This is a genomic window from Streptomyces sp. 147326, from assembly GCF_045000215.1.
GTDB lineage: Bacteria > Actinomycetota > Actinomycetes > Streptomycetales > Streptomycetaceae > Streptomyces.
In genome coordinates this window covers 1-110,758 of sequence record NZ_CP134201.1, presented here as the reverse complement: position 1 = coordinate 110,758, position 110,758 = coordinate 1, and the positions used below count along the sequence as shown (strand labels likewise).

Here is a 110,758-nt window from a genome sequence, read left to right as displayed (position 1 = left end):
CTGTCTCCAACGGCCTGGAGTGGAGCCCCGACGGCACCCTCGCCTACTACAACGACACGCCCACGCAGAGGATCGCCGTGTTCGACTACTGCCCCGAGGCGGGCTTGACCGGGAAGCGCACCTTCGTGGCCATTCCGGCGGAGGCCGGACGTCCGGACGGGCTGACCGTCGACTCACAGGGGGGCGTCTGGGTAGCCCTCAACAACGGCGGTGCGGTACGACGCTACTCGTCCGTGGCGGTGCTCGACGAGGTGGTCGAACTGCCGGCGAGGAAGGTCACCGCCTGTACCTTCGGCGGGCCCCGCCTGGACGAGTTGTTCATCACCACATCCCGGGAGGACCTCGAACCCACGGAGGACCCGCTGGCAGGTTCGCTGTTCCGGGCACGGGTCGGCGTCGCCGGGCTGCCCGTCCGCGAGTTCGCGGGCTAACCAGCGGTGTGCGCTGTGGCCGGCCGTCGAAAGTCGACGCACACCGCCTGCCGGATCGACGAGGCCGGGCCGATGCACCGCATGGCCGATCCGGCGAGGCCGTGGTGACTCTACGGGCGGCGTCTGCCCGCCCTTTTGCGGCGCTGCCTCGCCCGGGAGAGTCTGGAGAGGTGATTCGTCGGCGTGTGGCGGTTCGTACGCCCGGCGCGCCGCTGACGTCGCGCTCCGGGAGCGGTGCCCAGTCATCTGCCGGAGGTGGCGTCAAAGCTCCGATGGCGTATGTGGTCGCGGCGACCGTACCGGTCGTGCTGCTGGAGCTGACGATCGATGACCGCACGGTGCGGCTCATCCCTTTGCTGATCCTGCTTCCCGCGTTCCCGGCGGTGGTCGGCACGGTGCGACAGACCGCATATGCGGTGGGCTGGGTGCTGATCATCATCACCGCGGTTCTGCTGTACCGGCCCCTGCCCGCGTCGTACGACTACGGGATCGTCATGCTGCTGGCGGTCGTGCTCGGCGTGCTGTGCGTGGTGAGCTGCCACTGGCGGATCCGGAGGGAGCGGGAGCTGCTGAGGGTCAGGTCCACGGCGGTCGCTCTGCAACGGCAGATGCTGCGGCCCCTGCCGATCCTCACCGACCGGGTGATCGTCGACGGGGTGTACTTGCCGGTGGAGGCGGACAGGCTGGTCGGGGGAGATGTCTACGAGGTGGTGGCCTCGCCGTACGGCACGCGGCTGCTCTTCGGCGATGTCCAGGGCAAGGGCCTGCCCGCGATCGGAGCCGCCTTCGCCGTCCTCAGCGCTTTCCGTGAGGCCGCTCCGCGTGAGCCGACCCTCACCGCGCTCGTCGACTACCTCGAACAGGCCGTGGTCCGGCACAACGCCTTCGCCCAGCAGACTGGCGAGCCCGAACGCTTCGTCACTGCCCTCGTCTTGTGCATTGACACCTCGACCCAGACACAGGCCGTCAACTGCGGCCACCCTCCACCCCACCTGTTGAAGGCCGGACCGGTCGCTCCCGTGCCGCTCGGCGACCCTGGTGTGCCGCTGGGTCTGGCGGATCTCGCTTCCGAACCCAGAACCGTCGCGTGGTTCCCCTTCCCCCGGGACGCCACCTTGATCAGCTGCAGCGACGGTGTCACCGAAGCCCGCAACGCCGCCGGAGCCTTCTACCCCCTTGCAGAACGCCTGGAGGCCCTGGCGCACATCTCCTCCTGGCGAGTCGCCGACTACCTGGCCGAAGACCTCAGCCGCCACACCGCAGGAGAACACCGGGACGACATCACCGCACTCGTGGTCCGCAGAACAGCACCCGACAGCGATTCCACGCGAGCACCGGACCCGGCTTGGAGGTACCCGCAATGACGAACGCCGCCCCTCCCGCACCGATCGTGGTCGGCACCGACGGCTCTCCAGCCTCCGGCCCGGCCCTGCGCTTCGCCCTTCAGGAGTCACAGCTGCGCGGGACCGGCCTCCGCGCCGTATGCGCGTACGACTTCACCACCAGGTACAGCGGTCTCGAGTGGTTCGCCGCCTCCGGATTCCACGATCTGGATACGCAGCTGCGCGACATCACCCTGGAAGCGGTCACCAAGGCAGTGGAGGAGGCACGGGAGCAGGTCGGCGGCGAGCCGGTGGAGGTCGACCTCAAGGTCGAGCCGGGCCGCCCGTCGCAGGTCCTCCTGGACGCGAGCGCGGACGCCTGCCTCCTGGTGGTCGGCAGCCGGGGCGCGGGCGCATGGGGGCGCCTCACCCTCGGCTCCACCAGCACCGAAGTCGTGCACAACGCCCACTTGCCCGTCGTCGTCGTGCCCGGCGGGCAGCCGGACCGGCCGTCGTGAATGACTCGGTCACCACCGCGCCGACACGACTGGACGGCTACGCGGAGCTACGGGACTACGCGGCGATCGGGGACGGCCGCTGTGTCGCGCTCGTCGCCCTCGACGGAGCCGTGTGCTGGCTGAGCTGGCCGGACCTGGACTCACCGACCCTGTTCGCCGCCGTTCTCGACCAGGCCCGTGGCGGCAGCTTTCGCCTGCGGCCCGACGTGCCGTGCACCGTGGCGCGCCGCTATCTTCCCGGCACCAATGTGCTGGAGACGACCTTCGCCACCGCAGCCGGGACCGTCCGGGTAACCGACGCCCTGACGCTCCCCGACACCGCCTCGCTGGTTCCCGGGCGGGAGCTGGTCCGGCGGATCGAGGGCCTGTCGGGCCGCGTCCCGATGAGTTGGAGCGTTCAGCCGCGCTTCGGCTACGGCGCCCGGGTGCCGATCGTGGCGCGCAGAGCGGGGGTACCGGTGGCCGTCTGTGGCGCCGAAGCGGTCGCCGTCTGTGCCTGGGACGCCGGCAACCCGCAGTGCACGGCCGACTCTGTCACCGCCCGGTTCCGAGCCGAATCCGGTGCCCGGGCGCTGATCGCGTTGCCGTACGCATACCAAGAACCGCTGGTGCTCCCCACCCGTGCCGAGTGCGAGGTCCGCCTGGACCACACCGCTGCCACTTGGCGGCAGTGGTCGGACGATCGCACCTACACCGGACCGTGGCGTGACGCCGTTCTGCGCAGCGCCCTCGCCCTCAAGCTCCTGGTCTTCGCCCCCTCCGGCGCGGTCGCCGCTGCCGCGACCTGCTCGCTGCCGGAGGAGCTGGGTGGGGAACGCAACTGGGACTACCGCTTCAGCTGGATCCGCGACTCCGCATTCACCCTGGACGCCTTCCTCAAGCTGGGCTGCGCGCCGGAAGCGACCAGCTACCTGTGGTGGCTCATGCACGCCTCCCAGCTCACTCACCCCCACCTGAACGTCCTGTACCGCCTCAACGGTGGCACGCACGCACCCGAGGAGTCCCTGCCCCTGTCGGGCTATCGAGGCTCGACGCCTGTACGTCTGGGCAACGCAGCCGCAGGCCAGGTCCAGCTGGACACCTACGGGGAGCTGCTGCAGACCGCGTGGCTCTACACCATCGCGGGCCATCGACTCGATGCCGACATCGCCCGCCGACTAGCCGAGACCGCCGACTTCATCTGCACCATCTGGCAACAGCCCGACGCGGGTATCTGGGAGGTCCGCAGCTCCCCGGAACACTTCACCCAGTCCAAGATGATGTGCTGGATTGCCCTCGACCGCGCCGTGGACCTGGCCAGGCGGCAGCTGATCCCGGACCGGCACACGGCCCGATGGCAGCGCGAACGACAGGCCGTCGCCGAATTCGTCGAAACTCGCTGCTTCAGCGAGCGGCTCAACAGCTACGTGCGCTCCGCCGGCAGCGACGACCTGGACGCAAGCCTCTTGCTCGGCCTGCTGCACGGCTACCGCCCGCCAGACGACCGACGCCTCCGCGGCACCGTCTCCGCCGTCCAGGAGACCCTCCGCGAGGGCCCCTACGTCAGCCGCTACCTCGGCTCCGACGGCGTCCCTGGCCGTGAGGGTGCGTTCCTCGCGTGCTCCTTCTGGCTGGCCGAAGCCCTCGCGAGATGCGGCCGCATCGACGAAGCCGTGTCCCTCATGGACCAGCTTGTGGATCTCGGCAATGGGGTCGGCCTCTACAGTGAAGAGATCGACCCCACCACGGGCGCCTTCCTCGGCAACATGCCCCAGGGCCTGTCCCACCTGGCCCTGATCAGCGCCGCCTGCGCGATCGGGGAGGCCACACGATGAGCATCTGGGCCGCGCTGGCGGGCGGCTTCGTCGGCACCCTGGTCCTCACCACGGGCCTGCGGGCAGCCAACACCTTCAACGTCACCCGCATCGATCTGCCGTTCCTCCTGGGCACCGCCTTCACCAGCGACCGGACCCGTGCCAAGGCCCTCGGCTACGGCGCACACTTCGTCAACGGTCTGATCTTCGCCCTGCTCTACTACGCGGTCTTCGCCGCCATCGACTACAGCAGCTGGTGGCTGGGCACCGCCTTCGGCCTCGTCCACGGCCTTTTCGCCGCCACCGCACTGGTCAACATCCTGCTGCCCCTCGTCCACCCGCGCATGGGCTCACCCCAGACGAGCGCGCCCGATGTCGCCCTGCTCGAACCACCCGGCTTCCTCATGCTCAACTACGGACGGGGCACACCCATCGTCACCCTCGCCGCGCACCTCGCCTACGGCACCATCGTGGGAGGGTTCATCGCCTGGCCAGGCTGACCACCCTGACTGGTATCGCCCAGGGGCGGCGCGCGTGTCCCGGCGGACCGTACGCGGGCCCGGTAGCGTGGAATCAGGACCAAGAACCCGCACAAAAAATGAAGCCTGGCATCGCGGTCACGGCGGAAAGGTCCTCGTGCCACATACCCATGAAGCGGCACCCAGCGACCCGCATTCGGAGCCGACTGGTAGCGGACCGGACATGCGCGGGCCACGGCTGGCATCGGTTGTGGTGTTCGTCCACGACCACGACGCATCGGCGGACTTCTACCGAGAGCTGCTGAACATGGAGGTCACCGTTCGCACCGCCACCGCCGCGCTGCTCGTGGGCCGAGGCGGCTTCCAGGTGTACCTACGCGCCGTCGGCCCCCACGCCGCCCACCCGGTGGGCCACGTCGGGGCGCAGTACGTCATCTGGACAGCAGACGGCCCCGACGACTTCCAGCGGTGCGAGCGCGTACTCAGGGCCCGCTCCGACCACGTCTCCACCAGGGAAGGTGAGGGATTCACCCTCATCGAGGGCCGGGATCCCAGCGGTCTGCCGGTGCTGGTGGCCTATCCAGGGCCCGACGAAGTGGCGCGGCTCGAGATCATCACTCGCTACTACGTGTGACCGGGAGGAAGTCGAGTACCCAGCTCACGAGGAGGTCCTTCCATGGCTCGCAGAAGGACGGTACACGTGCGCCGCGTCTACGAGGATCCGGCGCAGAGTGACGGCGTGAGAGTGCTGGTCGACCGGGTCTGGCCCCGGGGGATGACCAAGGACAAGGCTCATCTCGACGAGTGGTGCAAGCAGGTCGCCCCGTCCACGGAACTGCGCAAGTGGTACAGCCACGACCCAGAGCGTTTCACCGAATTCAGCCGTCGCTACCGGACCGAGCTGAAAGATCCCGAACACGCAGACGCTCTGGCGCACCTGCGCGACCTCGCCGGAGACCGGCCTTTGACGCTGCTCACCGCAACGAAGCATCCGGAGATCAGTGAAGCCGAGGTGCTTGCCGAGATGCTCCGAAGCTGAGTATCGGGGGGAAGGGCACCTGGATGCACTCACCGCCTCACTGCGCTGGCGCGCAGGGGCATCGTGTTTCTCAGGCAGGCATGCGGAAATCAGTCGATAATGGATGTGATCGACTCCCGCGGTGATCTCGCATCTTGGAGCTGCTTATGAATGATCAGCTGCCGCAGATGAACGGTCCCCCGCCCGTGGCGGGGCTGGTCGGGGAAAGCCTCCTACCCGTCACGGACGAGATCGAGTGGGCGGCCGTGTCTCCACGGCAGATCACCCCCGAGGAGTGGCAGCGGTTCGAACGCCACCTCAAGGAGATCTTCGAAGCACTGGGTCTGGACGTAGGATCAGCGGCCACGGCAGACACCCCCCGCCGCTTCCTGCGCGCGCTCTTCGACGCCACAAGCGGGTACGAAGGCGACGAAAAGCTGGTCACCGCCTTCGAGACCGAATGCCATGGTGGGTCGGACTGCCGGATCAGTCAGATCGTCGAAGGACCGATCCCGTTCTTCGCCCTCTGTGAGCACCACGCTCTGCCGTTCTTCGGCAAAGCGTATGTCGGCTACATCGCACACGAGCACATCCTCGGGCTATCGAAGCTGACCCGGTTGGTACGGCTGTTCGCCCGCCGCTTTTCGGTGCAAGAACGCATCGGCCACCAACTCGCCGAATCTTTGCAGCAAATCATGCTGCCGCATGGCGTCGCAGTCCATTTGGAAGCGGTCCATCTGTGCACCCAGATGCGCGGGGTACGCGAGATCGAGTCCAGCACCCGCACCACCCACTGGCGGGGCACCTACGATGAGGATCCGCACCTGCGCGGCGAATTCTTCGCGTTGTGCGGCCAACGCGGCCTGGCCGGACATGGCTGAAGACAGCACCGCACCCCCCGCCGGCGGCACGCACCCAGGTTCATTGGATCCCTTGGACCTGCTGTACGAGGAGGCAGGGCAATCCAGCTTCGGCCTGCCTAGGTCGCTCGCCACGGCGTACGGCGGCGATCTGGGCTTCAGCCCGCCGTGCGTGTACGCCAACTTCGTCACCTCCCTCGACGGAGTGGTCGCCCTCGGCCCCGAATACCGATCCTCCGGCTCGGCGATCAGCGGGCGTGAACCCGCGGACCGCTTCGTCATGGGACTGCTGCGCGCATGCGCCGACGCGGTACTCATCGGAGCCGGCACGTTGCGAGCCACACCCCGCCACCTGTGGACGCCCGGCCACGTCTGCCCTCAAGCCGCACCCGACTTCGCCGAGCTACGGCGCAGCCTGGGACGCGCCCCCCAGCCGCAACTAGTCGTGGTCACAGCGAGCGGAGATCTGCCCACCGAGCATCCAGCGCTGCAGTCGGGCGCGCTCGTGGCCACTACCCAGGTCGGCGCCAGCCGACTGGAGGGACGGCTGCCGCCAACATGCGCGATACTCACCGCGGTCGAAGGATCGGCCCTCAGAATGGCCGACGTCCTCGCGGCTCTCCGCGTCCTGGGACACACCGCGGTGCTCACCGAAGGTGGACCGCAGCTCATCGGTCACCTTCTCGGCGAGGGCCTGCTTGATGAGCTGTTCCTCACGGCGTCCCCAGTGCTGGCCGGCCGGGCCGACACACCCCGTCCCGGAGTCGTCTCCGGGCTCGAACTGCTGCCGAACCGGCCGGCGTGGACGGACCTGGTCAGCGCCCGGCGACGGGGCTCATACCTGTTCCTGCGCTACCGACTTCGGGTACCACGCGGCGAGCCACTGGCCAATTGACCCAGGCGAGGTGCGACCCGCACGTTTGACTGCACGATGGATAACCTCCCGATCATACAGCCTCCCGGCCTCGCACGTGCCGCGTATCAACGCTCTGCTCGATGTGGCCACGTGCGAGAGCCGGAGTGACGATCCGGTCACCTGCCCGACGCTGGACGCTACCCGCGCGGAACAATGCCCCCCGACGGAGCGAAGGCCCTGACCCTCGTGGAGAGATCAAGGAACACACAAACTTGACAGGGAAGACCAGGACGTCGCGCACGTCCTCACGGGGCAGGACCGCCCCCACGGCGATTCCGGGGCCCGGTTGTGAGCGCCGGGCAGGTCCTTGGCGCAGGCGATGGTGGCCCGGACCCGGCCGTCGAGGAGGTGCTCGTCGGCGCGGCGCGTGAAGGCCCCCTTGCCGCCGATCTCGTGGAGCGGGCCGCGGTGCGCGTCGCCCTCGGAGGTGATCCTCACGGTGTCGAGGGTGATGTCCGGGTACCGGGCGCGGAAGGCCAGGGCGAAGCGGCCGGTCTGTTCCATGGCCATGGGGCTGGGCCGGGTGCCGAGCCGGACGGTCTGGGTCGCGAGGGTGGTCATGACGGGTACGGGCCTCCGGTCTGGGCGGGGCGGTCGGCGGCGTCGAGCCGCGGGGAACGGCTTGGAGGGGCGCAGCCGCCGGGGCGTCCATCGAGCGGACTCGCCACGCCCGCTCCCCGGCCCAGCCACGCCCCGCCGCGTCCCTTCACCTGCCCAACGGAGCACGGGGTGCGTGTGTAACGGGTCCGGATTCCCCGGACCGGGCCCGGAAGGCCCGAGGCCCGGGGCCGATCACGGGTCAGAGGCCCATGTCGCCCTCGACGTTGGCGACCATCGTGCGCAACACCTTGAGCGCGGCCGCGTACTCCTCGTCGCTGACGCCCTGGTGGACCGCGGCGCGCACCTCGGTGACCAGCCCGCGCAGCCGCAGCCGGGCAGCCTTCCCGGCGCGGCATCTCGGTGACGCCATGGCCAGGATCGACGTCACCCAGCCGCAGTACTGGGTGCTCAACTGCGTGAACGGCGGGACCGTCGCACCGAGCCGTGAGGACGTGGTCACCCAGCTGACGCCCCTCGCGGACGGGCCGCGCGAGATCGCCCGGGTCATCGACCAGTTGCTTCACCGCGGTTTGGCTCCGGCTCGACGCCGGGCGGCGCCTGCATCTCACGGGGGTGACGGCCGCGTGGGAGCGCGAGCGGGGGAGCCGTCGATCAGATGGCCGGGACCGTGGCCGTCGGCGTGTTCCAGCCGGAGACCCGCACCTGCGGGGCGGAGCCGCGCAGGTCCGCGGTGCGGTAGGTGGCCGTCAGGGTCGCCGACTCACCCGGCCACAGGCTGACCTGGTTGTCGCTCCACCGGACCGGCAGCACCGGAGCTCCCTGTGCTCCCACGAGGTGCACGTCCGTGAGCAAGGAAGGCGTGGTGCGCGTGCCCGTGTGGCGTACGGTCACCGTCGTCGTGGACGTCCCCGCACCGTCCTCCGTCGTCGAGGCGGCCGCCGTGACCGGCGCCTGCTTCATCGAGTTCAGCCCCCGCAGGTCGGCGTAGGAAGTGGTCGGCGTGTAGTACCAGTCGCTGTTCTCGTAGTCGAGGACGTCCGCCCGGGTGGAGAGCCAGTAGACGTTCCGGCTCACCTCGCGCCCGGCGCCGTCGGTCAGCAGCAGCCGGGCCAGATAGGTGGTGGACAGGCCGGGCACCGACGCCGGGACCGTGAGCGCGGTGCTGCTCGCGCCGCCGCCCGCGACGCTCAGGCCGGTCACCGTCCGGTCGTACCGCTGCGTGCCGTCCGGGTCGAAGAGCGTCACCCGCGCCGTCAGGCCGGAGGCCGTGGCGTTCCGGTTGTTGACGACCGACACCGAGCGGTTGTCGTACCCGTACTGGACGTGCAGCGGCTCGTTCGCCTTCTTCGCACCGAAGTAGGCGCCGCCCTGGTCGAGGAAGCGGTCCACCAGCTGCCACTGCAGGGAGGTCCAGCCGCTGTTGAACATCCAGTAGATGACTCCGGTCGACGGCTCGGAGGCGTCCTTGGCGTTGCGCGCGTAGGCCTCGAACTGTGCGCGCACGTTCTCGTACTGGGCGAGCTGCGCCTTGCGTACGTAGTCGTCGAGGCCGGTCGGGGAGCCGTAGCGGCCGGCCAGCGCGGCGTCGTACAGCCTCAGGGTGGCGAAGGTGCGCGAAGGGGAGCGGTGGTACTGGGCGGCGGACGGGTCCTTCCAGAGGGTCTCCAGCTCGGCCGGTGACATCATGCGGCGCAGCGTGTCGAGCGTCGGGACGTCCGGACCGGCGCTGGTCTCGGAGTTGAAGCCGGTGGCGCCGCCCTCCCGCTTCTCGTACCAGTAACCGGGCGGCACCCAGTCGTACGGGCCCGTCATCTTCATACCGGAGCGCCCGGTGATCGGGGCGGAGGTGTTGGAGGCCGCAGGGACCACCGGGGCCGTCCAGTCGGCGGCCCGCAGCGCGTCGACGTAGCCCCGCTCGATCTCCTCGTTCGGCGCGAAGTCACTGCCGATCAGGAAGGAGATCACGCTGGGGTGGTGGCGGAGCCGGGCGGCCTCGGCGGCCATGGAGGCCCGGGCGACGGGGTAGTCGGGATCATCCCATTCCTCCCCAGCCTCGGTTCCGTTGACCTCGCCCTCCCACTTGCTGCAGCACTCCCAGCCGGGCAGCGTCAGGATCCCGTACCGGTCGGCGAGGTCGAAGAACTCGTCGGGCTCGATGTGCCCTTCCAGGCGGAGGGTGTTCAGGCCCAGGTCGAGGGCGTACTCGAGCCGGTCCTCCACGTAGGTGCGGTCCCAGCGCAGGAACTGGTCGGGGGACCAGCCGGCCCCCTTGATCAGCAAAGGGCGGCCGTTGATCCGGTACTGCCGGTCGCCGTCCGCGTTGAGCGGCGCCTGCACGTCGCGGATGCCGAAGGACTGGTGAGCGGTGTCGGAGGGTGCGGCGTCCACCGTCGCGGTCAGGTCGAGGCCGTACAGGGGCTGTTCGCCCATCGCGGCGGGCCACCAGATGCGCGGCGCGGTCAGGCGGAGCGCGGGGTGGTCGGCCGGGGAGAAGACCACCGTCTTCATCTCGTTCGGGGCCAGGGTGACGTTGCGGCTGACGGCGACCGGAACCTCGGTGCCGGAGACCGTGCCGGAGACCGTGCCGGAGACCGTGGCGGTGACGGTGGCGGCCGAATCGTTGCGCACCTGGGCCTTGACGGTCAGGTCGGCGGAGGCCATCGAGGGCATGGCCAGGGACGTCACCACGTGCGCGTCGCGCAGGGCGACCGGCCCGCCGCGGCGCACCCTGACGTCACGGACGACGCCCATGTTCTCGTCGGGTGGCGGCTGGAGCCAGTCCAGCCAGCTCATGGTGAGCTGCTTGCGAGGATCGTTGGGCTGGATCCGGAAGGCGACCGTATTGGTGCCTTCCTTGATCAGGCCGGTCACGTCGAACTCGTGCCGGGTGTACGCGCCGGCCACGTCGGCGGCGGTGGCGACCCGGTGGCCGTTCACGAAGACGTCGGCGGCGGAGATCACCCCGCTGAAGTCCAGGTAGGTGCGGGTCGCCGTGTCGGTGACGGTGAAGTCGGAGCGGTACCACCAGGGCGCGTCGAAGTCGGCGGCCGCGATCCGCTGCTGCCGGGTGGAGTAGAAGGGGTCGGGGTACACCCCGGCGGCGAGCAGCGCCGCGAGGACGGTGGAGCGTGCGCCGGCCGGATACCAGCCGGTCGCCGGGTAGCCGGGGCTGGAGACGACGGCCGCGGAGTCGGTGACCTCCTCCGTCGACCGGATGGCGTAGCCGGCCAGGGCCGTCGTGCTGCCCGGGGCAGGGTCGACCGCGGTGACCGTGGTGACCTGCGGACCCGCTCCGGCCCCGGGGGCCGGAGCCGCGGCAGCCGTCTGCGGAACGCGAACGGCAACGGGAACGGGCACCGGAGCGGCCAGGGACGGGCCTGCGGCGAGGGTGAGGACCAGACCGAGGCCGGCGAGGCCGGGGCGGTGGAACACGGGGCCTCCCGCGGGCCGGGGGAGAGGGATCTGGTGGGACTCCCCTGGGGTATACCGGGATTCGGCCCGGCGTGCGCGGACGCCACGCCAGATGTGGTCCGACTGCGCCGGCGAAGTGCGGATCGGACCGGGGTCCACGTCGAGGACGCGGACCCCGGTCACCCGTTGACGGCGAAGGGCCCGTCGGAGGCGAAGGCCAGCGAGGCGAAGCGCTCGCCCATGCGACGGTGCGTCGCGGCGTCCGGGTGGAGCTGGTCGGGCAGCGGCAGCTCGGCGAAGTCCGCCTCGCCGTAGAGGGCCCGGCCGTCCAGGTAGTGCAGGTGGGGGTCCTCGGCCGCGCGCTGCCGCACGATACGGACGAGTTCGTCCCGGATGATGCCCAGGGTCAGCTTTCCGGCCGCCCGTTCCGCGGGGTCGCCCGCGGCCAGGAAGCGGATCCTGCCCTCTTTCAGCTCCTCGAAGTCGGGGGCGCTGGGGCCGGGCGTGTCCTCGTGGATGGGGCAGAGGATGGGCGAGACGACCAGGAGGGGCACGGTGGGGTGGCCTTCGCGGACGGTGTCGAGGAAGCCGTGCACCGCCGGGCCGAAGGCGCGCAGCCGCATCAGGTCGGTGTTGACGAGGTTGATCCCGATCTTGATGCTGATCAGGTCGGCGGGGGTATCGCGCAGCGCGCGTGCGGTGAACGGATCGAGCAGGGCGCTGCCGCCCAGGCCGAGGTTGGTCAGTTCCGCACCGCCCAGCAAGCCGGCAAGGGCGGGCCAGGTCGTGCTGGGGCTCGCGGCGTCAGAGCCGTGGCTGATCGAGCTGCCGTGGTGGACCCACCGAGGCCGGCCCCGGTCCGGCACGGGTTCGACGGGGGCATCGGTGCGCAGGGCGATCAGCTCGGTCGTCTCGTTGTACGGCAGCCAGATCTCGACGTCCTTGACACGGTCGGGGAGTCCGGCAAACCGGACGGTGCCGACCGGGCCGGGACGCGTCTCCGCAGATCCGGTGGCCATGTCCACCGTCAGCAGATTGCCGCCGGTCACACCGGCCTGCCCGGCCAGGTGTCCGTCGACGAGGAGGTCGTAGACGCCGTCGGGGCGGGGCGGGGCGCCCCGGTAGGCCCGCTTGGTGCGCAGCGCGTCCAGCTCGATGACGGTGGCGCGGGTGCGCAGGACCACGCGTACGCCGGAGGGCTGGGCCTCCGCCATGGCCAGTTGGCCGTCGGCGCACTGGGCGCGGGCCCGGGCGGGCAGCCGGTGCGGCAGCACGCCGTGTGCCGTGAGCTCCAGATCGAGGGCGCCGCGCAGGATGTCGGGGGTGATGGGTGTGGTGATCCCGTCGGATGCTGTGCGGGGTGCGGTGCTCATGGTTCCAGCCTGTTGTTCTGAGTTGTCGGACCGGGGCGGCCGGCGGGCGCGGGCCAGTTCCGCAGCAGGGCGTCGAGGGCGTCGAGGACCCGCGACCAGGACTCCTGCGCGTCGGGGGCGCTGTGGCTGAAGCTCCCGCCCAGCTCCAGGCTGACGTAGCCGTGGAAGACGCTGCCCAGGAGCCGGACGGCGTGGGTCTGGTCGGGTTCCTTCAGGTCGTAGCCGCGCAGGATCGCCCGGGTCATCTGCGCGTGCCTGACGCCCGCGCTGGCGGCCGCGTCCTCCGGGCTGAGCCTCAGCTGGGCTGCGGCGTAGCGGCCGGGGTGCTCCCGGGCGTAGTCGCGGTAGACGTTCGCGAACGCGGTCAGGGCGTCCTTGCCGGCCCGCCCCGCGAGTGCCGCGGCGACCCGGTCGGCGAGTTCCTCCAGGGCGAGGAGTGCGATCCGGGTCTTGAGATCCTGGGAGTTCTTCACGTGCGAGTACAGGCTCGCCACCTTGACGTCGAAGCGCCGGGCCAGGGCCGAGACGGTCACCTGGTCGAAGCCCACCTCGTCGGCGAGTTCCGCCCCCGCCCGGGTCAGCCGTTCCGTGGTCAGCCCCACGCGCACCATAACCATCCTCCCGTTCACCTATAGCCATTATTAATCTACCTAAAGACTTTAGGCAAATGTCATGATGTCATGACGAGAAGTTGCCCGGCAGCCACGCCGCAGCGCGGGCGCGCCCGCAGGGATGGTTCGAGGGACAATCGGCCCATGACGGACGCAGGGCTGTCGTCGGACGGCGCGGACTTCCCGGGCGAGGGGCGCTACGGCGAGCGGGTCTTCCGGCCCGAGGAAGGCGGCGAGGGTGACCGCATCGACCTCGGAGCCCTCACCTACGACGCGACGACCCTGGCCCGGCTGCGTCTGCTGGGAGCGGGCCCGGGCTGGAACTGCCTCGACGTGGGTGCCGGAACCGGCACCGTGGCGCGCGGCCTGCTGGACGAAGCGGGCGTCGCCGCCGTCCTCGCGGTGGACCGCGACGTACGGTTCCTCGCGGCGCACCCCGTGCCGGGACTGACGGTGCTGCAGGCGGACGTCACCGCCGACGACTTCGCCCCGGGCCTCTTCCACCTGGTCCACGCCCGGTTCGTCCTCATGCACCTGCCGTCCCCGCAGCGCATGGTCGCCAAGCTGAGCGGGCTGCTCGCGCCCGGCGGCGTACTGGTCGTCAGCGACGCGGTCGACCTGACCACCGCCTCGGCTCCCGTCACGCCGTACACCCGCGCCATGCTGGCCATGTGGCAGGGGCTGCGCGACAGCATCGGTACCGACGTGTCACGGGTGCCCGGCCATCCCGAGCTGCTGCGGGAGGCCGGGCTGGAATCCGTGGCGGCCGAGATCCACGTACCACCGCTCCTGCCGGGCAGCGCCATCAGCAGGTTCTGGGCCGAGACCTGGGAGCGGGCACGGGAAGCCATGGTGGGAACCGGCCTCGTCGACGACGGACAGGTCGACGAAGCCGTGCGCTACCTGGATTCCCCGCGGTGCACCGGCCTGTCACCGGGCATGCTCACGGCCTGGGGGTGGAAGGGCGGGGCGCCCACGGGTGCCTGATCCTCGGGCAAGATGTGCAGATGCGGGTGCAGACGACCACGGAGCTGGTACTGAGGGCGGCCGGGCTGGCCGGGCTCGCCGAGCCGGCCGGGCCGACGGGCGAGGCCGGGCCGGCCGCACGCGGCACCCGGCGGATCCTGGGCATCGCCGGGCCACCGGGGGCCGGTAAGTCGACGCTGGCCGCCCGGCTCGCCGAGGCGCTCGGCCCGGAGACGGCCGTGGTCGTCCCGATGGACGGGTTCCACCTCGCCCAGGCGGAGCTGACCCGGGTGGGGCTCGCCGACCGCAAGGGCGCCCCGGACACCTTCGACGTCGCCGGGTACGTCTCCCTGCTGCACCGCCTGCGCGCGTCCGACGGGGCCACGGTGTACGCACCCGCCTTCGACCGCTCCCTGGAGGAGCCGATCGCGGGCAGCATCCGGGTGGCCCCGGCCGTACCGCTGGTGATCACCGAGGGGAACTACCTGCTGCACGACGCGGAGGAGTGGGCGGCGGTACGGCCGCTGCTGGACGAGGCCTGGTACCTCGCCCCGGACGAAGCCCTGCGCGTCCGCCGCCTGGTCGACCGGCACGTACGCCACGGCAAGGAGCCGGCGTACGCGCGCGAGTGGGTGGACCGCTCGGACGAGGCGAACGCCCGCCTCATCGCCCCGGGCCGACACCGCGCCGACCTCGTCCTCGACACCGGCTGACGACGACGAACACGGACACGAGCGCGCACGGCTCGGCTCGGCTCGGCAGGGCGTCCACCGTGCGGGACCATGGTTCCGCACGGTGGACGCCCCGTGCGGGACCATGGTTCCGTGCGCGAAATCGCGATCATCGAGGCACCTTCGGTGCTCGGGCTGCGCCCGTCCGGCGTCCAGCACCTGCCCGCGGCGCTGCTCGACGCCGGTCTGGCGGACCACCCCCGCCTCGTGCACGCCGGCCGGGTCGACCCGCCGGCGTACGACCCCCGGCGCGACCCCGGCACCCAGGTCCTCAACCCCGCGGGCATCGCCCGGTACTCCGTCCGGCTGGCCGACGCGGTCGGAGCCGTCCTCGACGACGACCGCTTCCCCTTCGTCCTCGGCGGCGACTGCACCGTCCTGCTCGGCAACCTCCTCGCCCTGCGCCGCCGGGGCCGCTACGGCCTGTTGTTCCTCGACGGCCACACCGACTTCTACCAGCCCTCGGCGGAGCCGGCCGGCGAGGCGGCCTCGATGGAACTCGCCCTGGCCACGGGCCGCGGCCCCCGGCTGCTCACCGACCTCGAAGGCCGCGGGCCCCTGCTGCGCGACGAGGACGTCGTGGCCTTCGGATTCCGCGACTCCGCGGAGTCCCACGAGGCCGGGATGCAGCCGCTGCCGCCGCAGCTCCGTGCGATCGACCTCGACGGTGTGCGCGCGGCCGGCGCCGCGGTCGCCGTGCGCGGGGCGATCACCCACCTCACGCACGACGACGGCGCCGGCTACTGGGTCCACCTCGACGTCGACGTCCTGGACGACGCGGTCATGCCCGCCGTCGACTACCGCATCCCCGGCGGGCTGACCTGGGCGGAGCTGGAGAGCGTGCTGCGCACCGCACTGGCCGACGAAAGGGCCGTCGGCCTCGACGTCACGATCTTCAACCCAAGCCTCGACCCCGACGGGACCATCGCGGCCCGCCTCACCGCATGCCTGCGCCGAGGACTGTCGGCACGGCCGCCCGGCAGCGACCTGTTGAGAGCGTGAGCCAAGCCGGCATCGACGGGGCGTGCGGCGGCGGCCCTGGCGGAATAGCCGTGCAGGTCCGGGGCGTTGGAGGCGGAGATCGAACCCGTACCCACCCCCGCACCCGGGGGCCGAGAACCGGAGCAGACATGCCGACCGAGACGCCCCGTGCCACCGACCGCTCGTTCCTCTTCGTCCTCGGCAGCTCCCGCGCGGACGGCAACACCGAGATACTCGCGCGGGCAGCCGCCGAACAGCTGCCCGCCGAAGTACCCCGGCGCTGGGTGAACCTGGCCACGCTGCCGCTGCCCGATTTCGAGGACGGCCGGCACGAAAGCGCTTCCCGGACCGTCGACGAGAACGAGGAACTGCTGCGCCTTGCCACCCTGGAGGCCACCGACATCGTCATCGCCTCGCCCCTGTACTGGTACTCGCTCTCCGCGCACACCAAGCGCTACCTCGACTACTGGTCGGGCTGGCTGACGGTGCCCGGCTCGGACTTCAAGCAGCGCATGGCGGGCCGGACCCTGTGGGGGGTCACGGTCATGGCTGATCGCGACGAGGTGGTCGCCGACGGCCTGGTGACCAGCCTCAACAATTCGGCGGCCTACATGCGCATGCGATTCGGCGGGGTGTTGTTCGGCAACGGCTCGCGCCCCGGGCAGGTGAAGAACGACGAACGCGCCATGGTCCGCGCCAAGACGTTCTTCCACGATGAGGCCCCGCTCGCCCGCTTCCCGTTCGAGGAGGAGCCCGCGGGCCAGTAGGACCAGGAGTACGACCACTGCCTGCGGCATCCGCATCCGCATCCGCCCCGTACCGCCCGGACCAGCAGGGTCCGGGCGGCACGCCGCCGCTCCGCGTCCTGGATCCGGAGCCGGCCCACTCGATTTCACCCGGTCGGCGCGGTGATCCGACAGAGACGGCCCGGGCCGGAGGAGTACTTCCGGATGCACCTCCGCGAGGCCTTCGCCAGACTGATCGTGAAGCACGGCACCGTAGGGGCTGCCAGGGCCCGGCCGGGCCCTGAGCGGGGCCAAGACCGCCGACGAGACGATCGCGGGGCTGGAGATGGCGGAACCGACCCGGCCGGCGGGCCGCGATTGGCGCCACGCCCTGCTGCCGCCGGTCGTCGCATGGCTGATCGCGAACCTCATCACCTGGATGGTCGCGAAGGCATCCGTTGCCGGCGATGGATCCGAAGTGGCGTACTGGTCCACCGGCGGTCGCAGCCGCTGGGATTCCGCGCACTACCTGTCCATCGCCAAAACCGGCTACGAGCTGTTCTGGTGCCGGGACCGCTATCCGAACTTCCGCGATGTCATGTGCGGGAACGTTGCCTGGTTTCCCGGGTATCCCATGTCGGTCCGGGCGGTTTCCGCCACCGGGCTTTCCTACGAGTGGTCCGCCGTTGTCGTCACCGAGGTGTCCCTGCTCGGCATGTTCGCGGTGCTGTGGTGGCTGCTCGGCGCCCGGCTCACCTGGGCCACCGGCCTCACCCTCGCCATCGGTACCGTGTTCCCCGGCGGCATCTACCTCCATGCCCTGTTCCCGATCGCCACCGGAACGCTGGCCCTGCTCGTCTCCATCGCCGGAGTGAAGCGCGGCTCCTGGGGGCTCGCGGCCGCCGGCGGATTCGTGGCGGCCTCCTGTTATCCCGTCGGCGCCGTCGCCGTCGGCATGCTGCTCCTGAGTGCGTTCTTCGCGTGGCGAACCGACACGTGGCCGATCCGGTTCGCGAAGGCCGGATTGTCGGCAGCCCTTGCCGGCTGCGGCGTGCTCTGGGCCAAATGGCTGATGTGGCAGGCGACGGGCCACTGGGACGCGTACGAGATCCTTCAGGAGTCCAGCTACCAGCAAGGCGGCCTGCACCAGCCTTTCGACGCGATGGGGCAGGCCTACGATTTTCCGTTCAGGGACTGGTACACGCCCAAGGGGCACCTGCCGTGGCTGGTGGAGCACGGTCTTGACGCGCACAAGACGCAGCTCTGGCTGAACCTCGCCTTCGTTCTGCTCGTACTGGCCACGGCTGCCGCCCTGCTCGTCCGGAACCGTCGGCTCGACGTCGAGGAATGGGCTGCCCTGGTCTTGACGGTGGCGATCTTCCTGGTGCCGTTCTTCGCCGGCGCGGAGATGTCGTGGTACCGCAATCACGCGCAGATGTTCGTCGGGCTCATTCTGGTCAGGCGCATGTCCCGATGGGTTCAGGTGCCGTTGTCGGCCTGCTGTGCGGTCCAGTACGCCCTTCTGGGGGCGATGTTCTTCTCCGGAGTGCTGGTGTGACCGGGCTACCGCTGTTCTTCGTCCGTGTCGCGGGCGACGAAATAGGTGGGCCGGGCCTGGACGGCCGTGTAGATGCGGGCCACGTACTCGCCGAGCATTCCCACGCAGAAGAGCTGGACGGCGCCGAAGAACAGGACTGTGATGATCAGGGAGGTCCAGCCCGGGAGGGTGTTTCCCGTGGCGTAGACGACGAGGGTCCAGGTGAGGAACGCGAGGCAGACGACGAGGCTGAAGGCGCCGAGCGCCGTGGCCAGGCGCAGCGGGACCGCCGAGAAGCTGGTGATGCTGTCCAGTGCCAACAGGATCATCTTGTGCAGGGGATATTTGGTGGTGCCCGCCACCCGCTCGCCGCGCTGGTAGGTGACCTGGCCGCCGGGGAAGCCGAGCCAGGGAATGAGCAGGCGGTAGATCTGCTGCTGCTCGGGCAGGGTCTTCAGGGTCTCCACCACGGGGCGGGACAGCAGGCGGAAGTCGCCCGCCTGAGCGGGTACGTAGGAGCCGGCCAGGCGGCGCATGAGCCAGTAGTAGGCGGCGGCTGTCCGGCGTTTGAAGCCGGTGTCGGTGGAGCGGTCCATGCGGACGCCGTACACGACGTCCAGCCCGTCCGCCCGGGCCAGGGCCAGCATGTCCGGGATGACTTCCGGCGGGTCCTGGAGGTCGGCGTCCATGCTGATCACATAGGCGCCGCGCGCGCGGTGCAGTCCGGCGGTGAGGGCGGCCTGGTGGCCGCTGTTGCGCCGGAGCGTCACGACGCGGAGCTGGGGCCAGGCATGGCGCAGATCCTCCAGCAGGTGGGGCGTCTTGTCGGTCGAGCCGTCATCGACGGTGAGGACCTCGTACGGTTCCTCGCACCCGTCCAGGACGGGCCGGAGCCGCGCCGCCAGAACAGGCAGGGCCTCCTCCTCGTTGAAGACGGGAACCACGATCGACAGACGGACCGAGCCCCTGTGTGGGTCATGCACAGCACTCATGATGCGCGAAGCGCCTCGGCCCGGCATTTTGAGAGACCGGAGCGCTGCCGTGCCGTCCAGTGCCGTCCAGTGCCGTCCCGTGCCGTCGGCGCGGGCTCGGACGAGGCATACCGCGTCCGCTGTTAGGGTGACGTGCGCCCGTCAAGACGGGCCCTTTCGGTCACTGATATTTCAACGGGGTTGAACGTGAAGCTTCGCCATGTCCGCGCGATCGCCGTCTTCGGCATAGCCATCGTCGCACTCACCGGAGCCCGCGGCTCACACGGCGCCAGCTGCGGCGGCAGCAGCCACAGCTCGAGCTCCAGCAGCTCCAGCGGGGGCACCAGCGGCGGTGGCAGCGACAGCAGCAGCACCAGCACCACCTCCGGCGGTACCTCCGTCACCGGCGGTTCCAGCAGCAAGAACAAGGCCGAGCGCGACATCCGGATCGACAGCTGCAAGCTGGACGACTCGGGCAAGAACCTGGTCGCCCGGCTCACCGTCACCAACAGCGGTTCGGTGGACTACACCTACAACATCACCATGCAGTTCACCGGGGACGCCACCTCGACCGCGACCTCCGCCCAGGCCCGCGTGAGCGCACTCACCGTCAAGGCGGGCGCGTCCGCACCGGCCGAGGCCAAGACGCCGTACACCGGCAAGGGCGACGGCAGCGAGTACAAGAAGTGCTCCGTCGACAGCGCGACGAAGAGCGCCCTCTGACGCACCGCCCGGCCCCGTCGGTGTGACACCGGCGGGGCCGGGCCGTTCCCGGGCACCGTGCCGAGTACAACCCCCGGTGCGTTGCGGGACGCCCTCAGGCCTGCGGGGTCAGCTGAGCCGGCCACGGGTTCCCATGGCACGACCGGTCTCGGCGTCGGGCTGGTAGTGGCTGAAATAGCGGAACCGCAGGAGTCTGCCGCGGCTGTTCACACCGGTCTTGTCGAAGACCCTCTTGAGCGATATCCGTCGGCCGGCCGCGCCGCGTACGTGCACGCACGCGTCGCCCGACGTACGGGCCCGGCTGGACAGGTGCAGGACCGGCTGCGGAAGCCGGCCCGCCTGGGCAGGGGCCGCGCCCAGCTGGTCGAGCCACAGGTGACCGGCAGGGGTGACCGAGGCGATCGCGCCGTCGGGCTCGAAGGTCAGCAGGCCCGGAGCGGCGAGGTTCTCCGCGGGCGCGGAGGCACTGGCGACGGCGGCGTCGTGGCGGACGTACGCGCGGCGCAGCCCTTGGGCGATGGCCGACGCGAGCGAGGGCAAGGCCGCGGTCTCGCCGTCGGTGAACGGCGGCCGGTCGGCGCCGCGGTGCAGCACCAGAGCACCCCACACCGTGTGACGGCTGCGCAGGAGCACGCGCATCTCGTCGCCCATTCCGGTCGGGCGGTACACGTCGCGGTATCGGGTGCTGCGGTGCGGGCTGTGGTGCGTGGCCTGCCACAGACCGGCTGCGAGCCGGCCGGACCTGACCAGGTCGGGAAAGTGGTTGACGTCCTCTTCGCCGTACTCGATCTCCAGGAGCCGGGGCAGATGGGTGTGCGGTACGCCCCTCTCGTGGAAGCCGCCGGTGTGCAGGAGCGTGGTCGGATCCAGCGTCAGCCCGCACACCCCGTCGGCTTCCACGACCGCGGGAACGATGTCGTTCAAACGGCTGAACAAGGTCATCGGATCCGGCAGTTACCGGCACAGCTTCTCGATCCGCCTGTGGGCCCGGCGCCACTCGGCGCCGCTGGGTAAGCCTGCGTTCGATCGGGGCACGCGGGTCTGTTACCGCGTTGCGCCGTCCGGCGAAACCCCCACTTCTTGGGATCGAACGTCACCGGACAGCCGGGCAGGCTTCGTTCTGCGCCACACCAGGTGGCGAGGCGGCCGGCGGTGGGGGACGACATGTCTGGAAACCGGCCTGCGCGCAGGAGATCGAGCTTCCTGCCGGCCGCCGCTGTTGCGGCGGCGACAGCGGCGGCCGCCATCGGCGGCCTCGGCTGCACGGCCGCCGGCAGCGCCCCTGTCGGCGAGCCCCCGCGGGAGCCGACCGCCGCGCAGTGGGAAACGCTGGAGCACGCGGAGTCGCTGCTCATCGGTCCGTGCATGAAGGGCAAGGGATTCCGGTACACCGTCGCCCCGCCCGCCGAACAGCCGCCCCGCCAGCCGGACCGTCCGTACGGCATCGACGACACGGAGTTCGCCCGCACGCACGGATTCGGTACGGACCTCGACCGGGAGCTGCTGAGCCGCGCCGAAAAGGACCCGAACCGGGTCTACTTCCAAGGGCTGGACGCGTCACAGAGGGCCGCCTACTCCCTGGCGATGACGGGCACCGAGCGGCAGCGGATCAAGGTGACACTGCCCAGTGGGTTCCGGATCGCCACGAACGACAGCGGGTGCCTGGCCGAAGCGCGCCGAAGGCTGTACGGGGACTACCCGGCCTGGTTCAAATCTGGTGACCACCGCCACACGTGTGGAACAGCGGTACCTCGCGCGGCTCGAGCAGGCGCACGGCGACGAGATCCGCACCCGTGACCGGCTCGCCGCGGCAGCCCCGCCACGCGCCCGGCAGCTGGTGGACGACGCCCGCTGAACCGCCCACCCCAGCTCAGCAACTACGACGGCCCGAGCGCCTCGTGGCCCGGCAACGACCCCAACTGGTCAGACAACTACCTGTCCAACGGGGCGAACATCGACGACGACCAGTCGTGGCGCAACAACGGTACGGTGTGCGCCGGTTGCGACCACGTACGCACCTATGACGGCTACAACTACTCCGGCCAGATCGCCTGCCTGCACTTCGGGGACGAGGGCTGGTACCCGAACGCCAACCCCGCCGACCGGGGTTCGTCCCACCGCTGGGGCGGCGAGTGCTGACGGGCTCTGCCCGAGCGGACCGCTGAACCGAGCGGAAGTACGTGGCTGTGTCCGCCCTTGCGTGTCCGCCGGACGACTCAGACGCGCCACCAGAAGCCGGGCACGGTCGCCATCGCCACCATCAGGAGGGCGCCGGCCCCGGTCATGACGGCCGCGGGTACCGGCCTGCGGCGCGGATCCGCGAAGGCGGCCAGCCACATCAGGGGCACCGAGAGGAAGAAGACGCCCAGCCCGCCCAGGGACCCCACGTACGACCACAGCATGAGTACGAGCCCGCCGATCGCCGAGGTCCGTACGAACGCCGCCCGGCGGTGGCGCAGGAACAGCGGCCACGCCACCAGCGCGGCCGTGACGGCGAAGAGCACGGCGTAGGCGATGCCCTCCATGTAGGTGCCGAACACGAACGCCGGCGGCACGGGGGCGAGCAGGGCACACACGGCGAGCCCGAACTGCCACGGGTGAACCCAGTGGCGAGCCCCGTCACGGGTGTCACGCTCGCGTACGCCGCCCCCTCCGCCGGACGTGGTGCTTCTGCCGCTCGCCGCGATGGCTCTCACAGCGTCCCCCTCATGGCATCCCGCGGGCATCCCTCGCGGCGTCATGGCCGGATCGCTCCGGTTGAACGCGTTCAGGCTACTGGACCGCGAACCCTCCCGGTGCTCTGCTCCGTCTCCGCCGCGGCTCCTGCCTGCGCCAGTTCCACCCCGGTCCGGTACAGCTCGACCAGCAGGGGCCGCAAGGCCGCACCCGCCGCCGTCAGACCGTAGCGCGTGCGTACGGGGAACCCCGCCAGCCGCTCCCGGACGACGAGGCCCCGTCCCTCCAGCGTCCGTAGCCGCTCGGTGAGCACCTTCGGGCTGATGTCGGGCAGCCGTGCCGAAAGCGCCCCGAACGACAGCTGCCCGCCCATCAGTTCCCGCAGCACGAGCGTGGTCCAGCGCCCGGACACCGCCGCGAGCGCCAGCTCCACCGGGCAGTCCGGCTCCGGTCGCCGGGTCCGGCCGCCGGCGTCCGGAACCAGCTCGCTGTCCCATGGGCAGGCGTGGCTTTCCGTTTGGTGACCCATTCCGGCCCCGGCTTGGCTGTGGGCATGAGCTTCGAACGCGATCATGCGCCCACTGTCGTCCTGACCGCCGATCCCCGGCAACATCCGGCCGTCTTCGCCGCCGCCTTCAACACCGGTGACCCGGCGGCAGTGGCCCAGGTCTACGAACCGGACGCCGTCTTCGTCCCCCGGCCCGGAACCCCGCTGACGGGCACCGCGCTCGCCTCGGCCACGGCGGAGTTCCTCGCCCTGGGACTGCCGATCGACGTCAGCACCCGCCACACGTACACCGCGGGTGACCTCGCGCTGCTCGTCGTCGACTGGCACATCGAGGGCACCGGCCCCGACGGCGCGGCCGTCCGGCTGGCGGGAACCGCCACGGACGTCGCCCGGCGCGGCCCGGACGGTCTGTGGCGCTACGTCATCGACAACCCGTTCGGCACCGCGCCCGCCTGACCGGCAAGGGCGCGCACCCGGCCCGCGTACCGGTTCCGCCGTGCGATGGGCAGTCGGCAGTCGGCAGCCGGCAGCGGGCAGGGGCCGTGGCTCAGGCGATCCCCACGGTGTACGCGGCGCGGTAGCCGTCGCCCTCGGGCGAGGCGGCCAGCGTCATGGTGGCGCCGGCCGCCCTGTAGCGGCTGTCCCGCTGGTTGGGGTGCTCCGGTGCTCGGCGGCGGGCGTAGGGCTGGCGCGCGTACACCTTCAGCAGGAGGTCCTCGGGGAAGAAGAACTGCGAGGTCGTCTCGCTCCGGGTGTCGGGGTGCACCTTGAAGTGGATGTGCGGTGCCAGCCCCGCGTACCAGCCGGGCACGATCGTCCGGAACGCGCATCGGCCGGCGTCGTCGGTGACCTGGGTGCCGCGCAGGAAGGTGGCCCTGCCGGTGGAGTAGGCCCCCGAGGCATCGGCATGCCACACGTCCACGGCGGCGGCCGCGAGCGGCCGGCAGCCCTCCGACACCCGGACCACCGTCAGGTCCAGCCGGAACGGCACTCCGCCCAGGCCTTCGGTGATGTCCGACCGCACCCGGTCCAGGTCCACGTAGTACGGGCCCGCGCCCGCCTCGGTGCTGAGCACGCAGGCCGGGGCGGGGGTGCTGATGGCCTTGGCCGGTCGGGGGGCCGAGGCCGAGGGCCGGCTCGCAGCGCCGTGGGTGCCGGCCGGCCCGGAGCAGGCCGCGGCGAGCGCGGCGGCCCCGGCCGTTCCGGCGGCCCGTAGAACAGCACGACGGCTGGTCCGGTTGGTGTCGTTCTCGGCCATGCGTCCACCGTGCCGGACGGCACGGTCGGCGGTCCGTACCGACACCCCAGGGACCTGCCGCTATGTCTCTTCACAAGTTGACGTGACGTCAGGAAATCAGAGCGCTGGGAGGGGATAAAAGGCCGTCATGGGCGATTTGCGGAGGTGTCAAGACAACGTTGCCAGGTCGTTAACAATTCACTTCTTGACGGCAGTAGTGGGGGCAAGTTGACTGCCCCCACCTCGGCCGTACGGACACGGCCCCGTCAGGGAGGTTCACTTCGTGAACGCGAATCTGGGTCGTGCCGCCGTTGGACTGGCTGTTTCGGCGCTCACCGTCACGCTCGCCGCTTGCGGCGGCGCGGACGAGAGCGACAACGGGAGTGATGGTGCGGTCAAGGTCGGCCTCCTGCTCCCCGAGAACGAGACCGCGCGCTACGAGAAGTTCGACAAGCCCCTCATCGAGAAGAAGGTCGCCCTCCTTACCCTCGGCAAGGGGAAAGTGGTCTACGCCAACGCGATGGGTGACGCGGCGAAGCAGAACGCCCAGGTCGACACGATGATCGGAAACAAGGTCGACGTCCTGATCATCGACGCGGTGGACTCCAAGACGATTGCCGCGGCGGTGACGAAGGCCAAGGGCGCGGGCATCGCGGTCGTTGCCTATGACCGCCTGGCGGAAGGCCCGATCGACGCGTACACCTCCTTCGACAACGAAGACGTCGGCCGCGTCCAGGGCAAGGCCCTGCTGGAGGCCCTGGGTGACAAGGCGAAGGGCGGGAAGATCGTCATGATGAACGGCGCGGTCACCGACCCGAACGCCGCACAGTTCAGAACCGGCGCCAGATCCGTCCTCGAGGGCAAGGTCAACGTCGGCAAGGAGTACGACACCGTCGAGTGGAAGCCGGAGAACGCCAACAGCAACATGGCGGCCGCGCTCTCGGCGCTCGGCAAGGACAAGGTCGTCGGTGTCTACTCGGCCAATGACGGCATGGCCGGCGGCATCATCACCGCCCTCAAGGCCGCAGGCGTGAGCCCCCTGCCCCCGGTCACCGGCCAGGACGCGGAACTCGCCGGTGTGCAGCGCATCGTGGCGGGCGAGCAGTACATGACCGTCTACAAGCCGTACGCCCGCGAGGCCGAGGCCGCCGCGGAGCTCGCCGTCAAGCTCGCCCAAGGCGAGAAGGTCGACGGAATCATCAACCAGGTGGTCAGCAGCCCGACCACCAAGCGCGTGCCCTCGGTGCTCATTCCCGGCACCTCCGTGACCAGGGACAACATCAGGAGCACCGTGGTCCTCGACGGTGTCTTCACCGTCGAGGAGATCTGCGTCGACAGGGTCAAGGCCGCGTGCGAGGAGATAGGCCTGAAGTAGCGGACGGCGACCGACTGGCATGGCCGGAAACCGGCATTCAGGGAGACTTGGATGTATATCATCACGCTCCACGAGAAGGCGACGTACTTCTGGAGGCATGATGAGCGAGCGGCCGGTCCTTCTGCCCTACGCCGATCCGGCCTTCGTCGCGGACCCCTTCCCGCTCTACCGGCAACTGCGCGAGGACGGCCCCGTACGCCGGGTCGTCATCGCCGGAGGTCTGGAAGCCTGGCTCGTCACCCGCTACGACGACGGACTCGCGGCCCTCTCCGAGCCCCGCCTCAGCAGCGACGTACGCGACGCCTCGGACACCCGGCTCCTGCAGCAGCTGCCCGAAACGGAGCGCGAGTCGATGCTGAGCAACATGCTCCGCAGCGACCCGCCCGACCACACCCGCCTGCGCCGCCTGGTCTCCAAGGCGTTCACGGCCCGCAGAGTGGCGGGGATGCGGCCCCGGATCCAGTCCATCGCCGACCGGCTGCTGGACGAGGCCGTCCCGTCCGGCCGCGCCGATCTCGTGGCGGACTTCGCGCTGCCGCTCCCCGTCACGGTGATCAGCGAACTGCTCGGCGTGCCGGTGGACGACCGACACGACTTCCAGCGCTGGACCGACCGCATGATCATGCGGGGCGCGGAGCCGCCGGACCCTGCCGTGGTGAACGAGGCGTGGCAGCACATGCGCGCCTACCTGACCGAGCTCATCCGGGCGAAACGGGCAGCCCCGGGCGACGACCTGCTCAGCGGCCTCATCACCGCCCGGGACCAGGAACAGCGGCTGACCGAGGACGAGCTGATCGCCATGGTCTTCCTGCTGCTGGTCGCCGGCTACATCACTACGGTCAACCTGATCGGCGGCGGCATCGCCATGCTGCTCGCCCACCCCGACCAGCTCGACCGGCTGCGCTCCGACCCCGAGCTGCTGCCGGGCGCGATCGAGGAGTTCCTCCGCTACGACGGGCCGGTCAGCCCCGGCATCGCCCGGTTCGCGCGCGAAGACGTCGAGATCGCCGGCGTGACCATCCCGCGGGGCGCGACCGTACTGATCGCCTCGGCCATCGCCGACCGCGACCCGGCACGCTTCGCCGCCCCCGACCACCTGGACATCACCCGGCAGGACAACGCCCACCTCGCCTTCGGTCACGGCATCCACTACTGCCTGGGCGCGCCGCTGGCTCGCCTGGAGGGACAGATCGCCATCGGCACCGCCCTGCGCCGGCTGCCCGGCCTCAAGCTCGCCGTAGCGCCCGACGAGATCCGCTGGCGCCCCGGCGGCCTGCGCGGCCCCCAGACCCTGCCGGTGACCTTCACCCCCGGCGGCTAAAATCTGTCCAAGCCCGACTTCGCGTCACAGGTCGGCGACCAAGACGTACCGCTCATCGTTCACCGGGCCACCCCACAGGTCCCGGTTGCCGCTGAGCGGTTCCACGCGCGCGCGGGCCACAAGCGGGCGTACAGCCGCAGCAAGGGCCTCGGCGCTGAGCCCGCCGTTCCACGGGAGCGATTCGGCGCCGGCCACATACGGGACTTCCGGCTGACCCGACTCACGCCAGCGCCCCTCGACCAGCACCAGCCGGCCTCCCGGCCGCAAGCGTGTCACCCACTCGCGCAGGGCGGCCTCAGGGTCGGGCAGCGTCCACACCAGGTGCCGCGACAGCACGACGTCGAAGCGCTGTTCCCCGGTCGGGGGAGCCATGGCGTCGCCGACCAGGAAACGGCCCGCAAAGCCGGCGCTCTCGAACTTCGTGCGCGCCTGCTCGATCATGCGCGGTGCCAGGTCGACGCCGGTGGGCCGGTGCCCGGCCTCGGCCAGCAGGAGGGACACCGATCCGGTGCCGCACCCGATGTCGAGAGCGTCGACCGGACGATCCGGCATCACCGACCGCAGGAGCCGGGCCCACGCGGCGCGCGTGTCGTCAGCCCTCAGCCCGTGGTCGGGCGCCTCGTCGAAGGTCGCTGCAGCGGCATCCCAGTAGGCGGTAATCAACTCAGTACGGTCAGCCATGGCTACAGGTTCTCAGAGCCCACTGACATCAGTGCCTCGTTGGCCGGTGTCAGAGGCCGAGGGTGATGGCCATGCGGGTCATTTCGGCGGTGCTGTTGATGTTGAGCTTGGCGCGGATGCGGCGGAGGTAGGCGTCGACGGTGTGCTTGGAGAGGCCCATGTGGCGGGCGGTCTGGAGGTAGGTGCGTCCGGCGGCGATGTGGCGGAGGGCTTCCTGTTCGCGGGGGGCGAGGACGGCGGCTTCGGTGGTGGGGGCGGTGAGGGTGAGGCTCATGGGATTTCCTCCGACGTTTCGTCTCGGTCATCTCTGCTCGCGTCCTCGGAAGCAGGGGACTCTTTCCGGAATGTCGGTGTTTGTCCCTGATAAAGAGATTGGCCGCGCGACTTCATGGGGGTGTCCGCCGACTGTCACAGGCGTGTGACAGGGCATCCCGATGCACGCCGGACCGGCGCATACCCGCAGGTAGCGCCGGGTCTCCCGGACGGGGCGGGTCCCGCTCCGCCCCGCCCGGTGCCGTCCGGGCGGGGTTCCCCCTCGGCGGTCCGCCGAGGGGGCTGCTCCGCTACGGCGTCATTTCGTAGGCGCCGGAGAGGGCCTCGACCCGGGCCCAGACGCGTGCCGAGCGTGCCTCGTCGATGACCGGGCGCCGGATGGAGGCGAGCGCCCAGTTCTGCTGCTCCACCGTGGTGGAGTCCTTGCCGTGGAGCTCGATGGCGTGCTGGGAGAAGTCGCGTACGAGGACGGAGAACAGCTCGTCGAGTACGGACTCGTCCAGGTCCGTCAGGCGGGCCTGCTCCAGGATGAGCTGTCCGTGGACGACCAGCGCGAACAGCTGACCCACGGAGAGGAGGAAGTCGAGGTCGCGGCCCTGCTCCTCGTCGGGGGCGATGGTGGCGGCGAACTCGCACAGGGCGTCGGCCTGCTCGCGGAAGCGCGCGACGTTCGGCACGCCGGCGTAGCCGTCGTAGGCGGGGCGCCAGTCGTGGAAGCGTACGGAGCCCAGGCCGCGGGCCGGTCCCTGCCGGAACAGGAAGTCGTCGTCGGCGGCGTCCAGACGGGTCGGCACGGGTGCGTACTCGGCCGGGTCCAGCAGGTGGTTGCGCATGAACTTGAGGATCAGCGCGAGGTTGACGTGGACGGTGCCCTCGAGCTTCGGCAGTCCGCGGATCTCGACGGCCGCCTGGGCGAAGTAGTTGTCCTTCTCGAAGCCCTTGGCGGCGATGACGTCCCACATCAGGTCGATGACCTTCTCGCCCTCCGTGGTGACCTTCATCTTGGTCATCGGGTTGAAGAGCAGGTAGCGGCGGTCGTCGGGTCCGGCGGAGCGGAAGTAGTCGACGGCGCGGTCGCTGAACAGCTTCATCCCGACGAGACGGACGTAGGCGTCGGCCAGCTCGCGGCGCACGTGCGGGAAGGCGGTGACGGGGCGGCCGTAGAGGATCCGGTTGTGCGCGTGCGTCACGGCCTCGTACATCGCGTGCTCGCAGATGCCGATGGAGGCGGTGCAGAGATTGAACTTGCCGACGTTGACGGTGTTCAGGGCCGCGTCGAAGGCGGCGCGGCCGGTGTGCAGCACGTCGGCGGCGGCCACCGGGTAGTCGACGAGGCGGAACTCGCTGACGTACTTCGAGGAGTCGACGACGTTCTTCACGAGCTCGTAGGCCGGGTGGCGGCTGTCGGCGGCGAAGAAGACGTAGCCGTCGGGGCCCTCGACGTCGGTGCGGCGACCGAAGACGGAGACCAGGCCGGCGGCGTTGCCGTTGCCGATGTAGTACTTGGACCCGCTGGCGCGGAAGCCGCCGTCGCCGTCGGGCTCCAGCAGCATGTCGGTGGAGTAGATGTCGGCGCCGTGGGTCTTCTCGGACAGGCCGAAGGCGAACACCTCCCCTTCCGAGAGGAGTTGCGCGGCGCGGTCACGGGCGGCGGCGTTGTCGCTCTGCCAGACCGGGCCGAGGCCGAGGATGGTGACCTGCCACGCGTACCAGTAGTCGAGGCCGTAGAAGCCGAAGATCTCGTTGAGGGCCGCGATCCGTGCGGTGTCCCAGCGCTTGTCCGGCTCGTCCTGGCCGGCGGCGGGGGCCGGGGTCAGGAAGGTCGCGAACAGCCCTTCCTTGGCGGAGAAGGCGAGGAAGTCGGCCAGCCAGGCACGGGAGCGGTAGTCCTCGATGAGCCGGCGCTTGCCGCGGGCCTCGAACCAGTCGACGGTGGCGCGCAGGAGCCTGCGGGTCTCCGGGTCGAAGTGCGCGGGGTCGTAGGTGTGCGGGTGGAACAGCAGGGGGTCGGACATGGCGATTCACCTTCCGAGGAGTGGGAGTCGAAGGTCGCGCGGACGCGCGGAGGGAGGAGCTGGGAGGGGGGAGGAGATGGGGCCGGGTGTGGTTCAGGCGGTCGTGGGCGGCGCGGCGGGCGCGGCATGCCGGATCGGCTCGGTCTGCCCGGTCTGCCCGGTCTGCCCGGTCTGCCCGGTCTGCCCGGTCGGCGCGGGTCGGCCGAGCCGGTGGAGGGTGGCCAGGACGTCGTCGAGCCAGGCGATGGTCATCCGCTCCTGCGCGATTCCGCCGCGCAGAACGACGTGCTGGAGTTCCTGGCCGGCGTCCAGCGGGGTGGGGGCGTCGGGCCCGGTGAAGTCGCGCAGTTCCCCGGCGAGATAGCGCGCGAGCCGGTCCCGGTGCGCCTGCTGGTGCCGCTCGACCTCGCGGATCAGCGAGGCCGGGTCGTCGAAGGCCGCGCCGCGGATCTTCACGGCGAGGTCGTGTCGCAGGCTCTCGGGTTCGATCGGCTCGTGCAGCCACTGGGCGAGGGCGGTGCGGCCGGGGCCGGCGGCGGAGTACTCGTTCTTGTCCGGGCGGCCCTGCTGTGGGACGGTGCGGACGGTGAGCATGCCGTCGCTCTCCATGCGCTTGAGGACGCGGTAGATCTGCTGGTGCGTGGCGGTCCAGAAGTAGCCGATGGACCGGTCGAACCGGCGGGCCAGCTCATAGCCGGAGCCCGGCTTCTCCAGCAGGGAGACGAGGATCGCGTGTTCGAGCGCCATACCGCGATCTTGCTATGCAACTTGTTGCAGAGACAAGCGGCGGCAGCCAGGTGAGACGCGGCTCACCCAACGGCATGCGGTGCGTCGGCGGGACGCGCGAGCACGGTGGTCCCACGTCGTACGAAGCCGCCGGACGACGCCGGGGCGGCCGAGCCGGAGCGGGCCGACGCCCCGGGGGCGAGCGCGTCGGGGCGCCGTGCCGGGGCCGGGTCTGGCTGGCGGGGTGGTGGGGGGCGGGGGAGGCTGGGGCTATGCGAGGGCGTGTGCCGGGCGGCGTGGTGGCTGCGGCGGCTGCCGTCCTCCTGCTCGTGGCGGGCGCGCCGGGGCCGGGCGGCGGGGACACCGAGCAGCGCGTGGACGTCGGCGGCGGGCGGAGCCTGTACCTGCACTGCGCGGGCTCCGGGAGTCCCACCGTGGTGCTGCTGTCCGGGCTGCACGAGGCCTCCGACCCGTGGTCGCTGACCGACACCACCCCGCCCGTGCCGAAGGCCCCGGCGGTGCTGCCGGGCGTGGCCGCGTTCACCCGCGTCTGCACCTACGACCGCCCGGGCACCATTCGCTATACGCAGCCACCGACGCTCACCACCCGCAGCACGCCCGTACAGGGCACCCGGGAACTGCCCGCCATGGTCCAGGACCTGGACCGGGTGCTGACCGCCGGGCACGTGTCGGGCCCGTACCTGCTGGTGGGGCACTCCTTCGGTGGGATGCTCGCCCTGCGGTACGCGCAGGAGCACCCGGAACGGACGCGCGGGCTGGTCCTGGTCGACGCGCTGGGGCCCGGGCTGAAGCCGGCGATGGGGGCGGACTGGGCGGCGTACGTCGAAGCGCTACGGCATCCGGGCACGCCCTTCGACGCAGACCCGGACTTCGAGCAGGTCGACATCGAGGGCGGCGTCACCGCCATCGACCGTGGTGGCCCGCTCCCGCCGGTTCCGGTCGCGGTGCTCAGCAAGACCGAACCCTTCGCCGCGCCGCCCACCATGTCCAAGGACCTGCTGGCGAAGCTGGAGACGGCCTGGCCCGAGGCCCAGCAGGCGCTGGTGGGCCTGCGGCCGCAGACCCCCCACCTGCTGGCCACCGGCAGCGATCACTACGTCCAGCTCCACGACCCCGATCTCACGATCGCGGCGATCCGCCTGGTCGCGGACCGGGCCGCAGTTCGGCCGAGCGCGTTCCCCAGTGCCTCGTTGGCCGGTGTCAGAGGCCGAGGGTGATGGCCATGCGGGTCATTTCGGCGGTGCTGTTGATGTTGAGCTTGGCGCGGATGCGGCGGAGGTAGGCGTCGACGGTGTGCTTGGAGAGGCCCATGTGGCGGGCGGTCTGGAGGTAGGTGCGTCCGGCGGCGATGTGGCGGAGGGCTTCCTGTTCGCGGGGGGCGAGGACGGCGGCTTCGGTGGTGGGGGCGGTGAGGGTGAGGCTCATGGGATTTCCTCCGACGTTTCGTCTCGGTCATCTCTGCTCGCGTCCTCGGAAGCAGGGGACTCTTTCCGGAATGTCGGTGTTTGTCCCTGATAAAGAGATTGGCCGCGCGACTTCATGGGGGTGTCCGCCGACTGTCACAGGCGTGTGACAGGGCAGGTCGGCGCATGCCGGGCCGATATCAGCTGCTTGACGTGCACGCGGCGGCGCGCCAGCCTTGCTCGGAGTTACCGACAGGTAAAGCAGAAGGGGTGGGCATGGACAGGGACGGCGCACGGGGCGGGGAGCAGGGCGGGGCGCAGGGCGGCGAACAGGACCGGGACGATGCGGAGTTGATGTTCCAGTCGGTCGAGCGGCAGGCCGAGCTGGTGCGCACCGGCAAGACCACCTCCCGCGCCCTCGTCGAGGCCGCACTGCGCCGCATCGCCCGGCACGATCCCGCCCTCGGAGCCTTCCGCATCGTCCTCGCCGAGCAGGCCCTCGCCGAGGCCGACGCCCGGGACGCTGAGGGGGCGGACGGACCCCTTCACGGCGTGCCGATCGCGGTCAAGGACGAGCTGGACGTCGCCGGGCAGGTCACCACCTTCGGCGGCGTCGCCAACCACACTCCCGTGGCCGGCGACTCCGAGGCCGTACGCCGCCTGCGCGCCGCCGGAGCCGTCGTGATCGGCAAGACGACGATGCCGGAGTTCGGCCAGTGGCCCTTCACCGAATCCGTGGCCCACGGGCACACCCACAATCCCTGGGACACCTCCCGCACCCCCGGCGGCTCCAGCGGCGGCAGCGCCGCCGCCGTCGCGGCCGGGCTGGTCGGGGCGGCGCTCGGCGGCGACGGCGGCGGCTCCATCCGCATCCCCGCGGCCTGCTGCGGGCTCTTCGGGCTCAAGCCCCAGCGCGGCCGGGTCTCCACCGCCCCGAATCCCCACCTCTGGTACGCCCTCGGCACCGTGGGGCCGCTGACCCGCACCGTGCGCGATTCCGCCCTTCTCTACGACGTCCTCGCCGGCACCACCCCGACCGACCGCTGGGCCGCCCGCCCGGCGACCACCAGCTGGGTCGGGGCCCTGGAGACCCCGCCCGGCCGGCTCCGCATCGGCTACTCGGCCAAGCCCGCAGTGCCCGGCGTGCGCCCGCATCCGGAACACGTCGAGGCCCTTCTGGAGACCGTACGGGCGCTGCGCGAGCTGGGGCACGACGTACGGGAGGTCAACCCCCGCTACCCGGACGCGACGGCCCCGTTCGCCGCGCAGTTCTGCGGCGGAGTACGGGCGGAAGCCGCCGTGGTCGAGCGGCCCGACCTGCTGGAGCGGCGCACCCGCAGCACCCTCGCGCTGGCCCGGATGGTCCCCGAGTCCGCCGTGGAGCGCGGGATCCGGGCGGGGGAGCGGCTGGCCCTACGCGTCGACCGGATGTTCACCACGATGGACCTGCTGCTGACCCCGGTCATCGCCGAGCGCCCGCGCCCGGTGGGCGCACTGGACGGCGCCGGACTGCTGACGGCGCTGGCCCGCTCGCGCCCGATGGTCGCCTACACCGCGCTGTGGAACGTCACCGGGCACCCGGCCGCCTCCGTCCCGGCGGGCCACGGCTCGGACGGCCTGCCGCTCGCCGTGCAACTGGTGGGCCGTCGCGACGACGAGGTGACCGTGCTCAGGGTGGCGGCGCAGCTGGAGACGGCCAGGCCGTGGGGGGAGCGGCGCCCGGAGCTGCCGACTCGGTGACCTCCGGCGCCGTGGCGCGCCTCGCTGGCGGAGCGAGCCGTACTGCTGCCAACCAGGGCGACGACCGGAACGAGGACGAGGGCGGCTCCCAGGAGGAGGGCTCCGTCGAGGGCCAGGACGCTTCCGAGCGGTGCGCGGACCGGCAGAGGCCCACCGTGCCGAGCCCCACGGGCAGCTCCACCCTCGAGCTCGCGGTGTGGCCCTGGCGGCCGACCACGAACGGACCGGGCACACACGAAGGGCGCGGCTCCCGACGGGGCCGCGCCCTTCGGCGCCCGCAGCAGGACCTCAGCCGAGCGGCTGCTCGACCGTGCTGGTGCCGCGACCCTCCTGGGACTCCCACGTCCACGTCTCCTCCAGGCGGAGGCGGCCGTCGGGGAGTTCCGTGACGACCGAGGTGCATTGCCCGGAAGCGGTCGTGCCGTCGAGGCGGAGCTGAACGTAGCGGAAGTCGACGGAGTCTTCCGCCCGGGTGCCGACGAGGTAACCCCTGACCACGTCCCCTCCGCCGTACTCGGCCCAGACCCGGCCGTCCTGCTCGTGGTACTCGAACCGGGTCTGCCGGCCGACCTGGCCGGGTGACTGGTCGGCCACGGGGACGAAGACGAGGCCGTCGAGCGAGCGCGCCACGGTGACTCCTGGAGTAAGGCGGTCCGGGGCCGGCCCCGGCTGAGTGGACTGTCCGGGCCGGCCCGGGAGGCGGTGTGTCGGTTCGACCAGATGGCCCCGGGGTGATCTTGTCCGTCCGTACAGATCACCGCGAGGCATGCCCAACGTACCGTACCGATCCGGGCCGTTGACCGCCCGGGCGCGGCTGCCGGTCGGTTCGGCGCGGCCCGAACGGCTGGGAGAGCAGGGGATTCGACATGTTCGAGGTGGTCTCGTCCGACGGCACGGTGATCGCCTGTGAGCGGTACGGCGACGCGGGCCCGGCGCTCGTCCTCGTCGGCGGCACTTTGATGCCCCGCGCACGGCACGCACCGCTCGCCGCGCTGCTGGCGCGTGACTTCAGTGTCACCAACTACGACCGCCGGGGCCGCGGTGACAGCGGGCGGTGACCACCCCCTCTACGACGTGCAGCGCGAGATCGACGACCTGGACGCGGTGATCGAGCGGGTGGGCGGGCCGGTGCTGCTCTTGGGGATGTCCTCCGGAGCCGTCCTGGCCCTGGAAGCCGTGGCCAGGGGCAGCGCCGTCTCGGCCCTGGCCCTGTACGAGCCGCCGTTCGTCGTCGACGGGACCCGCCCGCCGCTGCCGGCCGACTACGTCGATCGCGTGCAGGCGGCCGTCGTGCGGGGGAACGCGGCCGAGGCCCTCACCTACTTCCTGACCGTCGGCCTGGCCATGCCGGACGAAGCCGTCGCCGGGATGCGGCACACCCCTGTCTGGGCCGCGTGGGAGGCCGCCGCCCCCACCCTGCCCTATGACGGTCAGGTGATGGCCGGCACCATGTCCGGCCGGCCGCTGCCCGCCGACCGGTGGCGGTCCGTGAACGTGCCGGTCCTCGTCGGCTGCGGCAGTGCGGGAGAGACGTACATGGCCAACGGGGCGAAGGAACTCGCCTCACACGGGGACAACTACACCCTCCATGCCCTGCCCGGCCAGAACCACAACGTCGACCCCCGCGCCCTCGCACCGGTGCTGACCGCCTTCTTCACCGGCTCGTAGCGGCCGCAGCCTGCCCCCGGACGCCGGGACGGCGCGTTGCGAGGGGTCAGGCGATGCGATCACGATCGCGGTGCGGGGGGTGTTGACGCCGGCCAGCAGGCCCCACAAAGCGGCCAGACGCCCGCCACCCCCTCGGAGTACTCACGGCATGCCCCGCTCCGGCAGGTCACCACCAGTAGGCGGGGTACCTCGGCGCGTTGCGGCGAACACGGGAAGCGGCGTATCCGGTCAGGACCAGCAGGGCCGCCGAACCGAACAGCAGCGGGACGAACCGGCCGGGGGCGGGCGTCTGGAGCAAGATGATCACGGCGGTGGCCACGGCCGGCGAGTGCGGGGTGCGGGCGGCCATGTTCAGGGCGAGCGTGAGGCCGGCCGCCAGGGCCGCCGCCCAGGCGCTGCTGCCCGCCACCGCGAGAACGGCATAGCCCACGGCGCAGCCGACCAGGTGGCCGATGACCACACCGCGCGGCTGGGCGAGCGGCAGGGCCGGGGCACTGTGGACCAGCGCGGCGCTGGCGGCCAGCGGGGGTATCAGCACCGGTTCGTGGATCATCGCGCCGATCGCGACGAGGCCCAGCAGGACGGCGGTCGCCGCGCAGATGCTGTGCAGCGCCGCCGCCGGGGTCGGCCTGGCCGGGGCCCGCATCGCTCCCTTCGCCCCGGGGAGCAGGGCGGGGGCGGGGGCGGGCGTGGGCTCGGGGCGCAGGGCCGTGTTGGTGCTCATGCAGGGAACGTCCGGGATAGGTGGCCGACAGGCCGGGGCAGGGCGGAAGGGCGCCGGGGCGGGTTGTCGCCGGGGCAGGGGCGGCCCGCGGCGAGGGTGGGCCGGGACGTCCGGTACGACGATATCCGGCTGGTGCCCGACGGTTTCGCCGGGGGCGAGACGCAGTAGCCGACGGCCACTCCGCAGACGCGCAGCCGTGGGCCCGAGCCCCGTGAGATCGGACCGGAGCCGGGCCCCCGCGTACGAGGGTGTCACTGGTGCGCACCGCGGAACCGCATCCCCGCGGCGACCAGCCGCTCGGCTCGCGGTCCGCGGCGCAGGAAGTGCTGTGCCCGCGCAGCCGGGCCTTCGTCGCGGTGAGGTCGTCGCGGGACCGGCCCCGGTGTGCACCACCCATCCCGACGGGCACAATGGCTTCGGCGAGGTAGACAACGCTCCGATGATGGCTGGTGGCCGTGGCGGGGGAGAGTTCGATGGAACGTCGGATCCAGCAGATCGAACTGCCGGGCGGGGAGACCGTACTGGCCCGCGTGAGCGTGATGCACCCCGAGGACCTGCCCCGCGGACCGGAGGAGTTCGCCTACGAGGACGTGGGAGCGCTCGACCATCTCACCGCCCGCGTGGACCAGTTGAACGAACTGGTCAGCGGCATCGGGGCCGCCGTACTCGAATCCGCGCGCGCCGCCCGCCCCGACGAGGTCAGCGCCACCTTCGGGATCGAGCTGGTGGTGAAGCCGGGCAAGGCCGTCGCCCTGCTGGCGGACGGCGAGGCGAAGGCCGCGATCTCGGTCACCCTCACCTGGCGCCCCCGAGAAGCGGAAGGCGCGGAGGCTCCGCACGGCGATCCGCAGGAACGGCCTAGCGGTTGCACGACCTGAACAGGAAGTCCTCGACCGCGCGGAGATCGGTGTTCCAGTAGGTGACCCGGGGGTCGGGGCCGACGGTCAGGGAGCCGACCTCGTCCGACGGGGCGCCGGAGCCGGTGGGGTTCTTGCCGTTGTCCGGAAGCTTCGGGTCGCGGCCGCATGTGAACGTGACGCTGTGCAGCCCTCGTTGGAGCCGCACAGCGTTCCTTCGTTCGTCAGCAGTCGTGGCCGTACCCTCCGCCTCGGTAGTCGTCATCGTCGTCGTCGTACCAGCCGTGGTGGCCCCGGTCGTGGTCCCAGCCGCCGCCGGTCACGTACGTGGCGGAATGGGTCGGGGTTGCCGCCGAGGCCGTTCCGGCGGCTCCGAGGGCGGCGCCGCCGGCCATCAGAACGCCGATGGCGGACACCGCGAAGAGCCGCTTCACTCTCAGTGCTTGCATGGTTCAGAACCCTTCTCGTTGCTGTGGCACGAAGATTTCTCTTCCTCCTCGCACAAGAGACGCACGCGCTGTAGCTGTGGTCATACACATGTGATGTGATGAGTGCATATTCCCCGTCAACGCGGCCTCGTCGGGCCACGGACTATCTGGGCTGGTGCGCAAATTCGCACGCCGCGCGCGCTGGCGCACACTGCAGGCAAAGGGTGTGTTTCCCGCAGTTGCCACAGTTACCTACGGATGATACTAGTCACCGACCCGCCACTCGGCATCTCGGGTTGAGCGGAGGGTCAGCGGTCGGCGGTGGGCGGCGCCGGCGGGAACATCACACGGGCAGCGCCCCGGCAGGGTGACCGTGTTCCCGGCCGCACGCGGTGAGCGCGAGGACCCCGTGCCCCGAGATCCCGGTGTCCGCCCCCAGCGCACCGGGATCGACCGACAGCCGCGCCGCGATGTCGTTGGCGTAGCAGGTGTCGGGGATCTCGAGCTCCACCTTCAGGGCGTGACAGTGCGCCGCGAAAGCAGCGGAATCCGACGGATCCACGCCGTCGAAGGCGTCCTCGGGGAAACCGTCCTCGTGGGGCAGCAGGTAGCCGGACTCGCACGGGTGCGACGGCCCCTCGTCACCCTTCTCCTCGGCGTCGAAGGCGTCGTAGTGGCGCACCACCTCGCCGACTTCCGCGATGCACCAGGCGGTCCAGCCGTCACCGCAGCTCATCCCGTACCAATGCGCGGCTCCGAACCTGCGGCTGAGGTCGATGCACCGTGTGCGCACGACGTCCGCCAGGACCTCTTCGGCGTCCTCCGCGGCGTCGATGCGGTGGGTGTCCTGGGAGGTGTCACCGAAGACCAGTGTCCAGCCGTCCAGTACCGGGCTGACGAAGACCCGTGCACAGGCCCCGTGCGGAAGACTCCGGTCCCAGCCGTGACGGTCCTGGTTCCAGGCCGCCTCCCCCGCGCGGAGCGTCACCGGCTCGGGCTCGCCCAAGTCGAACGCGTTGAGCACCGCGTCCTGGTCGTCGGTCGGGACCGCGTACCAGGACCCGCACAGATGCATGCCGTGGGGGGCCTCGCCCAGCCGTTTGATCCGGGCCAGCCGGCGCCACGCCTCCAGGTCCGCGCCACCGAGCGCGGCCGGACCCCCGATGTCAGCGAGGGCCTCCAGAGCGCCCGAGCGAATCCCGGTCCCGGTGGCGGGCTCCTGCCGCACGCGCCGGAGCCCGGGAACGGCTCCAGCGCCGATCGCGGAGAACGCCCGGACAGCCCGCTGACGGACCTCGGGTTCCGGGTCTCCCAACAGCGGAATCAGCCGGTCGGCGAACCGCGCGGCCTCGGCGCCCCGGCTTTGGAAGGCGTAGAGGGCGTTACCGCGAACCCGGGGGTGCGCATGGCTCAGCAGTTGTTCGTAGACCCCCTGGTCCTCCACTTCCAGCCGTCCGAGCGTCCATGCCGTTCTTCTCGCCACCTCGGGCGATTCCGCGGCCGCGGACGCGTCTGCCAGGGGAAGGAGAGCGGGCGCGCCGATCCTGCGCAGCACGTCCGCCGAGACGGTCCAGTCAACGGGGGACCGCTCATCGCAGAGCACCTCCAACACGGCCCCGACGACCGCCGCCCCCTCCGCCACGAGAGCATCCCGGGCGGATCGGGTATCGGCCCAGGAACCGGAGAGCGCTTCGGCCGGCATGCGTATGTCCATGGCGCGCACCCTAACCGCGCACACCGACAGTGCCGTCGCCCCAGGAGGCAAGCGCGTCGACGGCACGCCATCGGTGCGGACCGCCGCCGACGGCCAGCGCACGCACTCCGTCAAGCAGGGCGGGGATGTGGTGGGCCAGATCGGGTGCGGTCAGCAGGGGGAGGATCGCGGCCAGGGCGGCTTCGCGGACCTCCTCCGAGCTGTCCGCCAGCAGCGGGTGTGTCGCGTCGTAGAGCGTGGAGCGGACCGCGCGGAACGCGTCGATGTCGGCCTGTTCACCGGGCGGCCATTCCTCCGGGTGGTTGGCGTCCTCGGCGGTTTCACCAAGCCAGTTCAGAAGGCCCACACGCAGGAGAAACGGAGGCCGCGCGCCGTAGTGGGCATCCTCGTACGGGGTGCGGTCGGAGACCGTCGCCAGTGTTCGGGGATCCGTCAGGACCGCTGCGACGAAGCACGCAGCGGGAGCGGTGGCGCTGTAGAAGGTGTTCTGGTGCGTAACGGCTTGGTTCAGGTCCCGGAGGGCGGCGCCCTGAACCCGCGGGTCTTCGTCCAGGAGCCCTTGAAGGATCTGCGGCGTCGCCGGTGCGACGTTCGGGCAGCAGTGTTCGACCGCGTTCCAGTCCGTCCTTCGCAGCAACTCCTGCGGGTCGACGCATCCGTCGTGCCCGTTCATGATCGTCATCGGGCAAGTGTGCCAGCCCCCCCCGGTGGCATCCGCGGCCCGGGGAGCACTGTCAGTGGGTGCGAGTAGGTTGTGATCGACTGCTCGGGGAAGTGGCGGGCGCCGATGCACCACGGGGGTACACACGATGAGTTCGACCACTGCATGGAGGGCTGCCGGGGAGTATGAGCTGACACTCGATCCCTGGGCCGAGCCGAAGCCCGTGCTCCGCTGCCGTACCGCGGCCGGGCGGGAGCTGAAGAAGGTGCCGGCTGCGCTCAAGGCGGAGCCGTTGGTGCGGGAGTTGACCGCGCTGGCGGAATGGATCGGCGACCATGCCGCCCAGGCGCACACCAGCGTCGAGCGATGGATGACGCAATCGCTGCCGGTGCCCGCCGTGTTGATGCGGCAGGTGTGGCCCGACCCGTACTGGCAGCGCGCGCTGCGGTACGCGGTGATCGCGCCGTACGAGGGGCCGGCGGGCGGGCCGGACGTGCGGCGTGCCGGGGTGCTCACGGGCATCACGCAGGGCCCGGCCGGCGGTGCGCTGGTGGTGACGGGGCTCGACGGGGAACGCGAGCTGGACGACGCCGTGGTCGTGATTCCGCATCCGGTGCTCCTCGACCCGCGCGGCACCGGACTGCTCGAGCGCTGGCGGAAGCTGCTGGATCCGCTGGGCGGGGAGCAGGGGATCGAGCAGCTGCACCGCGAGGTGTACGTACGGCCGGACTGCTCGCCCGCGCCGGCCCCGGGCGCGCGGAGCGCACGGGAGGGGATCACGGTCTTCTACGGTGCTTCGTACGAGTCCGGTGCCCGCTTCGAGGGCATGGCGGCGCGGTTCGGCGGACGCATCGGCGGGGAGCGTGCCGGATTCACCTTCGGGCACCAGGGGCGTGCGTACGGCGTGGTGGCCGACCTGCGGTACCAGGGCCCCGTGGCGCCGGTGAGCCTGCACGACTTCTGGTTCACCGACGTCCGGGGGCGGCAGGGGGCAGGGACCTACGACGTGGTGCCCAGGACCGCCTGGTCCGAGGGGATCAGAGCGATGGTGGCCCTCTACGACGAGCGGGAGGCCGATTCGGGGCGCTTCTCCGGGACCATGCCGGCCGACGGGGCCTCCGGGTACCAGTCCTTCCTCGTCGCGTGCGCGGAGTACGCCGCGGCGGGCGCGCCGGAGGCCGGATCGTCCACGCCGCGGCAGCCTGCCGACGCACGTCAGCTCCTCCGCGCGGGCGCGGTGCTGGCGGGCGAGCCTGCAGGTCCGGACGAGGAGCTGCTGACCGCGCGCCGCTACGGATCGCCGTTGCTGGAAGGCGACGGGCCTTTCGTACGGCTGGTCGTGGCGCGCGTCGTCGAGGCGCAGGACGCGGTGGCGCGGGCGCTGGGCCTGGAGCCGGACGCGGGCGAGGCCGCTCCGGTCGGCAGGACGCCGGTGCCGCCCCTGGACTTCCTGTCCCGGGTCTGCCGGGTGCACCCGGAACTGGCACGGCAGGCGATGGGGCTGCTCGCCCCGTTGCGCACGTGCGCCAAGACGGCCGAAACGAAGCCGGGCCGGGCCGCGACCCAGCTCCAGACGAGCCTGAAGAAGCTGACCGCACCTCACCCCGAGCTCCTCCCCTTCGCCCTGGACGAAGGCGCACGGATCGTGGCCGCGGCGGGCAGCGTGGCGATGGCCAAGCCGCTCTACACCGAGGCACGAGCCGCGCAGAAGCGGCTGGGCGGCATCGACGAGGATGCCCTGCGGGAGCTCGTCTCGGAATTCCGCGCGCTCGGCGTCGTCGACCAGAAGCAGCTCAGGCAGTATCGGGACGACCTGGCCGCCCGCTCGTCGGCGGGCGAGGCGTACGAGAGCTACCGCCGGCTCGTCCTCGAATCGTGCCGCAGGGAGAGCGCGATCCCCAGGTCCTTCGTCCGGGACGGGGTCACGTACCACCGGCAGCGGGACATCCCCGCGTCCTTCGCGGTCGAGCTGGCGGAGGGAAACGGCGGCCCGTTGGCCGCCGACGACACCAACACCGAGATCTTCCACCTCCTGCTGCGCGGCGGCGCACTGGAGACGGCGGTCGCGTCCGTGTGGGAAGCGTGGGCGGCGCCTCTGGAGCGGGACCTGGCGGAGCACCCCGACACGGCCGTACACCTGAGGACCCACCTTCCGGAGCCCCGGGGCTCCTCGGCCGTCGCGAAGACCGCGGCCGCCGAGGCATGGTTCGCCCTGATGGCACGCCTCGGCCTGCTGGAGCGGCTCACCGGAGGGACGGAGCCCGTCTCCACCGAGTCGGCGAACGCCGCGAACGCCTGGCTGACCCTCTTCCTCCGGCGGTACGCGGGGCTTCGCCAGCCCGTCGCCGGCCTGGAGCCGGTGATGGCGTCGATCGCGGCACGGATGCGCGAGGCGGGGGAGACCCGTGAGCCCCTGCTCGGGCTGCAGAGCCGATCGCTGGGGGGTGACTTCTGGGGCGTGGGCGTCGATCTCGACCTGCTCGCCCTGATGAAGCGGGTGGGCATGCCACTCGGCGACCCGGCGGGCGATCAGCGGGTCTTCGCCCTGCAGTGGATACAGCGCCGGGGGACCGACGGTGTCGAGTCCGTACTGGCCGACCCCGCGTTCCGGGACCCGATCCGCACCGAACTGACCGGCGGCGTGCGGGGGAGCCTCGGCTACAGCGTCACACGGCACTGCCTGACGCCGTTTCCGAAGGTGACGAAGCGGGTGGCCGCGCTGGAACCGCTGCGGGAACTGATGACCGGCATCCTCGACGAACGTGCACGGCGCGTGCGCGAGGGCGGCGCCGACACCCTGTTCGCCCTCCAGGACCTGCTGCTCCATGTCGAGCCCTTCGTCGTCGCCGGGGCGGCGAAGCACTTCGACGCGTACGTACGGGAGGCACTGGCCGTCGAACCGGCCGCGCTGCTGGCGGACACCCTGCGCGCCCGCTGCCTCGCCCATGAACATGACGGCGACGGCAACGGCGACGGGACGGACGCATGCGCACTGCGGGAGGTGACCGTCGACCACGCGCGGAAACTGCTGGAGTCGACGGACGCGGCCACACGGCACCGCCACACGCAGGTGTTCACCGTGGAACCGGCCACCCGCAAGAGCAGATACCTCGCCTTCGCCCCGGGGTCCGAATTCGCGCGGGATCTGCTGCCCGGGATCGAGGAGGCGCTGCCGCAGACCGCGGACGACTCCTGCAGGTCGCAGGCGCTCGGGGTCGTGCAGGGCGTGCTGTGGTGCGAGACGTGGCAGGCAACACTGCGTCAGTTCGTGCGTGTGGAAGGATGAGTTGATGGGGACACCACTGCCGTTCGGAGACGAGTTACGTGCTGAGCTGGGAGTGCCCAAGGGCTCTCTCAGGCTGAGCAGCAGCCCTCGGTCGCGCGTCTGGCGCGTCGAGTTGCCGGCGTCGACAGCGGTCGTGAAGCAGCTCGTCGGCGGTCCTGACGCCGACGAGCGGTACGCACGTGAGGTGGCCGCCCTGCGGCTCGCCTCCCGAGCCGGAATTCCCGTGGTGCCGGCGTTGCTGGCCACTGATCCCGGCGAGCGGGTCCTGGTGCTGGAGCACCTGGAACACCAACGCCCGGCCGGTGACTGGATCGTCGACTATGCAGCCGCGCTGGCGCGGCTGCATGCCACGGCCCGCCCGGATGACGTGGGGGCACTTCCCCGCTGGCAGGGCCCGAACCAGGCCGACATCCAGTCCTTCCTGCGGCTGGCCGGTGCTCTGGAGGTTCCGGTCACGCCTGCCGTGTCCGGCGAACTCGATGACCTCGTCGCCCGGCTCGACCAGGCACCCGGGCATGCCCTCCTCCACGGAGACCCCTGCCCGGGTAACGATCTCCACACGGCCACGGGGATCAGATTCATCGACTTCGAGCAAGCCTCATTGGGCAGCGGTCTGATGGAGCTCGCCTACCTGCGCATCGGCTTTCCGACCTGCTGGTGCGTCACTTCGGCGTCCGAGCTGCTGCTGGAACGGGCGGAGAACGCGTACCGCGAGGAGTGGCGCACCGCGACCGGCTCGGACGTTCGGGGTGGGCTCGTCGATGCGTGCGCCGGCTGGCTGATCCGCGGCGACGCGCTGGTACAGCGGGCACACCGCGAGGGCACGGACCACCTGGCCCGGATTCCCCACCAAGACTGGACGTGGGGCACCGCGACAGCCCGGCAACGACTCGTCCACCGGCTCGGAGTCGTCGGCCGGATGACGGCCGACGACACCTCTCTGGGCGGTCTGAGCAGCCTCAGCACCGCCATGCGCCGACAGATGCTCGCCCGCTGGCCCACACTTCAGCCCGTCCCGGCAGAGCGGCCTTGAAAGATGCCCGGGACTGCTGCGCAGAGGGGCGAGGCACCCGGTGGCGGGTGAGATCCTGAGCGGATGCACGAAACACCCGCCGCCGTGGCGGCCGCCCGGTGGCCGCTGGCCGCCTCCGAGGACACCGACTGGCTGCGGGAACTGGCAGCCGACGGCGGGCTCACCGGGTTCATGCCGCCGCCGCTGCCCGACGCGGCCTGGGTCCTCCACTCCATGCACCAGCACGAAGTCGGGCCGACCGGCATGCCGTACGTCGCGTACGAACGGGCCGTGCTGATGGGCGGCGGGCCCGAGATCATCCCGGGCCTCGACCCCGCGGAGGTGCTCAACGGCACGATGGGCGAGCACCCCGGACCGCGGTGGCGCCGGCTGCGCTGGGCGGAGCTCGCACGACGTACCGGTGATCCCGTGATGCCCGAGGAGCAGTGGCCCGGCCCCTACACCTGCTTCCCTTCGCTCAGAGAGTCGGGCGGCTGGCCGGTCGGCATCTCGGCACCGTCCGAGGGCAGCCTGGACCGAGCCGACTGGGACATGCTCGTCGAGATCCTCGCCGAACACAGCCCACAGGGGCCGGACACCCGCTGCCTGGCCTACTACACCCCGTTGGGGCAACGGGCCGAGGACTTCGACACCCCGCACGTCCGGGCCGGCCGGCTCGCGGACGCCAAGGTGCTGTACGACCACCCCGAGGAAGACGGATGGAGCCCGTCCAACTTCTGGCCCCAGGACCGGTCCTGGGTCCTCTGCACGGACTACGACCTGTGGGCCACCAAGGTGGCGGGCCCCGCTCCGCTCGTCGAGGCCCTTCTCAACGACGCGGAGATCGAGGCCGTACGGCTGCCCGAAGCCCACTGATCCGGCGGTGGATATTCTCCCGGTATGAAGATCATCATCACAAGTCTCGTGGTGGGCGCGGGTTTCGGGGCGGCGACCTCGCTCGTCAACGCCCTCTCCTCCCCCTACTCGGCGCTCGGAGCTCCGATCGTGGGCACCGTCTGGGCGGGCGGCGCCAAGGTACTCAGCCTGTTGATGGACGCCGGCTGGTCATGGGCCGCGCTCGCGGTGGCGACGGGCCGGCTGGCTAGGACATGGGCCAGGGGCGCACTGCTCGGCGCACTGGCGCTGATCGCGGCCACGGCGGCGTACTACGTGGCGGACGCCTTTGCGCGCCAGGAACCGCTGGCCGGGTACGAGTCGGACCTGGTGGTGTGGTGGACGGCAAGTGTGCTGTTCGGCTCGGTCCTTGGCGTGGTGGGCGCAGCCATCAGGCGTCCGGGGCTGGTCGGTCTGCTCGCCGCGTTGACGGTGCCGGTCGGCGCCGCCCTACAAATGATCTTGATGCCGCCCCGTCCGCACCTGACCCTGACGCCGGGCATCATCCTGGCCGAGGTCATAGTCTGGACGGCCGCCGCGATCTGTACCGGCTGGGCCGTCCACCGATATCGGACTGAGGGGCATGCGGCGGCCGGCGAGGGGGCGGGGCGCCGGTGAGCGCCCCGCCCCCTCGGAGCGTCAGCTCTTGCCGGGGCGGTCACTCACCCGCGGGAAGGGCAGGTCCACGCGCGCTCTTGGTGGTTGTCGGCGGGAGTACCGCCTACCGCCCCCACACCGGTTCCAGCGCCCGGCTCAGGCGCTCCAGCCACTCCTCCGCCGTACCCCGCACCTGCGGGTGGCTCGCGCGGAAGGCCTCCCAGTCCACGGACCACAGTGCCACCGCCTCCAGGCGCAGAGCGTCCGCGGCAGCCGCGTTGCCCGGCTGGTGCCGGAACACCTTGCGCAGCAGCCGTGGGGTCAGCCTCGTGGCTTCCGCCTCCGCGAGGAGTACGGCGTCGTAGAGGTCCTTGGCTTGCGCCCGGCCCTCCGTGGCGCGATCGGTGTGAAGCCACAGCAGCTTCCAGGCGAGCGACAGTTCACGGCCCGCGGTGCGCACGACGGTCGGCCCGGTGCCGTCACCACGGGGTATCGCCGTCAGGACGGGCGGCTCCGGGAGCCACTCATCGCGGGCGAAGTCCAGCCGCACCTCGCCCGGCGGCAGGCCCTCCGCCTCCCAGGGGATGCTCAGGCGTATGCCCGGGGTGTCGTAGTCCGAATAGGTCCAGGTGCCGTCGTCCCGGGCGGCGTCCGCGTCGAGGACCACGCCCGGCGCGGCCACCGGCCGCTCACGCACCAGGTCGAGCAGAGCTTCGTGCGGCGGGCAGCACTCCGGCTCCGCTTCGACGATCCAGTTCAGCCCTTCGGGCGGTACCGCGGGACGAAGGCCCCTGGTGTCGAACTCCTCGAACTTCCAGATCTCGTACCGGTCGGCGCCGTCGGCCGCCTCCGGCCACTGCTGTACGACCTCCACCGCCTCCACGTACGGATAGGGGTGCCCGGGATCGACCGGGACCAGCAGGGGCCGGGGAACGATCCAGTCGAGGTCCGCCGGCTCCCGCGCGTCGGCCCCCAACCATGCCGGCAGCACCATGCTCCCGCGCAGCACCAGGGCGTCACCCAACGGCGATCCACCGACGAAGCCTATGAGGTGATCGAGCACAGCCCGGTGCGCGATGCGCCGTCGTTCGCCGTCCACGGAGCGGGTCACCGGCCGGCCGTCGTCGTCTCGTCACCGGCCGTCGCAAGGCGCACCAGCGTGAGACCGCTCTCGAACTCCCCCGAAGAAACCTTCACTACCGCCCCGTACGTGTCCGTCCGCTCACCGGTTGCCCACTGTACGGAGCATCACTGACAGCGAGGCCGGACGGTGGTGTTGGGGGCGGGTGCCCGTCGTCAGGCGGGCACGCCGGCCTCGTCCATGACCAAGGCCATCTCACCCGGGGGAAGGGCCGGGTTGGCACCCGCGCTGCAGGCCAGTTCGGGCACGGCGATGGCATCGATGAGCCGGGGAAGCGGCAGGCGCGGGTCGCAGGTCGCCGCCTGGCGTGTCCAGACGTGCGGATCATGGCTGAGCCGCTCGATCAGATCGGGGCCGGCGGCGGGGTCGCGGACGGCCAGCAACCGGTATTTCCCCTCCGGATGGTCCGCGAAGCGGGCGGCGAGTCCCTCGCGGGGGAAGCGGGGGTGGCCGGTCGCCATCCACGCGGAGAACGTCCCGCCGAGCCGGGCGTACACACTCATCAGAACCTCCTCCGGGGTGTCGGAATGATGGACGGCCAGGTGGGTGCGCACGACGACGTCCGCGTCCTCGGCCAGAAGCCGCAGGAGTTCGGGCGGCAGATGGGGGCTACGGGCCGCGGCGCGGCGCAGCAGGGGGTGGGCGGAGGTCGCGGCCCGGCGCAGCACGTCCTGATCGGCGATGCCGGCCGCCACCCAGTCCACGTCACTCCGGTCGTACGGGTCCACCGTGAAGTCGATCGCGGCGCGCCGGGCTTCGGTCAGCTCGGGCCGGAGGGAGACGGCCAGCCGCACCTCGTCGTCGGGATCGACGGCGAGACGGCCCACGAGGTCGGCCGGCAGGGACGGATTGCCGGCGAGTTCGACCAGGTGAACGCCCTCGGCGAGGAACCGCTCGGCGTCCGTGCGGACGAGAAGCCCACGACGGACCACCTCGGGCAGGGCGGCGGCGGGGTCGCGGAGCAACGCTGCCGTGAGCCGTGCGTCGTGAGGACACGCGCACAGCGAAGCCGACCGCCGAACCTCGGGGTCGGGGTCGTCGAGCAGCGTGGCACGCCCGGCCGTCGTCAGTTCGTCCCAGACGCGCAGGGCGGCACGCCGTGCGGCCGGATCGTGATGGCGGACCAGGGAGGAGAGGAAGGACGGCGCCAAGTGGCGCGAGCGCAACAGCGCGCTGCGTACGGACGGTTCGGGGTCTTCGAGGAGGCGGACGCACACGGAGTCCGGCAGTGGACGGACCTTCGTCCGGGGATCGTGGGTCGACTCGGGCCCGCTTGCGACGGCGGCCCGCACCAGGGGCGAGGGGTCGTCCGCGAGCCGGGCCCGCTGGTCGGGAGCCGCCTGGCCACTCGTCGCGAGCTCGCCCCGCGGGTACAGGAGGGGGTGGGCGAGGACGGCCGCCACGGCCGACTCGGGCAGCCCCGGCCGGTGCAGGGCCTGGAAGGGCGGACCGCCCTCGCCCTCGAAGGCGATCAGTCGCAGCAGCAGCGGTATGGGAAGGGCCGGGTTGGCGGCGACCCCGTCGAGTGCGGAGGAGTAGAAGGCGACCATGTCTCAGCTCTCCGACCCGTCGCCGTGCGCGCAGCCCCTTCGGATGCCTGGACGGCACCGGCCTTCTGGGTCACCAAGCCGTCATCCTGCCACGGACGGGGACCGCCCCCGTACATGATCACCGCGCGCCCCCGCGCCACGTCGCGGGGGCGGGCCGTCGTCGCTCGGGGGGCTACGGGGTGGTGCGGGCCGGGAAGGAGAAGGTGTAGCCGTGTGCGGTGAGCCAGGGCAGGTACTCCTTGAGCGCCGCGACGGTCTCGCTGCGGTCGCCGCCCCCGTCGTGGAAGAGGACGGTCGGCTGCTGGGGGAGCTTGTCCTCGACGGCGGAGATGATGGCCGGCAGGCCCGGCCTGCTCCAGTCCTTGGGGTCCACGCTCCAGCCCAGCGGCCGCATCCCGCTGGCCGCGGCTATCGCCCGGCTGTCGGGGGTGAAGGCTCCGCCCGGCGCGCGGTAGTAGCCGACCGGGACACCCGGTACGGCCTTCTCGATCATGGCCTTGGCGTCGAGTATCTGCTGCTGCTGGTAGGCGACGGGCTTGTGGTCCATCGTCACGTCGTGGTCGACGGAGTGGTTGCACAGCCGGTGCCCGTCGGCGGCGACGGAGCGCGCCAGCTCCGGGTACTTCTGCACCTTCGTGCCGATCATGCAGAAGGTGGCCTTGACGTGGTTCTCCCGCAGCACCTTGAGGACCTGGGGCGTCCAGCGGGGGTCCGGGCCGTCGTCGATGGTGATCGCGACGTCGCGGCCCGCGCCCTGCGCCAGTCTGGAGATCCCCAGAGGAACCCCGGCGGCGCCGTGGGCGGATCCGGGGCCTCCGGCGGACGCGGAGCGGCCGGCGGGGGTCGTGACCGGGGATCGGCCCGCCGAGCCGTCCGTGGCGGCGAAGGCCGGGCTGCCGGCCGCCGCCAGGAGGCCGAGGACGGCCGCCGCAGCGGAACCCGCCCGCCGACGACGTGCGGAACTGGTGGTGATGCCCATGGACGCGCTCTTCCTTTGCGCTCAGCCCCCCGGATCTCGCGTTGCCGATCCAGGCTAGGTCATCCGTCCGGGCCACTCCCTCGTCCGATCGGCCCATTCGACGGCCCGGGCCGCAGACGTCGCCGGCCCGGGCGCGCGTCCGCGGTCGACGCCGGACGGCCTACCGGAGTCGCGGGAGGACGATGCCGGACGGGGTGGGGGCGGCGTCCGTGAGGCGAGTCCAGTGCGCGAGGGTCTCCCGGTGGGAGCCCGCGGACGTGGCGGCGGCAACCGCCTCGGCGGCTTCCGCGGTGCACGGCGTCCCGTCGCGTGTGAGCAGTGTCACCGGCCACCGGGGGCCGGCGGTCGCCGCCCCACCGTCGAAGGCGTGCCAGCGCCAGGGGCTGTCGAAGCGCCATGCCCGCCCCACGGCATCGCCGACCTCGTCGCCGTGGTGCAGGAACGCGTACGGCCGGAACAGCAGGTCGACGGTGAACGGAATGTCATCGTCCGGGTGCAGCTCGTAGCCGGTGACGTTGACGAGGCTGCCCTTCGGGACGTCCCGGCAGGAGACGCCCCGGGGCAGCACCGTGACGGCCAGCCGCGGGCGGGGCAGCCAGCCCGTCTCCAACGGGGGATCGAAACGATCGACGCTGGTCACGTGCACCACGGTCGGCGGCACACCCACCCGGCACACGTCGTCCGGCTCCAGTGCGTCCAGCGGCGGTTCGGTGCGGAAGAGTCCTGTCTCGTGCCACACACGGGCATCGGCGTCGATCCCCAGCGCCACCTGGCCGTTCCAGTGGAAGAACTCGCTGTCCGGATCCCGCCGCCACCACGGCCACTCCAGTACGAGGCTGTCCCACCCCAGCCTCGTCACCCTTGTCTCCGTGAACCGGCAGGCCACCGACAGAACGTCGCCCACCCGGAAGTCCGCGTCTTCGATCACGACCACAGGCTAGGGCGCACCTCGCGAGCCGGTTCCACCCGGTCCCTGGTCATCGACGAGAAGGACCTGGACCGGGGCCTCGACCGGCTGGAAGAGGCACTGGCACAGCCGAGCGCCAGCTGACCGGTTCCCTCACGTGCACGCCCGTTAGCCTGGCCAATCATGAAGCGCCGGCAGCAGAAGAAGCTCTCCCGTCGTCTCTCCGAAGCGACGTTGGCGGCCGACACGGCCCGCGTGAAAGCGCTGTTGCGGGCCGGAGCAGACCCGGAGGGGGAGAACAGGGACGGCACCACCCCTCTGTACCTGGCCTCTGTGCAGGGAGAAGCCGAGGTCGCGCGCTTGCTCATGCAGGCCGGTGCCCGCCCTGACACGGAGAGCAGGGGAATCGGCGCGCAGGGCACCCCATTGTGTGCGGCCGCCTGCTGGGGACACACGGAGACCGTACGCGAGCTGTTGGCGCAGGGCGCCGACCCGAACCTCCGTGAAGACGACGGAACAGGCTGGTCCCCCCTGGACTGGGCGGACAACGGCCCGCACCCCGTGACCGCCGGACTCCTCCTCGCGGCAGGAGCGACCCTCCGTGCACAACCGTCTCAGTCGTGCTTGGCGTAAGCCGCGATCGTAACGCCGGTACCCGCCCTCGCGCGGATGATCCGAACGAGGCTCCCTGGCCCTGTCAGGGACCGCAAGCTGCGGCGATGCATGCTGGATTCGGGTTCCTCAACCAACTCACGGGGAGGTACCGGTCCCTGGTCGTCGATTCGCTGCTCGCGCTGGGCTACGCCGGCGCCGGGCTGCTGCTGGGGCAGGAGCAGCCGCCGGTCGGATGGCAGGCCATGGACGGCCTCGGGGCGGTCCTCACCGTACTGGTGGGTCTGGTCCTGCTGGCCCGACGCATCGCGCCGGTGGGGGTGTTCGCCACGAGCAGTGCGCTGTGGATCGTGTTCATCGCCTGCGGGTACTGGCCGGTGATCAATTCGATGCCCCCGCTCCTGGGCCTGTACACGGTGGCGGCGACCCGAAGCCTCCGTACTTCCCTCGTGTGCGCGGTCGCTGTGGCCGGTACGTGGGTGTACGCGGGGGTGAGCAACGCCGCCAACAGCTCCATGCCGACCGTCTTCGCCCAGGCGGTCCTGTTCCCGGCCGTCGTGTTCGTCGTCGGGCGCGGCTCGGGAAGACTTGCCGAGCGCAACCGCCGAACTGACCTTCCAACTGCGCAGGCAGCAGGAGGAGAACGCCCGCCGGGCGCTCACGGAGGAGCGGGTGCGCATCGCGCGCGAACTGCACGATGTGGTCGCGCACCACATGTCCGTGATCTCGCTCCAGGCGGGCGTGGCCTCGTACGTGTTCCCCACGAACCCGGAGCTGAGCCGGCAGGCGCTGGACACCATCGCCGGCGCCAGCAGGGAAGCGCTGGAGGAGATGCGCCGCATGCTCGTACTGCTCCGTGTCGGCCAGGAAGGGCTACCGGAAGGGAGCGTGGATCCGGACGACGCCGACGACGCGCTGGAGGACGGCGGCGCCTACGCACCGGCTCCGGGGCTGGGCCTTCTGGACCCACTGCTCGAGCGTGTGCGGGGCGCCGGGGTCCGGGCCACCATGGAAGTCGTCGGTTCCCCCACACCGCTCCCGCAGGGCATGGCGCTGTGTGTCTACCGGGTGATCCAGGAGGCACTGACCAATGTCCTCAAGCACGCGGGGCCGACCAGGGCGGATGTCACCATCCGCTACGAGACCCGGACCATCGAGGTGTGCGTCGTCGACGAGGGAATCGGCGGCCTCCCGCCGAACACGTCCATGACGCCCGGGCACGGCCTGATCGGGATGGTGGAGCGCGCGAAGATCTACGGCGGGACGGTCACCGCCGGCCCCCGCGCCCTGGGCGGATTCGAGGTGCGACTCGTCCTTCCGGCACCCGCCACCGGTGACCGTCCGACCGGCCTCCCGGCCCCCGGCCACGGGAATGCCCGACACCGATGAGCCTTCGGAGGATGACGCCGCCCCCCCCAGGCGGGGGAGGCCGTCGTCCCGCCATCGCTCCACAGGGTGGTCGGAGTCCATCGCGCAGGCCGACGAAAGGCTGTCCGGGGGCGCGTGACGATGTGCGGCATGAGCATTCAGAATGCGAGCTCGCGGCCTTCCTCACGGCCGGTCTGGTACGGCCGTGGGGCGAGGCCGTGCGCCACTGGATACCGCTGATCGGAGGGCGAAGAGTCCGCCCCATGGCCGCCGTCATCCCTGCCGCAGTCGGCGCGGCGGCCCTGACCGTCCTCTGGTCCTTGATGCCTTGGTGGTGGGCCTCTCCTCACGATGACACGACGCACACCCGAGGCCTCGTCGTCGGCATCCTCTACCAACCGCTGGTGCTCTGGGGCCCGCTCCTCGCCGCCGTCACCGTCTCCTACCACCGCCGCCGTCGCACCGCGCCCCGGCCGGCGGAATCCACCGAGTGAGCGCCCTCAGGCGGCAAGGGAGTGCTGGGCCGGTGGCAAAGGGTGCCTCGCTCGGATCGCGCTACGGCCTCTCGTCTGGGGGACGCAAGTTGTGCCACGAGTGTCCGCAAGTGCCCTTGCAGTACGTCTGCCTGCGGCGGGTGTCGGCGACGGAGAACACCGAGACGAGGACACGGAACGCTTTGACGTGCTCGTCGGCGGGGAGGGCCGCGAACCCGTAGCGGGGCGGGTCCACGCACATCATCACCGAAGGGTTGGCGGTGGGCTTCACTCCGGACCGGGCAACTCCCGCGTGGCCGTCCGCCGTCGTGATGTGCGCCTACACGGCGTATCCGGCGACTTCCTGCAGTACCGCCTCCCGTCCTGCCTGGGAGAGGGCGGAGAACCAGGTTGCCCCGTCGTCCAACGTGCGGAGTTCTTGCGCGACCTCGTTGACGACCCGCTCGGCTTCACGCCGAAGGGCTCGCCGGTCCTCGCTGCTGGGCCCCAACATGCCCCGATCATTCCACATCGCCTCAGGCCGAGTGTGGGGTGACGGGATGCGCCAACTCCGCACGTGACCAGGGCCAATGATCCACAGGGATGGTCTAGCGCCGACCGGAGATCATCGACAGCAGCAGACCGTGGGTCTCGGCGTCGGCGGCCGCCAAGAGCCCGCGGCCCGCCCGGCCGATCGGGCTGCCGTCGATCCCGGTGACCACGCAACCGGCGGCCCGGCACACGGCGATGCCGGCGGCGAAGTGCACACTCCCCGACAGGTCCCCGCCATCGGTGACGTACGCGGCGCGCTTGCCGGCCGCGACCCAGGCCAGCGCCAACGTCGTGGACACGACCCGCGGCCGGAACCGCCCGACGAAGCCGGAGTCGGCCAGCAGGTCCACGGCCCGGAATCCGGGCGCGCTCGGGAACGGCGGATCCAGGTTGACGTCGACCAGCCGGGTGGCGGGCGTGGGCGCCAGCTGGGCATCGACCCCCGCGTGCCGCACCCAGGCGGTCTCGCCGTCGGTGAAGAAGACCTCGCCGCTGAACGGGTCGGCCACCGCTGCCGCGCCGTTGCGCAATGCCACGTTGACGGCTGCCAGCATGTTGCCGACGGCGTAGTTCAGCGTGCCGCACAGGGGATCCACCAGCCACTCGCGCGCGGCGGCGGCCGCGCCCTGCTGCCCGCCTTCCTCGCCCAGCACCGCGTCATCGGGCCGAGCGGCGCGGATGACGCCGAGGATCGCCTTCTCGGCCTCCACATCGGCGGCGGTGGCGAAGTCGCCCGCGCCCTTGTCGACACGGGAGAGCGGCTGCCCGTACATGCGGCGCACCACGTCCGCACCGGCACGCGCGGCAGCTATCGCGACCCCGGCATCATCGAGACCCGTGTATGAGTTGATCATGCGCCTATTGAACCAGCGCGAAGGTACCGGCTGCGACGGCACCGCCTACCGCGGCGCCGGCGACGACTTGGGCAACGGTGTGGTCCTTCAGCTCTACCCGTGACCAGCTGACGACGGCGACCACGGCGTAGGCGAGGAGCGTCCAGGGCCCGTAGGTCATGGCGAGCATGGCGACGCTTCCGGAGGACACGGCTGCGTGCACGCTGATCTTCCAGGCAGGGGTCACGGCGAGGAGAGCGGCCAGGGTGACCAGCATGGCCGCGGTCAGCGCAATCATCGTCCGGGGCGCTTTGAAGACCCACAGCAACAGGGTTCCGGTGGCGACCGAGGCGATGATGAAGGCCATCACGACGATGCGCTGCTGCCTCTGGCCCACGTGCCGGTCGGCCCAGCGGCCGCGGCGGATGCCGTACTTGATGAAGGCCAGTGGAATGACCGCGGCGAACAGGCAGCCGACGAGGCCCCATCCGATCCCGGCGAGACGGCTGGTGTGCCAGCCGATGAGGAGGGTGTCGGCGATGATCCAGGTCTTGGGATCCAGCCCATCGGTGATCAGACGCGCGGCCCTGGACGCCCTGGCCTGGGCGATCGTGGTCGTCACGCCGTGGCCTCCGGTCAGGTCGTCGTGCGCCCCGAACGGACGATCGACATGTGGTGATCATATGGGTTTCAGCACGTCAACGGATGGGCGGTCCCTCACCGGGGCGACCTGTCGCCCGCCACCCGCGTCCGGGTTGTACAGCCCGGACGCGGGCGGCGGGGCGAGTCAGGGGCGGACGGCGAGGGCCTCGACCTCGAACAGCACGTCGGGCGTAGCCAGGCTCGCGACACCGATGAGGGTGTGCGCGGGCGGCTTCGTACCCCAGCCCTCCTGCACGGCCCCGGCGACGAGCCCGAGCTTGCTCACGTCATGGTTCACCACATACGTCCTGAGCTGGACGACGTGGCTGAGGTCGAGCCCGTGGGCGGCGAGCGCGACGCCGATGTTGTGGAACGTCTGCTTCACCTGCCCGGCGAAGTCGGCCGAGACGACCGCCCCGTCGGGGCCCGATCCGTACTGACCTGAGATGAGCACCAGTTCCGCACCTGCGGGGACAACGGCGGTGTGGCTGTAGCCGTACGGGACCGGGTCGTGCAAGCCGTCCGGATTGACAAGGGCGTGTGCCATGTGGATCACCTCTCGTGTGCGACCGATCTTTGTCACGCCGGTAAGCCTCGCAACCAATCACGACATCATGTGTCATGTATTCCTGTACGGTTTTCGCATGCGCGCCGATCGGTTGGTATCGCTGGTGCTGCTGCTCCGGCAGCACGGCCGGATGTCCGCGGCCGCGCTGGCCGGCGAGCTGGAGGTGTCCACCCGTACCGTGCTGCGCGACATCGAGGCGCTCTCCTCAGCCGGCGTCCCGGTCTACGCCGAACGCGGCCGGCACGGCGGGTTCGCGTTGCTGCCCGGCTTCCAGACCGAGCTCACCGGACTCAACCACGACGAGGCACTCGCCCTGCTGGTCGCCGGATCGCGGCGCGGCGCGCAGGCGTTCGGACTCGGCTCGCCGCTCGCTTCGGCCATGCGCAAGGTGGTTGACGCGCTGCCCGAGAGCTACCGGGCCACCGCGGCCGGCGCGGCTCAGCGACTGCTCATCGACCCGGAGACCGACCTCCTCTCGCGCCGACTGGTTGCCGACGAGGTGCCCGACGCCATCGTGGCCGAGGTCCGGCGCGCGGTGTTCGCCGGACACAAGCTGCGCATCCGGTACGCGGCCGTGGACCAGACCCCGAAGTGGCGCACGGTGGACCCGATCGGCCTCGTCACCGCGCGCGACCAGGGCTACTTGCTGGCCACACGGTCCGGCGCGGACCGCACCTACCGGCTGTCCCGCATCCTGGCGGCCGAGGTGCTCGCCGAACCGGCACAGCGACCGGACCGGGTCGATCTGGACCGGGCCTGGCAGGAACGCAGCACGCGGTTCCGGACCGGCGGCGACCAAGTCACCGTGCTGGTACGGATGAACCCGGCGCGGCGGCAGGAGCTGGCGGGCACCGCCCTGGCCGTCCTCGCCGAGGAGGTCGACGCGGACGGCCGGCTGCGGCTGGAGGTGACCTTCCAGGATTCGAGACACGCCGAATGGGCGCTGTGGCAGCTCGGCACGAACGCGGAAGCCCTGGCCCCCCAGTGGTTGCGCAACTCCCTGCGGAACCGTGCCGCCGCTGTCGCCACCTGCTACGGAATGCCATCCTGCGAGTAGTGCCTTCTGCGGGACGCCGCCGTGTCCTCGCTCACGTGGAGTGCGTCAGCGCCTGCGAAACGATCCAGACGGCCCAGGCGATGGGGATGAGGACCACGTAGGCCAGTGGCCGACGGAGCACCGGCGGGCCGGTGTCGAGGTGGGTGCGTCCCGGGGCCGGCGCCGCCGGGGGAAGCTTGCTGAACTTCAGGTAGGCCAGCAGGTTCCATACGAGCGTGAACGGGTTGAAGATCACCAGGGAGAGCGGGCCCCACCAGCCCAGGAACAGGGCCCTCGTGGTCATCTGCCGGACGACGGCTATGCCGCAGGCCCGGCAGAAGGGCCCGTCCAGGTGCTCGAACTTCATCATGATGAGAATGCCCACGTGCGACCGGACCTTGAAGTCAGCGGCGGACTGGGCACCGCACGCGCGGCATGCCCGCGGGGCGTGACCGGTGGGAGCCGGGACGGCGCAACCGCTGGGCGTGGGCCCGTAGTTCCCTGGTGCCGGGGCGTGGCCGTACTCTCCGGGCGCACCGTAGGGGTTGCCCGGCACAGGGCCGTGACTGGACGCGTGATGGGGTGTTGCCATGATTGAACAGGTCTCCAGGATTGCTGTGCGTGCCGACACCAGCCGCAGGCGGACAGGAGTCCGGGGAAGGGGGCCGGATCCCCTGCGCGGTGCGCGTCACCCCGTCGGCGATCGTGATCGGACTTCCGGTGCTGATCTGCCGTGACGTCAACATTCTGGGGGCCGGCCGTGGAGAACGGATGAGTGCGCGTACTCAGATCCGGTCGGCAACGTGCTCAGCCTCCTGAGTCGTCCTACCTCCCGGGCAACGGTCCGAGGGCTGCTCCGTCGAGGGAGTCCTGACGACCGCGGCTGGCAGTATGACCCCGTGCCCTTCATCCCTCGAACCCGTGATTCTGCCGCCGTCGACCGGATGCGGACCCGTCTGGTGGCAGCGGCCGCGGCCGTGGTGGTCGTCGGTGTCGGGCTGGGGCTGCGGGCCGTGACGACGGGGAGCGTGGCGAAGTACGGCGGAGACGCGCTCTACACCGTCCTCCTTCTGGCTCTTGTCGTCCTGCTGGCGCCACGGACGACGCCACTGAGGGCCGCCGGAGCTGCGCTGGCTGTCAGTTGCACGGTCGAGTTCCTGCAGCTCAGCCCGTTGCCGGCGGAACTCTCGCGGCGCAGCACCGCCGCCCGCCTCGTGCTCGGTTCGACCTTCAACCCGCCCGATCTCTTCTGGTACTCGGCCGGCGCGGCGGCCGGGTGGCTCGTCCACACCGCGGTGAGGTCCCTCCGGTCACGTTGACGTGCGAAGCACGGCCGACACCCCCCCCGGGCACGGGCTCGACCCCACGGCCAGGGCGGTGGCGCCCGTGCCGCGGGGCATCGGCGGTCGGGGGAGCCGGAAGCCTCGGTCTCTCCCGTCCTGTCTCGTGGGCCGTGGCCGGTGGACTGGTGCTCAGGCCGTCTCGTCGCGGATCAGGTTGCGGTGTTCTTCGTAGACGAGCCGTGCGTCGTCGTTGGGGAGTGCCGGGGTGGTCAGGCCGCAGGCACAGGTCACCACCGTGAGGTCGGACAGAGCGCGCAGGGTGTGGCCCTCGGGGCTGGTCCGGGCAGACCCCGCCGGCTTCTCGTACCGGAGGCTGTGCGGGTAGTGAGGTGTGCGGGCAGCGGCCGGAGTGGTGCCGGTGCTGGTGTTTTCGAGGGTGAAGCGGTGCTCGCTCATGGGTCCAGTGTCGTCTGCCGGACGCGGGTGATGTGCGCCCGCGCGGCGGAACGCGACGAGAGGATCACCGAGCTGGCGGCGGGTTGCCCTATCGGGGGAGGCGGAAGCCGTTGAAGAGGTCGTCCATGCCGTGCAGGGCCAGGCGGGTGGGCGTGGCACGGATCGCGAGGTCACGGGCGGCCGCGGCAAGGGGGTTGCGGAGGATGCCCAGGCGGCCGATGCGGCGGGCGCGGAGGCGAACGGCGTTGGTGCGGTCGCGGCGGGCGGCGGTGTAGGCGGCGAGGGCGGCCGGGACGGGGTCCGTGGTGTCTGGGCTGTCCGGGGTGTCCGCGGTGTCTCCGGCGGGGAGCAGGTGGGCCAGGATGACCGCGTCCTCGATGGCCTGGCAGCCGCCTTGGCCGAGATTGGGGGTCATGGCGTGGGCCGCGTCGCCGAGCCAGACGATCCGGCCGTGGTGCAGGCGGGGGAGCGGGGCGGCCAGGTCGTACAGGTCGTTGCAGAGGATGTCGGCGGCGTCGAGGCGCTCGATCCGGTCGAGCAGGGCGGGGATCGGGTCGTGCCACGAGCCGAAGTGGTGGCGGAGCTCGGTCCGCGGGTCGGCCGGCCGGGTGCCTGCCGGGACGAGGGCGGTGGCGTAGAGGTAGAGCCGGCCGTCGCAGAGCGGGGTGACACCGAACCGCCGGCCGCGCCCCCAGGTCTCGCTCATGGACGCGATGCCCAGGTCCGGGGCGTCCACGATGGTCCGCCAGGCGCTCTCGCCGGTGTAGTGCAGGCCGGGGTGGGCGGGGAAGTGGGACCGCCTCAGTGGGCTGTTGATGCCGTCGGCGGCGACGACCAGATCGGCGGCGAGGTCGGGGCCGGCCGCGGTACGGACGGTGGGGCGGCCCGTGGCGTCCTCGACGGCGGTCACCGGGGTGCCGTAGCGAAGGGCTTGCGGTGGCAGGGTGGCGGCCAGGGCTGCGGTGAAGGCCGGGCGGGGGACGGCGATCGGGGGCATGCCGTAGCGGGCGGCCATGTCCGCGGTGGAGGTCCGGGTGAGCCACTGGCCGTCGAAGCGGCGCAGGCCCATCGTTTCGGGTACGGCGCTGCCGGCCGCGTGGGCCGCGTCGACGCCAAGGGTGTCCAGTGCGCGCAGTGCGTTGGGGGCGAGGCCGATTCCGGCGCCGGTGGTGGGGGGCTCGGGGGCGCGTTCGCAGACCGTGACGTGCCAGCCGCGCCGGTGCAGTGCGATGGCAGCCGTCAGGCCGCCGATTCCGGCGCCGGCCACCACCGCGTGACGTTTCGGCATGGAACACCACTTCCGTTCGGTTCGGTCACCCGCTGCCGTCACTCAGCCCTTCCCTCACTCTACAGTTGTAGAGTGAGGGCGTGTCCAGCCCTGCCCGGGGGAGGGGTGGGCGGCGAGGGTGTCGCGCAACCGGCGGGCCTGTCTGAGGAGTTGGGACGGCCCCGGCCGCTGTGCGAGTGCGGTGATCTCGGGCAGTTCACCGTGTGCACCCGCGTCCCGGGCCGAGTCCGCGGCGATGGCCAGGACGGCCGCGTGGGCCTGGGGGCGGGTGGAGGCCAGGAGCCCGGGGGGAGTGCGGTGGCCAGGACCGGCCAGAGGGCGGGGGCTGCCTGGGGCAGGGCGGCCGCAGGCCGCAGCGACCCGGTCAGCAGGGGCACTTTCAGCGTGCCCAGCTCCACGAGTTCGGCCATCCGCCGGCCCAGCAGTGCCCCGTCCAGCCCGCCCCTCGCGGCGAGCAGGGCCAGCGCGCGTACAGCGGCCTGGCGGTCCTCGTCGGGCACGGAAGCGAGCCCGTAGGCGAGAGCCAGGTGTACCGCGGGTCCGGCCGGGCCGTCGGCGGCGGCAAGCGCCGTGAGGAACGCGGGGGCCCCACGGCCGTTCTGGTCGGCCGCCGGGGCGACACCGGTCAGCAGCCGGGCCGCGGCGATCTCCGGATGCCAGGGCAGGGCCGCGACCGTGTGCGCGTCCCGCGCGTCCGGCAGCGAGGCGTGCGCACAGCCGATGTGCGGCTCGAACGTGCGGAACAGCGACCAGAAACGCCGGGGGAACGCACCGCGGCCCTCGATCGCCTCGTGCCGACCAGGATCCGCCGGCCGATCCGTGCTCCCCGGCGCCTGCTGTACCGCTCGGGCGCACCGGCTTCGCCTTCGCGCAGCGGTGCGGGGTGGGGCAGACCGCCGTGGCGCAGCCAGGCGGCCACCCGCGGTGCCTCCTCCAGCTCCAGCTCTTCGGCGGCGGTCACCACGTCCGGATCGGCGGGCCCGCCGCGGCACCGCAGCAGTGCCTGCCCGAGGCCCGCCGGGCCGGGTGTGATGCCGAGGCGTGCGTACGTGGTGAGGCGGGCGACCAGTCACCGTCCCGGTGGCTGTGACCGACAACGGCGTTGAGCACGCGTTCGAACGCTTCCACGCCGGGGCCGTGGCGCCCGTTCAGTACGGCCGTGACTTCCTCGACGAGCCCGTCCAATGACGGTACGGCCCATTCCCCCTCGATCAGGTGACGCAGGCCAGGGCCTCCCACCGACAGCCCGCAGCTCAGGTGGCGGGTTGCGCGTGGGGGGTGCGGGTGGGCGTACTCAGGGGGAGTACGCCGACGCGTTGGTCGCCGGCGTATTCGCCGGTCGGCTGGAAGCCGAGCCCGAAGTAGAAGGGTTCGGGGCTGCCCTGGCCGGTGTGCCAGCTGACGTAGGCCTGTGCGGTGCCGCGGGCGCGGATCTCTTCGCAGACGGCGTGGACGGCGAAGCGGCCGTAGCCCTTGCCCTGGTGGTCGGCGTGGATGTTCAGGCGCCAGATGCCGCTGCGGTGGTCGGTGGGGTCGGTGGCGGGGTCCCAGGCGATGTCGAGGAAGGCCATGACGAAGCCGACGACCTCCTCGCCGTCGACGATGGCGCGCGGCCGGGCTGCGGTGTGGACGTAGGCCTCGGCGAGGGACTTGACCACCGGGGAGACCAGGTGGGTCTGGTCGGGGCGTACCTGTATCGCGCAGACGGCGTCGAAGTTCTCGGCGGACATGGCCCCAGCCTAGGGGGTGTCCGGACAGCGCCGCCTGCCCCCGTCTGGAGTCTCAGTGGCTGTTGTTGTTCCGAACTTGAGGAGTGCTGGTCGAACGGGAGTCACCTGAACTCCCGACCCGACCGGTCCTCCCCCGCCATCGTGACCTCCGCGTCCATCACATCGAGCGGCAGCATGACCGCGCGCACCGGGTGGACGTCACGTCGCCGAGGTGCCCGGCCGGCCAGAGCACCCACAGGCACGACGCCTGGCGTACCGCCACCGCCAGCGTCCTCGCAGCAGTGCGCAGCTTGTCACCCGAGCGGTGGGAGGCGAGGACGTCCGCAATGGCCAACCGGCGGCGACTGTGAAAATCGCTGTCCGATCACCGGAGCACGGTGATAGACATCCGGCGTGGAAAAGAATCTTGAGTTCCCTGACCTGTTGCGACTGATCGATGAACGGTCGACCGCCTTCCGCGCCGTGGTCGCCGCCGCGCCCGGTCTCGACGCGCAGGTGCCGACCTGCCCCGGGTGGACGCTGTTCGATCTGGTGAAGCACCTGGGTGGGGGAGACCGTTTCTGGGCCGCCATCGTCGGCGCGGGGTCTGCCGACGCTCCCCCGGCCGAGGCCGTCGCCGCGCGCGCCGCGCTGGAAGTGCCGCAGGAGCGTGAGGCCCTGCTGGCCTGGCTGGACGCGTCGACGCAGCTTCTGCTGGGCGCCCTGCGCGCGGCGGGACCGGAGAGCGGTTGCTGGACGTGGTGGCCCGCGTCGCAGTCACCGCAGACCGCCGGCGGCACCGCCCGGCACCGGGTCCAGGAGACCGCGGTGCACACCTACGACGCCCAGCTCGCCGGGGGCTCCCCGCAGCCGCTGCCGGTCGAGCTGGCACTCGACGGTGTGGAGGAGTTCCTGTTCACCGTCTGCGCAACGCCGAGTGCCTGGCCGCACAAGCCCACGGCCTTCGACTTCCACGCCGCCGAGGGCCGCTCCTGGCGCCTCACCGTCGACGGCGACGGCGCACGCATCACCCGCATCCCCGCGCCCACCGCCGCGACCGGCGAAGACTCGGACGCAGCCGGCGCCTCCGTCCACGGCACGGCCAGTGAGCTGGTCCTCTACCTGTACGACCGGATCCAGGCCGACGCCTTGCACATTGACGGAGACGCAGGGCTGCTCGACCTGCTCCGCGCCTGGGAGCCGGAGGAGAAGTAGGACGTAGCGGGGGCGGTTGGCCGCGCCTCGAGCCGGTAGGACACGACTCTTCGCCAGGTTCGTCAGTCGCGGCACCGGGCTCAAACCCGCGAGGCGGCCTCGGGGCGTCACCAAGCCGACCGTCTACCTGGATGGCAGTGCGAATTTGTCCGTCCCAGCGATCACGAGAAGCGACGCGACTGCCGTCGTCCCGATCTCGTCGAGAAGTCAGTCGATCGGGTGACTGCGGCGGCTGCCGTGCATGAGAGCAGGGCCTCTTGGTAGCTCGAAGGGTGTCGAATCCAACGTGCGGTCCAGAAGGCTCTGTTGTCGCATTTCTACGGCAACGCGGGAGTGGGGTCCACTTCAGCCACTCTCGCGTGTGACTGTCTGGCTCACAGGTTCGGGAACGCCAGAGACCACGGGGCGCGCGAGCGTCGGTATCCCACCGACATGTCGGACGGCGAGTGGGCGGTGGTCCGGCCACTGCTGCCGGTGCCGGGCTGGCTGCGGGGCCGGGGCGGGCACCCGGAGGCTTATTGCCACCGCGCGATGCTGGACGCGATCCGCTACCTGGTCGACAACGGCACGAAGTGGCGGGCCGTGCCTGCTGACTTCCCACCGTGGGACCGGGTCTACGCGTTCTTCCGGCGCTGGCGCAACCACGATCTGGTCCGCGAGTTCCACGACCGGCTCCGCCGCCTGGTCCGCGAGCGGGCCGGGCGGGACTCGGAGCCGGGCGCGGGCGTGATCGACTCGCAGTCGGTCAAAGCGGACGCGGTCGTCGGCTCTGACAGCCGCGGCTTCGACGGCGGCAAGCTGATCAACGGGCGCAAGCGGCACGTCGTGGTCGACACCCTTGGCCTGCTGCTCGCGGTGATGGTCACCGCAGCGGATGTGGGCGACCGCGCCGCGGCCCAGGTCCTGCTCACCCAGGTCAGCCGCGCACCACCTGCTGGCCCTGGTCTGGGCCGACGACGGATACACCGGCGGCCTCGTCGAGTACTGCCTCGCGGCCCTCGCCCTGGTCCTCGCCATCGTCAAACGCAGCGACGACATGCGCGGCTTCGTCGTGCTGCCCAAGCGTTGGATCGTCGAGCGGTTCTTCGCCCACCTGATGCGAAGTCGCCGTCTCGTGCGCGACTTCGAGCGTTCCATCACCAGCGCGGAGGCGATGGTCTACTGGTCGATGACGATGCTCATGACCCGCCGCGTTGCCCGGCCACGTCCTTCGCGAGCGTGAATCGGCCAGGTGCCGGCGACGCAGTCCTCAAGCCCGGAAAGACAACAACCTCTCAGGGTTTGCGGGCGTGGAGGATGTGCAGGCCTCGTTCGCCGGTGGCGTTGTGGCTGATCTCCAGGCCGGTGGCGTGGCATTGGGCGGTCAGCCAGGCGGTGCTGATGCGTAGCTTGGGATAGCTGCTGCTGTGCAGGGACCACGTGCCGTTGGTACGGGTGTGGAGCAGGTCGTGGACCATCACCGTGTGCTGGTCCACGTACTCCAGGAAGCAGGTCAGCAGCCGGTTTTCGTCGCTGCGCACGGGCAGGAAGCGGTCGGTGCCCTGGAGCGGGTGGCTGAGGTCACGGTAGGTGATGACCAGGTGGCCGCCGGGCGCCAGTGCGGTGGCGATGTCGCCGAGGAGGGCGCTTACGTCGCCCAGGGCGGGCAGGTGGGTGAGGGTGTCGCCCATGCAGAGCACGGCCGCTGCTGTCGCCGGGGCGGTGATGCGGGGGAGTACGGTGCGCAGGTCGGCGTTGAGCGGTCGGATCGGTGTGTGTTCCCCGGCGTGCAGGACGAGTTCGTCCAGAAGCTTTCCGCTGGTGTCGACGGCGGTGACGGGCCCGAAGCCGAGGCCGGCCAGGGCAAGGGACTGGGCGCCGGGCCCGCAGCCGAGGTCGACGGCATGCAGTGCTGAGCCCTCGCCGGGCAGCACGCCGAGGCCGCGCAGCAGTGCCGCCTGGCCCTCGGCGAGGGCGGTGATGTCTCCGCCGAGCATCCAGGTGTACTGGTCGGCGAGGAGGTCCTCGTAGTGGTCGGTCACGGTCGCCATGCGAACTCCCCTGTTGGTCGAGCGGCCCTTACTCCGGTGTTTCGGCTGGTGTGGCGGTGCGGACCCAGGTGGCGAGGTCGGCGAGGTGGATGTCGGTGCGGGCGGCGTCGAGTTCGGCGCCCAGGGCCGTCCGGTAGGTGGACGTGGCCGCCGCGTAGCGCTCGCGTCCGGCGTCGGTGATGACGGCGGTGACCGCCCGGCCGTCGCCGCCTCCCGGGGCCCGGCGGGCCAGTCCCTGCGCCTCCAGGCGGGCGATGAGCCGGGTCACCGAGCTGTCCTTCATCCCGATCCGCGCGGCGAGTTCACCCATCCGCAGACCGTCCGTGCTCTCGGGCCGGCTCAGCGCGCACATGGCCCGGTACTCGGACAGCGGCAGGCGGTGGTGTCGCTGCAGCACCTCGTCGAGGCGGCGTTCCATCAGATTCAGCAGCCGTACCGCGGTGCACCACCGGTCGTCCTCGGCGTCATCGGCCGGCCGCGGCAGGGCTGCGGGGGTCGGTTGTGCGGCTGTCGGGGGCGCGTCCACACGTCGCAAAATATCTGCTTGCTCATGCAACAATCAACCCCCACTTTCGGGTGAATCTGTTCTGGCAGCCGAAGAGTTGCTCAAAGAACGGCTCAAATCCGGCAGGAGATCGAAAGCGTGGTGTCACGATCAGTCGTTCGTCTCGAGGGAGTCTGCGCACGCGCGCCTGCCGCCGGGGGGTGGAAGCGGGTTCGCCGTTGTCCTGTTGATGCTGTCGACGGTTCTGGTCGGACTGATGGCGGGGCTGTTCTTCGCGTTCGACGTTTCGGTGATGCCGGGGCTGGCGGCCGGGGACGAGCGGACCTACGTCACCGCCATGCGTGCGTTCAACGCGGCCATCGACGGCAACCCGCTCTTCGGCATGGCCTTCGTGCTGGCTCTGCTGCTGGCTGCCGCTTCGGCGGTCGTCGAGTACCGCGCGGGCCGGCGTACCACCGCCCTGTGGGCGGGGGTGGCCGCCGCGGCGTATCTCGTCGTGCTGGTGATCACGTTCGCGGTGAACATTCCCCTCAACAACGAGCTCGCGGACGGCGGCGACGTCGCGCAGATGACCGACTTCACGGTCGTGGAGAGGTTCAAGTCGACGTGGGTCACCACGAACATCGTCCGTACGCTGTTGTGCACGACGGCGCTGGCCGCGCTCGCCCGAGCCCTGGTTCTCCACGGCCGCGCCACGCGCTGAGCGGTTACCGGCCGCCGGCAGGTCCCTGGTTCAGTCCGCCGTCCGGCCGCCGACGGGGATGCTCAGGCCGTCGGCGAGGGCGGTGAGGGTCGTCCCCAAAGGGAGCGCGACGCGGGTGGCGGCGTGCCGGTCGCCCCGGGTCGGGTCCCGGTTGACGATCAGTACGGGTTTTCCGGCCTGAGCTGCCTGGCGGACGAACCGGAGGCCGGACATCACCGTCAGCGAGGAGCCCAGGACCAGGAGTGAGGTCGCCGCATCGACCAGCGCGCGGCAGTGTTCGACCCGGCGCGGGGGAACGGTTTCGCCGAAGAACACCACGTCCGGTTTGAGGATGCCGCCGCACTGCAGGCAGGGCATGACGGTGAAGTCCGCGACCTGCTCGTCGGTGAGGTCGGCGTCACCGTCCGGATTCAGCCGGGCGGCCACCGGCTCGAAGCCCTCGTTGGCCTCTTCCAGCCTCCGGGCGAGTTCCCGGCGCGTACCGGAGGCGCCGCAGGAGAGGCAGACGACCCGGTTCAGGCTTCCGTGGAGTTCCACCACGTCCTCGCTGCCGGCGGCCTGGTGCAGGCCGTCGACGTTCTGGGTGATCACTGCCGAGAGCAGGCCGTGCCGCCCGAACGCGGTCACGGCCCGGTGTCCGGCGTTGGGCCGGGCGCGGCCGAAGGTGCGCCAGCCCAGGTGACTGCGTGCCCAGTAGCGGCGCCGGGCGTGTGCGCTGGTGGTGAATTCCTGGTAGGTCATCGGGGTGTGCCGGCGCAGGCTTCCGCCCTCGCCCCGGTAATCGGGGATGCCCGACTCCGTGGACAGGCCCGCCCCGCTGAGCACCAGCACGCCGCCGGTCCTCAGCGCGTCGGCGACCGGCTCCCGATCCGTGGTGCCCGGCCGCAGGTCCTCGGTGGGGGTCCAGCTCAGAGTGGGGCGCGTGCGCATGCAGCCAGCGTACGGAACGGGCCGGACACCCGCACAGGACCGTGCCCCCTGTGTGCCAAGTGCCGCTGATCATAGGCTCCTGCCGTCTGCGGGAGCCCGCGTAGGCTGGCGGGGCCTTTCGTATCCACTGCCGAACGGAGTCGCCGCCTTGCTCACCGCTCTCACCGGTGTCTACGGGGACCGGGCGGACGCCATCACCGTCGCCGGCCGCACCGCTTCCTACGAGGAGCTCCTCGGTGCGGCCCGCGCCGTCGCCGCTGACCTCGTCGGCAGTCACCCGCCCGCCTTCGCGGTGACGGCGACGGCATCGCTGGAAACGGTGGCCGCCGTCGTCGGCGGGCTCCTCGCCGGCGTCCCCTGCGTCCCGCTGCCGCCCGACGCGGGGCCCGTCGAACGCGGTCACATCCTGAACGATTCCGGAGCCCGCCTCATCGAGGTCGACTTCGCCCGCCGCTCCACGGCCACCCCCGTCCCCGCCGCTCCGCTGCGGGGGGCGGAGGATCCGGCGCTGATCCTCTACACCTCCGGCACCACCGGCGCCCCCAAGGGCGTGGTCCTCAGCAGTGCCGCGATCACCGCCGACCTCGACGCCCTCGCCGAGGCCTGGCAGTGGAACGCCGCCGACACCCTCGTTCACGGCCTGCCCCTGTTCCACGTTCACGGCCTGGTCCTCGGTGTCCTGGGCGCCCTGCGGACCGGCAGCCGCCTCGTGCACACCGGCCGCCCCACCCCCGACGCCTACGCCGCGGCGGGCGGCAGCCTGTACTTCGGGGTGCCCACCGTCTGGTCCCGCATCGCCGCCGACCCGCAGTCCGCCGCCGCCCTGTCCGGGGCCCGGCTGCTGGTGTCGGGCAGCGCGGCTCTGCCCGCGCCGGTCTTCCGTGACCTGGAGCGCCTGAGCGGGCACCGCACCGTCGAGCGGTACGGGATGACCGAGACCCTGATCACCGTCAGCGGCCGGGCGGGCGGCCACCTCCACCCGGGCACGGTGGGCACTCCGCTGCCCGGCATCACCACCCGCATCGCAGCCGAGGACGGCGCGGAGATCGGCGAACTCCAGCTCACCGGGCCCACGCTGTTCTCCGGCTACCTGAACCGGCCCGAGGCCACCGCCGCGGCCTACACTCCGGACGGCTGGTTCCGTACCGGCGACATCGCCGCCGTCGACGAGAGCGACGGCGTGCACCGCATCGTGGGCCGCGCCTCCACCGACATGATCAAGTCCGGCGGGTACCGGATCGGAGCGGGCGAGATCGAGAACGCCCTGCTGGACCACCCCCACGTCAGCGAGGCGGCCGTGGTCGGCGTCCCGGACGCGGACCTCGGCCAGCGCATCGTCGCCTTCGTCGTCGCCCAGCAGGTCACCGGTGCCGAGCTCACCGACTTCGTCGCCGCCCACCTTTCGGTCCACAAGAGGCCGCGCGAGGTCCGCTTCGTCACCGCCATCCCGCGCAACGCCATGGGCAAGCCGCAGAAGCGGCTGCTACTGACCGACGAGGGCCGGCCCCAACCCTAGGGGCCTTCACAAGAGGCTCCGCCGGACGTCGGCGTCTGTCCTGCTTCCCGGTGCCCGGCGGGCGCCCGCTGCGAACGGCGGGCCCGTGCCACCTCGGGCGCATCATCGGGCCGCCTCGGGCAACAAGGCTGCCATGACTACGCAATGCGGCACGGACGCGAGACGCGCACGGCTCCTGTGGCTCCTACCGGCCCAGGCCGCCGCGATGGTGGCGCTGGGCCTGTTCGTGACCGCCGTACCGGTGGGCCACCGGCTGCTGTCGACGGAGGACCGGGTCACGGACGCGCTCGCCGCGCACCGGACCCCGTGGGCGGGCTCCGCGTCGCAGTGGCTGTCCGTCGTGGCGTCCACGGAAGGCATCGTCGGGGTGACGCTGCTCTGCGTCATCTCCCTGCTCGTGCTGCCGCGCACCCCGCGCCGGGCCGACGCGGTCTTCCTGGGCGCGTCGGTCGCCGTGCAGTCGGCCATCTTCCTGGCCGTGACGATGTGTGTGGACCGCCCCCGCCCCGACGTGCCCCGCCTGGACGGCGCGCCGCCCACCTCCAGCTTCCCGTCCGGCCACGTCGGCGCCTCCGTGGCCCTGTACGGCGGGCTGGCCACGCTGGTGTGGACCCGCGTGCGCGGCCCGTGGCGGTACGTCGCGGCGGCGGTTCTGGTGCTGGTCCCGCCGGTGGTCGGGCTGTCCCGGATGTACCGGGGCATGCACCACCCCTCCGACGTGGCGGGCGGCCTGGTCAACGGCGTTGCCACTCTGCTCGTCGTGGGCTCGGTGTTCCTGTCCGGCCGCACCCGCGACACGGCGGGCGGTCCGGACGTGGTGCTCCCCGCCGTCGCCATCCCGGCCGGCCGTGGCGGATTCCGGCCGGACGGGCCCGTCAGCGGGACTGCCGACGGGAGCGTCGAAGGGAGCGTCGAGGGGCGTTCGGGCCGGCGGGCCGTCGTGGTCCGCCACCCGCACGGCTGCGGCGACGACCTGGCCGAGCGGGTGCGCCTCGGCCTCCACCGCCACGGGTACACCGACCAGCGGTGGACCTCCACCTCCGTCGAACGACCCTGCGGGACCCTGCCCGAGGAGTGCGCGGATCCCGGAGTCGACCTGGTCGTCGTCTGCGGCGGGGACGGCACGGTCCGCGCCTGCGCCGACGTGGTCGCCGGCACCGGCACACCGCTGGCGCTCGTGCCCTGCGGGACGGGCAACCTCCTCGCCCGCAACCTGGACCTCCCCTTGGATCCGCTCGCCGCCCTCGAAACGGCCCTCGCCGGCGGCGTCTTCCCGATCGACGTGGGACGGGTGTGGGGCGACGGCCTCCCGTCGACGCGGTTCACCGTGATGACGGGGGCCGGATTCGACGCCGCCACGGTCCGCGACACCTCGCCCGCGCTCAAGGCCCGTCTCGGCTGGGCTGCGTACGTACTGTCGGCCGCCCGCCACCTGCGCGACCCGGGCATGCGCCTGTCCCTCCGGGTGGACGGGGGCCGGGCGCGCCGACGCCGGGCGCGGATGGTCGTCGTCGGCAACGTCGGCGCGCTCCAGGGCGGACTCGAACTCCTGCCCCGGGCACGGCCGGACAGCGGACGCCTGGAGGTCGTGCTGTTCGACCCCCGTGGCGCGGCGGGCTGGCTCGCCGCGGCCGGACACCTGGCCGCCCGGCTCGTCCGCCGCACGGGCGCCCGCGCGCCGGACGCGTCGCCCCACGCGCCGACCGGCGGCCGGACCGGCGGCCGGACCGTGGCCGGAGGGGCCCTGGAGTACTTCAGCGCCCGCCGGATCGAGATCCGCTTCGCCGGCGTACAGGCCCGGGAAGTCGACGGCGACACCATGACGGAAGGCTCCCGGCTGTTCGCCGAGGTGGAACCGGGCACTCTGCGGATCTTCCTCCCCGGAGCCCCGGGAACCACTTCGCACCCCGCGCCACTGAACCCGTCCCGGCGCGCCGGGACCCCACACAGTCAGGAAGCCGATGGGAACCGCGAGCCGAGTGCCGCAAAGACGTGACGTGGTGGGCGAGGAACTGTCCGCGGACGAGGCCTGGTCCGCGCTGCGCCGCTACGGAGGCTGGAGCTTGGTCCGGGACTCCTTCGTGCGCTTTCGCTACGCGGACGGCTTCAGCCACTCCCGGGCCCTCGCCCTGCAGACCGTCCTGTCCATCGTGCCCCTGGCCATCGCCGCGATCGGCCTGTCCAGCGTCCTCCACACCGAGGGCATCGGGCGCGTGGCCGAGCTGACGATCGGGCGGATCACCAGCGGCCCCAGCCGGGAGGTGGTCGACGAGGCCCTGCGCGAGAGCCGCCGCCACGCCGGCGACGGCGGCCAGGCCGCCCTCTGGCTGGGCCTGCTCTTCTCCCTCGTCAACGTCACCACGAGCCTGTGCCAGGTCGAGCGCGGCGCCAACCGCATCTACGGCAACGAACGCGACCGGCCCTTCCTGCGCAAGTACGCCCGCGGGCTCGTGATGGCGGCGCTCGCGGGTCTTCCGCTGGGGCTCAGCTTCGTCCTCACCGTCCTCGGCGCCGACCTCATCCACGCCTTCGCCGAGGTCTACCACCTCGGGCCGGCCACCATCCGTACCTGCGACGTCCTGCGCTGGCCCGTCGGGATCCTGCTGGCCGTGCTCGCCACCAGCGCGATCTTCCGCCTGTCACCGCGCCGCGACCAGCCGGGGTACACCTGGCTCGCCTTCGGCGCCGTCGTCTACCTGGGACTGTGGATCACGGCGACGTGGGCGTTGAGCCTGTACGTCGGCGCCAACGGCACCTTCACCAGCGTGTACGGGCCTCTCAGCGCCCTCGTCTCGCTGCTGCTGTGGTCCTACCTGACCTCCCTGGCCCTGTTCCTCGGCCTCTCCTTCGCCGCCCAGCTGGAAGCCGTACGAGCCGGCGTGCGCCGACCGGTCGTACGGGACCCCGGAGTCTGACGCCCAACCGCACCGCCGACCGAACGACCCCGACCGAACGACCCGCCCGAACGCCCCCGACCGAAAGCCGCGTACCCATGGCACAGCGCCCGCCTCGCTCCCGACGCCGCACCGTCCGTGCGTTCCTGGCCGGATCCGCCGGGCCGGACGCGGCCTTCGGGACGAGACTCCTGCTGATGGTGACGGCGACGACCGCCGTGACCGTCCCGTTCGCACTGGCCCTGGTGCTCGTCGAATCCCGGTGGCCCCCGCTCTCCCGCCTCGACCGGGACACGGCCGAACGGCTCCACAGGGCCGCCCTCGAAGACCCGGCGCGGGTGCGGGTCCTGGGCTTCCTCACGGACGTGGTGTGGGACCCGGTGACCATGCGGCTCCTGGTGGCCGCCCTGGTGGTGTGGCTCCTGAGGCGTCGCGCGTGGCGCCTGGCGGCCTGGGCCGCCGTCACCGAGACGGCCGGCGCCCTCATGGGGTTCCTCACGAAGAACGTGGTGGAACGAGCGCGCCCGCACCTGCCCGACCCCGTCGCCCACGCGCCCGGGTTCTCCTTCCCCTCCGGGCACGCCATGACCGCCATGGTGTCCTGTGCCGTGCTCCTCCTGGTCCTGCTCCCGCTGGTGCCGCCCGCCTGGCGGCCCCTGCCCTGGGCGCTGGCGGTGACGAGCGTGCTCGGAGTCGGCTACACGCGCGTCGCGCTCGGCGTGCACTGGGTCAGCGACGTCATCGGGGGCTGGCTCCTCGGGCTCGTCGTGGTCACGGCCACGACGCTCGTCTTCGAAGCCTGGCGGGCCGACATCGGACGCCGCCGGACCGGCCTGGGGGAGGGGCTGGAGCCCGAGATCTCCGCGACCGAACCCGAGCCGGCCCTCGGGACGTCCGGTCGGCGCGGGCCCACGGACGGACCGAGCGGGCCCACGGACGGACCGAACGGATGACCGCGCGTCCGGAACCCACGGCGTCGCGAGGGAAGCGGGAACGGCCCGTCACGCGTCGGGGGACTCGCCGGTCTGCGAGCCCGGGTGACTCCTCCCGGCGTGCGGGGCGGGTGTCACCCGGGGCTGGAAGCAGGCGGTGATCGTCTTGCCGCCGTGGAAGGAATGGGCGTCCCAGGTGTCGGCGAGGGCGTCGATGATGGCGAGTCCCCGTCCGGAGGTCGCCTCGCGCGAAGGGTCGCGCGGGGCCGGCAGGTACGGGTCGCCGTCGGCGACGCTGACGTGCAGGCACCGGCCGTCCCAGGTGAGCACCAGCCCGGCGCTGCTGCCGGCGTGGACGTGGGCGTTGGTGACGAGCTCCGACACCGTCAGCAGGACGGAGTGGGCCGTGTCGGGCGCCTCCGTCGTCCACTCCAGGGCGTCCAGGTGTGCCGCGGTCCACCGGCGGGCCTCGCGCACCCCTCGGTGTACCGGGAAGGACGTGGCCCACCCCTTGGCACGCATGGACACTGCGCTCACCTCGCTTACGCTCTCGTGTGACGCGGGACCGGACCGGACGGGCCGGGACGCGGGACGTGTATCAGAACCGGCTCGCCCGGTGGCGGGCACGGTGCCCGCCCCTGCGCTGGACGAGCAGCAGGGCCAGCGCCATCGGCGCGATCAGCAGGACCATCGTCGTCATGGGAGTGCTCCTTCCCTCGTAGTCCGTTCCTCCTGCGCGTGTGGCCGCTATGGGGCCTCCGAAACCCCCGCGTTGTTCCGCCCCGGCTCCGCCTCGCCCGGCGTCCCGTGAGCGGCGAGCGAGCCGGCCACGGTATCGGCCATGGCACGGGCCATGCGCTGGTAGAACCGCCACAGGAAGGGGTCGCGGGGGCTGGGGGCGCCGAAGTAGCCCTGCGGCGTCACGCTGCGGGCGTGTTCGCCGCCCTTTCGCCATTCGGCCAGGTCCGCGGGCCCGAGGCCCGTCGGCTGAAGTCGGGTCATGGCGTCGTAGTCGACGAGCTCGGGGAACCAGCGCATCATCAGCGCGCTCTCGATCTCCTCGGCATGGACGCCGAGTTCACCGGTCAGTTCCAGGCCCTCGAACAGCGGCTGCATGGCGAACGTGGCCAGAGCGGGTGTCTTCGCCGCCTCGCCCAGGCGGTCGGCGATGAAGTCGGGCTCGATGAGGACGACTCCCGTGCTGCCCTCCTCGTGCCGGCGCGTGACGACGTCGAGGAGCATCCGATTGTGGGCGATGTCGCCCTGATGGTTGATCACGAAGATGTGCTGGAACCCGTCCGTGGCGAGGGATTCCATGATGTCGTGACGAACGCGCCGCGAGGATCGTTGCCGGGCTGCCCGCCGGCCGGGACGGCGTGCTGGACCCCGACGCCGTGGACCGTCTCCTGATCAGCGTGCACACCGAGCTCCAGCGGCTGAGCGAGGAAGTCCGGATCGGCGAACGCCTGGTCCAGCTCCTCGGCCCGCTCTTCACCGCGATCCGGGAAACCGACGGCAGGCGGGGCGGCCCGTACCGGCTGGTCGACGTCGGCTGCGGCCTGGGCTACCTCGTCCGCTGGCTGGCGGCCACCAACGCCCTGGGTGCGGATGTCGAGCTGATCGGCGTCGATCTCGATGCGGCGCTGGTCGGTGAAGCCGACCACCTCGCCCGCGCGGAGGGGCTGAACTGCCGCTTCGTCCACGGCAACGCCTTCGACCTGCCGCAGGCCGCCACCGTCTACGTCTCCACCGGCGTGCTGCACCACTTCCGCGGCCCCGACCTGGCCGAGTTCTTCCAGACCCAGGCCGCCTCACCGGCGCAGGCCTTCTGCCACTTCGACATCGCCGCGACCCGCCTGGCGCCCATCGGCGCCTGGATCTTCCACCGCGCCCGGATGCGCCACCCGCTCGGCCGCCACGACGGCGTCGTCTCCGCGCAGCGCGCACACAGCGACGAAACGCTGCTGTCGACCGCCGCCGCACCCGGTATCCGACCCCTGCTGTACGAGCCGCGCGGCGCGGCGAATCCGTTCTGCACCACCCTGCGCCCGGTCATCGGAGTGCGCCCGCACCTGGAAGCGCCGCTGCGCCGGGCCCTGGGACGCTCCGCCCGCCGCCTGGTCGGCCCCGAGCACCTCACCGAGGCCAGCCGGTGAGATCCACCCTGCCCCTCGTACCCCTCGCACTCCTTCTCCTGGGTCTGCTCGACGCGACGTTCAGCGGCTTCCGCGCCTACGCGGGCCGCGACGCCCGCATCCGCAAACACCGGGCCACCGCCCGGGCCGCCCTGCGCGGGCTGGCCCTCGGCACCGTCCTGCTGCTCGCACCCGCACTGACCGCCGCCGGCCTGCTGCTGACCGCATCCGACCGGGCTCGGACCCACCACACCCTGACCGCCGGAGGCATCGGCTACCTGCTCCCGCTCACCGCCTACGCCACCGCCGTGCTGCTCTCCCTCGCCGCGTACTTCCTCCTGCCGTTCCGCGCCAGCACCCTCGCCATGGTCATCGGCCTCGGCCCGCTGACCCTGCTGCGCCCGCTCGCCGTGGCCGTGGCCTGCCTCGGCGCGTTCCTGGGCGGCGGATGGCCCGCCCTGCTGGTCGGCGTGATCGCGGGCGCCGCCGTCCTCGGTGTGGAACCCGCGGTGCACCGGCGCTGGTACCGGCACGTGCTGTGACGCCCGGGCGGGTTCCCGGGCCCGTCCCCGCCGGGCCGGGTTCCCGGGCCCGTCCCCGCCGGGCCGGGCTTCGCGACGGCTCCTCGAAGGCCGGGGTTCCCTGCGAAGATCGGGAGATGGACGCCGCCCCTTCCGCCACCGCCCCTTCCTCCGCTTCCGCCGATGCCCGGTACCGGCGGGCCGTCGCCTTCCGGGCCCTGCACGAGGGCCCCGGCCCGTTCGTCGTGGCCAACCCGTGGGACGCGGGCAGCGCCCGCATCCTGACCGGGTTCGGCTTCCCGGCCCTCGCCACCACGGGCGCCGGCCTGGCCCACAGCCTCGGTCGGCCCGACGGCGCGGGCGCCCTCAGCCGCACCGAGATCCTCGACAACGCCCGCAGCATCGTGGAGGCCACCCACCTGCCCGTCACGGCCGACCTGGAGAGCGGCTTCGGCCGGACCCCTCAAGACGTGGCCGACACCATCCGGGCCGCCGCCGCGATCGGCCTGGTCGGCGCCTCGATCGAGGACTCCACCGGAGACGAGGAGGACCCCGTGCGCCCGCTGGCCGAAGCGGTGGAGCGGGTGGCCGCCGCCGTCGAGGCCGCCGAACGGCTCGACTTCCCCTTCACCGTCACCGCCCGCGCCGAGAACTTCTTCCACGGCCGGCCCGACCTCGACGACACCATCGCCCGCCTGAAGGCCTATCAGGAAGCCGGCGCCCACGTCCTGTACGCGCCGGCCCTGCCCGACGCCGACGCGATCCGCGCGGTCTGTTCCTCTCTGACCCGCCCGGTCAACGTCCTCATGGGCGGTGCCCTGAACCTGTCCGTGGCCGGCCTCGGCGCCCTCGGGGTGCGCCGCATCAGCACCGGCTCGGCCCTGTCCCGGGCCGCACTGGGCGCCCTGACGAGGGCGGCCCGCGAGATCATCGAGGCGGGCACCTTCGGCTTCGGCGCCGACGCCCTGCCCTACGCCGACGCCAACACCCTCCTCACCCCGCGGAACGCCCCCCACTGACCAACCCCGACACCCCAGCCCCAGCCCCGACAGCCACCCCGGCGTCCGCCACCTCATCCGGCCCCGCTCCGGCTTGCGCCTCCGGGCCTGTTTCCGGCCGGCCCTGGGCCCGGTAGCGACCGGGTGTGGTGCCGAACTCGCGGCTGAAGGCGTGCGAGAGGGCGTACGGGCTGCCGTAGCCGACCTGCCGCGCCACCGCGGCCAGCGGCTCCTCGGACTCGCGCAGCACCGCCGCGGCCAGACTCAGCCGCCACCAGGTCAGGTACGCCATCGGGGGCCGGCCCACCAGGGAGGTGAAACGCCGGGCCAGGGTGGGCCGGGACACCCCGGCCTGCGCCGCCAGACGCTCGTTGGTCCACGGCGCGGCCGGGTCCGCGTGCAGGGCCCGCAGCGCGGCGGCCGCCACCGGATCGCCCAGCACCGCCGGCCACGTCCCGCTCCCGCCCTCCGCCACCCAGGAGCGGATCATGTAGACGAGCAGCAGGTCGAGCAGGCCGGGCACCGCGATGCCGGAACCAGGCCGCTGCTCGCCCAGTTCACGGCCCAACAGGTCGATGGCAGAACGTAGTTCCGGCCGTGCCCCCACCCGGGAGGGCAGGTGCACGACCTGCGGCAGCTCCGCCATCAGCGGATGCGCCCGGCTACGGTCGAGCCGGTACTTGCCGCACAGCATCTCCACCACGCCATCACCGGCCCCCGCCCCAGCCGGCCCGCCGTGCGTGACGGTCCCCACTGCCCGCCCCGGTACACCTGTCGGGCGTACCGCGTCCCACTGGTCGAACCGCACCGCCCGCTCCCTCTCCCGCGCACCGGCCGGACGGTCGGCGATCACGTGGCCCGTCCCGTGCGGCAGCAGTACCGCGTCCCCCGCGCCCAGTGACAGGGGCGCACCATCGCCGTCGGGCAGCAGCCAGCAGCTGCCCTCCAGCACGATGTGGAACCCGGCGCCGTCGTACGGGTCGAGGCGGGCGCACCAACTCCCGTTCACCCGAACCCTCTGCGAGGAGGGCCGCCCGATCCGTACGGTCGAGATCGCATCGCTCACCACGTCCATCCCGTCACGCTACCGGGCCGCCGCCCCGCATGAGACGCCCGCGTATCGGTGTGAGCCGGGCGGGCATTGAGGAGCTCACCGGCTTCTTTCTAGGGTCGGGGCATGACGAATGAGAACAGACAGTCGATCTGGCTGGGCGATGTCGAGGTGATCCGGGTCCGCGAGTGGCAGGGCTTCTTCACCTCCGGCCGCGACTTGGTGCCGGACTCCGCCGGCGTGTGGGAGGACAACGCGGACTGGTTGGCCCCGGACCACTGGCAGCCGGAGCAGGACCAGGCGGTGATGGCCCTGCAGTCCTGGGTCCTGCGCAGCGCCGGACAGACCGTCCTGATCGACACCGGGGTCGGCAACGGCCGCGAACGCCCCCATACCCCGCATTTCCATCACTGGCAGACCGACTTCCTGTGCGCCCTCGCCGGCGCCGGCATCCACCCGGAGGACGTCGACGTCGTCGTCAACACCCACCTCCACGCCGATCACGTCGGCTGGAACACCCACGACGTGGGCGGAGAGTGGGTCCCGACGTTCCCCCGCGCCCGCTACCTCATCCCCGCGGCGGACGACTCCCACTTCGGGCCCGGCAACTTCCATGGGAAGGGCCGGAACCCGGACGACGGCCTGGTCTACGAGGACAGCATCGCGCCCGTGCACCGGGCCGGACAGGCGGTGCTGTGGGACGGCACCCACCGCATCGACGAACACCTCATCCTGGAGCCGGCCCCCGGCCACACCCCCGGCTCGTCCGTCCTGCGCCTGGCCTCCCAAGGCGAGCGGGCCGTGTTCGTCGGCGATCTCATGCACAGCCCGGTGCAGATCGCCCAGCCCTCCTGCAACAGCTGCTTCTGCCTGGACCCGGTACAGGCGGCGGCCAGCCGCCGCCGCGTTCTGCAACGGGCCGCGGACGAGCGGGAACTGGTCGTCCCCGCCCACTTCGCCGGCCCGGGCGCGCTGAACATCCGCGCGACCGCCGACACCTTCGCCCCCGCCCGCTGGGCCTCCTGGCCCCCTTCCCAGGAGACGGCCGCCCTCGTCTAGGTGTTGGTGGTGGCGAGGGCGGCTCTGTAGCCGCGAGGGGCCGGGAGGTCGGTGAGGGTCCAGCCGGGCGGGTGGGCGGGGGTGGGGTGGGTGCTGACGTAGGGGTGGGTGAGGCCTTGGGCGAGGCCGGTGCCGGTGGCTTTGAGGACGGCTTCCTTACGGGCCCACAGGCGGGCGAGAGCGATCTGGCGTTCTTCGATGACCAGGGCGTTCAGCTCGGCGGTCTCCGCCGGGTGCAGGGCGTCGATGACGTCGGCCACCGCCTGCGGGCTCGGGATCGCCTCGATGTCGACGCCGACGGGTTGTGCGGCGAGGGCCAGGTAGGCCATGTCACCGCTGTGGGAGAGGGAGAAGTGGAGGGCGGTGTCGGCTACGGCGGGACGGCCGTGCGGGCCGCCACAGCACGGGCAGTCCTCGCGGATCAGGCGTACGTCCTGCGGGGCCGGCCCCAGGCAGCTGCCGAGGAGGACGCGGAGTCCCAGGTGTGAGGCGAGGTAGCGGTGGCGATCGGCGGGCTGGACCATGCGTTCGGCCCGGGCGCGTTCGTCCGCGTCGAGCACCGTGCCCGCCTCCTGGACGGGGTATCCGCCGACGACGTCCGCCATGGTGTTCCAGGACCACACGGACACGGCCGCGCCCGTGGGGGGCGGTCCGGTCCGCGGTGTCTGGCTGCCGAGTTGGTTCACGTGCTCGATCACCTGACCGAGGGTAGTCCAGCCGGTCGGTCCGCGGTGTGCCGTACTGTTCCTCATGGCGCCGGTGGTGTGAGTACGGTCTGCGTATGCACTTGAACGCACTGGAGCAGCAGCGAGGGCACGTGCTGCTGATAGCGGGTGATGTGGCTGTGCGGCGGCGCACGGTGCAGCTGGCGCCGAGCGCGAACCTTGCTGCCCTGGCGATGGTGCCCGCCTCCGCACTGTTGGGCAGCGGGCTGCCCAGTGACACGGTCTGTCTCGACGGGGCGCGTGATCCGAACACGGTGCTGACGCGGCTGCGCACGGCTGCTGCCACGCCGGGCCCGTTGCTGGTCTATCTTTCGGGCCGTCTCACGGTGGACCGTCGGGGCCGGCGTCTGCATCTCGCGCTGGCCGGGACGACCGCGGCCTCGGTTCGCTATACCTCGCTGCCGTGGGAGTGGCTGGGCACCGAACTGCGTGCCCGCCCTGCCGGGATGACGACGGTTCTGCTCGATCTGGCCGCGGACAAGGAGGCCTGGCCGCTGCTGCAGGAGTACGGCAGTCTGCCGGCCCCGCCCTCGGTGGAGGTGTACGGGGTGATCTGCCCGCCGGCTTTCGCCCCGGCGGTGGGCGCCGCCGTGAGCGGATACACCCGGCACTGGATCGACCAGCTGCGCCGCGGCCCGGGCCGGCCCGGCAATGTCCAGCTGCATGCCCTCGCGGTCTCGGCCGCGGCGCTGCCCCCGGGGACCGTGGTCCTGCCGACCGCCCGCGAGCTCGGCATGCGTTCCGGCCCACAGCAGGAGCCCCACCTGCCCCACCAGCCCCAGCACCCCGTCCCCGTCCCCGCCTCCGAGCCGGCCGCCGGGGCGGACCTCGTGCCTGACCCCGCGCCCGTGTCCGGGCCGGGCCCCGTGCCGGACCCTGAGACGGGCGGGCCGGTTTCTGTTTCGGGTGGGGATCCGCGGCCTTACATTCATGAACTGGCCACGGCGGGCCGTCACGTGGAGGCGGCGACGCTCGCCCAGGCGTGGGAGGAGTACGTTCTGCAGTCCTGCGGGTACGCCTCTTTGGAGGCGACCGGGTGGGTGGAGATCCGTGCTGATCTGGCGCGGATGGCGGGTGATTTCCCGTTGGCGGCCCGGCTGTGGATCGGCGCCGGCCAGGCTCGCCTGGCCCGGCAGGGAGCCGATGCTCCGGAGGTGCATGCCGCGGCCGCCGGTGCTCTGTACTGCTGGGCTCAGGTCAGGGACCGCGCTCTGGCGCTGGAGTTCGGGCCCGGGCTGCTCGCTCTCCTGGGTGCTGTGCCGTTGGCGGATCCCCGTCACCTGCTCCTTGCCGAGCAGCGTCTGCAGGCGCTGCGCACCGCCGACCGCCCCCGCGCCCTTCAGAGGTAGTGCCCGGCACGGTCAGGGGTGGCGGGTGTGCCGGAAGCGGCTGCGGTATTCGGTCGGGGTGGTGTTCAGTTTCCGGCGGAACGCGCGGATCAGGGTGTCGGGGGTGTTGAAGCCGCATGCCGAGGCGACCCGTTCCAGAGTGTCGTCGGTGGACTCGAGCTGGTTGCGGGCCACCTCGACGCGGGCCGATTCGATGTAGGCGGCCGGGGTCATGCCCAGTTCGGTCTTGAAGATGCGGGTGAGCTGCCGTTCGCTGACGTGGGCGTGTCCGGCGAGGTCGGTGACGGTGAGCCGGCCGGTGATGTTGCCGGTGATGTAGTGGCGGAGGTCGTCCATGCGCCGCGTCGTGGAGACGGGCTCGATCGGGACGCTGAACTGGCTCTGTCCGCTGGGGCGCTTGAGGTACATCACCAGCTGCCGGGCGACGCGCAGCGCGACCGTCTCGCCGAAGTCCTCGGCGACCAGCGCCAGCGACAGGTCCAGGCACGCGGTGATCCCCGCTCCCGTCCACACGTCCTGGTCGCGGATGAAGATGGGGTCGGCGTCGACCTCGACCGCCGGGTGGTCGGCGGCGAGCTGCTGCGCGGTCGACCAGTGGGTGGTGGCGCGCTTGCCGTCCAGGAGCCCGGCGGCCGCCAGCAGATGTGCCCCCACGCACACCGACGCGATCCGCCGGGACCTGCCCGCCAGCTCCTTCACCCAGTGCACCACGGCCGGATCGGTGACGGCACGGACGCGGCCGAGGCCGTCGGCCTCGACCGAGCCGGGAACCATCAGGGTGTCGATGCTGCGTGCGGCCGCGTCGGCGAAGGTGAGGTCGGGCAGGATCCGTACCCCGGCGGAGGTGGTGACCGCCTCCATCGTCTCGGCGGCCAGCACCACGTGATAGCCCTCCGCGCTGCCGGTCTCCCGCCGCAGCAGGGAGAACACCTCCGGGGGACCGGTGACGTCGAGCAGGTCGACGCCGTCGAAGAGGAGCACGACGATCAACCGGTTCAGGCTGCTCACAGCGAAATCCGTCCAGTCGGAGGGGCGAGGTGAAGGCGGGGGAGGGCGGCCGACCCGGCGCCGGGGACCGCGGGCACGAGACCACACCGGTGTCGGTATCTGCAAGTTACGTGACATTGCCGCCATGTGGGTGCGGTTCGTAGCGTTGGCGGTGCGCCACCACGCGTGGCACACCCACCCCTTCCGGTACGTGATGCGAAAAGGTGCAGCATGCCTACGACGACCCTGCGCGAACTCAACGGCTTCGACCAGAGCCCGGCCGCCCTCGCCGGCGCGACCGTGGTCCTGATCGACTACCAGAACACCTACACCCGCGGCGTGATGGAGCTCGAGGGCTGGCAGGAGGCGCTGGACGCCGCCGCCGCGCTGCTGGCCCGGGCCCGCCAGGCGGGCGCGACCGTCGTCCACGTCATCAACGACGGCGGCGAGGGCACCCCCTACGACATCCGCGCCGAGATCGGCCGGATCCACCCCAGTTTGGCCCCCGCCGACGGCGAGGAGACCGTCGTCAAGACCACCCCCAACGCCTTCCACGAGACGAACCTGGACGAGGTGGTGGACAAGGCCGGCAACACCGACCTCGTCATCGCCGGATTCATGACCCACATGTGCGTGCAGTACACGGCGGCCGGCGCGTTCCTGCGCGGCAACCGGCCCACCGTCGTCGCGGACGCCTGCGCCACCCGCCCCCTGCGGGCCGCCGGCGTCGAGGTACCCGCCGCCCAGCTCCACCACGGCGCGCTCGCCACCGTCGAGGACCTGTGGGGCGTGGTCGTGCCGACCACCGCGGCGCTGGGCTGAGCCGCGACGGGCCGTCAGAACGCCGGGCCCGGGTCAGGTGCCCAGGCCGGCGCGGTTGCGGATCGTGGTGGCGGCCCGGGTGACGTCGGCCGCGATCGTGTCCTCGTCGAGGGTGGGACGCGGGCGATCCCGGCCGCCAGGCGGGCGTTGGAGGACGGGCAGTGCGCCATCCGGGTCGTGCCAGCGGTCGATGGCCGTTTCCATCGCGGCCAGGACCTCGTCGGTGGACTCCACACAGCTGTCCGGCGGCAGCCCGCCGTCCTTCTTCCCGCGGTCCATACCGCCCGGGTCAGATCGAAGCGGATGCCCAGCTCGCGCGCGGGGTGTTGACCAGGCCCGGGGTGACCAGGTGGCCGGTGGCGTCGATGCGGCGCACGACACCGGGCAGGCCGGTCGGGTCCGGGCCCGGCCCCACCGATGCGATCCGGTTGCCGTCGAAGACGACCTGGCCGCCGTCGATGACGGTGTCGGCCGCATCGACGGTGGCCGGTACGGCGTTCTCGATGACGATCCGCCCGGCGGGGACGCCACCGGTCAGGGGACGGCTCATGGCGGTGCTCCTCACGTACGTGATGGTCGTGCGGGTCCGCTCTCGGCTACGGCGTCCAGCCTTCGGCCGGGATGTTGACGGTGAACGCGCCGGCGCTGAAGGACAGGCCGAACGCGCAGACCAGGCCCTGGCCGCCGGCCCGCCGCACCGGTTCGGCGACCATCAGGGGTACGGAGCAGCCCAGCGTGTTGGCGTAGTCCCGCAGCACGTTGTAGGAGGCGGCGACCGCCGGGCTCGCGCGGTCGATCAGGAATCCCTCGCACAGGGCGTCGAGGATGCGGGTGGATCCGGTGTGCATGAAGAACACCGACGCCTGGGTCGGGTCGCCCAGAGTGCAGGAGGGGTCGTCCAGGACGGCGCCGATGGTCTGCTTGGCGTAGTGGGAGCCGCGCTCGGTGACATCGGGGCTGAGGGTGTAGAGGCGGCGTCCGTGGACGGCCTGGACCACGGGGATGTCGGAGCCGCCGTCGGGTACGGTCCCCAGTTCGGTGTCCTCCGGCACGTCGTTGGTCAGGTTCTTCACCGGCCCGAAGGAGGGGCCCTTGCCGTGGGCGGCGAACACCATCGCCACCGACGCGTCGGCGAACAGGAACGAGTGGAGGGCGTCCACGGTCGACTGCCGCTGTTCGGGTGCCACTTCGCTGAAGTGCCCGTAGCGGCCGGACAGCGGCGGCGACAGCGGGGTGATGGCCTCGGTGAACACGGCCAGGACCCGCTTGCGCGGGTTCACCGCCAGGTACCAGCGGCAGGTCTCGACGACCTTCGCCATGGCCGAGCACCCCATGTATTCGATGCTCAGGTTCGCCGCGTCGCGGGGAAGTTCGGGCATGCGGGCGATCACGTCGCACACCAGCGACGGCAGCAGCCGGCCCGGACTGGACGTCACGCCGAGGACCAGACCGATCTCGCCGGGATCGATGCCGGACTTGGCCAGCGCGGTGCGTGCGGACTGGGCGGCCAGGTCGGCGGTGGCGATCTCCAGCTTCGGCTCGGCGCCGCCGAACACGACGTCGGGGTAGTTGGAAAGGACGGAGTGCCGCTTGCCGATGCCCAGGCCGCCCACCATGTCCAGGAGACGGTCGGAGAACAACGGGCGTGCAGCGTCGAGGAGTTCGCCGGTCGTGAAGACGGGCTGCGGCAGTTGGGCGGCGACCGAGAGGAGGACCGGATCGGCCTCGGCGGGTGCGGGCATGGAAGTCACCTCAGCAGGCTGGCGGACGGGGTCACAGAACATCAGGCGGGCTTGGACGCGCAGATCACGCTGTGTGCGGGAATGGTGTCGGCGGGGAAGGCGGTGGTGTCCTGCTCGGTCACCGACGTCACGGTGAACCCGGCCTCCTCGATCCAGGCGACGTAGGCGGCCGTCTTCTGCGGACCGCCCTGCGCCATGGTGCAGCCCAGGAAGTACGCCGGGAAGAACTCCTCCACCCCACCCCCGCCCTGTTCGGGATAGACCAGGTGCATCGCGTACAGGATGCCGCCGGGCGGTAGCGCCTCGTAGGCGTTGCGCAGGATCCGCACCGCGTTCTGCCGGTCCCACATGTCCAGGAAGTGCTTGATCGTGATGACGTCGAACCCGGCGGGAACCGCGGCCAACGCGTCACCGCCGATGAACGCGCAGCGCTCCTCCAGGCCGGCCTCCTTGAAGGTGGCCAGGGCCGCGCTCTCCTTCTCCGGCAGGTCGAAGCAGGTGATGTGCAGGTCCTTGTCCGCGTGGTGGCGGTGGGCGAGGACCGCCCCCTGCCCGGTGTTGCCCGCCACGTCCAGCACCCGCGCACCGCGCGGGAAGTCGAGCCGGCCGAAGAGCCAGGGGTCGGCCAGAGCGGTCACCTGCGCCATGGCTTTCGCCCATGTCTCGTGCAGCGAGGGCAGGTTCAGCATGTTGGAGTAGAAGTTGCCCTCCACCCCGTACAGCTCCTTCAGGCCGACGGTCTCCCCGCTGCGCACGCTCTCGGTCAGGTGGTAGACCTGCCGCAGGCAGACCTCCTTGACCAGGCCGATCCAGGGCGTGATGCGGGCCAGGTCGCCGTCGTCCAGGAGCGCCAGTCCGGCCGGTGTGTACTGCCCGTTCTCGGAGCGGGCCACCAGCCCTTCCTTGACCGCGAGCTGGAGCAGCTGCTCGATGTTGTGGGCGGTGGTGGCGGTGACCGCGGCGAGCTGGGCGGCGTTCATGCCCTCCTCTCCCGCCGTTTCGAGCTGGGCGGGGATCCCGAGCTCGAAGATCGTCGCGATCGTCGCGAACCGGGTGGGGCCCACGATGATGTCTCGGAGCGTACGGAGTACGCCGTCCTTGGTGTGCCGGCTCACGCGCAGGTCCTCCTTCTTCACGTCAGGCCGCCACATCGGCAACAGCAGTGGTGGTGGGGCTGGGGGTGTGGCCGGCGGCCCGCTCGAGGGCGCCGCTGCGGATCAGGTCCACGACCGCCGCGATGTCGGCGTCCATCCGCCGGTCGGCGTCGACGAACGGCGCCACCGTCCGCACCAGGGCGTGGACGGCCTTCGTACGGGGCGCCATCTGCTCCACCCCGCGCAGCTCCACGGCCTGGCAGGCGGCGAGCAGATGGATGGCCGCGACCTCCTCGGACAGCTCGACGATGCGCCGGGCGTCGCGGGCCGCGATCGGCGCCATGGAGACCTTGTCCTGGTTGTGGGCCTCGGTGGAGCGGGAGAACACCGTCGCCGGCCCGGCGTGCTTGAGGGCCTCCGCGGTCAGCGCCGAGCAGGCGAGCTGCATCCCCTTGAAACCGTGGTGCAGGCCCGCCTCCCACTGGTCGTCCTCGGTGCGCGGGATGAGGTTGGGCGTCAGCCCGTTGTTGAACTTCTCGTCCACCAGCAGGGCGAGCTGGCGGTCCAGCAGGTCCGCCACCGAGGCGATGGCGACCTTCAAGGAGTCCATGGCCTGCACGACGTGCCCGGCGTAGAAGTTGCCTCCCGAATGCACCTGGCCGCTCTCCACGTCGAACAGCGGATTGTCGGTGGAGGCGTTGATCTCCGTCTCCATCCACTCCTCGGCCCACTGCAGGGTGTCGCGCAGCACGCCGACCACGTGCGGGGCACAGCGCAGCGAGTAACGGTCCTGGATGGACCGCTTGAGCCGGCCGTGCCCGGCACCGGCCAGCGGGTCGTTGAGGTCGACGACCTGGTCGTGGGGCAGGGACAGCTGGGAGTCGTCCAGCAGGGCGGACAGGGCCGCGGCGGAGGCGATCTGGCCGCGGTGCGGCCGGTTCTCGTGAATGAACGGCGTGTAGTGGCCGCGGTTGCCCAGCAGGGCCTCCGACGCGAGCGCCGTGCAGACCTCGGACAGGGCCGCTATCCGGGAGGCGTCACGCACCGCCAGGGTGGCGAACGCGGCCGAGAACGACGTGCCGTTGATCAGACCGAGACCGTCCTTGGCCTCGGGCACCACCGGCTCCAGCCCCAGCTCCCGCAGCACCTCACCGGCATCACGGCGCTCACCCTGGTGGGTGACCTCGCCCTCCCCGATCAGGGCCGCCGCGACGTAGCACAAGGGCACCAGGTCCCCGGACGCGCCGACCGAACCCCGCTCCGGGACCTGCGGCAGCACATCGTGGCGCAGCAGTTCCAGGAGCCGCTCCACCACCTGCGGCTGCACACCGGAGTTGCCGCGGGCCAGGCAGTTGGCGCGGATCAGCAGGGTGGCACGCACCACCTCGGCCGGGGCCAGCGGGCCCGTCCCGTTGAGGTGGTAGCGGATGAGGTTGCGCTGGAGCTCGGCAGCCTTGTTCGGGGCGATCTGATGGGTGACCGAGTCACCGAAGCCGGTCGTCACGCCGTAGATCGGCTGACCGGTCTCGATCAGGGTCTGCTTCAGTTCACGCGAGCGCCGCGACGCCTTCACCGCGGCGTCGCCATAGACGAGGGTGACGTCGCCACCACGGGCCACGGCTTCCACATCTGCCAGGGTCAGGGACTGGCCGTCAATGGTCACTTCAGTCATGTCACGGTCCTTCTGCCTAAAGCACGGTTGTGATAGACGAGACGAAAGAAAAGAGGGAGAGGCCTCCGGAACGTGGGCGCCGGCCGTTCCTTCCGGCCTGATTCGACCCTACGAACGGCATGCCCGTACGGGCCAATAGGCACTGGTTTTCACGGCGATAAGCAGCGCTGATCACCAGCCCCCGGATGTGACCCGTAGACTCGCCGCCATTGCGCACGGCCAACCGGACATCTCGATTTCCCGTGCCCCCGTAGCCTATTCCCCATTCCGTTTTCAACGCACGGGACCCGTACGGCCTTTCACTCCTAGTCCCGTCAGCTGTCCCTGCCAGCAAAGGAGATGCACGTATGCGCCCCGATGAGGTGACGGTGGCCGGCATCGGAGGTTCCACTCGTCCCGGATCGTCCACCGAGACCGCCCTGCGCGCGGTCCTGGCCGAAGTCGAACGGCTCGGCGCGCGCACCCTGTGCCTGAGCGCCGGCGACCTGGTGCTTCCCCCGTACGAATGGGGCGGTGTCCGCGGGCCCCGGCAGCGGCGGCTGGTGGAGACGATGGCCGACGCCACCGCCCTGGTGCTGGCCAGCCCCGCCTACCACGGCACGATGTCGGGACTGGTGAAGAACGTCCTCGACTACGCCGAGGACTTGAGCGACCGCCCCGACCCGTACTTCAGCGGTCGCCCGGTCGGGCTGCTCGCCGTGGCGCGCGGGGCGCAGGGCGCGGCGTCCGCGCTGGCCTCGCTGCGGTCGACCGTGCACGCACTGAGGGGCTGGCCGACACCGCTCGGGGTCACCGTGGACACCTCCCGCACCCGCTTCGGCGCCGACGGCCGCTGCCTGGACCCCCGTCTTCAGCACCACTTCGCAGTTCTCGCCGAACAGCTCGTCGGCTTCGCCCGCCACATCAGCGCAATACCGGGCCACGGGGCGGGAACCCAGCCCGCCCGCGCCTGAACCGCGCGTTTACCTGACCAGGAGTTCACCCATGAGCATTCCGCTGCCCCCGCCGCAGCCCGATCTGATCGCCGGCCCCTACACGGACGAACTCGCCGGAACCGAGATCGAATACCGGTATTCCTCCGGCCGCCATTACCGGATGGAGTTCGATTCCGGAACGCTCGCGTTCGACCACCTCAACGGCCCGGCGGAAGGCGTCCGGGTCGGCCCCCTGCCCTACCGGGCCCGCCGGCTCCGCGACGGGCAGTACCTGGTGTGCTGGACGCTGAAGGAGCCGGGCGTCCACGTGACGCTCGTCGTCGATTTCGCGCACGACCGGATCGACGTCAGCGCGATGATGCCGCCCAACCGGTGGGAGTTCTTCGACGCCGGCGAACTCCTGAACGTCACACGCCCGCAGCCGAGCAGGGCCGCGACCGCGGACGGGCGGGCCGCCCGTGCCTGACTACGGGATCGGCAGCTGGCCCCTGCGCCAGGCCCGGATACGCCCCGACGCGATCGCCCTGCGCGAAGCGGAGGGGGAGGTGACCTACGCCCGCCTCGCCGAGCGCGTCGAGCAGCTGGCCGCCGCCCTGAGGGCCCGCGGGATCCGCCGCGGACACCGGGTGGCCCACCTCGGCTTCAACTCCGTCGCCGCCCTGGAAGCGCTCTTCGCCACCACTCGTCTCGGCGCGGTCTTCGTCCCCCTCAACACCCGCCTCACCGCCGACGAACTCGCCCTCCTCCTGGAAGACTCCGCCCCGGCCCTGCTCTTCCACGACGACGCCCACCGGCACACGGCCGAACAGGCGGCCGGAGCCCTGCTGTGGACAGCCGGACCGCACGATCAAGAGGCGATGACCAACCGCCCCGACACCCAGCTCCCCGAGCTCCCCGAGCACGACGGGCGTGACGGGCGCGACGGGCGTGACGAGGCGGGAGTCGGTCTCGGCGACGACGCCGTGATCCTCTACACCTCCGGCACCACCGGCCGTCCCAAAGGCGCCGTGCTCACGCACGGCAACCTCACCTTCAACACGATGAACCAGCTCGCCCACGTGGACGTCCTGAGCACCGACACCGCCCTGTGCATCGCACCCCTGTTCCACGCGGCCGGACTCGCACAGGTGTTGCTGCCCACCCTGTTCAAGGGCGGCACCGTCCACGTCCTGCCCCGCTTCGACCCCCAGGCGGCCCTCGCCGACATCGCCGGCCGGCAGATCACCTCCTTCGCCGCGGTCCCCACCATGCTGCAGATGATGTGCGACCACCCCGACTTCGCCACCACCGACCTCAGCCGCCTGCGCTACGTCATCTACGGCGGCTCCTCCGCCCCCGCCCGCGTCGTCGCCGCCTGGCAGCGGCGCGGGGTGACCCTCCTGCAGGGCTACGGGATGACCGAGGCGTCCCCCGGCATCACCCTCGCGGTCCCCGGGCCGGCCGCCACCGCCAAGCCCTTGTCGCCGGGCGTCCCGCACTTCTTCACCGACGTCCGTCCCCGCCCGGGCGACACAGGCCGGACACCGGAACTGCTGGTGTCCGGCCTGAACGTCTTCCGCGGCTACTGGAAACGCCCCGCGGACACGGCGGCCGCCATGGAGGGACGCTGGCTGCGCACCGGCGACGCCGTCCACTTCGACGAGGACGGCTGGGCCCATGTCGCCGACCGCATCAAGGACGTCATCATCTCCGGCGGCGAGAACATCTACCCCGCCGAAGTCGAGGCCCGCATCGACGCCCTGCCCGCCGTCCACGAGTCCGCCGTGGTGGGAGTGCCCGACGAACGCTGGGGAGAAGTCGGCCTCGCCTACGTCGTCCCCGCGCCGGGGGCCGCCCTCAGCGCCGAAGCCCTGCGCGGCGCACTGCGCGGCCAGCTGGCCCCGTACAAGATCCCCCACCACGTCCGCGTCATCGACCGGCTTCCCCGTAACGCGACGGGCAAGGTCATGAAGGAAGCGCTGCGGGCACACCCCCCACGTAGGCCGACAGTGCCGTCCTGACCGCTCCCAACGCCGCCCCCGCCAGCTCGTCCGGCAGCCGCGGGCCCGCGCTGAGGGTGACCGGCAGATCCCGCACCGGCTTCGGCAGCAGCCCCTGAGGCACCGGCTGCAGCCCCGGCCACAGCCGGTCGGCGGCGGAGAACAGCAGTCCGACCCCGAGCCCGGAGCGAGCCGCCGTCACCACGTCCTCCACCCCCAGCCCCTCGTACACGGTGCGCCAGGCCACGGAGGAGGCCCCCAGGGTCTCCTCCGTGAGCCGGCGCAGCGGCGCGCCCTTGGACGCGCACACGGCGACCGGGACCGGAGTGGCCTCGGTCAGGCCGGGGCGCCCGAACCAGTTGCAGGACAGCGTCATCGCCACCTGGTCCCCGGCCGCCCGGGGCGGGCCCGTGCGCAGCACCATGTCGACGGTGCCCTCGCCCAGGTCTTCCGCGAGCCGCTCGCCCGCCCCGGTCTGCACCGCCAGGCGGGTCAGCGGCACGTGCTGCTTGAGCGCGGCCAGCAGACCCGGGATCACCCCGATGAGGGTGTCGCACACGCCCAGCGCCAGGCGCCGCCGCCGCTGGGTGGCCCCCAGGTGCAGCACCAGTTCGTCATTGACGCGCACCAGCTGCCGTGCGTAGCGCAGGAGTTCCTCCCCGACGGGGCTCAGCCGCTGTAACTGCCGGGCCTCCAGGAACACGGGCTCCCCGACGAGGGAGTCCAGACGGCGGATGTGCTGGCTGATGGCGGGCTGCGAGATGTTCAGGACATCGGCGGCCCGGCGGAAACCGCCGGCGTCGACGATGGTGATCAAAGTGCGGAGCAGTCGTATGTCGAGATCGCGTCGCACGTAGTCCCCCGTAACTGCGTGATCGATGGTCGGATGACGGAAACGGCACCCTTTGCCGGATCCCGCCCCGCCCGCCGCCCCGTCCGCCCTCTCGCGGACGGGGCGGGGCGGCGGGCGCAGCGGCATCCGCCAGCAGACCGCAGCTCCCGCTCAGGACGGCGCGGCCCGCTCGCAGCGCCACTCGTAGCGCCCCAGTACGGTCGCCAGCCGGTCCCCGGCCCCCCGGGCCACCATCAGCTCGACGACGCCCGCCGAGCCGGAGGTGTGGTCGATGGCCATGTCCTCGATGTTCACCCCCGCCCCCGACGCGCACGCCAGCAGCCGGGCCAGCTCACCGGGCCGGTCACCCACATGCACCATCACCGTCTCGTACACCGTGTGCGGGCCGCCGTGCTTGCCCGGGATCCGCCCGTGACCCGTCTGTCCGTGCCGCAACAGTTCGACGACCCCCTCCTTGCCCGTGCAGGCCTGCGGCCCGCGTGCGCCCGCCGCCATCCGCAGCGAGGTGATCATCTCCTCCAGATCGGCGGCGAAGCCCTCCAGAACATCGGCGACCGCCCCGGCGTTCGCCGCCAGGATCTCCACCCACAACGCCGGCCGCCCGGCCGCGATGCGCGTGACATCCCGCAGCCCCTGGCCGGTCAGCCGCAGATCACCCGCCTCGGCATGCTCCAGACGCCCCGCCATCAGCGCCGCCACCACGTGCGGGGCGTGCGAGACCAGCGCCACCGCACGGTCGTGCGCCTCGGGGGTCATCACCACCGCGGTCGCCCCGCACAGATCGACCAGCTCCCGTACCAGGGCGACGGCGTCCGGGCGGGAGCCGGCCGACGGGGTGAGCACCCAGGGCCGCCCCGCGAACAGATCGGCCTGCCCGGCCCGCGGCCCCGACCGCTCCCGCCCGGCCATCGGATGCGAACCGACGTAGGAGGCGCTGTCGCAGCCCTGGGCGAGAACGTCCCGCCACGGCCCGGCCTTCACACTGGCCACGTCCGTGTAGGCGTGCGCCAGTTGCTGCTGCTGGCAGGAGTACAGCGTGGACGCCACCCGCTCGGGCGGCACGGCGATCACCGCGAGATCGACCTGCCCCGACGGCGCTTCGACGGTGCCTGCTCCCATCTCCTGCGCGGCCAGGGCATGGCCGCGGTCGTGATCGGAGAGATGGACCCTGACCCCGCGCGCGGTGAGCGCGAGCCCGACGGACGTGCCGATCAGACCCGTCCCCACGACCGTGCACGTACGCAGCCCACGAGCCCCGGCCCCCAGGGACGGCGGCCGCAGCCCGGAGACCGACACCGTCGGCGTCGTCGTGGGCACGGGAATGACACTGCTCACGGCGGCTCAGACCTTCCCTTCCAGGGGTTCGGCAACCGTCCAGTGCAGGTGTACGAACGCCCGCCGCTCCACCTCGTCGGCGACCGCCAGGGCCAGGTCCGGGAGCGCGATGCCCGAGGGGAGCCCCTCATCGAAGATCATGCGGTCGATGCCGGTCCGGTAGCTCCCGCGGCCGCTGCCGGGCCGGTACAGCCACGGCGGCGACAGGAAACTCCAGTCGATGTCGACGCGTCCCTCGAACAGGTCCAGGGCGATCCGGCATCCCTCCAGCAGCGGCACCCGCTGCCAGGACGCCACCTTGGCCTCCAGCTCCGCATCGGTGTGCCCGGGCGGCACGGTGCCGTCCTCCTTGCGCCGCGCGGCGTCGTGGAAGAAGCCGACACCGGTGATGTCGCCCAGCCAGCGCAGGTGTTCGGCCGGCATCACCCCGAAGTACCAGGACGGGAACCGCTCGTCGTCGAACATCTGCACACCGGGGCGCACGTACAGGCTCGCCGCCCCGCCCACGTAGAGCAGGTACGAACCGCGCGCCTGCCTGAAGGCCTTCAGCAGACGCCGGGTGCCCTCGGCCTGGCGGTAGTAGACCTCCAGGTCGACCTCGTGGCCGCCGGAGAACATCGACACCACTGCGTCGTGGCCCTCCAGCAGGCCGGTCATGGCGTCGACGTCGAACACGTCGGCGCCGGCGTTGCGCAGCCCGGGCCGGTCCTCGGACGGCTTCGCGCCGCGGGAGATCCCGGTGACACGGTGCCCGCGGGCCAGGAGGATCTCGGTCAGGGCCCGGCCGCCCATGCCGGTGTGTCCGATGACGGCTATCCGCATGCCGGTGCTCCTCAACTCGCGGCGGGCAGGGACACGGCCAGGGCCGGGTTGACGGGGTTCGGGGGTTCGCCCCCCAGCCGTACGACCCCCGCCATCTGCAGGACGGCGTCCTGGGCCACGGCGTGCTGGCACATGGTGTTCGCGTCCCGCAGCCACCGGTCGAACGGGGACGCCGCGGTGTACACCGCGGTGCCGCCGAGCAGGTCGTACAGCGCCTGGACGATCCGGCGGGCGCTCTGGAAGGCGTGGTAGCGGGCCAGCGCCGTGGTGACGCGCTCCGCGCGCAGCTCGCTGCGGCCGGCCTCCAGACCCTCCCACTGGTCGTTGAGGGAGGCGTACACGGAGGCGCGGGCGGCGTGGAGTTCCATCTCGCACCGGCCGATGACCTCGTGGACGCGCAGGTCCGAGGTCCAGGGGGTGCCGGTCTCCCGGTCGCGGCGGCCGTCCGCGAGGGAGACGGCGTAATCGATGGCGGCGCGTGCCAGGCCCAGCGGGACGCCGGGCATCTTGCGCTGGACGGCGTCCGGAGTGCGCAGCAGGACGCGGTCGGTGCGGGGCCGGGACATGGTGAACACGTGCCGGTCGGGGACGAACAGGTCCTCGGCCGAGTAGTCGTGGCTGCCGGAGCCCCTGAGGCCCGTGGTGTGCCAGGTGTCGTGGACGGTGAACTGGCCCGGGGCCGCGGCGAACACCCGCCACTGCCGCGGCTCACCGGTGACCGGGTCCGGTACGTCGGCCCCGTTCTCGAGGACGATGCACGAGGCCATCAGCACGTCGGAGTGGCCGATGCCGGAGGCGAACCGCCACCGGCCCGATATCCGGTACCCGCCGTCGCTCTTCTCGGCCGTACCGGTGGGAAACAGGGCGCCGGCCGTGACCAGGTCGATGCCGTGGTAGATCTCCTTGGCCGCACCAGGCTCCAGGTATCCCGCGTAGATCCCCGAGTCCATGCCGATCATGGCGCACCAGGCGGCCGACGGGTCACCCTGGGCGAGCAGTTCGAGGAGTTCGACCTGCTGTACGGAGGTCAGGTCCGGGCCGCCCCACTCCCGGGGCATCGCGGCACGCCACACACCGACCTTGCGCAGCAGTTCGACGGTCTCGGCGGGCAGCCCCCGCGCGGCCTCGGTCGCGGGCGCCGCCTCGCGCAGCAGGGGAGCGGCCCGGCGGGCCCGGCACAGCACCGCGGCCGCGAGGTCCGGCGGCGCCGTCCACGTCTCGGGCGCGCCCTCGTCGTGGAGGGCGCTCTCGTCGTGACGGCCGGCGGGGTCGTGGAGGGGTTCGGGTGCGTGGCTCATCTGACTCTCCTCGTCGTCGTGGTCGTGGTCGTACGGAGGGTGCGGCGGGCGCGGCTCATGCCGGATCAGGGCCCGCCGCGGCGGCGGCGGGGTCCACGGCCGACCCGGTGACCTCGCCGTTGCCCTCCCAGGGGCGGGCGACCAGCAGCAGGGACAGCGCGGCGAGCACGAACCCGACGACCATGAGCACGGCCATCGGCTTGTCGCTGTCGGTGCCCAGCGCGCCCACCAGGGGAGCGGTGACACCGCCCAGCAGGCACTGCCCGGCGCCCAGCAGCGCGGATGCCGCACCGCCGGCGGCCCGGCCGATCTCCTGGCCGATCGTCATCACCGACGGAATGGTGGCGCCGATCCCGAACATGGACAGGAACATGAACACCAGGCTGGAGACGAGGCTGTTGCCGACCGTCACGGCCACGGCAAGGTGGGCCGCGCTGACCACGGCGCCGACGAGGATGCCCGCGGTGAGCACGGTGTTGAACCGCACCCCCTTGCCCGACAGGGCACCGAACATGGCCCCGCCGATGAGCACGCCGACCGCGGTCAGCGCGAAGGTCAGCGAGAACTGCGTCTCGGACAGGTCGTAGACGTCCTGGAAGACGAACGAGCTGCCGGAAATGTAGGCGAACAGGGCGACGTTGGCGAAGGAGAACGTCAGGACGTAGCCGAGGAACGGGCGCTGCCCGAGCAGCCCCTTCATGCCGGTGAACGCCGCGCCCACCCCGCCGGAGGAGCGCCGGGCGGGCGGCAGGGACTCCGGGATCACGGCCGTGACGGCCACGGCGAGGAGCAGGCCGAAGACGGCCAGGACGACGAACATCGCCCGCCAGGTGGACAGCGCGAGGATCCCGCCGCCGATCACCGGCGCGACGATCGGCGCCACTGCGAAGATCATCGACAGGGCGGTGAACCGCTTCGCGGCCTCCTGACCCCGGTACCAGTCGCCCACCACGGCGCGGGCCAGCACCATTCCGGCGGCCCCCGTCAGACCCTCGGCGACCCGGGCCGCGTTGAGCACTTGGGCGTTGGGGGCCAGCGCACACGCCAGGGAGAACACCGCGAACAGCACCGAACCCCACACGAGCAGCCGCTTGCGGCCGGTGGAGTCACTGATCGGGCCCAGAAGGAGCTGGCCTACGAGCATGCCCGCCAGATAGGCGGTCAGTGAGGCCTGGATGCTGGAGGTCGACGCCCGTACGTCGCCCTCCATGGCCGGTAACGCGGGAAGGAGCATATCGGTCGCGAGGGGCGTGAGCGCCGTCAGAGCGGCGAGAATCAGGATCACCGCGCCGCCACTGCGGGGAGGCGCGGACACCTGTAACGAACGGCCTTGCAGGGTGTGGGTTCCCATGCCAGAACCGGGGACCTTTCCGTCGCAGGACAGTGGCGCCGGCAGGACGCCACACCCATCATAGTTACCCTATGATTCAGTGATTAACAATATGGAGGCTCGCCGGTGATCCCGTCCACTCCCACTGATGCCGTCGCCCAATGGTGGCGTCAGGCACGACCCGACCTCGACACCACACCCATGGGGCTCTTCGGCCGACTCCGCCGACTCCAGGTCCTCGCCGAACTCGAAGCGACCGCCGTCCTGACCGACGCCCGCCTCACCTCGTCCGAACTCGACGTGCTCGTCACCATCCGCCACGCCGATCAGCCCATGATCGCCCGGGCCGTCGCCGCCCTGCGCGGCTGCTCCCGCGCCGCCATGAGCAACATGCTCGCCAAACTCGAAAAGCGCGGCCTGGTCACCCGCGTACCCAGCCCCGCCGACCGCCGGGCCACCCTCATCCACCTCACGCCCCACGGCGCGCAGCTCGTGGACGAGATCTTCCCGCAGCGGCTCGCCCTGGAAGCCGGTCTCCTCTCCGAGATCCCCCAGGAACAGCAGGAGCAGATCATCGAATCCCTCGACGTCCTCCTGAACGCCATGATCCGCCGGTCCCCCCTCGCGGACAGTCGCATCTAGCAACGAGGGCCCCCGGCCGCGCACCGCGCGGCCGGCACTCGTACGCCCGCACGCCCGGCACTCGTAGGCCCGACGGCCGGAGGGGGCGCCCGCCCGCGCGGTCAGTCGCCCGTACCGACGCCGTCCCAGCCGCACCTCGGGTCGCGCTGCCCGCCCAACTGCCCGAAGAGCCGGTTGTCCAGACACTGCGTCAGGTAGGGCACGCCCTCGGTGTCACCCGTCCCGCGCGCACTGCCGAGCATCCGCGCGGCGAGGCTGCGGTGCGTGGACTTCCACCGCTGGTGCCGCTCCTCCAGCCGGCCCAGCGCGGTGTGGAAGAGGTTCCAGTCCGTCCAGCTGAAACGGGCCCTGCGGCGAAGGTCGAGATACGCGCGCGCCACCGTGTCATGGCCCGCGTCGTGCGCCTCGGCCCGTACGGCCGGAACACTCGTGAACGCCTTCGACCCCAGACGCGCGGCGGGCGGAAGACCGCACAGGATCTCGAACCGCTTGTACTGCTCGGACTGGATGGCGCTCGCGCCCTGGGTGAACTCCCGGATCCCGGCGAAGTGCTCCGGCCGCATCGTCGCGACCAGCCGGAACAGCGCCGAGGCCCGCTCGAACGAGGCGGTCGCCCGGTCCACGCACGTGGCCGCCGGTTCCAGGCAGCCGTCGCGCAACGCCGCGATCGCCGCCCGCATGTCCTGCGCGATCGCCGTGAACACCATCTCGTGGGCCTGCAGGGCGCGCATGAAGAAGTACTCGTCGTGCAGCACGTACGCGGGCTGCACCGTCACGTCGAACCAGCGCCCCGCATCCGTCGCCGCGGGCCGGGGGAGCCGGTCGGCCGCCTGCGGGCTCAGGTCCTCGGCGTCCGGCCCGTCGACGTCCAGCTCGTCGTGGTCGTGCGCCACGAACCGCAGGGCGTGACGCAGCCGCTTGCGCAAGGTCGCCGCCCCGGGCCGGTCCCGGTCGGCGTCCGCCGGTTCCTGCGGCGCGGCCGCGGTCCGCATCTCGAAACGCGCCACGTCGGATATGAGCCAGGTGGCCAGCCGGTTCGGCCCCGGTCCGTGCCCGGGCTCGTCCGCAATGAGTTCCAGCAGCGGCAGGGAAAGGTACGTCCGGTTCCAGTAACGGTCCTCGTGTTTGTCGAGCAGGCAGTCGAGAAAGGCCTGGAGCAGGGGCCGACGGCCCGTGGCGTGCCGGCGCCGGATCTCACTCAGCTGAAACAGGAACGGCTGCGGCAGAAAATGCTTCCCAGCCCGTCTCACCTCCTCCGTGATCGCCCTGGCCAGGTGAATCCCGTCCAGATCACCGTCCACGTGTCCGGCGGCCGCCCACCGCTCGACTTCCTCGAAGGTCAATGCGCACGGCCCGACGCGAGGCTGATCTGCACACTGCTGTGCACGGCATTCGGAATTCATCACCCATCGTCTCCTCGCTCTGGCGGGCCTCACGCGCTCCGGGCGAGGCAGGAGATTTCAGTAGGCGTGGTGGAAGCCCTCACGTCATGTCTCGCATATTCGTGTCTTGACACAGTGCGACGGCTGGGCGGGCAGCCTCCGGCCGGGGGCGTGACAAGATCCCGGGCGACACCCCGCCCGAACCGCCCATGTCGCCTCCGACCTGCGGATACGCGGTGGACGGAGCGGCTCCGGAGGGCGTATGGTCCCCCGACGCTCCCCCTGCGGTGAGCGATGTTCCGCAACTCCGTACCCGTGGGGGTCCCTCGTCATGTCCGAAACCAGCCGGTTGAAGCCACGCCCGTTCCTGCCGGCCCGGACACCGCAGGTGCCGCGGCTCCTGTCGGCCGCCGTGGTGGTGCTGCTGGCCGCGGTCATCCTGGCCGACCTGTTCTCGCTGTACGCCGGGACGCGGGCCTCCTCCCTGATCGGCGGGGAAGGCGGCTTCGCCTATGCCTCCACGGAGGACTGGGACGCCGCCGACACCCTGTACCGGCGCGCCTGGATGTTCCAGGACCAGGCCGTCATCGTCTGCGGCATCGTGTTCATCGCCTGGTTCCACCGGATGTACCGCAGTGCGGTGGCGCTCGCGCCGGACCGCCTGCGCACGGGGACCGGCTGGGCGATCGGAGCCTGGTTGTTCCCGGTGGTCAACCTGTGGCGGCCGTTCCGGATCGCCCTGGACATGTGGGGCGTCTGCGTACCGGCTCCCGCCCAGGAACAGGCGGCCCAGGAACAGGCGGCCCCGGGACAGGCGGCCCCGGGACAGCCGGCCAAGGCGGCGTTCTGGCCGGTGGGCCTCTGGTGGGGGCTGTTCGTCGCCTCGGGAGCGTTCAACCAGTACACCGTGTGGACGTACGGCGGCGCCGAGACGCTTCCGGAGATGCGGGACGCCACGGTGCTGCTGATGGCGGCCGACGTCCTGGACATCGTCGCGGCCGCGGCCGCGATCCACTTCGCCGTCCGCCTGACGTCGATGCTCCGGCGCCGCATCTCCTGAGGCGCCGCCTGCCGCGGCCCTGAGCACCGTTGGCCGGCGCGGTCGACCGCCCGGCGCGGGTCAGGGCCCTCGGCCCGCTTCCCGCCCGGCATCATCGCCGGCCCGCATCGACAGCGGCGCGATCCTGCCGAGCACCACGAGCCGGTGGCGTACGGCCATGACGGCCACCGCCGTCGCGAGGATGACCACCCCGCCCAGCCGCAGGATCGCGTCGTAGGCCTCCTCGGGGGGCCGCTCCGGCGTCATCGCCGAGATCGCCGCCGCCGTCCCGGCCAGGGCGATCGCACCCAGCGTGACCAGGAACGTCAGCAGCACACCCGACGCCTCCCCGGCCCTGGCCGGTGCGACGACCTGCTGCGTCGCCACGCTGGAGAAGGTCCAGCCGAGACCCAGGCCCAGGCCGCACCAGGCGAACACCGGCACGTACAGCCACCAGGCGCTGACCTGGGTCAGCGCGTACATCCCCGTGCCCGCGACGGCCCCGGCGAGCGCCATCACCGCGGTCGGCCGCATGTGCCGGGCCAGCCGCGCCCCGAGCGGCCCGCTGAGGGCCACGAGCAGGGCCGGGGCCAGGAACACCGTGCCCGCCAGGAGCGGCGAGAGCCCGCGTATGCCCTGGAGGTAGAGCGTGGCGAGGAAGACGGTGACGCCGTAGCCCATGTTCGAGAGCGAGCCCATCCCGGTCACCAGGATGTACGGGACGTTGCGGAACAGTCGCAGATCGATCAGCGGATGCCGGGCCAGCCGCTCCCGCACCACGAACAGGGCGCCGGCCATCACCGCCACCGCGAAGAAGCCGAGGGTACGGGCACTCGCCCACCCCCAGGCGTCCCCCCGCTCCACGGCCAGAGTGAGGGCGGCCAGCGCGCACACGACCAGCGCGCAGCCCAGGAGATCCAGCTCGCGGGGCGCCGACGTATCGCGCGAGTCCGGCACGTACGCGAGAGCGACGAGCAGCGAGAGAAGGCTCAGCGGCACCATCAGCCAGAAGATCCAGCGCCAGCCCGGCCCCTCGGTGAACCCGCCGCCCACGAAGGGCCCGAGCGCGGTCCCGATGTTGGCGATGCCGAACACGGCGCCCAGGGCCCTGGCCCGGCTCTCCTGGGGAAACGTGTTGGTGATCACGGACACCGACACCGGGAAGACGAACGCCGCGCCCACCCCCTGCGCGATGCGGGCCGCCACCAGCCAGCCCAGGCCGGGAGCCAGCGCGCTGCCCACGGAACCGGCCGTGAACAGGGCGGTCCCGGCCAGCAGGGTGCCCCGCCGTCCGAAGACGTCCCCCACCCGGCCGCCGATGATGAAGAAACAGCCGATGGCGAGCATGTAGGCGGACAGGGTCCACTGCGCGGCCGAGACCGTGACGCCGAGCTCCGCCGCGATACCGGGAAGGGCGAGGTTGAGGGCGAAGAAGTCGAGCTGGATGCAGAACAGTGCGACGGCGACGGCAACGAAGGCCCCCGTCCTCCGTGCGGCGGTCGAGGACTCAGCGCGCATGAGGGCGTTCCTCTCAGCCGGCACCGCCAGGACACCGCCGATGCCCGCACGCATGACCTCGTCCCATTGTGGAACGCCCCGCCATGCCCCGCCATGCCCCGCTATGCCGCCCCTCAGTCCGGCCGCGGCCACCGAGGGCCCCGCGGGCCGACGGGGGAGCGGCACAGGGCACAATCCTGCACTGTGACGATCACCGCGCGTGAACTCAACCGGGCAACCCTGGGCCGCCAGTTGCTGCTGAACCGCGAGCCGTTGACCGTACCCGAAGGGGTGCGGCGCGTGGTCGCCCTGCAGGCACAGCACCCGGCCTCGCCGTACCTCGCCCTGTGGAACCGGCTCGCCGGTTTCGCCCCGGCCGAACTCGACGCGGCCTTCACCGGGCGGTCGGTGGTCAAGGCGACCCTGATGCGGATCACCCTGCACGCCGTGCACGCCGAGGACTACCCGGTCTTCCGTACGGCGATGGAGCCCACGCTGTACGCCTCCCGCCTCGGCGCCCGCTTCGCCGTCGCCGGGCTGACCCGCGCCGACGCCGGAGAACTGCTGCCGGAACTGCTGGCCTTCGCCCGCCGGCCGCGAACATCGGCCGAGATGCAGGCATGGACCGGGGAGCGGCTCGGCGCCGAGCAGAGGGACGGGGCGTGGTGGGGGCTGAAGGCGTACGCGCCCCTGCACCATGCCCCGACGGATGCGCCGTGGTCCTTCGGCCTCCGCCCGTCGTTCGTCGCGGCCGGAACCGGACCTCTCCCCGTTTCCGTGCCCGCTCCCGCGGACCGGGCGGGGGAGTCCGAAGCGCTGCAGGCCCTGATCCTGCGCTATCTGGCGGGCTTCGGACCCGCATCGGTCGCGGACGTGGCGCAGTTCGCCCTGGTGCGGCGGGCGCACGTCCGCGCAGCACTCCGGGCCCTGGACGCGGTGGTCGAGCAGCTGCAGGGCCCGGACGGCGACACGCTGTTCGACCTCCCGGGCGCCTTGCGCCCGCCCGCCGAAACCCCCGCCCCTCCCCGGCTGATGGCCATGTGGGACAGCATCCTGCTGGCCTACGCCGACCGCAGCCGCGTGATACCCCCGGCCTACCGCCCCCTGGTGATCCGCCGCAATGGCGACGTGCTGCCCACCCTGCTGGTGGACGGCCACGTCGCCGGCGTGTGGCGCCCGCTGCAGGGCGGCATCGAGGCCACGGCCTTCCACGCCCTGTCACCCGCCACCTGGGACGCGCTCGCCTCCGAAGCCCACTCTCTGACGGCCCTGCTCGACGACCGCGAGACGGCGGTCTACAGCCGCTACCACCACTGGTGGGCCAAACTCCCCGACGCCGACGTACGGATGCTCTGACCGGCGATCTCGCCGCACGCTGCCCCGCGGCGCGGCAGCGGGCAACCTTCCAGGGGGCGGCCCTCCGGGGGCAGGCAGGTCCCTGCTTGAATGACCGGATGGATCTTGACACGTTCCGGGCCCTGCTGACGGACGAGGGCCAGGCCCTTCTGGCCGTCCTCCAGGACACCGGGCCCGCCGAGGAGCCCGTGTTCGACCTGCGCCGGGCCCATCCTGCCGAGCTGGTGGCGGCGGCCCGGGAACAGGTGCGGCTGCGGCGGCAGGCCGCGGCGAAGTTCGGCCGGCACGCGCCCCGCCTGTACTTCACCCCGGACAGTGTGGAGCTGTCGTCCCACCTGGCCGTGTCCGACTACAAACTGGAGCGCGTCCTGCACGAGATCGGCGGCGTGTTGATCGACGTGATGAGTCTCGGCAGCGGCGCCGACGCCCACGTACTGGGCCGGTCGCACATCACCAGCGCCGTCGACGGGGACCGGCTGACCATCGAGATCGCCGCGGCGAACCAGAAGGGGATGGACGAGCCGGCGCTCGGCCTGACCTGCGCGGACATCACCACCTTCGAAAGCCACGGCGAGGCCGTCTTCATCGACCTCATGCGGCACGCCGGCCCGGACGGGGGCCACGACCCCGAGCGGTACGACCCGCCGTTTTCCTGGGCACTGGAGCGGCTGCACACGACCGGGGCGGGCTGGATCAGGCTGGCGCCGGGTGTTCCCGACCAGGCCGTGCCCGACCTCGGCCGGGCCGATGAGGCCGAGTGGATCTCCTACGACGGGCACATCCAGGAAGCGGTCCTGTGGTTCGGCCTGGACGGCCTGCGTACCCCCAAGCCCACCCCGGTACGCAAAGCCACCCTGCTGCCCGCAGGTGCGTCCCTCACCGGACGCGGCCTGCCGCATCCGGCTGTGCGGCCGGCCGGCCGCTACCTCTACGCACCGGACCCCGCCGTCGTCCACGCCCGCCTCCTTGCCGAGCTCGCCCAGGACCTCGCCGCCGGCCTTGTGGACGAGGGCGGCACGCACCTGACCTCCGACGAACTACGCCCCACCCCCTTCGCAGCCGCGTACGAGGTCACGGAGGCGCTCCCGTTCGACGGCGCCGCGCTGAAGGCAGTGCTGCGCGAGCGCACGGTCGGCTGGGTGACGGTGGTGGCGGCCCACGGCTTGCGGATCGAAGCGGACGCGTTCCGCCACGACCTCACTCCCCAGGACCCCCGGGCTGCAACGGTGTTCATCACCGGGCCCGCAGCCCGCCCCGTCATGTTGATCACCAAGCCCGCCCCCGCCCCACACACGCCCTGAACACGGGGTGCGGGCACCGTCCCCGCGGCGTTCCTAGTGCACGGTCGCGGCGGCTCCGGAGTACTTCCTGATGAGCTCGTAGGAGCGGAGACGGTTGCGGAGGTCGTAGAGGGGTGTGGTCAGCATCAGTTCGTCCGCTCCGGTCTCACCGGCCAGGTGCGCCAGCCGGTTCACGACGGCCTCCGGCGTCCCGACGGCCTGCTGCGCACGGAACCCCGCCAGCGCCTGCCGCTCCTCGGCCGTGAACGGGTGGGCGGCGGCCTGCTCGGGCGTGGGGAAGGGCGTCTCGCTCAGTCCCTTGAGGAGCCCGGCTTTGATGACGTTCATGGGCCCTGCCCGCCAGACGGCTTCCTCTTCGGTCTCGGCGCACACCGCCTCGACACACAGCAGCACCCGGGGCCGCTCGCACCAGCGTGAGGGGGCGAATTGGGCCCGGTAACACTCCAGTACGGCACGGGTGTTGTCCGGCCGGATGTGGTGGGCGACCGCGACGGGCAGACCGAGGGCGGCGGCGAGGGCGGCTCCTGCGGGGCTGGAGGCCAGCAGCCACGGTTCGGGCAGCGGGCCGAGTGCGACCTCGTCGACCAGGAGCGACAGGATCGCCGTGACGTCGTCGCGGTATTCGGCATCGGTCGCCGGCGCGGCTCCGCGGCGAAGCGCCCGCGCGATGGCCTCGTCGAAGGTGCCGGGACCGCGGCCGATACCCAGGTCGATGCGGTCCTCGTGCAGGGCGGCGAGCGTTCCGAACTGCTCCGCCACGGTGATGGGCGCATGGTTGGGAGCCAGCACGCCGCCCGACCCGAGTCGGATGGCCGAGGTCGAAGCGGCAGCGTGTGCCGTCAGCACCACGGGCGGGAACGCGCCGATCGCGGGGGAGTGGTGGTGTTCCGCGTACCAGATCCGGTGGTAGCCCAGCCGTTCCACCCCCTGGGCGAAGGCCGCGGTGTCCCGCAGGGTCTCCACGGCGCGGGTGCCCGTCTGGACCATCGCGACTTCCAGTGCTGAAAGAGGTATGTCGAGCATGCCGCCAGCATAGGGATCACGCGCGCGGGCGAGGACGGCGATGATCCCTTTCCCGCCACTGCGACTCCGCGACATGGGTGGGGCCGTTCCCGCGGCCCGCATGGCGATAGCATCGGACCCCATGATCGTATGGCTCAACGGCACCCACGGGGCAGGCAAGACGACGACCAGTGCACTCGTACAGCCACTGATCCCGGATTCACGGGTGTTCGATGCCGAGAAGGTCGGCGAGACACTCATGGACATCACGCCGGGGCTGCCCAGGACGGACAACTTCCAGCACTGGCCGCCGTGGCGGCCGCTCGTCGTCGAGACGGCCCGCCGCGTACTCGACTACACCGGCGGCACTCTGGTGATGCCCATGACTGTCCTGGTCGAGGAGTACTGGCGCGAGATCAGCGCGGGCCTCGCCCAACATGCCATCCCCGTAAGGCATTTCGTTCTCCATGCTGACCAGGACACCCTCCGCGGGCGCATCGAGGGCGACACTCTCCTCGGTCCCTCCCCCTTCCGTCTCGAATACCTCGAGCCCTACGCGGAGGCAGCCCGCACGTGGCTGCACCGCGAGGCCGAGGTCGTCGACACCACCCACCTCACGCCGGCCCAGGCCGCCCTGCGGATCGCAGAGGCCGTCAGGAGTTGAGGTCCACCCGCAACAGCAGCAGTACCTGTCCCCGAGGGCTCTCCTATCTCGTAACAGCCCTCCGATAGGGTGACGCGACAGTTCGGAGGGGGAATGAAATGCTGAAGGCGCAAGCGCTGCGAGCGGTGGCCATGTTGGGTCTGTCGGGGGTACTCGTCACGGGGTGCAGCGATTCTGAAGGCGTGAACCGCTCGGACCAGCCCACGGCCTCCTCCTCCTCCTCCTCGCCGTCGGTTCAGCCCGTCTCGGGGAAGGCTCAGGCCGCCGAGAAGGTGAAGCTCGCCGTGGAGCAGCGCATCTCGGCGGATGAACGGCAGTTCGGTTCGGGTACGAACTCTCCCTGCTCGACGTCGTCGCCTCAGCTGTTCACTGCGAAGTGCAAGGCAGCAGCCGATGCCACGTCCGATGCCGCAGGCTTGGCACTGAGCGAGATCGACGGGCGCCAAGGATTCGCGACGCTCGATTCCGTTGCCCGCAAGCTCCAAGCGGCAGTTCGTACCTACGAATCCCTGGGATGCGCCACGGGGCCGACGGCAGCGGACACGCGCGAGGCTTGCCTGGAGCCGGCGGCTGTCATCGCGCAGGGGTTTGCGGACCTGCGGGGCGGGGCCAATTCGGGTCTCGCCGGCAAGTAGCCCTGGCAGCGGGACGGGAACCGTCGGCCACGCGCTGGTACCGGCCCCCTCCCGAAGCGGTCACAGCGGCGCGAAAGCCGATGAGGCGCTGCCGGCCCCCGGCCGGCATCCGGGCCCACAGCTTGGGCGCAGGGCCTTCAGACCACCGGTTCGCCGATGCCCAGCAGGTTGCCCTCGCTGTCGCGGAACCAGGCGCCCCGCTCGCCCCGGGCGCCCTTGCTCGGATAGTTCCCGTCGATCTCGGCGATCGAGTCCCTCGTCTTGAATCCGGGTACGTCGACGTCTTCGAACACCACATTGTGCTGCTTGAGCTCCGCGACCACACGGGTGAGGTCGTCGACCTCGAACGCCATCTGCGTGAACGTGCCGGGTGAGGATCCCGTCGACCGGAACAGCACGAACTCCGCGTCCCCACACCGGTACAGAAGGCCGCCGGGCCGCTCGTCGACAGGCTCCAGGCCGAGCCGCTCAGCATAGAAGCGCCGGGCCCGTTCCAGATCCCGGGCGGGAAGCCGGGTCGCCACGCGCGCCCGGGCCAGAAGGTCGCCGCTCACGTTCATGTCCCCAGTGTGCCCGTGCACCGGCCACGGACGGGCTGCCGACGCGCACCAATGAATCCGCCCCGGGCACCGGCCTCCGGCGTACGGTCCCCGCCCGTGCCCGTGCCCGTGCCCGCGCCCGCGCCCTCGATCCGCTTCCGGGCTCGTCGCCTGCGATCGGGTGCGGACGGAGCCGACCGGATTCGAACCGGCGTCCTCGCGGTTTTGGAGACCGCGCGCGTCGACCTCTGCGCTACGGCCCCGTCCGCCCGGCATCCTAAGCCAGACCGGTTCCCTTCCCCCACCCACCCCGGCCCGGCAGCGCGCACGGGAGCCGGCCGGTGCGGTGCTCGCCCGGCCCCCGTCGTCCAGCGCACGCGCTCTCCGCATGCGCGCTCCGCACGTGTTCAGCGCAGCGCGGGGATCACATCGCGCGTCTCGTCCACCTCGACGCCCGCGGTGCGGCGGCCGAGCGCCCCTGCCGGCGTTTCGTCCGCGCAGACGGTGCCCCGTGCGGGCAGTGCCAGCGTGGCGAGGTAGTCCGTGACCAGGGCGCTGACACACGCGCTCCGGTTGTACGCGGTGTGCCCCTCACCGGCGAAGGTCAGCAGCCGCCCGTTGTCCAGCGTCCCGGCCAGGGCCACGGCGTCCTGGTAGGGGGTGTCCGGGTCCCCGGTCGTGCCGAGGACCAGGATCGGGGCCGAACCCGCCGCCCGGTAGGAGCCCTCGAAGCGGCTCGGGCGTTCCGCCGGCCACTGGGCGCAGGCCGGCGCGTGGTTGTGGTCGTAGGTGGGCGGCCCGAGCCCGATGGCGGGTCCCAGCAGCGGCGCCGAGGCGACGTGGGCACCGACCAGCGCGCCCAGGAGCAGCCGGCTGGTCAGATAGACGCGGTCGGCGCACTCGACGGCCACGTTGACGTTGAGGAAGTCGAACGACGCCGGGGAGGGCGGGTTCAGCAGGAACGTGGCCTGGCGTGCCTGCGCCGCCCGCAGGGCCTGCCCCAGCTCGGGCCAGATCTCCTTCCCGGAGTTGATGTTGAACATCAGCCGGTACGCGAGGGTGTACCCGGTGGCCGGGCGCCCGCTCGCCGTGATGACCGGGTCCGCGTCCAGCGCCCGCTTGAGCTGCTCGAAGGCCTCCCGCGGCCGGCCCTCGCCGAATCCGCAGGCGGCGGCGTTCTGCGCGCACCAGTCCAGGAACCGGCTCACCGCCGCGTCCAGGGCGACGAACTGCGCGCCGTCGTAGGCGTACGGCACGTCCGCGTAGCGCCGCGGATCATAGGCCCCGTCCAGGACCATGGCACGCACCCGCCGGGGGAACTGCGCGGCGTAGACGGTGCCGACGTAGCTGCCGAAGGAACGGCCGTAGAAGGAGAGCGTCTCCTCGCCGAGGGCCTGGCGCAGCAGGTCGATGTCCTTGGCGTTCGAGCCGGTGCCGATGTACGGCACGAGGTCACCGGAGCGGTCCCGGCAGGCGTTCGCGAACTCGGCGCCCTGCCGGATGGCGCCCTGCAGGGCCCCCGGACCGGGCACCCCGCGCGCGGCGTCGACAGCGGCCGAGTACTCCTGGTCGTTCCAGCACTCCACCTGCCCGCTGCGCCCCACGCCCCGCATGTCGTACCCGATGACGTCGAAGGAGTCCCGCAGGGAGGCGGGGAGCGCGGCGTAGCTGTTACGGGCGAAGTCCACACCGGAGTTGCCGGGTCCGCCGGGGTGCAGCAGCAGGACACCGGCGCGGCGGGCCGGGTCGGCCGCGACCCGCCGGGTGACGGCGATCGGGATCGCACGCCCGGTGGGCCGGCGGTAGTCCAGCGGCACCCGGGCGGTCGCGCACTCGAAACCGTCCGCCTGGCCGGCACAGGGCCCCCACGACAGAACGGGCACGGGTACGGGCGGGGGAGGGGTGGTGAGGCCGGTTGCCGTGGCGGCCCCGGGCGAGACCCCCAGGAGCGCGGCGACCGTGATCAGGACGAGGGATATCCCCCACACCAGTGGCTTGCGGGGGCCATCAGCTAAACGGGTCTGCATGCGGCGATCCTCCGTCATGGGCGTTGCGCAACGGGCGACAACGTAACCGCCGGCCGCCGCCCCGTCGTCCCACCAGGAGGTGATTCCTCCCTACCACCAGGGGTGGCGTCCGACTATCACCAGGGTGGTACGCGGCGGCGCCGACGGGCAGGCAACGCCGCGCCGGGCTCCGGTGAACCGGCCTTTCCCGCTAGCCCGCTCAACCCTCCGCCGATGCCTCGCGGTCTTACTGTGCAAGCGGGCCTCACCGCAGTCAGAGAGCATCCGAGAACGGCTGAAGGGCACGGCATGACGACGTTACGCAAGACAGCACGGGCCGGCGCGGCGGGCTTGGCGGCGGCCGCGCTGGCGGCCGCATGGGCGGCCCCCGCCGGGGCGTCCTCGGACGCCGCCCCCGCGAGGGTGGGGCACGAGGCGACCCAGCGGGCGATGGACGCGGACGTGAAGGGGGGGATCCCCGGCATCACGGCCCAGGCACGCGACACCAACAGCGTCTGGAAATCGACGTCGGGTGTCGGCGACCTGACCACCGGCGCGCCGCGCGGTACGAACGACCGGTTCCGGGTCGGCAGCATCACCAAGACGTTCGTGGCGACCGTCCTGCTCCAGATGGAGGCCGAGGGCAAACTCCATCTCGACGACACGGTAGAGCGCCGTCTCCCCGGCCTGGTACGAGGCAACGGCAACGACGGCCGCAAGATCACCGTACGTCAGCTCCTCAACCACACCTCCGGCCTCTTCGACTACCTGGCCGACGAGGAGTACCTCGACACGTACATGCGAGGCCAGGGCTACCTCGATCACCGCTATGACACCCTGCCGCCCAAGAAGCACGTCAAGGTGGCGCTCTCCCACGCGCCCCTGTTCAAGCCCGGCGCGCAGCTCTCGTACTCCAACACGAACTACATCCTGGCCGGGCTGATCATCGAGAAGGCGGGCGGTCGGACGTACGAGGCCGAGGTCCGCGACCGCATCATCAAACCGCTGGGCCTGAAGGCCACCTCCAACCCCGGCAACAGCATCCACATCCCCCGCCCGAGCAGCCGCAGTTACTCCAAACTGTTCGCATCGGCACCCGAACGGATCGACGACGTCACCGAGATGAACGGGTCGCAGGGCTGGGCCGACGGCGACATCATCTCCACCGCCGGCGACCTGAACCGCTTCTACGGCGCCCTGCTGCGCGGCGCACTGCTCCCGCCGCAGCAGCTCGAGGCCATGAAGACCACCCGGTCGATGCCCGAGAGCCCCGACATGTCCTACGGGCTCGGCCTGACACGGTTCACTACCAGCTGCGGCACAACACTGTGGGGCCACGGCGGGGGCATGGTCGGGTCGACCTCCCTGGCCGTCACCACCGAGGACGGCCGCCACCAGCTCGCCCTCAACCGCAACGGGGACTGGAACGCGGGGTCGTTGAGGGGTGTCATGGAGGCAGAGTTCTGCCCCGTGCAGCCCTCCCCTGCGGCCTGAGTCGCCGACACCTGCGCCCACCCATCCACCCACCCACCCACCCATCCACCCATCCACCCACCCGCCCACCCACGATCCGGTGTGCTGACGCGATGTCACATGTGTCGCCCGCGATGCCCCTCGAACCTGTATCGGCTGAATCCCCCCATCATGCGGGGCGCCCGCTGCTCACCCCGGTCGTGGCTTGACGTGGTTTTCGTGCGCCGGGCAGCTGATCCGGTCGGGGGCTGAGTGGCTTCGAGTGGGTTCTGACTGCTCGTTGGGTGTGCACTGTGGCTTCTTCGGCGGGTCGTTGCTTCTGGCGATTGCGCATCCTGCTGGCCGCTGCATCGTGCCGAGTTCCTGGGCTGCGATGAGTGCTGGTGGTCCCCGGCGGGCCTGCCCATCCCGGCCGGTCCGCCTGTCAGTGTGCCGTATTCCCCGGGTGTGCGGGCACGGTGCGCCCGCCCCGCCCGCCCGGGGTTGCGGTAGGCATCGTCTCGGACGGGCGGCAGCAGTGCCGGCGAGTGCCGGCGGGCGTGACGCCTTCAGTTGCCAGGGCTGGGTCGCTGGTAGCTGTGGCGGTGTGCGACAGCCTCCGCTTCCGTGCGCCTGGCACCTGCGCGTTGGGGGCAGGGGCAGAGTGTGGGTGGCTGGTTGGTTGGTTGGTTTTGGGCGGAGCCGTCGTGAGCCGGCCTGGGGTGAGGTGGGTTGCGGCGGCTCCGCGTCGGGGGTGGTGTGCGGGGGTTGAGGTGTGCTGTGTGAGTTTTTGATGTGTGTTTACGGGTGGGTTTCTGGGGCCAGCTATGAGCGTTCTGCGGGTGTTTGACTGCTGTCGGGGGTGGGGGTGGGGGTGTAGTAGACGGAGCGTCCTTGTTTGGTGCGCTCGAGGAGGCCGCGGGCGACGCCTTGTTCGAGGGTGTTGCGGATGACGGCCGGCTGGACTTTACGTTCGGGGTGGGCGGTGGTGATGGTGTCGGCTACTTCGGCGGCGGATTTGGGTTCGCTCTGGCCGGAGATGGCGGCGGTGACGAGGTCGAGCCAGGAGGGGCCGTTCGTTTCCTTCTTTGTTTCTTTCTTCTCTTCGTTCTTGCCGGTGGTCCTGGTCACGCGCGGGGCTTTCGCTTCACCGGCGGCAGCGGCAGCGGGGGCAGCGACAGCGGTGGGGGCGGCGGCGGGGGCAGCGACAGCGGCGGGGGCGGCCGTGGTTTTGGGCTGGGGAATCTTCTTCGTGTTGCGTGCGGCTGGTACTGCGGCGCGCTTCGTGGCGGGTTTGGCGGCCGGTGACGGCGGTGTGGGATTGGTGGTGATGCCGAGGGCCTCCTGCATTTTCAGCAGGACTGTTGCGCTTTCTTCGAGGTGTTCGAGTTCTTGTTGGAGGCGGTGGAGTTCGGCTCGGGTTTGTTGTTGTGCGGTGTGGTTGGTGGTGAGGTCGCTGGCGATCTGTTGTGCGTAGTCGTCTTTGACGCGGGTGGTGTTGTGGGGTGTGGTCATGGGTTCCTCGGTTTCTGCCGGAGGGGCGTGTGTGAGGCGATGGTACGCATCCGCGCGTACCCGTGAGCCGGTATCGCGTACCTGTCATCCCTCAACTGCGTTCCCATAGGCGGTGTCACGGGTGTTGTGCTACGCACTGGCCGCTTCGTACCCCCCCTCCGCCGAACGTTTCGAGGAGTGCGTGGAGGTGGCTTTCAGGCGGTGTGCCAGCAGGGATGGTGTGAGGTCTCTCCTGCCGGGTTTTCGCCGCCAGGGTTCGGCGGGCTTGTGTGTGTCGGGGGCGAGGGCGAGGGCGAGGGCGAGGGCGTCCAGGTCGTGTCGGTACAGGTGGCCGGCCGGGTTGTTGGTGAGTGACATGGCGTCGGTCGCCTCGGCATGACGCTCAGCCACCCCTGCGGGGGCCGCGGGGTGCCCTTCGGCCGGCCTGTGCGCGCGTACCGGCTCTTCGCGCCGTGCTCCTGGTGGGAGTGGTGTCGCAGGCCGTCGCCGCGGACTCGTCACACGGGCTCGGTGGCCCCGACGGGCTGCGCCGCGTGGGGTCGCCCGCCCGGCATTGCTGGGCTCCTGGAGGGGCGGCCGCCGACTCGGCGGGGCGGTGGGAGTGGCCTGGTGGGGCGGAAGCACGCGCCATCAGGTGTGGCGCCGTGGCCACCGGATACCCGTAACACCCCGGTCCGGGTTCCGGTGCAAGACCCTGCCGGGACGCCGGAACAGGTCCGTGCGGGGCTGTCCGCGCCGGGCTGCCCACCTGCGTGCCTGGCCACGGGGCCTGTCTGCACGACGCGGGGGCGGCCGGCCCATCCGACCACTCCCGCTCACCGAGGCGTGTTTCGGTGTGGGTCGCGGTTCCTATTCACAGTGCCCGCTGCTCGCTTCACCGCCTCTCCTGCCCGTTTCCTCTCTGGCTCCGTCCCCGCGCCGGGTATTCCCGTGCCCGCCGCGCCCGCCTGTCCCTGTGCTTGCCTTCCGTTTCCCGGCGTTCCCGCGTGTGCTGTCCGCGTGCCGGGCGTTTCCGCGCTCGCCGTTCCGGCGTCTGCTGTCCCGGCTGTTTTGGTGTCGGGTGTTCCTGTGTTGGGTGGGTGGGGCTCTGGTTGGGGTGTGCCGGTGCCGTGTGGGTGTCCGTGTGGGGTGGGTGTGCGGGCCGGTGTGCGGGCG

Annotated in this window: 113 protein-coding genes, 1 tRNA gene and 4 pseudogenes (1 of these 118 cut by a window edge); 60 read left to right on the top strand and 58 right to left on the bottom strand. The window is 71.6% G+C overall.

Translation table 11 applies throughout. The annotated features are described in order from the left end of the window. From RIU97_RS00590 to RIU97_RS00550, 9 genes are all read left to right on the top strand, one after another. On the top strand, positions 1-431 hold the 3' portion of the coding sequence (locus RIU97_RS00590; RefSeq protein WP_404952736.1) for an SMP-30/gluconolactonase/LRE family protein. 421 nt of this gene lie to the left of the window's left edge; the window shows 431 of its 852 coding nt (coding positions 422-852); the start codon falls outside the window, past its left edge; its stop codon occupies positions 429-431. A 272-nt stretch (positions 432-703) separates the two neighbouring features. Next, a complete protein-coding gene (locus RIU97_RS00585; protein WP_404952735.1) occupies positions 704-1,795 on the top strand; it encodes a PP2C family protein-serine/threonine phosphatase in 1,092 nt (363 codons plus the stop codon). Then, positions 1,792-2,271: a universal stress protein gene (locus RIU97_RS00580; RefSeq protein WP_404952734.1), complete on the top strand. Its 480-nt coding sequence runs from the start codon at positions 1,792-1,794 to the stop codon at positions 2,269-2,271. Before RIU97_RS00585 ends, RIU97_RS00580 begins: the two co-directional genes overlap by 4 nt. Next, positions 2,268-4,085, top strand: coding sequence for a glycoside hydrolase family 15 protein (locus RIU97_RS00575; protein ID WP_404952733.1), 1,818 nt, complete (start codon positions 2,268-2,270; stop codon positions 4,083-4,085). The genes RIU97_RS00580 and RIU97_RS00575 overlap by 4 nt, the downstream gene beginning before the upstream one ends. Then, positions 4,082-4,564 (top strand): hypothetical protein, encoded by a 483-nt coding sequence (locus RIU97_RS00570; RefSeq protein WP_404952732.1) that lies wholly within the window; start codon positions 4,082-4,084, stop codon positions 4,562-4,564. Before RIU97_RS00575 ends, RIU97_RS00570 begins: the two co-directional genes overlap by 4 nt. A gap of 202 nt (positions 4,565-4,766) precedes the next feature. After that, the gene (locus RIU97_RS00565) at positions 4,767-5,177 is read left to right on the top strand and encodes a VOC family protein (protein WP_404952731.1); all 411 of its coding nucleotides are present in this window, start codon (positions 4,767-4,769) and stop codon (positions 5,175-5,177) included. Positions 5,178-5,219: 42 nt separating this feature from the next. Further along, positions 5,220-5,582: a DUF488 domain-containing protein gene (locus tag RIU97_RS00560; protein WP_404952730.1), complete on the top strand. Its 363-nt coding sequence runs from the start codon at positions 5,220-5,222 to the stop codon at positions 5,580-5,582. Between the two features lie 146 nt (positions 5,583-5,728). Further along, positions 5,729-6,442, top strand: a complete 714-nt coding sequence (gene folE, locus RIU97_RS00555) for a GTP cyclohydrolase I (protein ID WP_404952729.1) — start codon at positions 5,729-5,731, stop codon at positions 6,440-6,442. 52 nt (positions 6,443-6,494) lie between these two features. Further along, entirely contained in the window at positions 6,495-7,316 is an 822-nt protein-coding gene (locus RIU97_RS00550; protein WP_404952728.1) for a RibD family protein, read from the top strand. A gap of 216 nt (positions 7,317-7,532) precedes the next feature. Here the strand turns inward: RIU97_RS00550 and RIU97_RS00545 are convergent, their stop codons facing one another. After that, on the bottom strand, positions 7,533-7,898 hold the full coding sequence (locus tag RIU97_RS00545; protein WP_404952727.1) for a hypothetical protein: 366 nt from the start codon (positions 7,896-7,898) through the stop codon (positions 7,533-7,535). 248 nt (positions 7,899-8,146) lie between these two features. Here RIU97_RS00545 and RIU97_RS00540 point away from each other — a divergent pair. Beyond that, positions 8,147-8,507: pseudogene (locus RIU97_RS00540) on the top strand (hypothetical protein); the annotation flags it as partial. Between the two features lie 42 nt (positions 8,508-8,549). Here the strand turns inward: RIU97_RS00540 and RIU97_RS00535 are convergent. The 3 genes from RIU97_RS00535 to RIU97_RS00525 form a co-directional block, all read right to left on the bottom strand. Continuing rightward, positions 8,550-11,330, bottom strand: a complete 2,781-nt coding sequence (locus tag RIU97_RS00535; RefSeq protein WP_404952726.1) for a glycosyl hydrolase 2 galactose-binding domain-containing protein — start codon at positions 11,328-11,330, stop codon at positions 8,550-8,552. Positions 11,331-11,488: 158 nt separating this feature from the next. After that, complete coding sequence (locus tag RIU97_RS00530; protein WP_404952725.1) at positions 11,489-12,682, bottom strand: GDSL-type esterase/lipase family protein; 1,194 nt, start codon at positions 12,680-12,682, stop codon at positions 11,489-11,491. Further along, positions 12,679-13,293 (bottom strand): TetR/AcrR family transcriptional regulator, encoded by a 615-nt coding sequence (locus tag RIU97_RS00525; protein ID WP_404962712.1) that lies wholly within the window; start codon positions 13,291-13,293, stop codon positions 12,679-12,681. The genes RIU97_RS00530 and RIU97_RS00525 overlap by 4 nt, the downstream gene beginning before the upstream one ends. A gap of 144 nt (positions 13,294-13,437) precedes the next feature. Here RIU97_RS00525 and RIU97_RS00520 point away from each other — a divergent pair, with 144 nt between their 5' ends. The 5 genes from RIU97_RS00520 to RIU97_RS00500 all read left to right on the top strand — a co-directional run bounded on the left by RIU97_RS00520 (position 13,438) and on the right by RIU97_RS00500 (position 18,254). Continuing rightward, positions 13,438-14,280: a class I SAM-dependent methyltransferase gene (locus RIU97_RS00520; RefSeq protein WP_404952724.1), complete on the top strand. Its 843-nt coding sequence runs from the start codon at positions 13,438-13,440 to the stop codon at positions 14,278-14,280. Between the two features lie 20 nt (positions 14,281-14,300). After that, positions 14,301-14,972: a nucleoside/nucleotide kinase family protein gene (locus tag RIU97_RS00515; protein WP_404952723.1), complete on the top strand. Its 672-nt coding sequence runs from the start codon at positions 14,301-14,303 to the stop codon at positions 14,970-14,972. A gap of 111 nt (positions 14,973-15,083) precedes the next feature. Continuing rightward, the gene (locus tag RIU97_RS00510) at positions 15,084-15,992 is read left to right on the top strand and encodes an arginase family protein (RefSeq protein ID WP_404952722.1); all 909 of its coding nucleotides are present in this window, start codon (positions 15,084-15,086) and stop codon (positions 15,990-15,992) included. A gap of 128 nt (positions 15,993-16,120) precedes the next feature. After that, positions 16,121-16,738 (top strand): flavodoxin family protein, encoded by a 618-nt coding sequence (locus tag RIU97_RS00505; protein ID WP_404952721.1) that lies wholly within the window; start codon positions 16,121-16,123, stop codon positions 16,736-16,738. 304 nt (positions 16,739-17,042) lie between these two features. Beyond that, entirely contained in the window at positions 17,043-18,254 is a 1,212-nt protein-coding gene (locus tag RIU97_RS00500; RefSeq protein ID WP_404952720.1) for a hypothetical protein, read from the top strand. A gap of 5 nt (positions 18,255-18,259) precedes the next feature. On the opposite strand, the gene RIU97_RS00495 is transcribed toward RIU97_RS00500, so the two are convergent. Further along, entirely contained in the window at positions 18,260-19,225 is a 966-nt protein-coding gene (locus RIU97_RS00495) for a glycosyltransferase family 2 protein (protein ID WP_404952719.1), read from the bottom strand. 186 nt (positions 19,226-19,411) lie between these two features. On the opposite strand from RIU97_RS00495, the gene RIU97_RS00490 reads away from it, so the two are divergent. Next, positions 19,412-19,927 (top strand): hypothetical protein, encoded by a 516-nt coding sequence (locus tag RIU97_RS00490; protein WP_404952718.1) that lies wholly within the window; start codon positions 19,412-19,414, stop codon positions 19,925-19,927. 108 nt (positions 19,928-20,035) lie between these two features. On the opposite strand, the gene RIU97_RS00485 is transcribed toward RIU97_RS00490, so the two are convergent. Then, positions 20,036-20,851, bottom strand: a complete 816-nt coding sequence (locus tag RIU97_RS00485; RefSeq protein WP_404952717.1) for a GAF domain-containing protein — start codon at positions 20,849-20,851, stop codon at positions 20,036-20,038. Between the two features lie 240 nt (positions 20,852-21,091). Between RIU97_RS00485 and RIU97_RS00480 the strand changes: the two genes are divergently transcribed. Both RIU97_RS00480 and RIU97_RS00475 read left to right on the top strand, forming a co-directional pair. Further along, complete coding sequence (locus RIU97_RS00480) at positions 21,092-21,724, top strand: hypothetical protein (RefSeq protein WP_404952716.1); 633 nt, start codon at positions 21,092-21,094, stop codon at positions 21,722-21,724. 192 nt (positions 21,725-21,916) lie between these two features. Further along, the gene (locus tag RIU97_RS00475; protein WP_404952715.1) at positions 21,917-22,066 is read left to right on the top strand and encodes a hypothetical protein; all 150 of its coding nucleotides are present in this window, start codon (positions 21,917-21,919) and stop codon (positions 22,064-22,066) included. Between the two features lie 77 nt (positions 22,067-22,143). Here the strand turns inward: RIU97_RS00475 and RIU97_RS00470 are convergent, their stop codons facing one another. Then, positions 22,144-22,623 (bottom strand): hypothetical protein, encoded by a 480-nt coding sequence (locus RIU97_RS00470; protein ID WP_404952714.1) that lies wholly within the window; start codon positions 22,621-22,623, stop codon positions 22,144-22,146. Between the two features lie 71 nt (positions 22,624-22,694). Continuing rightward, positions 22,695-23,132, bottom strand: a complete 438-nt coding sequence (locus RIU97_RS00465; protein ID WP_404952713.1) for a winged helix-turn-helix transcriptional regulator — start codon at positions 23,130-23,132, stop codon at positions 22,695-22,697. A 24-nt stretch (positions 23,133-23,156) separates the two neighbouring features. Here RIU97_RS00465 and RIU97_RS00460 point away from each other — a divergent pair, with 24 nt between their 5' ends. Continuing rightward, on the top strand, positions 23,157-23,567 hold the full coding sequence (locus tag RIU97_RS00460; protein ID WP_404952712.1) for a YybH family protein: 411 nt from the start codon (positions 23,157-23,159) through the stop codon (positions 23,565-23,567). A gap of 91 nt (positions 23,568-23,658) precedes the next feature. Here RIU97_RS00460 and RIU97_RS00455 read toward each other — a convergent pair whose 3' ends face one another. Then, positions 23,659-24,369 carry an intradiol ring-cleavage dioxygenase gene (locus RIU97_RS00455; RefSeq protein ID WP_404952711.1) on the bottom strand — a complete coding sequence of 237 codons (711 nt, stop codon included), beginning with the start codon at positions 24,367-24,369 and terminating at the stop codon, positions 23,659-23,661. A 262-nt stretch (positions 24,370-24,631) separates the two neighbouring features. On the opposite strand from RIU97_RS00455, the gene RIU97_RS00450 reads away from it, so the two are divergent. Together RIU97_RS00450 and RIU97_RS00445 are read left to right on the top strand one after the other, a co-directional pair. Beyond that, on the top strand, positions 24,632-25,723 hold the full coding sequence (locus RIU97_RS00450) for a sugar ABC transporter substrate-binding protein (RefSeq protein ID WP_404952710.1): 1,092 nt from the start codon (positions 24,632-24,634) through the stop codon (positions 25,721-25,723). Between the two features lie 100 nt (positions 25,724-25,823). Beyond that, entirely contained in the window at positions 25,824-27,044 is a 1,221-nt protein-coding gene (locus tag RIU97_RS00445; protein WP_404952709.1) for a cytochrome P450, read from the top strand. 24 nt (positions 27,045-27,068) lie between these two features. On the opposite strand, the gene RIU97_RS00440 is transcribed toward RIU97_RS00445, so the two are convergent. From RIU97_RS00440 to RIU97_RS00425, 4 genes and pseudogenes are all read right to left on the bottom strand, one after another. Then, entirely contained in the window at positions 27,069-27,725 is a 657-nt protein-coding gene (locus RIU97_RS00440; protein ID WP_404952708.1) for a class I SAM-dependent methyltransferase, read from the bottom strand. A gap of 49 nt (positions 27,726-27,774) precedes the next feature. Beyond that, on the bottom strand, positions 27,775-27,999 hold the full coding sequence (locus RIU97_RS00435; protein WP_404952705.1) for a response regulator transcription factor: 225 nt from the start codon (positions 27,997-27,999) through the stop codon (positions 27,775-27,777). 289 nt (positions 28,000-28,288) lie between these two features. Further along, positions 28,289-30,013: an acyl-CoA dehydrogenase family protein gene (locus RIU97_RS00430; protein WP_404952707.1), complete on the bottom strand. Its 1,725-nt coding sequence runs from the start codon at positions 30,011-30,013 to the stop codon at positions 28,289-28,291. Between the two features lie 189 nt (positions 30,014-30,202). Further along, positions 30,203-30,760: pseudogene (locus RIU97_RS00425) on the bottom strand (PadR family transcriptional regulator); the annotation flags it as partial. Between the two features lie 251 nt (positions 30,761-31,011). On the opposite strand from RIU97_RS00425, the gene RIU97_RS00420 reads away from it, so the two are divergent. Continuing rightward, a complete protein-coding gene (locus RIU97_RS00420; RefSeq protein ID WP_404952706.1) occupies positions 31,012-31,977 on the top strand; it encodes an alpha/beta fold hydrolase in 966 nt (321 codons plus the stop codon). On the opposite strand, the gene RIU97_RS00415 is transcribed toward RIU97_RS00420, so the two are convergent. Beyond that, positions 31,961-32,185 (bottom strand): response regulator transcription factor, encoded by a 225-nt coding sequence (locus RIU97_RS00415; protein ID WP_404952705.1) that lies wholly within the window; start codon positions 32,183-32,185, stop codon positions 31,961-31,963. The genes RIU97_RS00420 and RIU97_RS00415 overlap by 17 nt on opposite strands. 254 nt (positions 32,186-32,439) lie before the next feature. Here RIU97_RS00415 and RIU97_RS00410 point away from each other — a divergent pair, with 254 nt between their 5' ends. Continuing rightward, on the top strand, positions 32,440-33,903 hold the full coding sequence (locus RIU97_RS00410; RefSeq protein WP_404952704.1) for an amidase: 1,464 nt from the start codon (positions 32,440-32,442) through the stop codon (positions 33,901-33,903). A 288-nt stretch (positions 33,904-34,191) separates the two neighbouring features. Here the strand turns inward: RIU97_RS00410 and RIU97_RS00405 are convergent, their stop codons facing one another. Continuing rightward, positions 34,192-34,533 (bottom strand): hypothetical protein, encoded by a 342-nt coding sequence (locus RIU97_RS00405; protein WP_404952703.1) that lies wholly within the window; start codon positions 34,531-34,533, stop codon positions 34,192-34,194. Between the two features lie 236 nt (positions 34,534-34,769). Between RIU97_RS00405 and RIU97_RS00400 the strand changes: the two genes are divergently transcribed. Together RIU97_RS00400 and RIU97_RS00395 are read left to right on the top strand one after the other, a co-directional pair. Further along, positions 34,770-34,961, top strand: a complete 192-nt coding sequence (locus RIU97_RS00400; protein ID WP_404952702.1) for an alpha/beta fold hydrolase — start codon at positions 34,770-34,772, stop codon at positions 34,959-34,961. Next, positions 34,906-35,571 carry an alpha/beta fold hydrolase gene (locus RIU97_RS00395; RefSeq protein ID WP_404952701.1) on the top strand — a complete coding sequence of 222 codons (666 nt, stop codon included), beginning with the start codon at positions 34,906-34,908 and terminating at the stop codon, positions 35,569-35,571. Before RIU97_RS00400 ends, RIU97_RS00395 begins: the two co-directional genes overlap by 56 nt. Before the next feature lie 166 nt (positions 35,572-35,737). On the opposite strand, the gene RIU97_RS00390 is transcribed toward RIU97_RS00395, so the two are convergent. Further along, entirely contained in the window at positions 35,738-36,295 is a 558-nt protein-coding gene (locus tag RIU97_RS00390; protein ID WP_404952700.1) for an HPP family protein, read from the bottom strand. A gap of 473 nt (positions 36,296-36,768) precedes the next feature. On the opposite strand from RIU97_RS00390, the gene RIU97_RS00385 reads away from it, so the two are divergent. Next, positions 36,769-37,173, top strand: coding sequence for a CU044_2847 family protein (locus RIU97_RS00385; protein WP_404952699.1), 405 nt, complete (start codon positions 36,769-36,771; stop codon positions 37,171-37,173). Here RIU97_RS00385 and RIU97_RS00380 read toward each other — a convergent pair. The 4 genes from RIU97_RS00380 to RIU97_RS00365 all read right to left on the bottom strand — a co-directional run bounded on the left by RIU97_RS00380 (position 37,154) and on the right by RIU97_RS00365 (position 39,976). Then, complete coding sequence (locus RIU97_RS00380) at positions 37,154-37,360, bottom strand: hypothetical protein (protein WP_404952698.1); 207 nt, start codon at positions 37,358-37,360, stop codon at positions 37,154-37,156. The two genes, RIU97_RS00385 and RIU97_RS00380, sit on opposite strands and share 20 nt — an antisense overlap. A 16-nt stretch (positions 37,361-37,376) precedes the next feature. Further along, positions 37,377-37,601, bottom strand: coding sequence for a hypothetical protein (locus RIU97_RS00375; RefSeq protein ID WP_404952697.1), 225 nt, complete (start codon positions 37,599-37,601; stop codon positions 37,377-37,379). A 322-nt stretch (positions 37,602-37,923) separates the two neighbouring features. Beyond that, positions 37,924-39,294 carry a HEAT repeat domain-containing protein gene (locus RIU97_RS00370; protein ID WP_404952696.1) on the bottom strand — a complete coding sequence of 457 codons (1,371 nt, stop codon included), beginning with the start codon at positions 39,292-39,294 and terminating at the stop codon, positions 37,924-37,926. Between the two features lie 10 nt (positions 39,295-39,304). Then, positions 39,305-39,976, bottom strand: coding sequence for a hypothetical protein (locus tag RIU97_RS00365; RefSeq protein ID WP_404952695.1), 672 nt, complete (start codon positions 39,974-39,976; stop codon positions 39,305-39,307). A 127-nt stretch (positions 39,977-40,103) separates the two neighbouring features. Between RIU97_RS00365 and RIU97_RS00360 the strand changes: the two genes are divergently transcribed. The 4 genes from RIU97_RS00360 to RIU97_RS00345 all read left to right on the top strand — a co-directional run bounded on the left by RIU97_RS00360 (position 40,104) and on the right by RIU97_RS00345 (position 45,765). After that, entirely contained in the window at positions 40,104-43,241 is a 3,138-nt protein-coding gene (locus RIU97_RS00360) for a DUF4132 domain-containing protein (RefSeq protein ID WP_404952694.1), read from the top strand. Positions 43,242-43,245: 4 nt separating this feature from the next. Further along, on the top strand, positions 43,246-44,274 hold the full coding sequence (locus RIU97_RS00355) for an aminoglycoside phosphotransferase family protein (RefSeq protein WP_404952693.1): 1,029 nt from the start codon (positions 43,246-43,248) through the stop codon (positions 44,272-44,274). A gap of 63 nt (positions 44,275-44,337) precedes the next feature. Further along, positions 44,338-45,129: a hypothetical protein gene (locus RIU97_RS00350; protein WP_404952692.1), complete on the top strand. Its 792-nt coding sequence runs from the start codon at positions 44,338-44,340 to the stop codon at positions 45,127-45,129. A gap of 24 nt (positions 45,130-45,153) precedes the next feature. Continuing rightward, on the top strand, positions 45,154-45,765 hold the full coding sequence (locus RIU97_RS00345; RefSeq protein WP_404952691.1) for a hypothetical protein: 612 nt from the start codon (positions 45,154-45,156) through the stop codon (positions 45,763-45,765). Between the two features lie 103 nt (positions 45,766-45,868). Here RIU97_RS00345 and RIU97_RS00340 read toward each other — a convergent pair whose 3' ends face one another. From RIU97_RS00340 to RIU97_RS00325, 4 genes are all read right to left on the bottom strand, one after another. Beyond that, a complete protein-coding gene (locus RIU97_RS00340) occupies positions 45,869-46,855 on the bottom strand; it encodes a nucleotidyl transferase AbiEii/AbiGii toxin family protein (RefSeq protein WP_404952690.1) in 987 nt (328 codons plus the stop codon). A gap of 185 nt (positions 46,856-47,040) precedes the next feature. Beyond that, entirely contained in the window at positions 47,041-48,435 is a 1,395-nt protein-coding gene (locus RIU97_RS00335; protein ID WP_404952689.1) for a Mucin-2, read from the bottom strand. 172 nt (positions 48,436-48,607) lie between these two features. Next, positions 48,608-49,414: a polysaccharide deacetylase family protein gene (locus tag RIU97_RS00330; protein ID WP_404952688.1), complete on the bottom strand. Its 807-nt coding sequence runs from the start codon at positions 49,412-49,414 to the stop codon at positions 48,608-48,610. A gap of 160 nt (positions 49,415-49,574) precedes the next feature. Next, on the bottom strand, positions 49,575-50,342 hold the full coding sequence (locus tag RIU97_RS00325; protein ID WP_404952687.1) for a hypothetical protein: 768 nt from the start codon (positions 50,340-50,342) through the stop codon (positions 49,575-49,577). A gap of 162 nt (positions 50,343-50,504) precedes the next feature. On the opposite strand from RIU97_RS00325, the gene RIU97_RS00320 reads away from it, so the two are divergent. The 3 genes from RIU97_RS00320 to RIU97_RS00310 all read left to right on the top strand — a co-directional run bounded on the left by RIU97_RS00320 (position 50,505) and on the right by RIU97_RS00310 (position 52,795). After that, positions 50,505-50,954, top strand: a complete 450-nt coding sequence (locus tag RIU97_RS00320) for an ankyrin repeat domain-containing protein (RefSeq protein WP_404952686.1) — start codon at positions 50,505-50,507, stop codon at positions 50,952-50,954. Between the two features lie 567 nt (positions 50,955-51,521). Next, positions 51,522-52,322 carry a sensor histidine kinase gene (locus RIU97_RS00315; RefSeq protein WP_404952685.1) on the top strand — a complete coding sequence of 267 codons (801 nt, stop codon included), beginning with the start codon at positions 51,522-51,524 and terminating at the stop codon, positions 52,320-52,322. A gap of 242 nt (positions 52,323-52,564) precedes the next feature. Beyond that, on the top strand, positions 52,565-52,795 hold the full coding sequence (locus RIU97_RS00310; RefSeq protein ID WP_404952684.1) for a hypothetical protein: 231 nt from the start codon (positions 52,565-52,567) through the stop codon (positions 52,793-52,795). A 61-nt stretch (positions 52,796-52,856) separates the two neighbouring features. Here the strand turns inward: RIU97_RS00310 and RIU97_RS00305 are convergent, their stop codons facing one another. From RIU97_RS00305 to RIU97_RS00285, 5 genes are all read right to left on the bottom strand, one after another. Continuing rightward, on the bottom strand, positions 52,857-53,108 hold the full coding sequence (locus RIU97_RS00305; RefSeq protein WP_404962711.1) for a DUF5958 family protein: 252 nt from the start codon (positions 53,106-53,108) through the stop codon (positions 52,857-52,859). 6 nt (positions 53,109-53,114) lie between these two features. Next, a complete protein-coding gene (locus tag RIU97_RS00300; RefSeq protein WP_404952683.1) occupies positions 53,115-53,288 on the bottom strand; it encodes a hypothetical protein in 174 nt (57 codons plus the stop codon). A gap of 94 nt (positions 53,289-53,382) precedes the next feature. Then, positions 53,383-54,180 (bottom strand): inositol monophosphatase family protein, encoded by a 798-nt coding sequence (locus RIU97_RS00295; RefSeq protein WP_404952682.1) that lies wholly within the window; start codon positions 54,178-54,180, stop codon positions 53,383-53,385. A gap of 4 nt (positions 54,181-54,184) precedes the next feature. Continuing rightward, positions 54,185-54,781: a hypothetical protein gene (locus RIU97_RS00290; RefSeq protein WP_404952681.1), complete on the bottom strand. Its 597-nt coding sequence runs from the start codon at positions 54,779-54,781 to the stop codon at positions 54,185-54,187. A 165-nt stretch (positions 54,782-54,946) separates the two neighbouring features. Beyond that, positions 54,947-55,348, bottom strand: a complete 402-nt coding sequence (locus RIU97_RS00285; RefSeq protein WP_404952680.1) for a RidA family protein — start codon at positions 55,346-55,348, stop codon at positions 54,947-54,949. Positions 55,349-55,445: 97 nt separating this feature from the next. Between RIU97_RS00285 and RIU97_RS00280 the strand changes: the two genes are divergently transcribed. Next, positions 55,446-56,426, top strand: a complete 981-nt coding sequence (locus tag RIU97_RS00280; protein WP_404952679.1) for a helix-turn-helix transcriptional regulator — start codon at positions 55,446-55,448, stop codon at positions 56,424-56,426. 31 nt (positions 56,427-56,457) lie between these two features. Here RIU97_RS00280 and RIU97_RS00275 read toward each other — a convergent pair whose 3' ends face one another. Next, a complete protein-coding gene (locus RIU97_RS00275) occupies positions 56,458-56,790 on the bottom strand; it encodes a hypothetical protein (RefSeq protein WP_404952678.1) in 333 nt (110 codons plus the stop codon). A 559-nt stretch (positions 56,791-57,349) separates the two neighbouring features. Here RIU97_RS00275 and RIU97_RS00270 point away from each other — a divergent pair. Beyond that, positions 57,350-57,724 carry a DUF2809 domain-containing protein gene (locus tag RIU97_RS00270; RefSeq protein ID WP_404962710.1) on the top strand — a complete coding sequence of 125 codons (375 nt, stop codon included), beginning with the start codon at positions 57,350-57,352 and terminating at the stop codon, positions 57,722-57,724. Positions 57,725-57,877: 153 nt separating this feature from the next. On the opposite strand, the gene RIU97_RS00265 is transcribed toward RIU97_RS00270, so the two are convergent. Together RIU97_RS00265 and RIU97_RS00260 are read right to left on the bottom strand one after the other, a co-directional pair. Continuing rightward, positions 57,878-58,144, bottom strand: a complete 267-nt coding sequence (locus RIU97_RS00265) for a hypothetical protein (RefSeq protein WP_404952677.1) — start codon at positions 58,142-58,144, stop codon at positions 57,878-57,880. An 88-nt stretch (positions 58,145-58,232) separates the two neighbouring features. Then, a complete protein-coding gene (locus RIU97_RS00260) occupies positions 58,233-59,432 on the bottom strand; it encodes an FAD-dependent monooxygenase (protein ID WP_404952676.1) in 1,200 nt (399 codons plus the stop codon). Positions 59,433-60,330: 898 nt separating this feature from the next. Between RIU97_RS00260 and RIU97_RS00255 the strand changes: the two genes are divergently transcribed. Further along, positions 60,331-60,522 (top strand): hypothetical protein, encoded by a 192-nt coding sequence (locus RIU97_RS00255; RefSeq protein WP_404952675.1) that lies wholly within the window; start codon positions 60,331-60,333, stop codon positions 60,520-60,522. A 163-nt stretch (positions 60,523-60,685) separates the two neighbouring features. On the opposite strand, the gene RIU97_RS00250 is transcribed toward RIU97_RS00255, so the two are convergent. Next, positions 60,686-61,162: a GNAT family N-acetyltransferase gene (locus RIU97_RS00250; RefSeq protein ID WP_404952674.1), complete on the bottom strand. Its 477-nt coding sequence runs from the start codon at positions 61,160-61,162 to the stop codon at positions 60,686-60,688. A gap of 393 nt (positions 61,163-61,555) precedes the next feature. Between RIU97_RS00250 and RIU97_RS00245 the strand changes: the two genes are divergently transcribed. From RIU97_RS00245 to RIU97_RS00235, 3 genes and pseudogenes are all read left to right on the top strand, one after another. Beyond that, entirely contained in the window at positions 61,556-62,356 is an 801-nt protein-coding gene (locus tag RIU97_RS00245; RefSeq protein ID WP_404952673.1) for a maleylpyruvate isomerase family mycothiol-dependent enzyme, read from the top strand. Between the two features lie 432 nt (positions 62,357-62,788). After that, positions 62,789-63,229, top strand: a pseudogene (locus tag RIU97_RS00240) (transposase); the annotation flags it as partial. Position 63,230: 1 nt separating this feature from the next. After that, entirely contained in the window at positions 63,231-63,578 is a 348-nt protein-coding gene (locus tag RIU97_RS00235) for a transposase (protein WP_404952671.1), read from the top strand. A 52-nt stretch (positions 63,579-63,630) separates the two neighbouring features. Here the strand turns inward: RIU97_RS00235 and RIU97_RS00230 are convergent, their stop codons facing one another. Continuing rightward, complete coding sequence (locus tag RIU97_RS00230; protein ID WP_404952670.1) at positions 63,631-64,386, bottom strand: class I SAM-dependent methyltransferase; 756 nt, start codon at positions 64,384-64,386, stop codon at positions 63,631-63,633. Between the two features lie 28 nt (positions 64,387-64,414). Next, positions 64,415-64,912, bottom strand: coding sequence for a MarR family winged helix-turn-helix transcriptional regulator (locus RIU97_RS00225; protein ID WP_404952669.1), 498 nt, complete (start codon positions 64,910-64,912; stop codon positions 64,415-64,417). Positions 64,913-65,120: 208 nt separating this feature from the next. Between RIU97_RS00225 and RIU97_RS00220 the strand changes: the two genes are divergently transcribed. Further along, positions 65,121-65,594, top strand: a complete 474-nt coding sequence (locus tag RIU97_RS00220; protein ID WP_404952667.1) for an anthrone oxygenase family protein — start codon at positions 65,121-65,123, stop codon at positions 65,592-65,594. Positions 65,595-65,624: 30 nt separating this feature from the next. Here RIU97_RS00220 and RIU97_RS00215 read toward each other — a convergent pair whose 3' ends face one another. Continuing rightward, positions 65,625-66,524, bottom strand: coding sequence for an NAD-dependent protein deacetylase (locus tag RIU97_RS00215; RefSeq protein ID WP_404952666.1), 900 nt, complete (start codon positions 66,522-66,524; stop codon positions 65,625-65,627). 148 nt (positions 66,525-66,672) lie between these two features. Between RIU97_RS00215 and RIU97_RS00210 the strand changes: the two genes are divergently transcribed. The 4 genes from RIU97_RS00210 to RIU97_RS00195 all read left to right on the top strand — a co-directional run bounded on the left by RIU97_RS00210 (position 66,673) and on the right by RIU97_RS00195 (position 71,887). Next, the gene (locus RIU97_RS00210; protein WP_404952665.1) at positions 66,673-68,040 is read left to right on the top strand and encodes an acyl-CoA synthetase; all 1,368 of its coding nucleotides are present in this window, start codon (positions 66,673-66,675) and stop codon (positions 68,038-68,040) included. Between the two features lie 133 nt (positions 68,041-68,173). Beyond that, positions 68,174-70,036, top strand: a complete 1,863-nt coding sequence (locus tag RIU97_RS00205; RefSeq protein ID WP_404952664.1) for a diacylglycerol kinase family protein — start codon at positions 68,174-68,176, stop codon at positions 70,034-70,036. Then, positions 70,002-70,955 carry a YihY/virulence factor BrkB family protein gene (locus tag RIU97_RS00200; RefSeq protein ID WP_404952662.1) on the top strand — a complete coding sequence of 318 codons (954 nt, stop codon included), beginning with the start codon at positions 70,002-70,004 and terminating at the stop codon, positions 70,953-70,955. Before RIU97_RS00205 ends, RIU97_RS00200 begins: the two co-directional genes overlap by 35 nt. A gap of 176 nt (positions 70,956-71,131) precedes the next feature. Next, positions 71,132-71,887: a phosphatase PAP2 family protein gene (locus tag RIU97_RS00195; protein WP_404952661.1), complete on the top strand. Its 756-nt coding sequence runs from the start codon at positions 71,132-71,134 to the stop codon at positions 71,885-71,887. 48 nt (positions 71,888-71,935) lie between these two features. On the opposite strand, the gene RIU97_RS00190 is transcribed toward RIU97_RS00195, so the two are convergent. Together RIU97_RS00190 and RIU97_RS00185 are read right to left on the bottom strand one after the other, a co-directional pair. Then, positions 71,936-72,388 (bottom strand): ATP-binding protein, encoded by a 453-nt coding sequence (locus RIU97_RS00190; protein WP_404962709.1) that lies wholly within the window; start codon positions 72,386-72,388, stop codon positions 71,936-71,938. 225 nt (positions 72,389-72,613) lie between these two features. Then, complete coding sequence (locus RIU97_RS00185; protein WP_404952660.1) at positions 72,614-73,183, bottom strand: creatininase family protein; 570 nt, start codon at positions 73,181-73,183, stop codon at positions 72,614-72,616. A gap of 59 nt (positions 73,184-73,242) precedes the next feature. Here RIU97_RS00185 and RIU97_RS00180 point away from each other — a divergent pair, with 59 nt between their 5' ends. The 3 genes from RIU97_RS00180 to RIU97_RS00170 all read left to right on the top strand — a co-directional run bounded on the left by RIU97_RS00180 (position 73,243) and on the right by RIU97_RS00170 (position 75,541). Continuing rightward, on the top strand, positions 73,243-74,022 hold the full coding sequence (locus RIU97_RS00180; RefSeq protein WP_404952659.1) for a class I SAM-dependent methyltransferase: 780 nt from the start codon (positions 73,243-73,245) through the stop codon (positions 74,020-74,022). After that, a complete protein-coding gene (locus RIU97_RS00175) occupies positions 74,019-74,543 on the top strand; it encodes a hypothetical protein (RefSeq protein WP_404952658.1) in 525 nt (174 codons plus the stop codon). Before RIU97_RS00180 ends, RIU97_RS00175 begins: the two co-directional genes overlap by 4 nt. Before the next feature lie 116 nt (positions 74,544-74,659). Next, positions 74,660-75,541 carry an isocitrate lyase/phosphoenolpyruvate mutase family protein gene (locus RIU97_RS00170; protein WP_404952657.1) on the top strand — a complete coding sequence of 294 codons (882 nt, stop codon included), beginning with the start codon at positions 74,660-74,662 and terminating at the stop codon, positions 75,539-75,541. Here RIU97_RS00170 and RIU97_RS00165 read toward each other — a convergent pair. Further along, complete coding sequence (locus RIU97_RS00165; RefSeq protein ID WP_404952656.1) at positions 75,516-76,595, bottom strand: AraC family transcriptional regulator; 1,080 nt, start codon at positions 76,593-76,595, stop codon at positions 75,516-75,518. The two genes, RIU97_RS00170 and RIU97_RS00165, sit on opposite strands and share 26 nt — an antisense overlap. A 102-nt stretch (positions 76,596-76,697) precedes the next feature. Here RIU97_RS00165 and RIU97_RS00160 point away from each other — a divergent pair, with 102 nt between their 5' ends. Then, positions 76,698-77,630 carry an MBL fold metallo-hydrolase gene (locus RIU97_RS00160; protein WP_404952654.1) on the top strand — a complete coding sequence of 311 codons (933 nt, stop codon included), beginning with the start codon at positions 76,698-76,700 and terminating at the stop codon, positions 77,628-77,630. Here the strand turns inward: RIU97_RS00160 and RIU97_RS00155 are convergent. Further along, complete coding sequence (locus RIU97_RS00155; RefSeq protein WP_404952653.1) at positions 77,627-78,328, bottom strand: 4'-phosphopantetheinyl transferase family protein; 702 nt, start codon at positions 78,326-78,328, stop codon at positions 77,627-77,629. The genes RIU97_RS00160 and RIU97_RS00155 overlap by 4 nt on opposite strands. Positions 78,329-78,411: 83 nt before the next feature. On the opposite strand from RIU97_RS00155, the gene RIU97_RS00150 reads away from it, so the two are divergent. Further along, complete coding sequence (locus RIU97_RS00150; RefSeq protein WP_404952652.1) at positions 78,412-79,704, top strand: hypothetical protein; 1,293 nt, start codon at positions 78,412-78,414, stop codon at positions 79,702-79,704. Between the two features lie 12 nt (positions 79,705-79,716). On the opposite strand, the gene RIU97_RS00145 is transcribed toward RIU97_RS00150, so the two are convergent. Continuing rightward, entirely contained in the window at positions 79,717-80,712 is a 996-nt protein-coding gene (locus tag RIU97_RS00145) for a GlxA family transcriptional regulator (RefSeq protein ID WP_404952651.1), read from the bottom strand. Positions 80,713-80,922: 210 nt separating this feature from the next. Between RIU97_RS00145 and RIU97_RS00140 the strand changes: the two genes are divergently transcribed. Beyond that, positions 80,923-81,513, top strand: coding sequence for an isochorismatase family protein (locus tag RIU97_RS00140; protein ID WP_404952650.1), 591 nt, complete (start codon positions 80,923-80,925; stop codon positions 81,511-81,513). 174 nt (positions 81,514-81,687) lie between these two features. Here the strand turns inward: RIU97_RS00140 and RIU97_RS00135 are convergent. The 4 genes and pseudogenes from RIU97_RS00135 to hutH all read right to left on the bottom strand — a co-directional run. After that, positions 81,688-82,063 (bottom strand): annotated as a pseudogene (locus tag RIU97_RS00135) (hypothetical protein); the annotation flags it as partial. Positions 82,064-82,109: 46 nt separating this feature from the next. Then, the gene (locus RIU97_RS00130) at positions 82,110-83,255 is read right to left on the bottom strand and encodes a 3-oxoacyl-[acyl-carrier-protein] synthase III C-terminal domain-containing protein (protein ID WP_404952649.1); all 1,146 of its coding nucleotides are present in this window, start codon (positions 83,253-83,255) and stop codon (positions 82,110-82,112) included. Positions 83,256-83,296: 41 nt separating this feature from the next. Beyond that, on the bottom strand, positions 83,297-84,370 hold the full coding sequence (locus RIU97_RS00125; protein ID WP_404952648.1) for a methyltransferase: 1,074 nt from the start codon (positions 84,368-84,370) through the stop codon (positions 83,297-83,299). A gap of 22 nt (positions 84,371-84,392) precedes the next feature. Beyond that, a complete protein-coding gene (gene hutH, locus RIU97_RS00120; protein ID WP_404952647.1) occupies positions 84,393-86,021 on the bottom strand; it encodes a histidine ammonia-lyase in 1,629 nt (542 codons plus the stop codon). 347 nt (positions 86,022-86,368) lie between these two features. Here hutH and RIU97_RS00115 point away from each other — a divergent pair, with 347 nt between their 5' ends. The 3 genes from RIU97_RS00115 to RIU97_RS00105 are packed head-to-tail and all read left to right on the top strand — an operon-like array spanning position 86,369 to position 88,956. Next, positions 86,369-86,974, top strand: coding sequence for an NADPH-dependent FMN reductase (locus RIU97_RS00115; RefSeq protein ID WP_404952646.1), 606 nt, complete (start codon positions 86,369-86,371; stop codon positions 86,972-86,974). Positions 86,975-87,005: 31 nt separating this feature from the next. Continuing rightward, positions 87,006-87,422, top strand: a complete 417-nt coding sequence (locus tag RIU97_RS00110; RefSeq protein WP_404952645.1) for a MoaF-related domain-containing protein — start codon at positions 87,006-87,008, stop codon at positions 87,420-87,422. Further along, positions 87,415-88,956 (top strand): acyl-CoA synthetase, encoded by a 1,542-nt coding sequence (locus RIU97_RS00105; protein ID WP_404952644.1) that lies wholly within the window; start codon positions 87,415-87,417, stop codon positions 88,954-88,956. The genes RIU97_RS00110 and RIU97_RS00105 overlap by 8 nt, the downstream gene beginning before the upstream one ends. Here RIU97_RS00105 and RIU97_RS00100 read toward each other — a convergent pair. The 5 genes from RIU97_RS00100 to RIU97_RS00080 form a co-directional block, all read right to left on the bottom strand. Further along, a complete protein-coding gene (locus RIU97_RS00100; RefSeq protein ID WP_404952643.1) occupies positions 88,901-89,788 on the bottom strand; it encodes a LysR family transcriptional regulator in 888 nt (295 codons plus the stop codon). The genes RIU97_RS00105 and RIU97_RS00100 overlap by 56 nt on opposite strands. A 150-nt stretch (positions 89,789-89,938) precedes the next feature. Then, a complete protein-coding gene (locus tag RIU97_RS00095; protein WP_404952642.1) occupies positions 89,939-91,123 on the bottom strand; it encodes a prephenate dehydrogenase in 1,185 nt (394 codons plus the stop codon). 6 nt (positions 91,124-91,129) lie between these two features. Further along, positions 91,130-91,945, bottom strand: a complete 816-nt coding sequence (locus tag RIU97_RS00090; protein ID WP_404952641.1) for an NAD(P)-dependent oxidoreductase — start codon at positions 91,943-91,945, stop codon at positions 91,130-91,132. 11 nt (positions 91,946-91,956) lie between these two features. Continuing rightward, positions 91,957-93,243: an acyl-CoA dehydrogenase family protein gene (locus RIU97_RS00085; RefSeq protein WP_404952640.1), complete on the bottom strand. Its 1,287-nt coding sequence runs from the start codon at positions 93,241-93,243 to the stop codon at positions 91,957-91,959. Positions 93,244-93,298: 55 nt separating this feature from the next. Then, positions 93,299-94,528, bottom strand: coding sequence for a multidrug effflux MFS transporter (locus RIU97_RS00080; RefSeq protein ID WP_404952639.1), 1,230 nt, complete (start codon positions 94,526-94,528; stop codon positions 93,299-93,301). A gap of 171 nt (positions 94,529-94,699) precedes the next feature. Between RIU97_RS00080 and RIU97_RS00075 the strand changes: the two genes are divergently transcribed. After that, positions 94,700-95,215 (top strand): MarR family winged helix-turn-helix transcriptional regulator, encoded by a 516-nt coding sequence (locus RIU97_RS00075; protein WP_404952638.1) that lies wholly within the window; start codon positions 94,700-94,702, stop codon positions 95,213-95,215. 101 nt (positions 95,216-95,316) lie between these two features. Here the strand turns inward: RIU97_RS00075 and RIU97_RS00070 are convergent, their stop codons facing one another. Continuing rightward, positions 95,317-96,558, bottom strand: coding sequence for a tryptophan 2,3-dioxygenase family protein (locus RIU97_RS00070; RefSeq protein WP_404952637.1), 1,242 nt, complete (start codon positions 96,556-96,558; stop codon positions 95,317-95,319). 370 nt (positions 96,559-96,928) lie between these two features. On the opposite strand from RIU97_RS00070, the gene RIU97_RS00065 reads away from it, so the two are divergent. After that, positions 96,929-97,657, top strand: a complete 729-nt coding sequence (locus tag RIU97_RS00065; protein WP_404952636.1) for a DUF4328 domain-containing protein — start codon at positions 96,929-96,931, stop codon at positions 97,655-97,657. A 60-nt stretch (positions 97,658-97,717) separates the two neighbouring features. Here the strand turns inward: RIU97_RS00065 and RIU97_RS00060 are convergent, their stop codons facing one another. Next, positions 97,718-99,154 carry an MFS transporter gene (locus tag RIU97_RS00060; RefSeq protein WP_404952635.1) on the bottom strand — a complete coding sequence of 479 codons (1,437 nt, stop codon included), beginning with the start codon at positions 99,152-99,154 and terminating at the stop codon, positions 97,718-97,720. Positions 99,155-99,337: 183 nt separating this feature from the next. Here RIU97_RS00060 and RIU97_RS00055 point away from each other — a divergent pair, with 183 nt between their 5' ends. Together RIU97_RS00055 and RIU97_RS00050 are read left to right on the top strand one after the other, a co-directional pair. Beyond that, positions 99,338-100,489 (top strand): winged helix DNA-binding domain-containing protein, encoded by a 1,152-nt coding sequence (locus tag RIU97_RS00055; RefSeq protein WP_404952634.1) that lies wholly within the window; start codon positions 99,338-99,340, stop codon positions 100,487-100,489. A gap of 98 nt (positions 100,490-100,587) precedes the next feature. Continuing rightward, positions 100,588-101,790, top strand: a complete 1,203-nt coding sequence (locus RIU97_RS00050; RefSeq protein WP_404952633.1) for a THUMP-like domain-containing protein — start codon at positions 100,588-100,590, stop codon at positions 101,788-101,790. Positions 101,791-101,823: 33 nt separating this feature from the next. Here RIU97_RS00050 and RIU97_RS00045 read toward each other — a convergent pair whose 3' ends face one another. Continuing rightward, complete coding sequence (locus RIU97_RS00045) at positions 101,824-102,813, bottom strand: MsnO8 family LLM class oxidoreductase (RefSeq protein WP_404952632.1); 990 nt, start codon at positions 102,811-102,813, stop codon at positions 101,824-101,826. Positions 102,814-102,934: 121 nt separating this feature from the next. Here RIU97_RS00045 and RIU97_RS00040 point away from each other — a divergent pair, with 121 nt between their 5' ends. Together RIU97_RS00040 and RIU97_RS00035 are read left to right on the top strand one after the other, a co-directional pair. Then, on the top strand, positions 102,935-103,456 hold the full coding sequence (locus tag RIU97_RS00040; RefSeq protein ID WP_404952631.1) for an ATP-binding protein: 522 nt from the start codon (positions 102,935-102,937) through the stop codon (positions 103,454-103,456). Between the two features lie 98 nt (positions 103,457-103,554). After that, entirely contained in the window at positions 103,555-104,091 is a 537-nt protein-coding gene (locus RIU97_RS00035) for a hypothetical protein (protein WP_404952630.1), read from the top strand. A gap of 137 nt (positions 104,092-104,228) precedes the next feature. Here RIU97_RS00035 and RIU97_RS00030 read toward each other — a convergent pair whose 3' ends face one another. The 3 genes from RIU97_RS00030 to RIU97_RS00020 form a co-directional block, all read right to left on the bottom strand. Continuing rightward, positions 104,229-104,651, bottom strand: a complete 423-nt coding sequence (locus RIU97_RS00030; protein ID WP_404952629.1) for a VOC family protein — start codon at positions 104,649-104,651, stop codon at positions 104,229-104,231. Positions 104,652-104,818: 167 nt separating this feature from the next. Beyond that, a tRNA-Trp gene (locus RIU97_RS00025) sits at positions 104,819-104,893 on the bottom strand. A gap of 144 nt (positions 104,894-105,037) precedes the next feature. Next, on the bottom strand, positions 105,038-106,657 hold the full coding sequence (locus tag RIU97_RS00020; RefSeq protein WP_404952628.1) for an alpha/beta hydrolase: 1,620 nt from the start codon (positions 106,655-106,657) through the stop codon (positions 105,038-105,040). 288 nt (positions 106,658-106,945) lie between these two features. Here RIU97_RS00020 and RIU97_RS00015 point away from each other — a divergent pair, with 288 nt between their 5' ends. Beyond that, positions 106,946-108,130, top strand: coding sequence for a serine hydrolase domain-containing protein (locus RIU97_RS00015; RefSeq protein ID WP_404952627.1), 1,185 nt, complete (start codon positions 106,946-106,948; stop codon positions 108,128-108,130). A 783-nt stretch (positions 108,131-108,913) separates the two neighbouring features. Here RIU97_RS00015 and RIU97_RS00010 read toward each other — a convergent pair. Then, positions 108,914-109,603, bottom strand: coding sequence for a hypothetical protein (locus RIU97_RS00010; protein WP_404952626.1), 690 nt, complete (start codon positions 109,601-109,603; stop codon positions 108,914-108,916). A gap of 129 nt (positions 109,604-109,732) precedes the next feature. Next, positions 109,733-109,960 carry a hypothetical protein gene (locus tag RIU97_RS00005; RefSeq protein WP_404952625.1) on the bottom strand — a complete coding sequence of 76 codons (228 nt, stop codon included), beginning with the start codon at positions 109,958-109,960 and terminating at the stop codon, positions 109,733-109,735. Between the last annotated feature and the right edge of the window lie 798 nt (positions 109,961-110,758).

Coding starts and splice junctions, on each gene's coding strand:
- RIU97_RS00515 (WP_404952723.1), top strand. CDS start 14,301: ATGCGGGTGCAGACGACCACGGAGCTGGTACTGAGGGCGGCCGGGCTG.
- RIU97_RS00030 (WP_404952629.1), bottom strand. CDS start 104,651: ATGAACGTGAGCGGCGACCTTCTGGCCCGGGCGCGCGTGGCGACCCGG.
- RIU97_RS00440 (WP_404952708.1), bottom strand. CDS start 27,725: ATGGCTGACCGTACTGAGTTGATTACCGCCTACTGGGATGCCGCTGCA.
- RIU97_RS00110 (WP_404952645.1), top strand. CDS start 87,006: ATGAGCATTCCGCTGCCCCCGCCGCAGCCCGATCTGATCGCCGGCCCC.
- RIU97_RS00375 (WP_404952697.1), bottom strand. CDS start 37,601: ATGCAAGCACTGAGAGTGAAGCGGCTCTTCGCGGTGTCCGCCATCGGC.
- RIU97_RS00420 (WP_404952706.1), top strand. CDS start 31,012: ATGCGAGGGCGTGTGCCGGGCGGCGTGGTGGCTGCGGCGGCTGCCGTC.
- RIU97_RS00400 (WP_404952702.1), top strand. CDS start 34,770: ATGTTCGAGGTGGTCTCGTCCGACGGCACGGTGATCGCCTGTGAGCGG.
- RIU97_RS00260 (WP_404952676.1), bottom strand. CDS start 59,432: ATGCCGAAACGTCACGCGGTGGTGGCCGGCGCCGGAATCGGCGGCCTG.
- RIU97_RS00265 (WP_404952677.1), bottom strand. CDS start 58,144: ATGAGCGAGCACCGCTTCACCCTCGAAAACACCAGCACCGGCACCACT.
- RIU97_RS00280 (WP_404952679.1), top strand. CDS start 55,446: ATGCGCGCCGATCGGTTGGTATCGCTGGTGCTGCTGCTCCGGCAGCAC.
- RIU97_RS00455 (WP_404952711.1), bottom strand. CDS start 24,369: ATGGCCGAGAACGACACCAACCGGACCAGCCGTCGTGCTGTTCTACGG.
- RIU97_RS00585 (WP_404952735.1), top strand. CDS start 704: ATGGCGTATGTGGTCGCGGCGACCGTACCGGTCGTGCTGCTGGAGCTG.
- RIU97_RS00035 (WP_404952630.1), top strand. CDS start 103,555: ATGCTGAAGGCGCAAGCGCTGCGAGCGGTGGCCATGTTGGGTCTGTCG.
- RIU97_RS00140 (WP_404952650.1), top strand. CDS start 80,923: ATGCCTACGACGACCCTGCGCGAACTCAACGGCTTCGACCAGAGCCCG.
- RIU97_RS00090 (WP_404952641.1), bottom strand. CDS start 91,945: ATGCGGATAGCCGTCATCGGACACACCGGCATGGGCGGCCGGGCCCTG.
- RIU97_RS00300 (WP_404952683.1), bottom strand. CDS start 53,288: ATGTTGGGGCCCAGCAGCGAGGACCGGCGAGCCCTTCGGCGTGAAGCC.
- RIU97_RS00565 (WP_404952731.1), top strand. CDS start 4,767: ATGCGCGGGCCACGGCTGGCATCGGTTGTGGTGTTCGTCCACGACCAC.
- RIU97_RS00525 (WP_404962712.1), bottom strand. CDS start 13,293: ATGGTGCGCGTGGGGCTGACCACGGAACGGCTGACCCGGGCGGGGGCG.
- RIU97_RS00435 (WP_404952705.1), bottom strand. CDS start 27,999: ATGAGCCTCACCCTCACCGCCCCCACCACCGAAGCCGCCGTCCTCGCC.
- RIU97_RS00270 (WP_404962710.1), top strand. CDS start 57,350: ATGCGGACCCGTCTGGTGGCAGCGGCCGCGGCCGTGGTGGTCGTCGGT.
- RIU97_RS00185 (WP_404952660.1), bottom strand. CDS start 73,183: ATGGAATCCCTCGCCACGGACGGGTTCCAGCACATCTTCGTGATCAAC.
- folE (WP_404952729.1), top strand. CDS start 5,729: ATGAATGATCAGCTGCCGCAGATGAACGGTCCCCCGCCCGTGGCGGGG.
- RIU97_RS00230 (WP_404952670.1), bottom strand. CDS start 64,386: ATGGCGACCGTGACCGACCACTACGAGGACCTCCTCGCCGACCAGTAC.
- RIU97_RS00205 (WP_404952664.1), top strand. CDS start 68,174: ATGACTACGCAATGCGGCACGGACGCGAGACGCGCACGGCTCCTGTGG.
- RIU97_RS00285 (WP_404952680.1), bottom strand. CDS start 55,348: ATGGCACACGCCCTTGTCAATCCGGACGGCTTGCACGACCCGGTCCCG.
- RIU97_RS00560 (WP_404952730.1), top strand. CDS start 5,220: ATGGCTCGCAGAAGGACGGTACACGTGCGCCGCGTCTACGAGGATCCG.
- hutH (WP_404952647.1), bottom strand. CDS start 86,021: ATGACTGAAGTGACCATTGACGGCCAGTCCCTGACCCTGGCAGATGTG.
- RIU97_RS00190 (WP_404962709.1), bottom strand. CDS start 72,388: ATGCGTGCCAAGGGGTGGGCCACGTCCTTCCCGGTACACCGAGGGGTG.
- RIU97_RS00310 (WP_404952684.1), top strand. CDS start 52,565: ATGGCCGCCGTCATCCCTGCCGCAGTCGGCGCGGCGGCCCTGACCGTC.
- RIU97_RS00350 (WP_404952692.1), top strand. CDS start 44,338: ATGCACGAAACACCCGCCGCCGTGGCGGCCGCCCGGTGGCCGCTGGCC.
- RIU97_RS00360 (WP_404952694.1), top strand. CDS start 40,104: ATGAGTTCGACCACTGCATGGAGGGCTGCCGGGGAGTATGAGCTGACA.
- RIU97_RS00410 (WP_404952704.1), top strand. CDS start 32,440: ATGGACAGGGACGGCGCACGGGGCGGGGAGCAGGGCGGGGCGCAGGGC.
- RIU97_RS00215 (WP_404952666.1), bottom strand. CDS start 66,524: ATGCGCACGCGCCCCACTCTGAGCTGGACCCCCACCGAGGACCTGCGG.
- RIU97_RS00505 (WP_404952721.1), top strand. CDS start 16,121: ATGCCGACCGAGACGCCCCGTGCCACCGACCGCTCGTTCCTCTTCGTC.
- RIU97_RS00580 (WP_404952734.1), top strand. CDS start 1,792: ATGACGAACGCCGCCCCTCCCGCACCGATCGTGGTCGGCACCGACGGC.
- RIU97_RS00500 (WP_404952720.1), top strand. CDS start 17,043: ATGGCGGAACCGACCCGGCCGGCGGGCCGCGATTGGCGCCACGCCCTG.
- RIU97_RS00165 (WP_404952656.1), bottom strand. CDS start 76,595: ATGGACGTGGTGAGCGATGCGATCTCGACCGTACGGATCGGGCGGCCC.
- RIU97_RS00160 (WP_404952654.1), top strand. CDS start 76,698: ATGACGAATGAGAACAGACAGTCGATCTGGCTGGGCGATGTCGAGGTG.
- RIU97_RS00050 (WP_404952633.1), top strand. CDS start 100,588: ATGGATCTTGACACGTTCCGGGCCCTGCTGACGGACGAGGGCCAGGCC.
- RIU97_RS00330 (WP_404952688.1), bottom strand. CDS start 49,414: ATGGGCATCACCACCAGTTCCGCACGTCGTCGGCGGGCGGGTTCCGCT.
- RIU97_RS00115 (WP_404952646.1), top strand. CDS start 86,369: ATGCGCCCCGATGAGGTGACGGTGGCCGGCATCGGAGGTTCCACTCGT.
- RIU97_RS00430 (WP_404952707.1), bottom strand. CDS start 30,013: ATGTCCGACCCCCTGCTGTTCCACCCGCACACCTACGACCCCGCGCAC.
- RIU97_RS00460 (WP_404952712.1), top strand. CDS start 23,157: ATGAGCTTCGAACGCGATCATGCGCCCACTGTCGTCCTGACCGCCGAT.
- RIU97_RS00570 (WP_404952732.1), top strand. CDS start 4,082: ATGAGCATCTGGGCCGCGCTGGCGGGCGGCTTCGTCGGCACCCTGGTC.
- RIU97_RS00295 (WP_404952682.1), bottom strand. CDS start 54,180: ATGATCAACTCATACACGGGTCTCGATGATGCCGGGGTCGCGATAGCT.
- RIU97_RS00015 (WP_404952627.1), top strand. CDS start 106,946: ATGACGACGTTACGCAAGACAGCACGGGCCGGCGCGGCGGGCTTGGCG.
- RIU97_RS00040 (WP_404952631.1), top strand. CDS start 102,935: ATGATCGTATGGCTCAACGGCACCCACGGGGCAGGCAAGACGACGACC.
- RIU97_RS00235 (WP_404952671.1), top strand. CDS start 63,231: ATGTGGGCGACCGCGCCGCGGCCCAGGTCCTGCTCACCCAGGTCAGCC.
- RIU97_RS00250 (WP_404952674.1), bottom strand. CDS start 61,162: ATGTCCGCCGAGAACTTCGACGCCGTCTGCGCGATACAGGTACGCCCC.
- RIU97_RS00065 (WP_404952636.1), top strand. CDS start 96,929: ATGTCCGAAACCAGCCGGTTGAAGCCACGCCCGTTCCTGCCGGCCCGG.
- RIU97_RS00545 (WP_404952727.1), bottom strand. CDS start 7,898: ATGACCACCCTCGCGACCCAGACCGTCCGGCTCGGCACCCGGCCCAGC.
- RIU97_RS00085 (WP_404952640.1), bottom strand. CDS start 93,243: ATGAGCCACGCACCCGAACCCCTCCACGACCCCGCCGGCCGTCACGAC.
- RIU97_RS00020 (WP_404952628.1), bottom strand. CDS start 106,657: ATGCAGACCCGTTTAGCTGATGGCCCCCGCAAGCCACTGGTGTGGGGG.
- RIU97_RS00370 (WP_404952696.1), bottom strand. CDS start 39,294: ATGGACATACGCATGCCGGCCGAAGCGCTCTCCGGTTCCTGGGCCGAT.
- RIU97_RS00150 (WP_404952652.1), top strand. CDS start 78,412: ATGCACTTGAACGCACTGGAGCAGCAGCGAGGGCACGTGCTGCTGATA.
- RIU97_RS00465 (WP_404952713.1), bottom strand. CDS start 23,132: ATGGGTCACCAAACGGAAAGCCACGCCTGCCCATGGGACAGCGAGCTG.
- RIU97_RS00010 (WP_404952626.1), bottom strand. CDS start 109,603: ATGACCACACCCCACAACACCACCCGCGTCAAAGACGACTACGCACAA.
- RIU97_RS00445 (WP_404952709.1), top strand. CDS start 25,824: ATGAGCGAGCGGCCGGTCCTTCTGCCCTACGCCGATCCGGCCTTCGTC.
- RIU97_RS00200 (WP_404952662.1), top strand. CDS start 70,002: ATGGGAACCGCGAGCCGAGTGCCGCAAAGACGTGACGTGGTGGGCGAG.
- RIU97_RS00170 (WP_404952657.1), top strand. CDS start 74,660: ATGGACGCCGCCCCTTCCGCCACCGCCCCTTCCTCCGCTTCCGCCGAT.
- RIU97_RS00345 (WP_404952691.1), top strand. CDS start 45,154: ATGAAGATCATCATCACAAGTCTCGTGGTGGGCGCGGGTTTCGGGGCG.
- RIU97_RS00335 (WP_404952689.1), bottom strand. CDS start 48,435: ATGGTCGCCTTCTACTCCTCCGCACTCGACGGGGTCGCCGCCAACCCG.
- RIU97_RS00385 (WP_404952699.1), top strand. CDS start 36,769: ATGGAACGTCGGATCCAGCAGATCGAACTGCCGGGCGGGGAGACCGTA.
- RIU97_RS00060 (WP_404952635.1), bottom strand. CDS start 99,154: ATGCGCGCTGAGTCCTCGACCGCCGCACGGAGGACGGGGGCCTTCGTT.
- RIU97_RS00195 (WP_404952661.1), top strand. CDS start 71,132: ATGGTGACGGCGACGACCGCCGTGACCGTCCCGTTCGCACTGGCCCTG.
- RIU97_RS00530 (WP_404952725.1), bottom strand. CDS start 12,682: ATGAGCACCGCACCCCGCACAGCATCCGACGGGATCACCACACCCATC.
- RIU97_RS00520 (WP_404952724.1), top strand. CDS start 13,438: ATGACGGACGCAGGGCTGTCGTCGGACGGCGCGGACTTCCCGGGCGAG.
- RIU97_RS00355 (WP_404952693.1), top strand. CDS start 43,246: ATGGGGACACCACTGCCGTTCGGAGACGAGTTACGTGCTGAGCTGGGA.
- RIU97_RS00130 (WP_404952649.1), bottom strand. CDS start 83,255: ATGCCCGCACCCGCCGAGGCCGATCCGGTCCTCCTCTCGGTCGCCGCC.
- RIU97_RS00045 (WP_404952632.1), bottom strand. CDS start 102,813: ATGCTCGACATACCTCTTTCAGCACTGGAAGTCGCGATGGTCCAGACG.
- RIU97_RS00365 (WP_404952695.1), bottom strand. CDS start 39,976: ATGACGATCATGAACGGGCACGACGGATGCGTCGACCCGCAGGAGTTG.
- RIU97_RS00495 (WP_404952719.1), bottom strand. CDS start 19,225: ATGAGTGCTGTGCATGACCCACACAGGGGCTCGGTCCGTCTGTCGATC.
- RIU97_RS00480 (WP_404952716.1), top strand. CDS start 21,092: ATGTCTGGAAACCGGCCTGCGCGCAGGAGATCGAGCTTCCTGCCGGCC.
- RIU97_RS00220 (WP_404952667.1), top strand. CDS start 65,121: ATGCTGTCGACGGTTCTGGTCGGACTGATGGCGGGGCTGTTCTTCGCG.
- RIU97_RS00005 (WP_404952625.1), bottom strand. CDS start 109,960: ATGTCACTCACCAACAACCCGGCCGGCCACCTGTACCGACACGACCTG.
- RIU97_RS00415 (WP_404952705.1), bottom strand. CDS start 32,185: ATGAGCCTCACCCTCACCGCCCCCACCACCGAAGCCGCCGTCCTCGCC.
- RIU97_RS00390 (WP_404952700.1), bottom strand. CDS start 36,295: ATGAGCACCAACACGGCCCTGCGCCCCGAGCCCACGCCCGCCCCCGCC.
- RIU97_RS00320 (WP_404952686.1), top strand. CDS start 50,505: ATGAAGCGCCGGCAGCAGAAGAAGCTCTCCCGTCGTCTCTCCGAAGCG.